General features: G+C 40.9%; 119 protein-coding genes and 1 tRNA gene (2 of these 120 running past the window's edge). 69 read left to right on the top strand and 51 right to left on the bottom strand.

Translation table 11 applies throughout. The features are described from left to right. Positions 1–985, bottom strand: the 5' portion of a protein-coding gene (locus I5349_RS11610; RefSeq protein WP_226390937.1) for a putative LPS assembly protein LptD. The gene continues 1,754 nt to the left of window position 1, outside the view; only the first 985 of its 2,739 coding nucleotides appear in the window; its start codon is at positions 983–985; the stop codon falls past the left edge of the window. Between the two features lie 76 nt (positions 986–1,061). On the opposite strand from I5349_RS11610, the gene I5349_RS11615 reads away from it, so the two are divergent. From I5349_RS11615 to I5349_RS11625, 3 genes are all read left to right on the top strand, one after another. Beyond that, on the top strand, positions 1,062–1,844 hold the full coding sequence (locus I5349_RS11615) for an N-acetylmuramoyl-L-alanine amidase family protein (RefSeq protein ID WP_226390938.1): 783 nt from the start codon (positions 1,062–1,064) through the stop codon (positions 1,842–1,844). Positions 1,845–1,965: 121 nt separating this feature from the next. Next, complete coding sequence (locus I5349_RS11620) at positions 1,966–3,594, top strand: acyl-CoA carboxylase subunit beta (RefSeq protein WP_226390939.1); 1,629 nt, start codon at positions 1,966–1,968, stop codon at positions 3,592–3,594. Between the two features lie 6 nt (positions 3,595–3,600). Next, positions 3,601–4,458: a transglutaminase-like domain-containing protein gene (locus I5349_RS11625; RefSeq protein ID WP_226390940.1), complete on the top strand. Its 858-nt coding sequence runs from the start codon at positions 3,601–3,603 to the stop codon at positions 4,456–4,458. 5 nt (positions 4,459–4,463) lie between these two features. Here the strand turns inward: I5349_RS11625 and I5349_RS11630 are convergent, their stop codons facing one another. Continuing rightward, the gene (locus I5349_RS11630) at positions 4,464–5,042 is read right to left on the bottom strand and encodes a thioredoxin family protein (RefSeq protein ID WP_226390941.1); all 579 of its coding nucleotides are present in this window, start codon (positions 5,040–5,042) and stop codon (positions 4,464–4,466) included. A gap of 51 nt (positions 5,043–5,093) precedes the next feature. Beyond that, positions 5,094–5,726: a 4'-phosphopantetheinyl transferase family protein gene (locus tag I5349_RS11635; RefSeq protein WP_226390942.1), complete on the bottom strand. Its 633-nt coding sequence runs from the start codon at positions 5,724–5,726 to the stop codon at positions 5,094–5,096. 26 nt (positions 5,727–5,752) lie between these two features. On the opposite strand from I5349_RS11635, the gene I5349_RS11640 reads away from it, so the two are divergent. The 4 genes from I5349_RS11640 (at position 5,753) to I5349_RS11655 (ending at position 8,661) form a co-directional block, all read left to right on the top strand. Beyond that, entirely contained in the window at positions 5,753–6,670 is a 918-nt protein-coding gene (locus tag I5349_RS11640; RefSeq protein WP_226390943.1) for a WD40 repeat domain-containing protein, read from the top strand. 77 nt (positions 6,671–6,747) lie between these two features. Continuing rightward, entirely contained in the window at positions 6,748–7,437 is a 690-nt protein-coding gene (locus I5349_RS11645; protein ID WP_226390944.1) for a DivIVA domain-containing protein, read from the top strand. Beyond that, complete coding sequence (gene folB, locus I5349_RS11650; protein ID WP_226390945.1) at positions 7,437–7,802, top strand: dihydroneopterin aldolase; 366 nt, start codon at positions 7,437–7,439, stop codon at positions 7,800–7,802. Before I5349_RS11645 ends, folB begins: the two co-directional genes overlap by 1 nt. After that, complete coding sequence (locus I5349_RS11655; RefSeq protein WP_226390946.1) at positions 7,795–8,661, top strand: ChaN family lipoprotein; 867 nt, start codon at positions 7,795–7,797, stop codon at positions 8,659–8,661. Before folB ends, I5349_RS11655 begins: the two co-directional genes overlap by 8 nt. On the opposite strand, the gene I5349_RS11660 is transcribed toward I5349_RS11655, so the two are convergent. Further along, a complete protein-coding gene (locus I5349_RS11660; protein ID WP_226391092.1) occupies positions 8,658–8,966 on the bottom strand; it encodes a HesB/IscA family protein in 309 nt (102 codons plus the stop codon). The two genes, I5349_RS11655 and I5349_RS11660, sit on opposite strands and share 4 nt — an antisense overlap. Positions 8,967–9,074: 108 nt before the next feature. Between I5349_RS11660 and I5349_RS11665 the strand changes: the two genes are divergently transcribed. From I5349_RS11665 to I5349_RS11695, 7 genes are all read left to right on the top strand, one after another. Next, on the top strand, positions 9,075–9,596 hold the full coding sequence (locus I5349_RS11665; RefSeq protein WP_226390947.1) for a DUF7935 family protein: 522 nt from the start codon (positions 9,075–9,077) through the stop codon (positions 9,594–9,596). A 10-nt stretch (positions 9,597–9,606) separates the two neighbouring features. After that, complete coding sequence (locus I5349_RS11670; RefSeq protein WP_226390948.1) at positions 9,607–10,017, top strand: YkvA family protein; 411 nt, start codon at positions 9,607–9,609, stop codon at positions 10,015–10,017. Positions 10,018–10,094: 77 nt separating this feature from the next. Next, entirely contained in the window at positions 10,095–10,700 is a 606-nt protein-coding gene (locus I5349_RS11675) for a thioredoxin family protein (protein WP_226390949.1), read from the top strand. Between the two features lie 4 nt (positions 10,701–10,704). Further along, positions 10,705–11,700, top strand: coding sequence for a metal-dependent hydrolase (locus I5349_RS11680; RefSeq protein ID WP_226390950.1), 996 nt, complete (start codon positions 10,705–10,707; stop codon positions 11,698–11,700). 1 nt (position 11,701) lies between these two features. Then, positions 11,702–12,418, top strand: a complete 717-nt coding sequence (locus I5349_RS11685) for a Rossmann-fold NAD(P)-binding domain-containing protein (protein ID WP_226390951.1) — start codon at positions 11,702–11,704, stop codon at positions 12,416–12,418. Beyond that, complete coding sequence (dtd, locus tag I5349_RS11690; RefSeq protein ID WP_226390952.1) at positions 12,415–12,867, top strand: D-aminoacyl-tRNA deacylase; 453 nt, start codon at positions 12,415–12,417, stop codon at positions 12,865–12,867. Before I5349_RS11685 ends, dtd begins: the two co-directional genes overlap by 4 nt. Continuing rightward, on the top strand, positions 12,867–13,193 hold the full coding sequence (locus I5349_RS11695) for a nucleotide pyrophosphohydrolase (protein WP_226390953.1): 327 nt from the start codon (positions 12,867–12,869) through the stop codon (positions 13,191–13,193). Before dtd ends, I5349_RS11695 begins: the two co-directional genes overlap by 1 nt. Here I5349_RS11695 and I5349_RS11700 read toward each other — a convergent pair whose 3' ends face one another. From I5349_RS11700 to I5349_RS11715, 4 genes are all read right to left on the bottom strand, one after another. Continuing rightward, positions 13,194–13,601 carry an STAS/SEC14 domain-containing protein gene (locus tag I5349_RS11700; protein WP_226390954.1) on the bottom strand — a complete coding sequence of 136 codons (408 nt, stop codon included), beginning with the start codon at positions 13,599–13,601 and terminating at the stop codon, positions 13,194–13,196. Between the two features lie 49 nt (positions 13,602–13,650). Beyond that, positions 13,651–15,090, bottom strand: a complete 1,440-nt coding sequence (dnaA, locus tag I5349_RS11705) for a chromosomal replication initiator protein DnaA (RefSeq protein ID WP_226390955.1) — start codon at positions 15,088–15,090, stop codon at positions 13,651–13,653. Positions 15,091–15,196: 106 nt separating this feature from the next. Beyond that, complete coding sequence (locus tag I5349_RS11710) at positions 15,197–16,108, bottom strand: bifunctional metallophosphatase/5'-nucleotidase (protein WP_226390956.1); 912 nt, start codon at positions 16,106–16,108, stop codon at positions 15,197–15,199. 2 nt (positions 16,109–16,110) lie between these two features. Next, positions 16,111–16,854 (bottom strand): 5'-nucleotidase C-terminal domain-containing protein, encoded by a 744-nt coding sequence (locus I5349_RS11715; protein WP_226390957.1) that lies wholly within the window; start codon positions 16,852–16,854, stop codon positions 16,111–16,113. A gap of 164 nt (positions 16,855–17,018) precedes the next feature. Here I5349_RS11715 and I5349_RS11720 point away from each other — a divergent pair, with 164 nt between their 5' ends. Genes I5349_RS11720 through I5349_RS11735 form a run of 4 tightly spaced genes read left to right on the top strand, consistent with a single transcriptional unit; the run spans position 17,019 to position 22,146 of the window. After that, complete coding sequence (locus I5349_RS11720; RefSeq protein WP_226390958.1) at positions 17,019–18,821, top strand: methylmalonyl-CoA mutase family protein; 1,803 nt, start codon at positions 17,019–17,021, stop codon at positions 18,819–18,821. Beyond that, positions 18,811–20,922, top strand: a complete 2,112-nt coding sequence (gene scpA / locus I5349_RS11725; RefSeq protein WP_226390959.1) for a methylmalonyl-CoA mutase — start codon at positions 18,811–18,813, stop codon at positions 20,920–20,922. The genes I5349_RS11720 and scpA overlap by 11 nt, the downstream gene beginning before the upstream one ends. Continuing rightward, on the top strand, positions 20,922–21,323 hold the full coding sequence (locus I5349_RS11730; RefSeq protein WP_226390960.1) for a hypothetical protein: 402 nt from the start codon (positions 20,922–20,924) through the stop codon (positions 21,321–21,323). Before scpA ends, I5349_RS11730 begins: the two co-directional genes overlap by 1 nt. A gap of 43 nt (positions 21,324–21,366) precedes the next feature. Then, positions 21,367–22,146, top strand: a complete 780-nt coding sequence (locus tag I5349_RS11735; RefSeq protein ID WP_226390961.1) for a hypothetical protein — start codon at positions 21,367–21,369, stop codon at positions 22,144–22,146. 1 nt (position 22,147) lies between these two features. Here I5349_RS11735 and I5349_RS11740 read toward each other — a convergent pair whose 3' ends face one another. Further along, on the bottom strand, positions 22,148–24,130 hold the full coding sequence (locus I5349_RS11740) for an OmpA family protein (protein WP_226390962.1): 1,983 nt from the start codon (positions 24,128–24,130) through the stop codon (positions 22,148–22,150). A gap of 155 nt (positions 24,131–24,285) precedes the next feature. Here I5349_RS11740 and lon point away from each other — a divergent pair, with 155 nt between their 5' ends. The 5 genes from lon to I5349_RS11765 are packed head-to-tail and all read left to right on the top strand — an operon-like array spanning position 24,286 to position 30,953. Beyond that, positions 24,286–26,769 (top strand): endopeptidase La, encoded by a 2,484-nt coding sequence (lon, locus tag I5349_RS11745; RefSeq protein WP_226390963.1) that lies wholly within the window; start codon positions 24,286–24,288, stop codon positions 26,767–26,769. Positions 26,770–26,771: 2 nt separating this feature from the next. Then, complete coding sequence (porQ, locus tag I5349_RS11750; RefSeq protein WP_226390964.1) at positions 26,772–27,791, top strand: type IX secretion system protein PorQ; 1,020 nt, start codon at positions 26,772–26,774, stop codon at positions 27,789–27,791. Positions 27,792–27,800: 9 nt separating this feature from the next. After that, positions 27,801–29,192 carry an ATP-dependent protease ATPase subunit HslU gene (gene hslU / locus I5349_RS11755; protein ID WP_226390965.1) on the top strand — a complete coding sequence of 464 codons (1,392 nt, stop codon included), beginning with the start codon at positions 27,801–27,803 and terminating at the stop codon, positions 29,190–29,192. Continuing rightward, the gene (locus tag I5349_RS11760; protein WP_226390966.1) at positions 29,149–29,943 is read left to right on the top strand and encodes an SDR family NAD(P)-dependent oxidoreductase; all 795 of its coding nucleotides are present in this window, start codon (positions 29,149–29,151) and stop codon (positions 29,941–29,943) included. Before hslU ends, I5349_RS11760 begins: the two co-directional genes overlap by 44 nt. After that, positions 29,940–30,953 (top strand): DUF4421 family protein, encoded by a 1,014-nt coding sequence (locus tag I5349_RS11765; protein WP_226390967.1) that lies wholly within the window; start codon positions 29,940–29,942, stop codon positions 30,951–30,953. The genes I5349_RS11760 and I5349_RS11765 overlap by 4 nt, the downstream gene beginning before the upstream one ends. Here I5349_RS11765 and I5349_RS11770 read toward each other — a convergent pair. Next, a complete protein-coding gene (locus I5349_RS11770) occupies positions 30,944–31,429 on the bottom strand; it encodes a SixA phosphatase family protein (RefSeq protein WP_226390968.1) in 486 nt (161 codons plus the stop codon). The genes I5349_RS11765 and I5349_RS11770 overlap by 10 nt on opposite strands. Positions 31,430–31,577: 148 nt before the next feature. Here I5349_RS11770 and I5349_RS11775 point away from each other — a divergent pair, with 148 nt between their 5' ends. Continuing rightward, positions 31,578–31,769 (top strand): cold-shock protein, encoded by a 192-nt coding sequence (locus I5349_RS11775; RefSeq protein WP_226390969.1) that lies wholly within the window; start codon positions 31,578–31,580, stop codon positions 31,767–31,769. Positions 31,770–31,841: 72 nt separating this feature from the next. Here the strand turns inward: I5349_RS11775 and I5349_RS11780 are convergent, their stop codons facing one another. From I5349_RS11780 to I5349_RS11795, 4 genes are read right to left on the bottom strand one after another with little or no spacing between them, the layout of a single operon-like run. Then, positions 31,842–32,327 (bottom strand): YiiX/YebB-like N1pC/P60 family cysteine hydrolase, encoded by a 486-nt coding sequence (locus tag I5349_RS11780; RefSeq protein ID WP_226390970.1) that lies wholly within the window; start codon positions 32,325–32,327, stop codon positions 31,842–31,844. Continuing rightward, positions 32,284–32,502, bottom strand: coding sequence for a C40 family peptidase (locus tag I5349_RS11785; protein WP_226390971.1), 219 nt, complete (start codon positions 32,500–32,502; stop codon positions 32,284–32,286). Before I5349_RS11785 ends, I5349_RS11780 begins: the two co-directional genes overlap by 44 nt. Next, positions 32,499–32,804 (bottom strand): hypothetical protein, encoded by a 306-nt coding sequence (locus I5349_RS11790; protein ID WP_226390972.1) that lies wholly within the window; start codon positions 32,802–32,804, stop codon positions 32,499–32,501. The genes I5349_RS11785 and I5349_RS11790 overlap by 4 nt, the downstream gene beginning before the upstream one ends. 18 nt (positions 32,805–32,822) lie before the next feature. Continuing rightward, the gene (locus I5349_RS11795) at positions 32,823–34,523 is read right to left on the bottom strand and encodes a DNA polymerase/3'-5' exonuclease PolX (protein WP_226390973.1); all 1,701 of its coding nucleotides are present in this window, start codon (positions 34,521–34,523) and stop codon (positions 32,823–32,825) included. Between the two features lie 115 nt (positions 34,524–34,638). Between I5349_RS11795 and I5349_RS11800 the strand changes: the two genes are divergently transcribed. The 6 genes from I5349_RS11800 to I5349_RS11825 are packed head-to-tail and all read left to right on the top strand — an operon-like array spanning position 34,639 to position 40,494. Beyond that, complete coding sequence (locus I5349_RS11800; protein WP_226390974.1) at positions 34,639–35,043, top strand: EVE domain-containing protein; 405 nt, start codon at positions 34,639–34,641, stop codon at positions 35,041–35,043. Between the two features lie 4 nt (positions 35,044–35,047). Then, a complete protein-coding gene (locus tag I5349_RS11805) occupies positions 35,048–36,652 on the top strand; it encodes a hypothetical protein (protein WP_226390975.1) in 1,605 nt (534 codons plus the stop codon). Between the two features lie 47 nt (positions 36,653–36,699). After that, positions 36,700–37,242, top strand: coding sequence for a bifunctional pyr operon transcriptional regulator/uracil phosphoribosyltransferase PyrR (gene pyrR, locus I5349_RS11810; RefSeq protein ID WP_226390976.1), 543 nt, complete (start codon positions 36,700–36,702; stop codon positions 37,240–37,242). Positions 37,243–37,249: 7 nt separating this feature from the next. Next, on the top strand, positions 37,250–38,173 hold the full coding sequence (locus I5349_RS11815; protein ID WP_226390977.1) for an aspartate carbamoyltransferase catalytic subunit: 924 nt from the start codon (positions 37,250–37,252) through the stop codon (positions 38,171–38,173). Between the two features lie 7 nt (positions 38,174–38,180). Further along, positions 38,181–38,891 carry an ABC transporter ATP-binding protein gene (locus I5349_RS11820; RefSeq protein WP_226390978.1) on the top strand — a complete coding sequence of 237 codons (711 nt, stop codon included), beginning with the start codon at positions 38,181–38,183 and terminating at the stop codon, positions 38,889–38,891. Then, positions 38,884–40,494 (top strand): putative ABC exporter domain-containing protein, encoded by a 1,611-nt coding sequence (locus I5349_RS11825; protein WP_226390979.1) that lies wholly within the window; start codon positions 38,884–38,886, stop codon positions 40,492–40,494. Before I5349_RS11820 ends, I5349_RS11825 begins: the two co-directional genes overlap by 8 nt. Here the strand turns inward: I5349_RS11825 and I5349_RS11830 are convergent. Beyond that, the gene (locus I5349_RS11830; protein ID WP_226390980.1) at positions 40,491–41,522 is read right to left on the bottom strand and encodes a BF3164 family lipoprotein; all 1,032 of its coding nucleotides are present in this window, start codon (positions 41,520–41,522) and stop codon (positions 40,491–40,493) included. The genes I5349_RS11825 and I5349_RS11830 overlap by 4 nt on opposite strands. 188 nt (positions 41,523–41,710) lie before the next feature. On the opposite strand from I5349_RS11830, the gene I5349_RS11835 reads away from it, so the two are divergent. Next, entirely contained in the window at positions 41,711–43,081 is a 1,371-nt protein-coding gene (locus I5349_RS11835) for a cystathionine beta-synthase (RefSeq protein ID WP_226390981.1), read from the top strand. A 38-nt stretch (positions 43,082–43,119) separates the two neighbouring features. Here the strand turns inward: I5349_RS11835 and arfB are convergent, their stop codons facing one another. Beyond that, entirely contained in the window at positions 43,120–43,539 is a 420-nt protein-coding gene (arfB, locus tag I5349_RS11840; protein ID WP_226390982.1) for an alternative ribosome rescue aminoacyl-tRNA hydrolase ArfB, read from the bottom strand. A gap of 183 nt (positions 43,540–43,722) precedes the next feature. Between arfB and I5349_RS11845 the strand changes: the two genes are divergently transcribed. The 4 genes from I5349_RS11845 to I5349_RS11860 all read left to right on the top strand — a co-directional run bounded on the left by I5349_RS11845 (position 43,723) and on the right by I5349_RS11860 (position 49,378). Beyond that, positions 43,723–44,337, top strand: a complete 615-nt coding sequence (locus I5349_RS11845; protein ID WP_226391093.1) for a hydrolase — start codon at positions 43,723–43,725, stop codon at positions 44,335–44,337. 88 nt (positions 44,338–44,425) lie between these two features. Beyond that, positions 44,426–45,103 carry a glycosyltransferase family 2 protein gene (locus I5349_RS11850; RefSeq protein ID WP_226390983.1) on the top strand — a complete coding sequence of 226 codons (678 nt, stop codon included), beginning with the start codon at positions 44,426–44,428 and terminating at the stop codon, positions 45,101–45,103. A 266-nt stretch (positions 45,104–45,369) separates the two neighbouring features. Then, the gene (gene gap / locus I5349_RS11855; protein ID WP_226390984.1) at positions 45,370–46,374 is read left to right on the top strand and encodes a type I glyceraldehyde-3-phosphate dehydrogenase; all 1,005 of its coding nucleotides are present in this window, start codon (positions 45,370–45,372) and stop codon (positions 46,372–46,374) included. 271 nt (positions 46,375–46,645) lie between these two features. Beyond that, complete coding sequence (locus tag I5349_RS11860; RefSeq protein ID WP_226390985.1) at positions 46,646–49,378, top strand: S9 family peptidase; 2,733 nt, start codon at positions 46,646–46,648, stop codon at positions 49,376–49,378. A 56-nt stretch (positions 49,379–49,434) separates the two neighbouring features. Here I5349_RS11860 and I5349_RS11865 read toward each other — a convergent pair whose 3' ends face one another. From I5349_RS11865 to I5349_RS11885, 5 genes are all read right to left on the bottom strand, one after another. Further along, entirely contained in the window at positions 49,435–50,124 is a 690-nt protein-coding gene (locus tag I5349_RS11865; RefSeq protein WP_226390986.1) for a VIT1/CCC1 transporter family protein, read from the bottom strand. A gap of 90 nt (positions 50,125–50,214) precedes the next feature. Further along, positions 50,215–50,628 (bottom strand): DUF6691 family protein, encoded by a 414-nt coding sequence (locus I5349_RS11870; protein WP_226390987.1) that lies wholly within the window; start codon positions 50,626–50,628, stop codon positions 50,215–50,217. Between the two features lie 12 nt (positions 50,629–50,640). Continuing rightward, positions 50,641–51,210 (bottom strand): YeeE/YedE family protein, encoded by a 570-nt coding sequence (locus tag I5349_RS11875; protein WP_226390988.1) that lies wholly within the window; start codon positions 51,208–51,210, stop codon positions 50,641–50,643. 10 nt (positions 51,211–51,220) lie between these two features. Next, a complete protein-coding gene (locus I5349_RS11880) occupies positions 51,221–51,553 on the bottom strand; it encodes a rhodanese-like domain-containing protein (RefSeq protein WP_226390989.1) in 333 nt (110 codons plus the stop codon). Positions 51,554–51,671: 118 nt separating this feature from the next. Then, positions 51,672–52,478: a sulfite exporter TauE/SafE family protein gene (locus I5349_RS11885; RefSeq protein ID WP_226390990.1), complete on the bottom strand. Its 807-nt coding sequence runs from the start codon at positions 52,476–52,478 to the stop codon at positions 51,672–51,674. Positions 52,479–52,712: 234 nt separating this feature from the next. On the opposite strand from I5349_RS11885, the gene I5349_RS11890 reads away from it, so the two are divergent. From I5349_RS11890 to I5349_RS11910, 5 genes are all read left to right on the top strand, one after another. Further along, positions 52,713–54,287 (top strand): calcineurin-like phosphoesterase C-terminal domain-containing protein, encoded by a 1,575-nt coding sequence (locus I5349_RS11890; protein ID WP_226390991.1) that lies wholly within the window; start codon positions 52,713–52,715, stop codon positions 54,285–54,287. Between the two features lie 114 nt (positions 54,288–54,401). Next, on the top strand, positions 54,402–55,736 hold the full coding sequence (locus I5349_RS11895) for a rhodanese-like domain-containing protein (protein WP_226390992.1): 1,335 nt from the start codon (positions 54,402–54,404) through the stop codon (positions 55,734–55,736). Between the two features lie 145 nt (positions 55,737–55,881). Continuing rightward, positions 55,882–57,144 carry a DUF4934 domain-containing protein gene (locus tag I5349_RS11900; protein WP_226390993.1) on the top strand — a complete coding sequence of 421 codons (1,263 nt, stop codon included), beginning with the start codon at positions 55,882–55,884 and terminating at the stop codon, positions 57,142–57,144. Between the two features lie 8 nt (positions 57,145–57,152). Continuing rightward, positions 57,153–57,728 (top strand): hypothetical protein, encoded by a 576-nt coding sequence (locus tag I5349_RS11905; RefSeq protein WP_226390994.1) that lies wholly within the window; start codon positions 57,153–57,155, stop codon positions 57,726–57,728. Positions 57,729–57,809: 81 nt separating this feature from the next. Beyond that, positions 57,810–58,445 (top strand): hypothetical protein, encoded by a 636-nt coding sequence (locus tag I5349_RS11910; RefSeq protein ID WP_226390995.1) that lies wholly within the window; start codon positions 57,810–57,812, stop codon positions 58,443–58,445. Positions 58,446–58,521: 76 nt separating this feature from the next. On the opposite strand, the gene I5349_RS11915 is transcribed toward I5349_RS11910, so the two are convergent. The 6 genes from I5349_RS11915 to I5349_RS11945 all read right to left on the bottom strand — a co-directional run bounded on the left by I5349_RS11915 (position 58,522) and on the right by I5349_RS11945 (position 64,527). After that, the gene (locus I5349_RS11915) at positions 58,522–59,172 is read right to left on the bottom strand and encodes a Crp/Fnr family transcriptional regulator (RefSeq protein ID WP_226390996.1); all 651 of its coding nucleotides are present in this window, start codon (positions 59,170–59,172) and stop codon (positions 58,522–58,524) included. Between the two features lie 95 nt (positions 59,173–59,267). Further along, entirely contained in the window at positions 59,268–60,152 is an 885-nt protein-coding gene (locus tag I5349_RS11920) for a sugar phosphate isomerase/epimerase family protein (protein ID WP_226390997.1), read from the bottom strand. Positions 60,153–60,179: 27 nt separating this feature from the next. Then, on the bottom strand, positions 60,180–60,728 hold the full coding sequence (locus I5349_RS11925; protein ID WP_226390998.1) for a gluconate 2-dehydrogenase subunit 3 family protein: 549 nt from the start codon (positions 60,726–60,728) through the stop codon (positions 60,180–60,182). 10 nt (positions 60,729–60,738) lie between these two features. Next, the gene (locus I5349_RS11930) at positions 60,739–62,418 is read right to left on the bottom strand and encodes a GMC oxidoreductase (RefSeq protein ID WP_226390999.1); all 1,680 of its coding nucleotides are present in this window, start codon (positions 62,416–62,418) and stop codon (positions 60,739–60,741) included. Positions 62,419–62,440: 22 nt separating this feature from the next. Continuing rightward, the gene (locus tag I5349_RS11935) at positions 62,441–63,310 is read right to left on the bottom strand and encodes a hydroxypyruvate isomerase family protein (RefSeq protein WP_262895398.1); all 870 of its coding nucleotides are present in this window, start codon (positions 63,308–63,310) and stop codon (positions 62,441–62,443) included. Next, positions 63,307–64,527 (bottom strand): MFS transporter, encoded by a 1,221-nt coding sequence (locus I5349_RS11945; RefSeq protein ID WP_226391000.1) that lies wholly within the window; start codon positions 64,525–64,527, stop codon positions 63,307–63,309. The genes I5349_RS11935 and I5349_RS11945 overlap by 4 nt, the downstream gene beginning before the upstream one ends. A 294-nt stretch (positions 64,528–64,821) precedes the next feature. Here I5349_RS11945 and I5349_RS11950 point away from each other — a divergent pair, with 294 nt between their 5' ends. The 12 genes from I5349_RS11950 to I5349_RS12005 all read left to right on the top strand — a co-directional run bounded on the left by I5349_RS11950 (position 64,822) and on the right by I5349_RS12005 (position 73,756). Continuing rightward, positions 64,822–65,991 carry a Gfo/Idh/MocA family protein gene (locus I5349_RS11950; protein ID WP_226391001.1) on the top strand — a complete coding sequence of 390 codons (1,170 nt, stop codon included), beginning with the start codon at positions 64,822–64,824 and terminating at the stop codon, positions 65,989–65,991. 30 nt (positions 65,992–66,021) lie between these two features. Further along, positions 66,022–67,083 (top strand): sugar phosphate isomerase/epimerase family protein, encoded by a 1,062-nt coding sequence (locus I5349_RS11955; protein ID WP_226391002.1) that lies wholly within the window; start codon positions 66,022–66,024, stop codon positions 67,081–67,083. An 8-nt stretch (positions 67,084–67,091) separates the two neighbouring features. Beyond that, the gene (locus tag I5349_RS11960) at positions 67,092–67,505 is read left to right on the top strand and encodes a c-type cytochrome (RefSeq protein ID WP_226391003.1); all 414 of its coding nucleotides are present in this window, start codon (positions 67,092–67,094) and stop codon (positions 67,503–67,505) included. Positions 67,506–67,510: 5 nt separating this feature from the next. Beyond that, entirely contained in the window at positions 67,511–68,239 is a 729-nt protein-coding gene (locus I5349_RS11965) for a 3-keto-disaccharide hydrolase (protein ID WP_226391004.1), read from the top strand. Positions 68,240–68,371: 132 nt separating this feature from the next. Beyond that, positions 68,372–68,752: a DUF983 domain-containing protein gene (locus I5349_RS11970; protein WP_226391005.1), complete on the top strand. Its 381-nt coding sequence runs from the start codon at positions 68,372–68,374 to the stop codon at positions 68,750–68,752. A 30-nt stretch (positions 68,753–68,782) separates the two neighbouring features. Next, positions 68,783–69,556 carry an NRDE family protein gene (locus I5349_RS11975; protein WP_226391006.1) on the top strand — a complete coding sequence of 258 codons (774 nt, stop codon included), beginning with the start codon at positions 68,783–68,785 and terminating at the stop codon, positions 69,554–69,556. Between the two features lie 75 nt (positions 69,557–69,631). Further along, complete coding sequence (locus I5349_RS11980) at positions 69,632–70,231, top strand: hypothetical protein (RefSeq protein WP_226391007.1); 600 nt, start codon at positions 69,632–69,634, stop codon at positions 70,229–70,231. Positions 70,232–70,233: 2 nt separating this feature from the next. Next, positions 70,234–71,304, top strand: a complete 1,071-nt coding sequence (locus I5349_RS11985) for a sensor histidine kinase (protein WP_226391008.1) — start codon at positions 70,234–70,236, stop codon at positions 71,302–71,304. Then, a complete protein-coding gene (locus I5349_RS11990; protein WP_226391009.1) occupies positions 71,282–71,947 on the top strand; it encodes a LytR/AlgR family response regulator transcription factor in 666 nt (221 codons plus the stop codon). Before I5349_RS11985 ends, I5349_RS11990 begins: the two co-directional genes overlap by 23 nt. Beyond that, positions 71,944–72,384: a GNAT family N-acetyltransferase gene (locus I5349_RS11995; protein ID WP_226391010.1), complete on the top strand. Its 441-nt coding sequence runs from the start codon at positions 71,944–71,946 to the stop codon at positions 72,382–72,384. Before I5349_RS11990 ends, I5349_RS11995 begins: the two co-directional genes overlap by 4 nt. Before the next feature lie 117 nt (positions 72,385–72,501). Next, positions 72,502–72,584: transfer RNA gene (locus tag I5349_RS12000), tRNA-Leu, on the top strand. A 116-nt stretch (positions 72,585–72,700) separates the two neighbouring features. After that, positions 72,701–73,756: a M42 family metallopeptidase gene (locus I5349_RS12005; RefSeq protein ID WP_226391011.1), complete on the top strand. Its 1,056-nt coding sequence runs from the start codon at positions 72,701–72,703 to the stop codon at positions 73,754–73,756. A 72-nt stretch (positions 73,757–73,828) separates the two neighbouring features. Here the strand turns inward: I5349_RS12005 and I5349_RS12010 are convergent, their stop codons facing one another. Further along, complete coding sequence (locus I5349_RS12010) at positions 73,829–74,308, bottom strand: hypothetical protein (RefSeq protein ID WP_226391012.1); 480 nt, start codon at positions 74,306–74,308, stop codon at positions 73,829–73,831. Between the two features lie 439 nt (positions 74,309–74,747). On the opposite strand from I5349_RS12010, the gene I5349_RS12015 reads away from it, so the two are divergent. From I5349_RS12015 to I5349_RS12025, 3 genes are read left to right on the top strand one after another with little or no spacing between them, the layout of a single operon-like run. Beyond that, positions 74,748–76,121 carry a YopA family protein gene (locus tag I5349_RS12015; protein ID WP_226391013.1) on the top strand — a complete coding sequence of 458 codons (1,374 nt, stop codon included), beginning with the start codon at positions 74,748–74,750 and terminating at the stop codon, positions 76,119–76,121. Further along, entirely contained in the window at positions 76,118–76,924 is an 807-nt protein-coding gene (locus tag I5349_RS12020) for a hypothetical protein (RefSeq protein ID WP_226391014.1), read from the top strand. Before I5349_RS12015 ends, I5349_RS12020 begins: the two co-directional genes overlap by 4 nt. Positions 76,925–76,940: 16 nt before the next feature. Beyond that, positions 76,941–77,594, top strand: coding sequence for a hypothetical protein (locus tag I5349_RS12025; protein WP_226391015.1), 654 nt, complete (start codon positions 76,941–76,943; stop codon positions 77,592–77,594). Between the two features lie 546 nt (positions 77,595–78,140). Here I5349_RS12025 and I5349_RS12030 read toward each other — a convergent pair. The 3 genes from I5349_RS12030 to I5349_RS12040 all read right to left on the bottom strand — a co-directional run bounded on the left by I5349_RS12030 (position 78,141) and on the right by I5349_RS12040 (position 80,705). Further along, positions 78,141–78,404 (bottom strand): hypothetical protein, encoded by a 264-nt coding sequence (locus tag I5349_RS12030; protein ID WP_226391016.1) that lies wholly within the window; start codon positions 78,402–78,404, stop codon positions 78,141–78,143. A gap of 385 nt (positions 78,405–78,789) precedes the next feature. Continuing rightward, positions 78,790–79,362 carry a glycosyl-4,4'-diaponeurosporenoate acyltransferase CrtO family protein gene (locus tag I5349_RS12035; RefSeq protein ID WP_226391017.1) on the bottom strand — a complete coding sequence of 191 codons (573 nt, stop codon included), beginning with the start codon at positions 79,360–79,362 and terminating at the stop codon, positions 78,790–78,792. Further along, positions 79,359–80,705: an NfeD family protein gene (locus I5349_RS12040; RefSeq protein WP_226391018.1), complete on the bottom strand. Its 1,347-nt coding sequence runs from the start codon at positions 80,703–80,705 to the stop codon at positions 79,359–79,361. Before I5349_RS12040 ends, I5349_RS12035 begins: the two co-directional genes overlap by 4 nt. Before the next feature lie 56 nt (positions 80,706–80,761). Here I5349_RS12040 and I5349_RS12045 point away from each other — a divergent pair, with 56 nt between their 5' ends. From I5349_RS12045 to I5349_RS12055, 3 genes are all read left to right on the top strand, one after another. Further along, positions 80,762–81,544: a DUF4905 domain-containing protein gene (locus I5349_RS12045; RefSeq protein WP_226391019.1), complete on the top strand. Its 783-nt coding sequence runs from the start codon at positions 80,762–80,764 to the stop codon at positions 81,542–81,544. 5 nt (positions 81,545–81,549) lie between these two features. Continuing rightward, complete coding sequence (locus I5349_RS12050; RefSeq protein ID WP_226391020.1) at positions 81,550–82,611, top strand: LysM peptidoglycan-binding domain-containing protein; 1,062 nt, start codon at positions 81,550–81,552, stop codon at positions 82,609–82,611. Between the two features lie 63 nt (positions 82,612–82,674). Beyond that, positions 82,675–83,451, top strand: a complete 777-nt coding sequence (locus tag I5349_RS12055) for a TIGR02757 family protein (protein ID WP_226391021.1) — start codon at positions 82,675–82,677, stop codon at positions 83,449–83,451. Here I5349_RS12055 and pyrE read toward each other — a convergent pair. Further along, entirely contained in the window at positions 83,448–84,092 is a 645-nt protein-coding gene (pyrE, locus tag I5349_RS12060) for an orotate phosphoribosyltransferase (RefSeq protein ID WP_226391022.1), read from the bottom strand. The two genes, I5349_RS12055 and pyrE, sit on opposite strands and share 4 nt — an antisense overlap. A 92-nt stretch (positions 84,093–84,184) precedes the next feature. Between pyrE and I5349_RS12065 the strand changes: the two genes are divergently transcribed. Further along, positions 84,185–84,862, top strand: coding sequence for an NUDIX hydrolase (locus I5349_RS12065; protein ID WP_226391023.1), 678 nt, complete (start codon positions 84,185–84,187; stop codon positions 84,860–84,862). Here I5349_RS12065 and coaD read toward each other — a convergent pair. The 4 genes from coaD to I5349_RS12085 form a co-directional block, all read right to left on the bottom strand. After that, the gene (gene coaD, locus I5349_RS12070; protein ID WP_226391024.1) at positions 84,859–85,314 is read right to left on the bottom strand and encodes a pantetheine-phosphate adenylyltransferase; all 456 of its coding nucleotides are present in this window, start codon (positions 85,312–85,314) and stop codon (positions 84,859–84,861) included. The genes I5349_RS12065 and coaD overlap by 4 nt on opposite strands. Before the next feature lie 6 nt (positions 85,315–85,320). After that, positions 85,321–86,181 carry a DUF3822 family protein gene (locus tag I5349_RS12075; protein ID WP_226391025.1) on the bottom strand — a complete coding sequence of 287 codons (861 nt, stop codon included), beginning with the start codon at positions 86,179–86,181 and terminating at the stop codon, positions 85,321–85,323. Positions 86,182–86,186: 5 nt separating this feature from the next. Beyond that, positions 86,187–86,768, bottom strand: coding sequence for a hypothetical protein (locus tag I5349_RS12080; RefSeq protein ID WP_226391026.1), 582 nt, complete (start codon positions 86,766–86,768; stop codon positions 86,187–86,189). Between the two features lie 62 nt (positions 86,769–86,830). After that, a complete protein-coding gene (locus tag I5349_RS12085) occupies positions 86,831–87,331 on the bottom strand; it encodes an NUDIX domain-containing protein (protein WP_226391027.1) in 501 nt (166 codons plus the stop codon). A gap of 35 nt (positions 87,332–87,366) precedes the next feature. Between I5349_RS12085 and I5349_RS12090 the strand changes: the two genes are divergently transcribed. Both I5349_RS12090 and I5349_RS12095 read left to right on the top strand, forming a co-directional pair. Further along, positions 87,367–88,782, top strand: coding sequence for an ATP-dependent DNA helicase (locus I5349_RS12090; protein WP_226391028.1), 1,416 nt, complete (start codon positions 87,367–87,369; stop codon positions 88,780–88,782). Between the two features lie 68 nt (positions 88,783–88,850). Next, positions 88,851–89,252: a DUF1573 domain-containing protein gene (locus tag I5349_RS12095; protein WP_226391029.1), complete on the top strand. Its 402-nt coding sequence runs from the start codon at positions 88,851–88,853 to the stop codon at positions 89,250–89,252. Positions 89,253–89,354: 102 nt separating this feature from the next. Here I5349_RS12095 and I5349_RS12100 read toward each other — a convergent pair whose 3' ends face one another. The 5 genes from I5349_RS12100 to I5349_RS12120 form a co-directional block, all read right to left on the bottom strand. Continuing rightward, positions 89,355–92,729: an amidohydrolase family protein gene (locus tag I5349_RS12100; RefSeq protein ID WP_226391030.1), complete on the bottom strand. Its 3,375-nt coding sequence runs from the start codon at positions 92,727–92,729 to the stop codon at positions 89,355–89,357. Positions 92,730–92,884: 155 nt separating this feature from the next. After that, entirely contained in the window at positions 92,885–94,201 is a 1,317-nt protein-coding gene (locus I5349_RS12105; protein WP_226391031.1) for a D-alanyl-D-alanine carboxypeptidase, read from the bottom strand. Position 94,202: 1 nt separating this feature from the next. After that, positions 94,203–95,597, bottom strand: coding sequence for a M14 family zinc carboxypeptidase (locus tag I5349_RS12110; protein ID WP_226391032.1), 1,395 nt, complete (start codon positions 95,595–95,597; stop codon positions 94,203–94,205). A gap of 71 nt (positions 95,598–95,668) precedes the next feature. After that, entirely contained in the window at positions 95,669–96,040 is a 372-nt protein-coding gene (locus I5349_RS12115; RefSeq protein ID WP_226391033.1) for a DUF423 domain-containing protein, read from the bottom strand. A 7-nt stretch (positions 96,041–96,047) separates the two neighbouring features. Further along, on the bottom strand, positions 96,048–96,722 hold the full coding sequence (locus I5349_RS12120) for a YggS family pyridoxal phosphate-dependent enzyme (protein ID WP_226391034.1): 675 nt from the start codon (positions 96,720–96,722) through the stop codon (positions 96,048–96,050). Between the two features lie 95 nt (positions 96,723–96,817). Here I5349_RS12120 and I5349_RS12125 point away from each other — a divergent pair, with 95 nt between their 5' ends. From I5349_RS12125 to I5349_RS12135, 3 genes are read left to right on the top strand one after another with little or no spacing between them, the layout of a single operon-like run. Continuing rightward, positions 96,818–98,362 carry a GH3 family acyl-acid amido synthetase gene (locus I5349_RS12125; RefSeq protein WP_226391035.1) on the top strand — a complete coding sequence of 515 codons (1,545 nt, stop codon included), beginning with the start codon at positions 96,818–96,820 and terminating at the stop codon, positions 98,360–98,362. Between the two features lie 5 nt (positions 98,363–98,367). Next, on the top strand, positions 98,368–99,000 hold the full coding sequence (locus tag I5349_RS12130) for a LysE family translocator (protein WP_226391036.1): 633 nt from the start codon (positions 98,368–98,370) through the stop codon (positions 98,998–99,000). A gap of 25 nt (positions 99,001–99,025) precedes the next feature. Beyond that, the gene (locus I5349_RS12135; protein ID WP_226391037.1) at positions 99,026–99,604 is read left to right on the top strand and encodes a DUF6992 family protein; all 579 of its coding nucleotides are present in this window, start codon (positions 99,026–99,028) and stop codon (positions 99,602–99,604) included. On the opposite strand, the gene I5349_RS12140 is transcribed toward I5349_RS12135, so the two are convergent. The 3 genes from I5349_RS12140 to I5349_RS12150 are packed head-to-tail and all read right to left on the bottom strand — an operon-like array spanning position 99,601 to position 102,416. Beyond that, entirely contained in the window at positions 99,601–100,659 is a 1,059-nt protein-coding gene (locus tag I5349_RS12140; RefSeq protein WP_226391038.1) for a vWA domain-containing protein, read from the bottom strand. The genes I5349_RS12135 and I5349_RS12140 overlap by 4 nt on opposite strands. Then, the gene (locus I5349_RS12145; RefSeq protein WP_226391039.1) at positions 100,637–101,545 is read right to left on the bottom strand and encodes a hypothetical protein; all 909 of its coding nucleotides are present in this window, start codon (positions 101,543–101,545) and stop codon (positions 100,637–100,639) included. Before I5349_RS12145 ends, I5349_RS12140 begins: the two co-directional genes overlap by 23 nt. Next, a complete protein-coding gene (locus I5349_RS12150; protein WP_226391040.1) occupies positions 101,538–102,416 on the bottom strand; it encodes a DUF58 domain-containing protein in 879 nt (292 codons plus the stop codon). The genes I5349_RS12145 and I5349_RS12150 overlap by 8 nt, the downstream gene beginning before the upstream one ends. A 40-nt stretch (positions 102,417–102,456) precedes the next feature. On the opposite strand from I5349_RS12150, the gene I5349_RS12155 reads away from it, so the two are divergent. Then, entirely contained in the window at positions 102,457–102,819 is a 363-nt protein-coding gene (locus tag I5349_RS12155; protein ID WP_226391041.1) for a DUF4296 domain-containing protein, read from the top strand. A gap of 26 nt (positions 102,820–102,845) precedes the next feature. Further along, positions 102,846–105,230 (top strand): endonuclease MutS2, encoded by a 2,385-nt coding sequence (locus I5349_RS12160; protein ID WP_226391042.1) that lies wholly within the window; start codon positions 102,846–102,848, stop codon positions 105,228–105,230. 57 nt (positions 105,231–105,287) lie between these two features. On the opposite strand, the gene I5349_RS12165 is transcribed toward I5349_RS12160, so the two are convergent. The 6 genes from I5349_RS12165 to I5349_RS12190 form a co-directional block, all read right to left on the bottom strand. Beyond that, entirely contained in the window at positions 105,288–105,764 is a 477-nt protein-coding gene (locus tag I5349_RS12165; RefSeq protein WP_226391043.1) for a hypothetical protein, read from the bottom strand. A gap of 63 nt (positions 105,765–105,827) precedes the next feature. Then, a complete protein-coding gene (locus I5349_RS12170; protein WP_226391044.1) occupies positions 105,828–106,448 on the bottom strand; it encodes an ABC transporter ATP-binding protein in 621 nt (206 codons plus the stop codon). Positions 106,449–106,450: 2 nt separating this feature from the next. Next, the gene (gene lpxA, locus I5349_RS12175) at positions 106,451–107,230 is read right to left on the bottom strand and encodes an acyl-ACP--UDP-N-acetylglucosamine O-acyltransferase (RefSeq protein ID WP_226391045.1); all 780 of its coding nucleotides are present in this window, start codon (positions 107,228–107,230) and stop codon (positions 106,451–106,453) included. A 25-nt stretch (positions 107,231–107,255) separates the two neighbouring features. After that, a complete protein-coding gene (locus I5349_RS12180; protein ID WP_226391046.1) occupies positions 107,256–108,650 on the bottom strand; it encodes a bifunctional UDP-3-O-[3-hydroxymyristoyl] N-acetylglucosamine deacetylase/3-hydroxyacyl-ACP dehydratase in 1,395 nt (464 codons plus the stop codon). A 39-nt stretch (positions 108,651–108,689) separates the two neighbouring features. Next, the gene (gene lpxD / locus I5349_RS12185) at positions 108,690–109,712 is read right to left on the bottom strand and encodes a UDP-3-O-(3-hydroxymyristoyl)glucosamine N-acyltransferase (RefSeq protein ID WP_226391047.1); all 1,023 of its coding nucleotides are present in this window, start codon (positions 109,710–109,712) and stop codon (positions 108,690–108,692) included. 24 nt (positions 109,713–109,736) lie between these two features. Next, positions 109,737–110,966 carry an HD domain-containing protein gene (locus tag I5349_RS12190; protein WP_226391048.1) on the bottom strand — a complete coding sequence of 410 codons (1,230 nt, stop codon included), beginning with the start codon at positions 110,964–110,966 and terminating at the stop codon, positions 109,737–109,739. A gap of 71 nt (positions 110,967–111,037) precedes the next feature. Between I5349_RS12190 and porX the strand changes: the two genes are divergently transcribed. From porX to I5349_RS12205, 3 genes are read left to right on the top strand one after another with little or no spacing between them, the layout of a single operon-like run. Continuing rightward, positions 111,038–112,603 (top strand): T9SS response regulator signal transducer PorX, encoded by a 1,566-nt coding sequence (gene porX, locus I5349_RS12195; RefSeq protein WP_226391049.1) that lies wholly within the window; start codon positions 111,038–111,040, stop codon positions 112,601–112,603. A gap of 3 nt (positions 112,604–112,606) precedes the next feature. Then, positions 112,607–113,032, top strand: coding sequence for a tRNA (adenosine(37)-N6)-threonylcarbamoyltransferase complex ATPase subunit type 1 TsaE (gene tsaE, locus I5349_RS12200; protein WP_226391050.1), 426 nt, complete (start codon positions 112,607–112,609; stop codon positions 113,030–113,032). Beyond that, the gene (locus tag I5349_RS12205) at positions 113,025–114,251 is read left to right on the top strand and encodes an alanine dehydrogenase (protein ID WP_226391051.1); all 1,227 of its coding nucleotides are present in this window, start codon (positions 113,025–113,027) and stop codon (positions 114,249–114,251) included. The genes tsaE and I5349_RS12205 overlap by 8 nt, the downstream gene beginning before the upstream one ends. 34 nt (positions 114,252–114,285) lie before the next feature. Here the strand turns inward: I5349_RS12205 and I5349_RS12210 are convergent, their stop codons facing one another. Beyond that, a protein-coding gene (locus tag I5349_RS12210) for an SIMPL domain-containing protein (RefSeq protein ID WP_226391052.1) crosses the window boundary here: on the bottom strand, positions 114,286–114,330 show its 3' portion. 651 nt of this gene lie beyond the right edge of the window; the window shows 45 of its 696 coding nt (coding positions 652–696); its start codon lies beyond the right edge, outside the window; it ends in the stop codon at positions 114,286–114,288.

Below are 114,330 nucleotides of genomic sequence, written 5' to 3' on the forward strand. Positions count from 1 at the left end.
GCCAGAAGTCATTAATCGCAAGTGGATTCAGCTCTTCTTGACCACTGACAAATCGATTATAGTCAAAGCTGAAGTTACCATTATAGCGATAGCGCTTCATGTAGTTGGTTTGGATGCTCGCACCATAGCCGCCTTTAGAGTAGATTTCTCCTCGGATACCCGTATGGATGTAGTCATTGAAAGCAAAGTAATAGCCAAAATCACGCAAGAACAAACCTCTCACACGCTCCTCACCATAAGTAGGAAAGATGATACCAGAGGCTTTCTCTTTTTTTGGAGGTAAAAAGCCTAGAGGCAATCCAGCCGGTGTAGGAATGCCATTGAAGTAAAGGTTAAAAGGACCTGTGACGATTCTTTTGCCTGGAAGGGCTTTGATTTTTTTAGCACTGATGTGCCAGTGAGGATATGGGAGATCACATGTGGTATACATAGCATCTCCTAGATTGACAGCTCCTAGACTGTCTTTTTTGACTTTATCCCCTCTCAAAAAACCCTCATCCTGCTCCGTAATAGCAAATTTGATATAGGCCTTTTCAGTTTCAAAGTTGTATTTGATTTCATCTGTATAATAGACTTGTCCAGCTTGTTCGAAGATCGGTTTGCCTATGATCGTACCAGTAGAGTCAGGCCTACCGATAGCAAACATGGTTTTCTTATCAAAATCTATAAAAATAGAATCAGCTTCTAATTTGATATTTCCGTAGGTAACCTTCGCATTGGTCGTGAGATAGATTTTTTTCTGCGTGTTATCCATCTCGATGAAATCATCAGCAGTGTAGTCGACTTTAGTTTCAAGGCTACTTTTTTGGATTTTGACAGAATCTTGTCTTAAAAGGGAGTCGGCAGCCACCTGAGAACTATCAGAAAGCACCGTTTGAGTCACCTCATTGCTTCTCTTGGCACGTGTATTGATCTGTGCGAATGACTGACCAATAAAGAATAGGAAGAAAGGGACGAAGAAGTAAGCGTATTTGATTTTATACACCTGCTTTCTGTTTTTTACTTAAAAATTTACAACTTTGTACAAAGTTACCTTATTAACTTTTAACTAACGTAACATCGTGAAAAATATTCTCGCATTTTCTCTGGTCACTATTTCCATCTTATTATGCTCATTTATCCCTGCTGGGGAGACTAAGTATCGGGTCAAAAAAGTTGTGATAGACGCAGGTCATGGAGGTAAAGATCCTGGTACGCTGGGTAGTTTTTCAAAAGAGAAAGATGTTGCGCTAGCCATCGCCCTCAAGCTTGGAGAGACGATCAAGGAAAACTTGCCAGATGTAGAGGTGATCTACACGAGAAGTACCGATAAGTTTGTTGAGCTGTACGAGCGACCAAAAATAGCCAATAAAGAGAGCGCAGATTTTTTCATTTCTATACATTGTAATGCCTCTTCAGTGAAAACAGTAAAAGGTACTGAAACCTACGTGATGGGAGTAAGTAAAGCAAAGAGTAATCTGGAAGTAGCCAAAAGAGAAAATTCAGTTATTCTTTTAGAGGATGACTATAAGGAAAACTATGAGGGTTTCGAGCCAGATTCTCCAGAGACACACATCATGTTTTCCCTTTATCAGGGGGCTTTTAGAGGCAATAGTTTGAGACTGGCAGAGAGTCTCGAAGACCAATTCAAAAATCGTGTCGGAAGAAATAGTCGTGGCGTAAAGCAAGAAGCTTTCTGGGTACTTTGGGCGACTTCTATGCCTTCTGTACTCATTGAGGCAGGCTTTTTATCTAATCCAGAAGAAGAAAAATATCTCAATGATAAGTTGGGACAGACTTACATAGCGAGTGCCATTTTTAGAGCTTTCAGAGACTACAAAGTAGAGGTTGAAAGCATGAACTAAAAAGTAGAGAAATAAATTCTTCTCTATAAATTGCTAATATTTGATCTCTTTCAAATAAGCAAAAACAAACAAAACCTGCGCGTGGAGGTATTGTATGCAGTGAAATAAACCCAAAACAATAATGGATCTAGAGTTTAACAAAAACGAAGACTTGAATAAGCAGCAGCTTTTTCAGCTCAAAAAGAAGCTTGAAAAAGTAAAGCTCGGAGGTGGACAAAAGCGTATCGATGCGCAGCATGAAAAAGGCAAATTGACAGCTAGAGAGCGTATCGACTATCTGAGAGATAAAGGAACAGAATTTTTAGAAGTAGGGGCTTTTGCAGGCGAAGGCATGTACGAAGAGGTAGGCGGTTGTCCCTCAGGTGGTGTCGTCACAGGTATAGGCTATGTCAGTGGTAAGCAGTGCATGATCGTAGCCAATGATGCTACTGTAAAGGCAGGTGCTTGGTTTCCCATCACGGCTAAGAAGAACCTGAGAGCACAAGAGATCGCTATGGAAAACAGACTTCCCATCATCTACTTGGTAGATAGTGCTGGCGTTTTCCTTCCTATGCAAAATGAAATTTTCCCGGACAAAGAGCACTTTGGACGTCAGTTTAGAAATAATGCCAAGATGTCCGCTATGGGCATCATCCAAGTAGCTGCTATCATGGGTAGCTGTGTAGCGGGTGGAGCTTATCTCCCGATCATGTCTGATGAGGCGATGATTGTCGACAAGACAGGCTCAATATTTTTAGCAGGTTCTTATCTGGTCAAAGCAGCCATAGGAGAGGATGTGGATAATGAAACCCTTGGGGGTGCTACCACACATTGTGAGATATCTGGTGTCACAGATAATAAATATGCGAATGACCAAGAGTGTCTCGATGCGATAAGAAAGATATTTGACAAAATCGGAGCTTTTGAAAAAGCGGGTTTCGATAGGAAAGAGGCAAAACTTCCTGCTAAAAAGATCGAAGAAATCTATGGCGTTTTTCCAGCAGATAGGGCTAAGCCTTATGATATCAGAGAGGTGATCGACCGATTGGTAGATAACTCTGAGTTTGATGAATATAAGGCGCTCTATGGTAAATCAATTGTCTGTGGTACAGCTAGAATAGATGGCTGGGCGGTAGGAATCATCGCTAATCAGCGGAAGATCGTCAAATCTAAAAAAGGAGAGATGCAAATGGGGGGTGTGATCTACTCCGACTCTGCTGATAAGGCAGCTAGATTTATCATGAACTGTAATCAGCGTAAGATACCGCTAGTTTTCATCCAAGATGTGAGTGGATTCATGGTGGGTAGTAGAGCAGAGCATGGTGGCATCATCAAGGATGGTGCTAAAATGGTTAATGCCATGGCCAACTCTGTGGTACCAAAGTTTACCTTGGTGATCGGAAATTCCTTCGGAGCGGGTAATTATGCCATGTGTGGTAAAGCGTATGATCCTAGATTGATCTATGCTTGGCCAAGCGCGCAGATGGCTGTGATGAGTGGCGCTTCAGCTGCTAAAACACTTCTACAGATCAGAGTTGCTACGCTCAAAGCACAAGGTAAGGTGATCACTCCAGAAGAGGAAGCACAATTGCTTCAAGAAATCACTCAAAAATACGAAGAGGAATTAAGCCCATACTATGCTGCCGCTAGACTTTGGGTAGATGGAATCATTGATCCGGCTGAAACTAGAAAAGTAATCTCCATGGGCATCGAGGCGGCAGATCATGCTCCTATCACAGAGAGATTTAATGTTGGTGTTATTCAAACCTAATCATAGATGGACAAAGAGTTGAGTCAAAAAGAACTAGCCGCTTTGGTCTCCCTATTGGATGATGAAGATACAGAAGTGAGAACCCATGTACGTGAGAAAATCATGTCTTTGGGTTCTCCCATTATTCCTTTTTTAGAGAAAAAGTGGGAGGAAAGTTTCAATGCTACCTTTCAAAAGCAGATAGAAGAGCTGGTTCATGACTTGCAGTTCAAGCTAGTCAAAGAAAGGCTTTCGATATGGGGAGAGACAGGTGGGATAGATCTACTAGAAGGTATCTGGCTACTCAACACGTATCAATATCCAGACTTAGAACTAGAAACACTTCAAAAGGAGCTTGAACAACTGTACTATGATGCTTGGCTCGAATTTAATCAGGACTTACAAGCAGTAGATAAGATTAGGGTGCTTAATAGTGTTGTATTCAATAAGCTCAAGTTTTCTGCTAATACTAAGAATTTTCATGCACCTGGTAACTCTATGCTGCATGTAGTGTTAGAGACGAGAAGAGGAAATCCCATCTCGCTCTGTGTTGTGTACATGTTGATCGCTCAAAAGCTCAAACTGCCAGTTTATGGTGTTAACCTACCCAATCTTTTTGTGTTGACTTATAAGACAGAGGATCAGCAATTTTACATCAATGCTTTTAACAAAGGTCTGATTTTCTCCAAAGCAGATATCGCTAACTACTTGGGGCACTTGCGCTTGGATACTAAAGATAAATATTTCGAGCCCTGCACACACATCGACATCGTAGCTAGAATGCTTAGGAACTTATACATTTCCTTTGAAAAACTTGGGGATAGTGCCAAGATGGAGGAAGTGATCGAAATGCTCCGGTGCTTAGGACAAGGATTGGAGTCTTGATTTGCTTATCTGATCACACAGCCTGTGGGTCTCGTGCTTCTTGGATTAGCATTTCTACCCGCTAGTACTGAGACTAGAGCATTCTTCAAATAAGCACTTGTCACTTGATCAGGGAGCTGTGGATTATTGTCTATAGCACCTTGATAGACTATATTGAAGCCAGTCTGAGTGTGCTTTAATACAAAGACTTCTGGAGTTTTGCTAGCATCAAAAATTTGAACAGCTTCTCGAGATTTATCTACTAAATAGGGGAAGTTGAATCCTTTCTCTCCAGCACGTTTTTTCATTTCAGAGATAGATTCATCTGGATTTGTATCAGGATCATTGGGATTGATAAGTATGAACTGCACATTTTGACTGTCAAACTCATCATAAAGCGCTTTGATTCTGTCTTCATAAAGTTTTGAATAAGGACAGTAGTTGCTCGTAAAGATCAGCACAACGGCTGATTTACCTTCATAGCTACTGAGCTTGATGTTGTTTCCAGAGTTGGCGTCCAACAACTGAAAATCTGGCACTTGTGCCATCACTACATTTGATATACAGAAAAAAGTGAATAGTAGTGGTAAAAATGATTTTTTCATAATCCATCAAATTTTAAGTCAATTTAATAGGATTTAATGACAAATAGCAAATTATACTGTGTAAATAATTTGAGTTTCTCGTATTTGACTTTTTCTCAAGATGTAATGATTTTCTGAATCTTCCTCTACTACTTTGCCATGATACATTTCTTGATCTACTACAAAAGGGGCTATTCTGATATTGTTTTTTAAGCTAATACCGGTTCTCCCCTTTGCTTTGAAGATGGCCTCTTTCGCACCCCAGTAAATAGTTAGTTTTTCTAAATTATTCCCAGCTTCTTTGAGCTCATCTTCATTAAGAAATTTACTTTTTACTTTGAGTAGATTGCTCTTCCCCTCTTCTAGGTCTATCCCTATATGTTGATCTTTATGGTAGTAAGCTGCGGCATATTGGCTGGTATGAGAGAATGAGATAAAACCTTTGATGCCGATGAGGTGTGGCTTACCAAACTCATCTTTGATAGCGGAAGTATAGGGGAGCGACATTTCTTCTAGCACTTTTTTGAGTGCAAATCGAGCTCCAAGCCATTCTATTTGTTTTTGAGGGTGAGAGATCAAGCGCCACTCGGCTAGGTCATGCTCATTTAAAAAGCTGATATCACAAGAAGCCAGATTAGTTTCTGTTAATTTATAAATCACAAAAACTGCTTCAGGGCTTATTTTTTCTATTTTTGCTAAGTGCATGAGGCGCTGGATATTCGACAAGATAGATGACAAAGATACAAGTATCAAAAATAAATGCACTCACTGGTCACAATGATTGTGTGTATGCTTTATCAAGAGGAAGAGCTGCTAACTTATTTTTTTCAGGGGCAGGAGATGGGATGGTCGTAGAGTGGGACCTCACTCAACCTAAGGACGGTAAGCTTATCGCTAAAGTGCCACAGTCTGTCTATGCTGTATGCTATGATCAGGCACGAGGTCAACTGCTCATCGGAGAAAACTATCAAGGACTACATGTGATAGATCTCCAAACCAATCGTGAGCTATATGCCGTGCAGCTGACAGATGCAGCTATTTTTGATATTCAAGTGAAGGGAGACCTTGCTTGGATCGCTACAGGTGATGGAGTAGTGATTGTATTTGACCTAGTGCGTCAGGGGATCATCAAGCACATCAAGTCTTCTGATAAAAGTGCCAGAACCATCAGTATCCACCCAGATTTAGAGCAGTTTGCGGTAGGATACAGCGATCATTTGATTAGAATTTTCGATTTTGACTATCAGCTCATCCAGACACTCCAGGGGCACACCAACTCTGTTTTTACCGTAAAATACAGCCCTGATGGAAGCTACTTGCTCTCGGCAGGTAGAGATGCTCACCTCAAGGCTTGGAATGTAGTACAAGCTTATGTGCTTCAAGAAGATATCATAGCTCACATGTATGCAATAAACCATATCGACTTTAGTGCAGATATGAAATATTTTGTAACTTGTAGTATGGACAAATCCATCAAGGTTTGGGATTTGCAGTCATTCAAACTACTAAAAGTAATCGATAAAGCGCGTCATGCTGGACATGGAACATCCATTAATAAATTGCTTTGGTCTGACTTTGATAGTCTGATCGTGTCGGCAAGTGATGACCGCACATTGTCTATTTGGGATTTGTCATTTATACCCGATTGAGAAAATAAAAGTCTTATAAGACAGTTATTTGGAACAGAGCGTCTTCAAGCTTAGATTTAGATAAAATATATAAAAAGATGAAAATCACCCCGATAGAAATACGTCAAAAGACATTCGAAAAAAACTTTCGAGGCTATGACAAGGATGAAGTTACTGCTTTTTTGCTTTCACTTTCTCAAGAGTGGGAAAGAGTGCAGGATGAGCAAAAGGAGCTCAAAATGAAGCTCGATAACTCAGAAAAGGAGGTGAAAAAGCTTAGAGATGTAGAAGACTCGCTCTTCAAAACACTCAAAACTGCAGAAGATACAGGGGCCAACATGATAGAGCAGGCCAATAAAACGGCTGAACTCATCCTGCGTGAGGCTCAAATGAAGGCTGATGCCATGATGGTAGAAGCCCAAAACAAAGCAAGAAATATCATAGAAGAGTCTGAAGACAAAGCGAGAAACATCGTGGAGGATATGAAAGAAGATGTCATCAGACTAGATGAAAACTTCAATGAGTTGGAGGCTTTCAGAGACCAAATCATTAGAAGCCTCAAAAACCTCGCTTCAGATACGATGTCTAAGATCACGCAAAGTCAAGATGAGTTTAAAAAGCTAGATAATGACGGCCATATCAAAAGAGCTAAACAACTAATAAGGTCTATAGGTCAAGAATCTAAAAAGATAGAAGCAATCTCTAATCAATCAACAGAGGCGAAAACGATAGTAAATGCTTCAACCAACTCAGAAGAGGAAGGATCATTTTTTGACAAGTTAGATTAATGGGCTACATCAAGTTAGAAGGTATGGAATTCTATGCCTACCACGGATATTATGAGTCTGAGCGTCAAGTAGGCAATCATTATAAAGTGGATATAGAGTTGAAAGTCCCTTTTTCTTTGGCATCCTCAGCAGATGAGCTAAGCGGCACAGTCAACTACGAAGACATCTACAACATAGTGGCTGCTGAAATGAAATCTCCTGTCAAATTGCTTGAGTTTTTAGGAAAAAAAATTCTTGATCAAGTCTTGCGATTATCAGATGATATCCAAGAAGCTAAAGTCTCTATCTATAAAAATAACCCACCCATAGGAGGTGTGTGTGCTTGGTCTAAAGTCACCATATGTTTCCCTGAAGATTATGCGTAAAATACTTTTTTTAGTTGTGATCATTTTCTTGCCTTTTTTCACAAAGGCACAAGACCTGCCGACTTACAAGATTTTTGACAAAGAGGGGGTGGAAGTTTCTTTTGGTCAAATGTCTGATGCACTTGGAACCAGTGAAGTTGTGCTATTCGGAGAGTTGCACAATGAATCCATTATCCATTGGCTTCAGCTACAGTTGCTCAAAGACCTACATACTAAGGGTAAGTCAATAGCTGTTGGTATGGAGATGTTTGAAGCGGATGATCAGCTGGTGATCGATGAGTACTGGACAGGCAACTATGCCATGACACAGTTTGAGGCAGAAGTGAAACTCTGGAACAACTATAAAGTAGACTACAAGCCGATTTTAGAATATGCCAAAGCGAGTAAGTTGCCTTTTGTAGCCACTAATATTCCTAGAAGGTATGCCAACATGGTCTCAAAGCAAGGAAAGGAAAGCTTGTTGACTTTATCAGAAGATGCTAAAAGTTATATGATGCCATTGCCACTTGTGGTTGATAAAACTTTACCTGGCTACGCTGCTTTTGGTGAGATGATGGGACACAATCCTCAGATGAATATCGACTACTTCATAGAAGCGCAAGCTGTCAAAGACGCTACTATGGCACATTTCATCATGCAGAACTTAGTGTCTTCAGGAGTTTTTATTCACTATCATGGCACTTACCATTCTAACAACTTCGAAGGTATATATTGGTATTTGAAGCAGTCTAAATCAGATCTAAAAATCAAGACTATCGCTAGTGTAAGTCAAGCAGAGATCAGTAATCTAGCGAGTGAAAATATTGGTCTAGCAGACTTTATCATCGTGGTACCGATGGATAGTCCGAAGTCATATTAATCCTTTTTTTGAAGGGGTTCATTGATAAAAGTAAAGCCTCTAGCTTCAGATCCTTCGTAAAAGTCAATCTTAGTTCCCATCAGAAACATGACATGCTTTTTTTCTATCAAGACAGGGATACTGTTGATTTCAAATGACTCATCACCAGTTTTAGGCTTATCAAATCCAAGTGCATAGGACATACCACCACACCCAGCACCCTTAACACCTACTCTGAGATGATAGTCAGCAGGGATGTTTTTATGAGCCATGATATGCTTGATTTCTCGCTCTGCAGCGTTTGTGATTTCTATCGGAGTGACCAACATTTTTTGACTTTTATGTAAAAATACAGCTTTCAGTAAAAAGGTTTCATGCTTTGATTTTAATTTCAACGTTGAACTGATAGATTTACAAAAAGAACATTATAAAATATGGAATACATAGTAGAGCTTTTAAAGATTGTCCTGCCGGCAGCACTTGTTATTTATGCGATGTACTTAGTCGTAGTATCTTTTTTAAATAAAGATATGGAAAAGCGACTTATCGAGCTAAAACTTAAAAATAAAGAGGTGGTACTTCCTATTAGACTACAAGCATATGAAAGGCTCGCTTTGCTACTAGAGCGCGTATCTCCCAATAATATCTTGACTCGATTGTACAATAGTAATTACTCAGCAAAAGAATTTCAACAGATATTGCTCCATGAGATCAGAGAGGAATTTCATCATAATATCGCGCAACAAATCTACGTGGGCGAAGGGGCATGGAATTTGGTACAATCAGCGGTAGAGGATGTCACTGTGTTGATCAATAAGTCAGCTCAGCTCCTTCCAGCAGAGGCTAAAGCGATAGATTTATCCAAAAAGGTATTTGAGCTTTCGATGGATGCTGATAGAGATGCGATCGCTAAAGCGATCAAAGCATTAAAACAAGAAATTCAAGTTGAGTTTTAAATAAAAAACCATGAAGGATGTACAAAAGTGGGAAAACTGGGAAGAGCGCTACGCACCCAATGCCGAAAAGGTACTCCAAAATGAGTCTAGACTATCTCGTCTAATAGAAAATGTCAAAGCAAAGTTTGATAAGCTTACCAGAAAAAATAAAATAGTAAGGGGAGTGAGTGAGATCTTGATGACTTATGTTCAGCTGATTCAGTCATATAGAAGAGGTCTTTACAAAGATTTTCCTAAAAAGTCCCTATTGCTGATCATTGCAGCATTGATCTACTTCGTATCACCGCTTGATTTCATACCCGACTTATTGCCTATCTTAGGATATGCAGATGATGCCTCCATCTTGATCATGGTGTATAAGTCCGTGCAGGATGATCTTCAAAAGTTCAAAGAGTGGCAACGTAGTCAAGTTGTCCAATAGTATTTTTTTTAATTTAACACTGGGAACATTAGCTTGCTAATTAGTTGTTGGTACATGTATTAAATGCTAACAGTCCTATGTCAAAAGTCATCATAGAAGCACATCTCTCATCAGGAATTTCTTACTCGGCTTACAGAAAAATCATCTCTGACCTGCATGCAGCAGGCAAGGTCACTGGAAATAATCAAAGCGAATCACTGCTAGCTTACTCCAAGCTCAATGAGCACAGGATGAATAAGTGGGATAAAACAGCGCAGTTGTCTGATAAAATGAAGACTGCACTCGATCAAATCAAAAGACCGCAAACTTGGGTCTTGCTCACCGAGGGCTGGTGTGGAGATGCTGCACAGTCAGTACCCTATCTCAACTTGATGGCAGATTACAGTGATCAGATTACCTTGAAGATATTGCTTAGAGATGAGCATTTAGAGGTGATGGATGCTTATTTGACCTTAGGAGGAAGGTCTATTCCTAAGTTGATCGCCTTGGATTCGGATACACATGAGGAGCTCTTTACTTGGGGTCCGAGACCAGCAGTACTTCAGAAAATGGTTTGGGACTACAAGGAAAACCCTACAGAGCCTTATGAGAAATTTGTAGAGAAGCTTCATCTATGGTATGCGAAAGATAAGCATGCTCATATAGAAGTAGAATTTATTGATTTATTCAATTCTCTGAGCTGATAGGATGGACTCATTGACTCAGATCGTCTTAGGCGCTGCGGTAGCTGAAGTAGTAGCAGGGAGGAAGTTGGGAAATAAAGCCCTTTTGCTCGGAGCAGTGGGAGGGACTATACCGGATTTAGATGTCTTAAGCAACTTGTTTTTTTCAGAGATCGAAAGCTTAGTGATTCATAGAGGCTTTTCGCATTCTATCTTTTTTCCATTGCTAATAGCTCCTATTCTGAGCTGGCTTTTGGTCAAAATGGGATGGATCAAAGGACTTGATTTTAGAACAGCCTTTAGTTTATTTTTTTGGGCTATTTTCACGCACCCTTTGTTAGATGCATTGACTGGATATGGTACGCAGCTTTTTTATCCCTTGTGGGATTATCGGGTAGAGCTCAATACGATTTTCATCATAGATCCACTTTATACGCTACCTATGCTGATAGCTCTGATCTGGGTATCAAGATTATCTAGAGAAAGTGAGAAGCGTGCCTTGGTCAATCGTGTTGGGATATTCATAGCGCATAGTTATTTGCTACTCACGATCCTTAATAAGCTACTAGCCACGGCTGCTATCGAAGGAAGATTAAATAGAATAGGTCAAATGGATGAGGTGATGACCATGCCAGCGCCATTTCAAAATCTCGTATGGCAGTATATTGCTCGTCAGGGAGATACCTATTATGTTGGCTATTATGGTATAGGAGAGGCTCGAGACAAATTTTCTCCCTTAGTCATAGAAGGAAATCATGCTTTGCTAGATGAATGGAATCAAGCTGATGAAGTCCGTGTGTTAAAGCGATTTTCAAAGGGGTACTATCAAGTTAATCAAGAAGCAAATAAGTTGATATTCAATGATCTGAGATTTTCTACTACGAAAGGTTGGCTGGATATAGGTGATTATATTTTTTCTTTCGAACTTCAGGCAAAAGGTGAAGAGATAGAGGTGAGAAGAAGACAAGCTTTTAGAGAAGTAAGCTTAGATGACTTGAAAAAGATATACGATAGATATTAAGATGAAAAAAATAGCTTTTGTAGCAGGAGGATCAGGGCTAGTAGGGTCTAAGCTTTTACACGCACTTTTTGCTGATCCTGCTTATGAATATGTGATCAGCCTCAGTCGAAGAATGCTGGCTATCAAGCATGATAAACTCATACAACTAGTTGCTGATTTTGATCATTTGCATGAATTTGATGCATTGGCTCAGCTGCAAGAGAAAGCATTAGATCACACCTATGTGAAGCTTTTTGAGCAGATCCAAAAAGGAGGGTATGAGTTAAAGGCTTTTTGCACCCTTGGTACGACTATCAAGAAAGCAGGTAGTCAGGCAGCCTTTTATAAGGTAGATCATACCTATGTGATTAATTTCGGTAAGTTCGCGAAGCGATATGGTGTCAGACACTTCCTACTCATCACTGCCATGGGAGCAGACGCTACCAGTTCGATTTTCTACAATAGAGTCAAAGGTGAGATAGAAGAAGATATCAAGACTGTTGGATTTGATCAAATCACTATTTTACGACCTGCCCTCATTTTAGGAAATAGAAATGAGTCTAGAACAGGCGAAAGTATCGCAAAGCTGGTGATGAAAGTCATCCCTTTCTTTGGTCCGATCAAGAAATATAAACCAGTGCATGACTATGTGATCGCACGGGCGATGCGCGCTGCTGCGGAATCTGATCAAGATGCCTACAGCGTCATTGAATCAATCGAAATCCAAACCTACAAATGATAGCAGTACTGCAACGTGTGTCTGAAGCATCTGTTAGAATAGATGGTAATATCAAAGGTCAAATCGGTCTTGGGCTGATGATCTTAGTAGGAATAGAGGAGGCGGACAGTCAAGAGGACATTCTGTGGCTGAGCAAGAAGATTGTGAATTTGCGTATATTCCCAGATCAGGATGATGTGATGAACGAGAGCCTGATAGATGCTGGTGGAGATATTTTGCTCATCAGCCAGTTCACTTTGCATGCTAGTACCAAAAAAGGCAATAGACCCTCATATATCAAAGCAGCCAAGCCAGAGATCGCTATTCCTCTTTATGAAGAGTTGATCAAGCAGCTTTCTATAGAGCTAGGAAAGGATATTCAAACGGGCGTATTCGGAGCTGATATGAAAGTGTCGCTCATCAATGACGGTCCAGTGACCATCCTCATAGATACCAAAAACAAAGTATAATGACGATAGAAGAAGCACAAGCTCAAGTAGATCATTGGATCAAGACAGTAGGTGTACGGTACTTCAATGAGCTGACAAACATGGCAATTCTCACAGAAGAAGTGGGTGAGCTGGCAAGGTTGATCGCTAGAAAATACGGGGAGCAGTCCTTCAAAGATTCTGATAAAAATAGAGACTTAGGAGATGAGATGGCTGACGTGCTGTGGGTTTTGATCTGTCTAGCAAATCAAACGGGAGTTGACCTAACGAAGGCACTGGAGAAGAACTTTGAAAAGAAGAATATCCGAGATCAAGACCGACACAAAAATAATGATAAGCTAAAATAATTAGTTAATTACTTTTTCAGCCAATTTCTCTTTTACCCAAATCTCTGCATCTGTTAGCTTTGGAAAAATTTCATAAGGGATAGGCTGCTTTTGAAGAGAAAAAATCATTTTTAGAACGGCTCTGATGGTAGCATTTGGGATGACATAAGCTGTACCAGCACAGTAGTCTACCATTTGTTTTTTATAAGCTTTGAGCCATTCGGCTTGCTTCTTTTGGTGAGCAAAGCTAGGGATTGTAGCCTTTGAAGCATCAAAAATGATGGCCAATCTCTCCTTCGCCTCATAGAGATTGGCAGTTTCTTGCAGATACAAGTCAAAGTTCTCGTCCGTACTCTTATGTCCCGTAAAAGTGATGTAGATGATCGGCTTCATCCCAGACTCTACTGTCGCATATTTGTATCCCTCCATGAGAGATAAACCGCAATTTGCTGAATAAGTTTTAGTTGAGCTTTTCGGATCAATAAGATCTCATCTTGAACTTCTTCTTGAGTTCAGCTACAGCATTTCTAATGGTGTGATCCGTATCGATGAGGTCATTGACAGTCTGTACCGCATGGATCACTGTACTGTGATCCCTCCCTCCGAAGTGATATCCGATAGATTTGAGGGAGTGATTGGTGTACTCCTTCGCAAAATACATGGCAATCTGACGCGCAGTCACGATCTCTTTTTTGCGTGTTTTGTCCTTGAGATCTTTTAGGTCTATCTTGAAGTAGTCAGAGACCGTCTTTTGGATAAAATCTATTCCTACCTCTGTATCAATATCTTGTACGATATTTTTGAGCGTTTGCTTAGCAAGCTCTAGGTCCATCTCCTTCTTATTAAGAGAGGCATGCGCTATCAGAGAGATCAGTACGCCTTCTAATTCACGGACATTCGTATCTACGCTGTAGGCGAGGTATTCTACCACCTCATCAGGTATATAGATACCGTCTCCTTGCATCTTTCGCTTGATGATGGCGATACGCGTTTCAAAATCTGGCATCTGCAGATCAGCCGTCAATCCCCATTTGAATCGGGATAAAAGACGCTCTTGAAGGCCTTTGAGATCTCGTGGAGGACAATCGCTGGTCATGATGATCTGTTTACCACTCTGGTGCAGGTGATTGAAGATGTGAAAAAACATCTCCTGCGTACGCTCTTTGCCAGCCAAAAACTGTACATCGTCTATGATCAAGACATCTACTTGCAAATAGAAATTGGTGAATGACTGGATGCTATTGTTTTTGATAGCGTCTGTAAACTGATTGGTAAACTTTTCAGAAGATACATATAAGACAAACTTGTCATTCAAGTTGCCTTTGATTTCATTGCCTATGGCTTGCACAAGGTGTGTTTTACCTAGTCCCACACCGCCATATACCATCAGCGGATTAAAGGATGTAATACCAGGCTTTTGAGCTACGGCAAAACCAGCAGATCTAGCGAGTCTATTACAGTCACCTTCGATATAAGTATCAAATACATAGTGTGGATTCAAGTTTGACTGTTGGATATCTGTCTCCAAGCTTTTTAGCTCAAAAGGACTCTTGATATCTTCAAACTTTACAAATCCATTACCTTGATTTTTATTTGGCTTGTTATTTCCTGTGTAGTTGTTTTGAGGAAAATTAACCACATAAGGCTGATTTTTCTCATTTCCTTTATCCACTACTACCGCATATTCTAGACGTCCATCAGCTCCTAAGGTCTCTAGGATGGCCATCTTGAGCAACTTCACATAGTTCTCCTCGAGCCATTCATAAAAGAATTGGCTAGGTACCTGAATAGTCAACACCTTGTTTTCTAGCCTAACAGGCACTATGGGCTTAAACCATGTGCTAAAGCTATGCTCACTGATGTGTTGGCTAATCAGCTGAAGACAGTTGTTCCATACCGACTGGTGTTCTGCGATCATTGATATACCTGAGGTAAATTATGTGAGTAAACCCTGTGAATTTTTTGAGGGGAGACAAATTTGTTAAAAATAAACTTAACAAAAAAATCAATTTGCTATTGACTTTTTACTTTATGTCGAGAGCACTTGATTTAGCTGATTTTTTTCTGTTTTCTATCTCAAAATCAATGCGTCCCACTCTCATGCCAGCCCAGCCAGCTTGATTGACCATAGTGGTACCTCCTTCGCTATCTACGTAGATATCAGGTTGATCCAAGAATGTGTGCGTGTGCCCTCCTAATATCAAGTCTATGCCGGCTACTTGCTGTGCTAGAACAGTGTCGCTGATTTTGGAACTTCCATATTTGTACCCAAGATGTGATAGACAAACGATCAAATCACATTTCTTCTGACGAAGCTCTTGTACCATTTCTTTGGCCACTGCTACTGGATCTAAATATTTGGTTTGTTCAAAGGCATCGTATGGAACAAGCCCTTCTAGCTCTATACCTAGGCCAAAAACCCCAATTCTGAGTCCTCCTTTTTCGAAGATTTTATAAGGTTCAAATCGACCATTGAGTCTCGTTTGAGTAAAATCATAATTGGCAATCAAGAAAGGGAAGCTAGCATTTGGGAGCTGGTTTTCTAGTCCTATGAGGCCATTATCGAAGTCGTGATTTCCTAGTGTAGCAGCATCATAGCCCATCTGACTCATGAGCTTAAATTCAACCTCTCCGCCATACATATTGAAGTAGGGCGTGCCCTGAAAAATGTCTCCAGAGTCGAAAAGTAAAATATGCTCTTCTTCTTGTCGAATCTGTTTGATCAAAGCCGCTCTTCTCGCCATGCCACCTTTGCCAGCATTGGCTGTTCCATCTAGTGGAAATGGCTCCACACGAGAATGCATATCATTAGTATGTAAAATGGTGAGCTTTTGTATCTTTGGCTTGGCTAGGGACTCTACTCCAGAGATTCCTGTTAGTCCTATTGCTGCACCACTGATCAATGTCTGCTTGATAAAATCTCTTCTGCTACTCATGGTTACTTGAATATTACGCGACCTTCGATATTGGCTACTATGGGTTGATTTGCAGCTTGTAGCTGCTTTATTTTTTTGATGATGGCATCACGCTGTAGGAGGTTAGTTTCTCTCACACGAGGCGCATCTATCAGAAAGGACATACGATCACCACCATTGGCTAGATAGTCTGTGATGGCTAGGTGATAAGTTTTCATTGGGTCAAAAGGCTCACCACCGATGGATGCCTCTAGGAGTTTTCCATTGCTGTCATAGACGAGTTTGGAGTTTGAAAGCGCTATATTTTTTGCTTGACCGATATACTCAAAAAGCTGCTGCATCAAGTCTCCATCAAGCGCTAGAATCACCATGAGGTTCTCAAAAGGCATCACTTCATAAGCTTTACCTAGTGTAATGTCACCTTTAGGAAGTACTGTGCGAAGACCTCCTGTGGCTACTGCTCCCATGTCTACGCGTTCTCCTGTCTCCGCAGCTACTATCTCTTGATTGAGATCAGCTACAAAATTGCCTAGGGTCGACTCTACACTCCTTTTTGTCAATTCTTGATTGGAGAAGCCTATGATCGCACTCATTTCACTTTCAAGCTTTTCTTTGTATGGTGCGATAAATGCAATACTTGCACTATCAGCTGCCACGCTATCTGTGATGTTGAGATGGCTATGATAGCTTGAGTAGCTAATCGGCTGTGAAGTCTGACATGACCAGAGTAGTCCTGTCAGTAGTAGAATGAAAGTTAGTTTTTTCATAAATATGTAAGCAAATAATATTTTAGCCTCAAAAAGCTATGCGCTAAAATAATAGTAAGCTCTGGTAAAATCATTAAATTTACCCAAATATAATATCGTTTTGAAATCTACAGAAAATGGAACGATAGTCATACCACAAGTGAAGCTTGAGTAATCACGATCAAATGGAAAAAGAAATTTCAAAGAAGGGCTTATTGGCCGAATTTCCACCTGTTTCTAAAGAGGTATGGATGACTAAGGTCAAAGAAGATCTTAAAGGCCAAGATTTCGAGAAAAGACTAGTTTATCAAGCCATTGAGGGTTTTAAAGTAGCCCCCTTTTATACAGCGGAGGATTCTGCTAATCCACTCATCAAGACTTATGAAAATAGCGGAAATCTAATACCTGAGATCCCTGGTTTGGGATATCGCCACTGGAACAATACTGTCAAAATAACTGATGTAAATCCCAATAAAGAGGCACTTGCTGTTCTCAATGCTGGAGCGGAAGCGCTGGTATTTGAAGTGACGGAGCAAACTGATGTGACTACATTGCTGAAGGATGTGCTTTTGGCTTACTGCCCCGTGTGGTTTGAAGTGAAGGGTGATGTATTAGGTTTTGCTGAAAAGCTGTCAGCATACTTTGCCGCTTCTGAGACAGCAGCTTCTGATATCAAGGGAGGATTGATCCTTGATCCATTGATGCAGCAAGCAAAGGGTAGTTCGTTAGCGATAGAGTTGAAAGATCTGTTTGAGATTTTAGGGTCTTATTCCTCATTTAAAGTGCTTACTATAGATATAGCAGCTTACCATAATGCTGGCGCTACAGCTGTGCAAGAACTAGGATTTGGTCTTGCCCAACTCGTGCAGTATATGGATGACTTGACAGAAGCGGGGCTAAGCTCAAAAGATATCGCTGAAAAAGTTGCTTTCAATATGGCTTCAGGAGGAAACTACTTCATGGAGATAGCCAAATTTAAAGCCATGAGGATACTAGCCCACCAAATTTTTGCAGCTTACCAAGCGGGTCTTAAGCCTGAGGATATTTGGATCAATGCGGAAACGAGCTATTGGACTAAGTCACTTTTCGATAGCTATAATAATATGCTCAGAAATACGACCGAGGCCATGGCTGCGATACTAGGAGGAGCAAATGCTGTTTTGGTACATCCTCACGACCAAGTGCTAGGCTTGCCTTCTACTTTTTCTAAGAGAATATCACGCAATGTCTCTACTATACTTAGAGAAGAGAGCTATCTAGACAAGGTAATGGATCCTACTGCAGGCACTTATTTGCTAGAGCAGTTAATCGATTCATTGGTGAAAAATGCATGGCAACTGTTTGAAGAAGTAGAGGCGGGAGGTGGATGGCTAGAGCACTGGTCGTCTGGTAAAATCATGGCTGCCATAGCAAATACACGTGCTGAAAAGCACTTCAAGATACATTTGAGAAAAGACTCTGTAATCGGAGCCAATCAGTATCCAAGTATGAATGAGTCTATCTCTGAAAAAGAAGTGAATGCGGACTTTGGTCAAAATCAATACCTCACTGCTGCACGTGCTACAGCTTACTTGGAGCATTTGAGAATGCAGAGTACTCAGCAAACTTTGAAAGTTCATTTACTACTGATGGGTCAAGGCCCAATGGTAAAAGCTCGGGCAGGATTTGCTACTAATTTTTTTGAAAGTATGGGTGTTAAAGTGACTTTAGGAAAAGATGGACTTGATCTCTCAAAAGCATCTCAAGAAGCTAAATCAGCCAATGTGGATTTGATTGTGCTATGTGGAGCTGATGAGACCTATCAATCAGATGCTTTATCTGTTTTAGAGACTTTGAAAGATTCTAAAGCTAAGATTTGTCTGGCAGGAAATCTCCCAGATCTCAAAGGATCTTTAGAAGACAAAGGACTCTATAGATTTATCCACAGAGATACAGATGTTGTTACTTTTGGTCAAGAACTTTTAAGTGAATTATCGTATGAAGCCTAAGTTTACTTTAGATAATAAAATCCCTCAAGCCAATATTAAAAAGGGTACTTCATGGCAAACTGCTGAAAAGATCCCTGTCAAGCCAGTTTTTACAGCTTCGGACTTAGAGCAAATGGAACACTTAGGATATGCTGCGGGGGTGTCACCATTTCTTCGTGGACCATACAGTGCTATGTATGCGCTTAGACCGTGGACGATCCGGCAGTATGCGGGTTTTTCTACAGCAGAGGAGTCTAACGCATTTTATAGAAGAAATCTAGCGGCAGGTCAAAAAGGACTTTCTGTAGCTTTTGATCTTGCTACCCACAGAGGGTATGACTCAGATCATCCACGTGTACAAGGAGACGTAGGGAAAGCGGGAGTAGCCATCGACTCTGTTTTAGATATGAAGGTCTTATTTGATCAGATACCGCTAGACAAGATGTCTGTATCAATGACGATGAATGGTGCAGTGATTCCCATCATGGCATTTTATATAGTAGCTGCTGAGGAACAGGGTGTCAAGCCAGAGCAGCTTAGTGGTACGATTCAAAATGACATTTTGAAAGAGTTCATGGTGCGTAATACCTACATCTACCCACCACAGCCATCTATGAGAATCATCGCAGATATCTTTGCATACACTTCTCAGCACATGCCTAAGTTCAATTCGATCTCGATCTCTGGCTATCACATGCAGGAGGCTGGTGCTACGGCAGACTTGGAGTTGGCTTATACACTAGCGGATGGACTCGAGTATTTAAGAACAGGCGTAGCCTCTGGTTTAGATATAGATGAGTTTGCTCCTAGACTCTCATTCTTTTGGGCTATCGGTATGAATCACTTCATGGAAATCGCGAAAATGCGTGCAGGAAGAGTGCTTTGGGCTAAACTGGTGAAGAAATTTAATCCTAAAAATGAAAAATCTCTAGCGCTGAGGACCCATTGTCAGACATCTGGCTGGTCACTCACCGAGCAAGATCCATTCAATAATGTTACGAGAACAACTGTAGAAGCCCTAGCGGCAGCCTTAGGTCATACACAGTCACTTCATACCAATGCACTCGATGAGGCTATTGCGTTACCGACAGACTTTTCTGCCAGAATTGCTCGAAATACACAACTTTTCCTTCAGGAAGAAACTCAGATCACAAGGTTTGTTGACCCATGGGCGGGATCATACTATGTAGAGTACCTCACAGATCAGCTCATCAAAAAAGCATGGGAACTCATCGAAGAAGTGGAGAGTCTAGGCGGTATGGCCAAAGCTATCGAAGCAGGAGTGCCAAAGATGCGTATAGAAGAAGCAGCAGCGCGTAAGCAAGCGAGGATTGACTCAGGTAAAGACGTCATCGTAGGTGTCAATCGCTACTTTGCTGAGAAAGATATGGAGTTTGATATCTTGGATGTGGACAATACTGCAGTGAGAGAGAGTCAAATCAAGCGATTGGAGAAATTGAAAAAAGAGAGAGATAACATTGCAGTGAAAGGTGCACTTGTTGCAATCTCTGAAGCAGCGGGTAGCGGTAAAGGTAATCTCCTAGCGCTAGCTGTAGAAGCTGCAAGAGTACGTGCTACATTAGGAGAAATATCTGATGCTATGGAAGAAAAATTTGGAAGACATAAGGCAACTATCAAGTCTATCTCTGGCGTGTACTCTAGCGAGGCTAGCCAAGATGAAAATTTCAAACAAGCTAAAGCACTAGCAGATCAATTTGCTAGCTTAGAAGGTAGAAGGCCACGAATCATGGTGGCCAAAATGGGTCAAGATGGACACGATAGAGGAGCTAAAGTCATAGCAACTAGCTTCGCTGACTTGGGCTTTGATGTGGATATTGGGCCGCTTTTTCAGACGCCAGAAGAGGTCGCTAAACAGGCCACAGAAAATGATGTCCATATCATCGGTGCATCTTCATTGGCTGCGGGGCATAAGACGCTCATTCCTCAACTGATACAGTCTCTCAAAGACTTAGGTAGAGAAGATATAATGGTCATAGCAGGAGGTGTCATCCCTGAAAAAGATTATCAATTCTTGTATGATGCAGGTGTGTCTGCTGTTTTTGGCCCAGGTACTGTTATCGCTAAAGCGGCTCAAGAGATCCTCAATAAGCTGATGGAATAGTGAGAGATAAAATCATTTTATTGCCAGTATTGGCTTTGCTATTAGGAGGCTATTTATGTAGAGCTGAGGATTTTGATCTTCAGCTCTATGATACCTATTATGTATTAGGTTTAAGAGATATCTTACTCACAAGCGCTTGGGTTCATCTGCTAGTGACTCTGATATTTTTTAGGGAAGTTAAGAAAAATGAGCTTTATCGATTTCTGTCTCATACCGCACTGAGCACGAGCATTCTGGCTTTTCTGGTGATCGTTTTATTCTTAGGCTTACTATTTTTTTCTGATTTCTTCCAAGGTGGATTTTTGAGCTATTACCTCCTTTTTGGGTTGTCAGTGGGAGCAGTATCTGTGATCAATGTACCTTTTTTGATTGGACTGTATCTAACTAAAAGATTTGTCTAAAACAGATAAGTGTCTATATTTATGATAGTTAAATATACTTTTTGTGAGAAATCACTTACTTATTTCTATCGTCTTTTTGTTAGTCGCCAGTACAGGCGTAGCACAAGTTAAGTTTAAAAGAAAAATCGATTATCTAGATCAGAATTTCTACGAGGCAAAGAAATCAGACCATTATTATGCAGTGCGTACGGATCAATTAGGTGTCTCTTACTATTTTGTGGGGGATGAATTGCGAATCATGACTATGATAGCTCCAGATATACAGTTAGTGCTAATTCCAAAGATTAATCAGTTTGTCATCTCAGAGGGTATCAATGGTCATCACTCTGCTGAAACAGTTTTTAATCAGGAAGGCTATCTCAGAGAGCATCGTTATTTTCTGAACAGACCTACTATAGATTTGGACAGTACTTTTTCAGTCAAAAAAGTAGCTATTAAGAATCATGGCTTGGAAGAGAAGTTAACTGAGAAATTTAGTGACTTTTCTATTGATGAAACTTTGAATATTGAAAATTATGCGCCTACCAAAGTTTTTGCCGTACATTTTGAAGGAGTAAGTGAGATCCTTTATGAAGGGGAGGTAGAAAATAAATGGTTGACCGCATTAATCCCAGATTTTTCCTTTTTGATAGAAGAAGTTTTATCGGATACTATTCTTTCTGATGAGGTTTATATAGTCAGTTATATCTTTAGTATAGATAAAGGAAAAGTAGTCGTAAAAAGAGAAGATGATGATGCAGCATATGAAGATTTGTGTGATTGTATAGAGGACTTTAGAAATCACATGTATCAAAGTGCATTAGAACTACTTTATAGTAATTAAGCTATTCTCTAATGATCTCAAACTCTACTCTTCTGTTGAGTTTGCGGTCTTCGTCTGTCTTTTCTTCTACGATAGGCTTGGAGGATCCATAGCCTCTAGAGGTGATCCTATTTTTCTTGAGTTTCCCTTTCTCTTCGATAAATTTCCTGATATTATCCGCTCGATCTTGTGATAGCTTCAGGTTAAAGCTAGGATCTCCTTTGCCATCTGTATGGCCAGAGATAACCAGTTTTAGATTAGGATGATCTACTAGAAAGTCGGCTATTTTAGTCAAATCTGCCTCCATTTCTGGTAAAATATCAGCCTTACCATAGGCAAATTCAACTGATGAAAACTGGATTTTGGCTTCGATAGGCTCTATCGTACGCTGAAAAGTCGTTTCACCATCTAAAAAGAAAATTTCTTCAATCCTGAAAAACTCATCTCCCTGAATGATCAGCAGATAGTTGTTTTTATTGATCAGGTCAAACTCAAACGAACCATCAGGGCGCAGATACTGAGGCGCTACTTCGATACCATTGTCTAAGTCTATGATGGAGACGATACCTTGAACTGGTTTGCCCTCTTGATCGAGTATTTGACCATTAAATCGTGTCGTAGCAAGCGGCTGACCTTCCATAGGAAGCGGGAATGAGTAGAGATCTAGATCTTTAATGCGATTGCTATCTGACTTGGCATAATAGATTTCTTTAGCCTTAGGGTCGATGGTGAAGTAATATTCTCTACCAGGCGTATTAACTAGTGGGCCTAGATTCATAGGAGGTGTCCAAGCGCCTGTCAGTGTTTGATATGTTTTATAGATATCGTAGTCGCCAAAGTTGAAAAGTTGACCATTAGAGCTGAAGTAAAGTACTTTATAGACTGGGTGGTAAAATGGGCTAAGCTCATTATTTTTCGAGTTGATCTCTGGCCCCATATTTTGCACATTACTCCATTTGCCCTTAGCATCTTTGATCGCAAAGTAGATGTCTGCCATCCCAAATCCGCCCGTACGATCTGAGGAAAAGTAAAGTGTATCTTCACTAGGCGAAAGCGAAGGGTGAGAATCCCAGTTAAGTGAATTGACTTCTTTGCCTAAGTTTTGGATATCACCCCAAGTACCGTCTTCCTGTCGTGAGGCAGAGAAGATATCGCAGCTTCCTAGACCATCAGGACTATCGCAACGAACGAAATATATCATTTGTCCATCTTTTGATAAGCAAGCTGAACCCTCGTTGTAAGGCGTATTAATTCCCGTGATAAGTTTGGCTTCGTTCCAATAGCCATCTTTATATTCAGATAGGTAAAGATTTTCAATGGCTGTGGACTTGAGATCTAGTGTACTTCTTTTCATCCGTTGAGACGAAAATATCATCTTGTCTCCAGTGCTATTGATAGAGGGGCCATAGTCAGGACTTAGGGAGTTGATGAGTCCACCCATATTGACCAAGACGCCATTTTGTGGGATTAGGGTATCTATCTGACTACGATAGTTCACCAGTTCATAATAGTACTTAAGTGGCACGTAAGAGCGGACATTATTTTCGTTGATAGCTTCATATCTGATTTTGAGGTCAGGTATTTCATGACCTAGCCGATAGTTTTTGATCGCTAGTCCGTATACTTGAAGTGCCAAAACGTTATCATCAAACTCTTCTGCCAAAAGTCCTAGCTTCCAGATGAGCTGCCCATCCTGTATGAAATTTTGAACGCCAAAATTGTTTACATAAATTTTGAGTGCTTCAAAAAGCTCTTCTTTTTTTCCAGCTTTCTCAAGACTCTCTATTTTAGAAAGTAGGCTTGGATCTTGATAATAATTGATTTGGTTAATCTGTGGGAAATTTAGCAAGTTGATAGTAGACTTAGTGTCTTTAGCTTTACCTAGAAAAAAACCTTTTCCCTCTGCTTTAAAGTTTTTATTTTCCTTTTGGGCAAAAGATAAACTCGGCATAGACACTGCCAAAGCTGTCAATAATGAAAATAGATATACACCTATTCTTGTCATTTGAATAATTAAAAATGTCTTTCGATTTTAAAGATAAGGAATATTCATATTCATTGTGCTATTCATTACCTTGGCATACGGCTTGCAACCTTAGAGGTATAACGAAAAAAGTCAAAGAAAAGCTAATTTAAGTGTCAATCTGACAGTAAAAATATATGAGCAACAGCAAACATCCCTTAGCAGATATGCTTTCACTTCAGGATTTTTCGGATGCAGAACCAGATTTGGTGCAATTTGTATCCCTAGAGGATGAAGAAGAAGGGTCCGCAGATAAATATCCCAATCAAGTTCCACTCTTACCTGTTAGAAATACTGTATTATTTCCTGGAGTGGTTATTCCCATCACTGTTGGTAGACAGCGTTCGATTCGTTTGGTCAAAAAGGCCAACAAGGGAGATCGCTTCATTGGTGTAGTGGCACAGAAAAATCCCAATCAAGATGATCCTGGCAAAGAGGATATCTACACAATCGGTACACTAGCCAAGATCATCAAAATGATCGTTCTACCAGATGGTAATACTACGATCATCATTCAAGGTAAGAGTAAATTTGAAGTTGAAGAAGTCATCACTGATGATCCGTACCTCACAGCTAAAATCAAGCTGATAGAGGATGTCATGCCTAAGAAAAGCAATAAAAATATCAAGGCACTAGTACAGTCACTTAAAGATGCTGCTTCAAAGATCTTGAAGCTTAATCCAGAAATACCAAGAGAGGCACAGGTAGCACTCGATAATATCGACAATACGATTTTTCTTACGCATTTTCTTTCTTCAAATATCAATGCGACTGTAGCAGATAAGCAGAAGCTACTGGAAGTCAATGATTTTGAAGCTAGGGCTACTTTGCTACTTGAGTACATGATGAAGGATATTCAAATGCTCGAGCTTAAGCAGGAAATCCAAAATAAGGTCAATACGGACATCGATCAGCAGCAGAGAGATTACTTTTTGCGTCAGCAGATGAGAATCCTACAAGACGAGCTAGGTGAGGAAGGTCCTGAGCGTGAAGTAGAGCAGCTTAGACTCAAAGGCGAACGTAAAAAATGGCCTAAAGAGGTGGTTAAGCATTTCAATAAAGAGCTGGATAAAATACTCAGACTGAACCCTGGGGCAGCTGAATATCCGATAGCCATGAGCTATGTGGAGACTTTGGTAGAGCTTCCATGGAATCAGTTTACAAAGGATAATTTTGACCTCAAGAATGCTCAAAAGGTTTTAGATAAAGATCACTTTGGCCTAGAAAAAGTCAAAGAGCGTATCATCGAATATCTTGCAGTTTTGAAGTTAAAAAATGATCTCAAAGGGCCTATTTTGTGTCTCTATGGACCTCCAGGTGTGGGTAAAACTTCACTAGGAAAGTCTATAGCTAAAGCTCTCGGCAGAAAATATGTCAGAATGTCACTTGGTGGAGTACATGATGAGGCGGAGATCAGAGGTCACCGTAAAACTTATGTGGGTGCATTACCAGGTAAGGTCATCCAAAATATGAAGAAGGCTAAGTTTTCAAATCCTGTCTATGTACTTGATGAGATCGATAAATTGAGTTCTGACTTCAGAGGAGATCCTTCTTCAGCTTTGCTAGAGGTACTAGATCCTGAGCAAAACAATGCTTTTGTGGACAACTACTTGGAGGTGGATTACGATTTGTCTAAAGTGTTATTCATCGCTACGGCCAATTCGCTAGACACTATCCAGCCTGCACTCCGAGATCGTATGGAGATCATAGAAGTAACAGGGTATACACTACAAGAGAAAATAGAAATAGCCAAGAGGCACCTCATACCAAAGCAGCGTAAAGAACATGGGCTAAAATCAGCTGATGTGACTTTCACAGATGCTGCGATATCTAAGGTGATTGAGGACTATACACGTGAGTCTGGGGTGAGAAGCTTGGAGCGTAAACTAGGCTCAATCGTGCGAAATGTAGCCAAATCCATCGCCATGGAGGAGGAGTATGTGAAGCGCATCACTCCTGCTAGGGTAAAAGAGATCCTTGGTTCTGAGATTTTTGACCAAGAACTTTATCAGGACAATGAAGTAGCTGGTGTAGTCACTGGACTGGCATGGACATCTGTGGGAGGAGAGATCCTCTTCGTAGAGTCTAGCTTGAGTAGAGGTAAAGGGAAGCTTACTCTTTCTGGTCAGCTCGGTGATGTCATGAAAGAGTCTGCGATCACAGCACTTTCTTATTTGAAATCTCACGCTGATGATCTTTTGATTAATTACAAGGTGTTCGATCAATATGACCTGCATGTGCACGTGCCCGCTGGAGCTGTGCCTAAGGATGGTCCTTCTGCGGGGATCACGATGTTGGTTTCTATGGCTTCGGTCTTTACACAAAGGAAAGTTAGAGCTAATCTAGCCATGACTGGAGAGATCACACTGAGAGGTAAGGTCATGCCTGTAGGAGGTATCAAGGAAAAAATTTTAGCAGCTAAGCGAGCTGGAGTGACAGATATCATCCTTTGTCATAGAAATAGAAGAGATATCGAAGAGATCAACAAGAGCTATCTTGAGGGTATTACTTTCCATTTTGTGGAGACAGTAGGAGAAGTCCTCGCGCTTGCACTATTAGATGAGAAAGTGAGTAAGCCGATGAGTCTGGCTGTTGATGAAAACTTGAAATCTGAGTCATAATCATGCAGGGACTGAAGTGGTGGAGATCAGTATTATTGGCGGTTTGCTTGCTGATTTTTGCTACTTCCGTTTATGCGCAGCGATACGCTTTTAGCTTTCTAGACATCCCAGCCAATACAAAACTGGGAGCACTAGGAGGAGTCAACGTCTCTTCTGGAGGTGATGTCAATCAGTTTTTATCCAACCCAGCTTTATTGGACGATAGTCTGGCAACATATGCGAGCTTCAACTATATCAATTTTCCAGGAGATATCAGCTTGAGTCAAGTGACTTACGCGCATCAGATCAGCGGTTTCACTGTAGGTTTTGGTTTGCAATACATGGACTATGGTGAGATAGAGAGTTTTGATGACACTGGATTTCCACTAGGTGTACAAGATGCTAGAGAATATGCCTTCACAGTTGGATTGAGTAAAAGTCAAGGAGTTTTTGACTATGGAATCAACACAAAGCTGATCAGTGCTCGCTATGCGGATGCTGTAGCTATTGGATTGGCTTTTGACATAGGCTTACTCTTTCAGCATCCTGAGTATGATTTGGTAGGAGCGATCAATATCCGAAATATTGGTTTTATGCTAAAGGACTTTACTGAAATAGCCAACTCAGAGTTACCGCTAGACGTAGTCATGGGAGCGAGCTTTAAGCCTGAGTATATGCCCATCAGATTTTCATTGACAGCAAGAAATCTAGGAAGACAAGAGGCTACTTATTTTGACCCCAGTAGACAAAACAATTTAGCCTCAACAGCTCCTAGTTTTGGAGCGCAAGTCATGAACAGACTAATCTTTGGTGCAGAAGTTTTATTGAGCGAAAATTTTCATTTACGTGGAGGGTACAACCATTTGGTGAGAAGAGAGTTGCTGATAGAGCAAGCTGGTGGAGGATCAGGATTTTCTTTTGGACTAATGTTTCGTGTCAAGTCATTTGAGTTTGCTTACACGAGAGCTTTGTATCACACAGCGGGTAGCGCCAATTTATTTAGTATATCTACACAAATGAAGCGTTTTTGGACGCACAACTAATGGATGAATATGTTAGACAATAAAGAATATTTAACCCCTCGGCAGATCGTAGCTGAGCTAGATAAGTACATCATTGGACAAAAAGACGCCAAGAAGAATGTAGCTATCGCCTTGAGAAATAGGTGGAGAAGGATGAACGTTTCCTCTGAAATCCAAGGTGATATCATTCCTAATAATATCCTCATGATCGGGGCTACTGGCGTTGGTAAGACTGAAATCGCTCGTAGGTTAGCTAAGGTAGCGAATGCGCCTTTTACTAAAGTGGAGGCCTCTAAGTTTACAGAAGTAGGCTATGTCGGTAGAGATGTAGAGTCTATGGTACGTGACTTAGTCGAGCAATCGGTCAACCTAGTGAAAGCTCAAAAAAACGAAGAGGTCAAAGAAAAAGCTGCTGAACTAGTAGAGGAGATCATATTGGACATCTTGATACCACCAGTAAAATCAAAAAGTGGATTTAGTGTGTCAAGCAGTGATGAGTCTACACCTACAAATGAAGCTGAACTCAATGAAAAAACTCGTGAGCGCTTCAGGGAAAAAATCAGAAATGGTGAGTTAGACGACCGAAAGATTGAGATCAATGTCAAAGCACCTGCACCAGTAGGCATGGGCATGATCGGCAATGGAATGATGGATGAGTCCTCGATGATCGGTCTTCAAGATATGCTAAGTGGTATGATGCCTAAAAAGTCCAAAAAGCGTAAAGTGACCATAGCTGATGCCAAGAAATTGCTTTTTGAAGAAGAGGCAGCTCGATTGATTGATTTTGATGAAGTGAAGGAAGAGGCTATCAAGAAAGCGCAGAATACTGGGATCATATTCATAGATGAGATAGATAAAATAGCTTCTGGTAGTGGTAAGAATGGTAGTGGGCCTGATGTCAGCCGTGAAGGAGTGCAGAGAGACCTACTGCCAATCGTAGAAGGTAGCTCTGTCAATACCAAGTACGGTATCATCCATACGGATCATATTTTATTCATTGCTGCGGGGGCTTTTCACGTTTCTAAACCATCAGACTTGATTCCAGAGCTTCAAGGTAGATTTCCGATTAGAGTAGAGTTGAATAGCTTGACTAAAGATGATTTTTATAAAATCCTTAAAGACCCCAAAAATGCTTTAACTAAGCAATATGAGGCTTTATTTATGGCGGAGGAAGTTTCGCTAGAGTTTCAAGATGAAGCTTTACACGAAATAGCAGAAACGGCTTTTGCGATCAATGAAGAGGTGGAAAATATAGGTGCTCGTAGACTGCATACAGTCATGAGTCATTTACTAAATGATTTCCTTTTTGATGTGCCAGATGTGATACAGCCGAATGCCAAACTCATGGTGACACGCGATCTAGTCAAAGAAAGACTTGATGGCTTGGTCAAAAATAAAGACTTATCACAGTATATTCTCTAAGTTTTTTGGTCGATTGGCTATGAAGAAAACACTCATCATCATCACAGGAGCGAGTAAAGGTCTTGGTAAGGGTCTTTTGTCTCACTTCTGTGCTGAACCTAATCATGAGCTGGTCGCTATAGCACGCTCTCAGATCAAAGCTTCTGAGCAAGTGAGATCTTTACAGCTAGACTTATCAGATAGTGAGAAGCTTGAGCAAGCCATTCCAGAGATATTTGCTGATCTGGCTCAGTATGATCGCATAGTATTGATCAATAATGCTGGCTGGATAGGTCCTGTCAAGAAGGTCGGAAAGCTATCTGTGTCTGATTGGCAAAAGTTATTTGCTATCAATGTGACTGCGTGTATGCAGTTGATGAATGCTTTTGTGGAATATTGCGAAGCTTTATCCTCTGAGCGTATAGTGATCAATATCAGTTCGGGAGCAGGCAAGAAACCTCTTGATGGTTGGGCTGCTTACTGTTCCTCTAAGGCTGCGCTAGACATGCTTACACAAGTAGCTGCTCAAGAAGCTGAATTGACAGGATCGGGCATTCGTTTTTTTGCTTTAGCACCAGGTATAGTGGATACTGATATGCAGTCAGACATCAGGTCGGCTTCAGCAGACCAGTTTAGCAGTTTGGATCGCTTTTTGTCCTACAAGTCAGAGGGAAAGCTCTCTAGTCCAGCTGAGGTAGCAGAGAAAATAGCCTATTTGATCAATCACACACATCAGTTTCCATCTGTTTTACAAGACGTTCGACAATTTTGAAGAAAATTTTGAGGTATAGTATTTTAAGTGTCATCTTGATCCTAGCACATTTCTCAGTTAGTGCTCAAGAGGATACCTCATTTGTCAAAAAATACAGAAGAGCGACTTTCATTAAGCCCATTTTATCTTTTAGACAGGCAGACTTTTCGATTACAGATCAAGAGTCAGGTGCTAAAAATAGTTTTTTCGTGGGATATAGGCCGATGGTTGGGATTGGAACTTTTATTTTCAACATCGGATTGGAAGCGCATTTTCAGGCTCCCTTTAGGTTGTTTGAAGACGGTAGTAGATCGTTTTCTGATGAAAATCAAGATTTTTTCGCACATGTCTTTACCAATAATTTCAACTTTGATATCTATAGGCAGTACTATGTGGGTTTTGATCAATCCTATCGCCCTAATGATGGCACTTTAGATTACAGCCAGTTTAATGAGCAAGCTACTTTTTTTCGTTATGGTATCAATGGGATCTATGTCCCCAATGGAAAAAGACTCTCATGGAAAGGACCAATCAATCAAACGGCTCGACAGATCAAATCTGCTGGATCGATGATTTATATCTTAAATGTCAACAGGGTAGAAGCAAACGGTATAGCCGCATCACCCATCGACTGTATAGGCTGTCCTGAGGCTCCACCTGTCCAGCAGGTGCGCTCATGGAATGTCGGAGTGCTTCCAGGGTATAGTTACACTTGGGTGAAAAGTAATTTCTACATCAATGCAACTGCTGCGCCTGGAGCGGTGCATTACAATTCTTTTTGGGATATAGGGGGTGAAGCCTCTGGTCGTAATAGTCTAGGATTTAGTCTTTACTGGCGAGCTGCTGCGGGCTATGACAATGGCAAATGGTTTGTGGGTGTAGCAACAGTGCAGCAGCGAACTTGGCTAGATAATGATCCTTACACTTTTGCCTACAGACAGGATAACTTCAGAATTTTTGGTTCTATCAGATTTGGTCAGCCTAAATGGGCGCTTAGAATGGTAGATAAATACCGAGTTTTTCAACTCTGATTTTTCGGGAAATCATACAGAAATGATTTAAATGTTGGCTTGTTCTTCTGCCAGTCTGAAGAGACTACTTCAAATCCAAAAATGCCACATGTGGGTAAGTTATCAATCTCTAGGTCAGTATACAAGTTAGCGAAGTCAGTCATTCCTGGATTGTGTGCTACTAGGTAGATCAAATCATATTTATCAGGGATATTTCTAAGGAATTTTAGCAGTTGAGAGGCAGATGCATGATAAAGTTCTGGATGCTTTTTGAGGCCTTTATCAAACCCTATTGCAGTGGCTATGAGCTCCGCAGTACTCGCTGCTCTAAGTGCTGTGCTGGTATAGATGGCTTCAGGGAGTAGCCCTAATCGCTTTAGTCTTAAGCCCATTTCAGGGGCATTTTTTATTCCTCTATCATTGAGGGGACGAGCATGATCTTCTAAGATAGGCTGACTCCAGCTAGATTTAGCATGCCTGATGAAGATGACTTTCATATTTTTATATAAGTATTATGATGTATTGGCAGTATATTATTTTAATGTTAAGCAATTTTTGAGAAAAACTTTCCTGATAAAGTTTGAAAAATAAGAAATAATAATAATTTTGAGTCCTTAAACTTATTACAATCAAATTACTATTATCATGTTAACAGGAACAGTAAAGTTCTTTAATGAAAGCAAGGGTTACGGTTTTATTAAAGATGACGAAACAGAAAAAGAAATTTTCGTCCACATCACTGGCTTAGTAGACCAAATAGCACAGGATGACAAAGTAACTTATGAAGTAAAAGAAGGAAAGAAAGGCGAAAATGCCGTGAACGTGAGAAGAGCATAATTCAAATATAGATTGAATAGCATTACTTCAGTAATCAAAAATCCCGAGTTGACTCTCGGGATTTTTTTATGATTAGTGATCTGAAATGTCTTGATAATCAAAAACTATATCCAAAACGGGTGATGTAGACATGCCTCCCGGATTGAGACCAGGCTCGCCTTCAGGAACAGGTACGCCTAGTTTATCGAAATATTCCTCCCAAATAGAGAAAATCTCGCCTGTATCAGGATCTAGGTAAGTCATCGGTGGTGTATCAAAAATCGCCTTACCTTCATTGGCTTTTTGAAAGCTCAAGTGAATCAACTCGGAGCAGTAGTAAGCGTCATTTTCTAGGTCAAAAAAGCTGTCGTAAGGTTTTCCTAACTCAAGTTCGGCTAGTCGAAGCGCAGCCGGGATGAGTGCTTGATATTCTGGCTTAAGTCTGCCTACGATCACTTTAGGTTGTCCATTTTGATCGAGACTTTTTTGAAGAAATTCATCCAAAGATGTTTTACTCACATCCTTACCTACTGCCTCAAGAACAAAATAGGAACTGCCTTCTTTTTTTGACAATGCCATTGTGAGAGAAGTCTCTGCCTTCATAGCCAGAAGTGACCTTTTTGATCGCTTCACAGAAGTCGCCACAGTCTCCGTCTTGAAAGAGTATATCCCCATTTTGAAGCTCAAAGGAAGTACTCTTCTGACAACTGATAAAATAGAAGCTGATGAAGGTAAGTAATAAAGCTTTTTTCATATCAAAAGGAAAAAGTAAAACAGCGCAAAACCGATGACAACGATCATGCGGATGGACTTTTTCTTCACTATAGGATCTACTTTGGGCTTGCGTACTGTCAAGACTGCTACACTAATGGAGCAGATTAATAAACCTATGCCGAAACCATTGAAGAAGGCTGATAAACTACCTAGCTCCCACATAAAGTATGCATCAGCTACAGGAACGAAGCAAGAGATCAATCCAATAATACCAAGCCAAAAGGCACGGTTGAGCATTTTTTGATCTTCCATCCGATCATTTATCCATTTGTCTTTTTTCATGGCGCTAAGGTCTCAGTTTTATTTAATTTTCGCTTTTCTTTTTTCAAAATAAGCCGTGATCTCTTCTAAGCTCAGTGCATTGAATGTCATTGCCGCACTTAATCCGCCTTTTCTACCGATGAGTGTTCCATATTTCATGTCATGATAGCCATCTTTCTCATGAGCATCTGGATTGATAGAGATCATCACGCCCTGCTCTAGCGCATAGTAGATCCATCTCCAGTCAAGATCCAAGCGCCAAGGATTGGCATTGATCTCGATCACTACGCCATTGGCTGCGCAAGCATCGATGATCTGTCGGTGATCTATTGGATAGCCAGCTCTTCTGAGGAGTAATCGACCTGTTGGATGTCCCAAGATCGTGGTGTAGGGATTTTCGATAGCTTTGATGAGTCGATTAGTAGCTTTCTGTACATCCATATTCAGGTTGGAGTGGATAGAGGCTACTATGAAGTCAAAGCTTCCAAGTATCTCATCACTATAGTCTAGTGAGCCATCATTGAGGATGTCACTTTCTATACCCTTAAAGATTTTGAATGGAGCTAGTTTCTCATTGAGCTGATTGATCTCTTGATGTTGCTTGAGGATACGATCTTCCTTGAGGCCATTAGCGTAGAAGGCAGACTTGCTGTGATCAGTGATGCCTAAGTATTCATAGCCGAGTTCTTTACAGTAGGTGGCCATCTCTTCTAAGGTGTGTTTACCATCACTATAAGTAGAGTGATTGTGGAGGATGCCCTTGAGATCTTGGTCAGTGACTAACTTTGGAAGTTTGTTTTGTTTCGCTAGAGGGATTTCAAATAGTCCTTCTCTGAGTTCTGGCTCTACATAGCTAAAACCTACTGATTGGTAGGCATTTTCTTCGGACTCAAAGTGCTGCCCCTTAAACACTTGTAAAAGTGTCTTTCCTCCCTCAATTTCTGTTGCGAGATGAAGAGGAGCGGCAGTTTTGAGCAGTAGATTACTGATGAACTCAGTTGGCTCACATAGATGTAGGCACACTTCTAGATCACTTTCTTTTATTTTACCTCGCCATTTGAATGGGCTAGATTCTTGATCATTTTTTTCCAAAAGATCACATTGGTCTAGCAGCTCTATCGTCTCAAAAAAATCTTCTGTAGCGATCAGCATCTCTAGCGTTTCTATGATTTCCATTCGTCTGCGATACTCGCCTACAAAGCTGACTTCTTGACCGACTTTGTCCTTGAGCCAGTTTTCAAGTTTTTCAGCTAGCGGTTCTGCATCAGCATATTGCCATTTACCTTGATTGCTAAAGGTAAACTCGAGTGCGTCTAAAATAAGTTTTTGGGTTTTGTCTCCAAAGCCTTTGAGGGCAGCGATTTGCCCTGACTGACATGCTTCCTTGAGTTCATAAGTAGATTCTATACCAAGCTCTTCCCAGATTGTCTTGATTTTTTTAGGGCCGATGCCTTTGATATCCATCATCTCGATGATACCTGAGGGAGTTTTACTGACGAGTTCTTCAAGGAGGCTGTGTGTCTCACGTTCATGCAGCTCTAGGATTACTTTTGAGAGACTTTTGCCCAAGCCATCTACACTTTCAAGTTCACTAGGCGTGAGATCTTCCAGTCGCTGATCTAGTTTTTCTAAGTTGAAGACAGCGTTTGTATAGCTTTTGATTTTGAAGGGGTTCTCTCCATGCAGCTCCATGAGAGCAGCAGTGAGTTTGAGTTTTTTGATGATACTTTTATTATCCAATATCGTATGAGATTTAAGATTGAGACAAATGATCCTAGGATTTGTTTCGGTTTTTCGTGAACAACTTCTAACTTAATCGTTATAGTTCAAAGATACTAAACCTAATGTAAAGCGTATGAATTATTGGTTAGTCAAATCCGAGCCTGAGGCATACAGCTGGGATGATTTGGTCAAAAAAGGTGTCGATCGCTGGGACGGTGTGCGCAACTATCAAGCGCGTAATAACCTCAAAGAGATGAAAGTAGGAGATCAGGTGCTTTTTTATCACAGTGTCAAAGAAAAATCTGTAGTCGGTATAGCAGAGGTAGTCAAAGCGCACTATCCTGACCCTACTACTGATGATGATCGCTGGGTAGTGGTGGATCTAAAGCCATATAGAGCGCTCTCTAAACCAGTGAGTTTAGATCAAATCAAGGCCGATGATAGGCTGGCGAATCTTCCGCTCATCAAGCAAAGTAGGCTCTCAGTGATGCCGATAGATCATGATTCATTTGGTATCATCTTATCTTTAGCAGAATAAAGTGATGAAGCAGCTCCTTACTTTTGTTTTCACCTTGTGCATCAGCATCTCTACTTTGGCTCAAATCAAGCAAGAGAAAAGATTGACTTTCGAACTTGAGCCAAATGATAGTGAATACATGGTATTCCCTGTCAAAGGAGAGGCGATTTTTCTCATCAGAAACATGATGCCTCAAAAACTTTTTGACAAAAAACAGGTAGAGCTGATCAAAATAGATGAGGACTTCAATGCCCCGACTGTTTGGAGGTTTGAAGTTAAAGATGGACGTACAGCTACGGGATTTGATTATGAAGCTCCTTACTTTTATCTACTCATAGGAGATCCTTATTCCAAACAAAAAGATTTGACACTCTATACCATCAATACAGAGACGGAACTATACAGTGAGCAGAATATAGACAACTTACTTTCACTAGAACTTCAGGATTTTGCCGTGATTGATAATAAGGCTATATTCTTTGGTAAGTACGATTACCGTCCTGCTATTCAGATATTTGATATGAGTGATAGGACACTCTCCACAGTGCGTAATGTCTACAATAATAATACCGAAGTACTCGATCTAAGAGCGGATCAAAAAAATGATCTTTTTGACCTTTTTATCAAGGATAAGGATTCATTTAAAAACATGATCCATACGGTCTACACATTTGATGCCGCAGGGGAGAAGATTAGGTCTTATGAGCTCGAGATACCAGAGCGTATTGATGTAGAAGCGGGAATGCTGTCTAATCTAGACGAATATGGACAGATCACCGTAGGGAGCTATAACTCTACTCAAAACAAAGAAGGAAGAGGCTTTTTTATCGCAAGTACCAATATCTTCGGAGAAACAGAAATGCGCTGGTATCCGATCACTGATATGCCAGATTACTTTAGATATTTGAAGGAAAAGCCCTTTGAAAAGATGCAAAGAAGAATCCTTCGCAAAAAAGAAAAAGGTGCAGAGATAAAGGTCAATCACTCTTCAATGATGCGAGATATCTACCTCGAAGATGAATATGATATGGTTTTCACAGAGATCTACTATCCGATCACTAGAGGCACTAGAAATTCATTTGCCAATACTTATGGCAATCGTTCTTTGAATGGCTTCAATCAGTTGGATAACTTTAGCACACTTGGAGGTCAACCTTTTGCCATGGGAGGGTCAAATAATGTAGTCTCTGAATATAAATATATAGGAGGCAATGTGATGGTGATCGACAAGCAAGGTGAGTTAGAGTGGTCTTATACAGTAGGATATAATAGCGTAAGAAGTACAAAAGACGATGGGTTTGCAGCATTTGGGATGTATGATAAGGCAGGCTTGATGGCCTACTATGAAGACATGAAGATCAAAGCTTATGCGATCAAAGATGGCAAGCCTAGCTATGAGTTAGAAGCTGAGATTTCACTTTCTGATGACACTGAGAGACTTCGAAGTACTGTTGATTCTAGTGTGGAACTACAGCATTGGTATCAAGATAACTTTATCATCAGTGGAGTACAGTTTCTCCGAAGGCAAGCTGCAGATGGCAGTGTCACCAATCACAAGGTTTTCTTTGTCAACCAGTTCAAAGTGCTAAGCTCAGAGGAGATTTTTGAGATGGAGAAACCTGATAAATAAATTGCCGACAGCAGGATAATTCGTTTATATTTGTACATCTAAAGCCCATGCAAGACAGACTTATACTTGATCAGCAGCAACTTGACATCACCATCAGCAGGATGTGTCATCAGCTCGTCGAATTGCACGATGACTTCGCTGATACGGTACTTTTAGGCTTGCAACCTCGTGGCAAACTCTTCGCAAAGCGTATACAAACGAGACTTTCTGAGATATTGGGTCATGAAATTCCATTGGGTTTCTTAGACATTACTTTTCACAGAGATGATTTTCGTAGGAGAGAGTCTCCGCTCAAAGCCAATGCGACAGAGGTCAACTTTATCATAGAAGAGAAAAAAGTAGTCCTCATAGATGATGTACTCTATACAGGTAGATCGGTACGAGCAGCACTAGACGCTATGATTGCTTTTGGTCGACCTGCTAAGGTAGAACTCATGGTACTCATCGATAGAAAATACACCCGTCACCTTCCCATAGAGCCTGACTATACAGGCAAAGCCGTAAACACACTGGCTTCGCAAAATGTAGCCGCAGAATGGCGTGAGCAGGGCTTCGAATCAGACAATATTTGGATCAAGCATAAAATATAGATAAGTCATGCAGCAATTGAGCACTCGGCATTTATTAGGTATCAAAGACATCACCGCAGAAGATATCCAATTGATCTTCGAGACAGCCGATAATTTCAAAGAAGTGCTCAATCGTCCGATCAAAAAAGTCCCTTCTCTCAGAGATATTACGATCGCCAATATCTTTTTTGAAAATTCTACTCGAACCAAACTTTCCTTTGAGCTAGCAGAAAAAAGACTCTCAGCAGATGTGGTCAACTTCTCTTCTTCCAATAGCTCAGTCAAAAAGGGAGAAACGCTGGTAGATACGGTCAACAACATCCTATCGATGAAAGTAGACATGGTGGTGATGAGACATAGTAGTGTAGGAGCTCCACACTATCTCTCTCGAAAGATCCAAGCCAATATCGTCAATGCGGGTGATGGCACACATGAACACCCTACACAAGCACTATTGGATGCTTTTTCGATCAGAGAAAAGCTCGGAGATGTCGCAGGTAAAAAGGTGGCAATCATCGGTGATATCCTACACTCTAGAGTGGCACTTTCCAATATTTTTGCCTTACAAAAACTTGGTGCCGAAGTAATGGTCTGCGGGCCGATCACACTGATTCCCAAATATATCACCTCATTAGGCGTTCGTGTGGAGCATGATGTGCGTAAGGCACTAGCTTGGTGTGATGTCGCCAATATCTTGCGCATCCAACTTGAGCGACAGCAGATCAAATATTTCCCTTCGCTAAGAGAATACTCTCTCTACTATGGCATCAACAAAAAGCTCCTCAGTCAGTTAGACAAAGAAATCGTCATCATGCATCCTGGCCCGATCAATCGAGGAGTCGAACTCAACTCAGATGTAGCAGATGGACCTCACTCAATTATCCTCAATCAGGTGGAAAATGGAGTAGCCATCCGCATGGCGGTACTTTATCTTTTAGCTAGTGTCAAATGATCTTTTTATGCTCAGTGTTAAAAATCTCTCTAAGAAATTTGCCAAAGAATTAGCAGTAGACGACATCTCTTTTTCGCTAGAAGCGGGTGAGGTCGTGGGACTTCTCGGGCCAAACGGTGCAGGAAAAAGTACTACGATCAAATGTGTGATCGGTCTGCTACGCAAAACAGGAGGTGAAGTACTTATCGGAGGGTACGACCACTTGAGTATTGAAGCCAAGCGTAAGTTTGCCTACATCCCTGAGACACCTAATCTCTATGATCTGCTCACAGTCAAAGACCACATGCAGTTCATCGCTCAAGCCTATGGAGTGGCAGATTGGAAAGATAAAGCAGCTGAACTTTTCGAGCGATATGATTTAGCAGATAAGCAAGACAAACTAGGTAGAGATCTCTCCAAAGGGATGAAACAAAAGGTGTCTATTTGCTGTGCACTATTGCCAGATCCAGATTTGCTCTTTTTTGACGAACCGATGATCGGGCTAGATCCCAAAGCGATCAGAACAACTAAGCAGGTATTCAGAGAACTCAAAGAAAGGGGTAAAACTATCCTCACTAGTACACATTTGATAGATTCTGTAGAGCATATTGCTGATCGTGTGATGATCATGAAAAAAGGTCAGATCATTGGAATCGATACAATCGCTAATCTGAAGCAGCAGTTTGCTAATGAGGGAAGCTTAGAAGATTTGTTTTTAGAAATTACAGGGGATGAGTGAGTTTCTACTATTGCTAGTCAAGGATCTGATCATCATCAAAAACAACATCAAGCTGATCCTTAGAAATCCCGCAAGGTTGCTCCCCTACATCGGAGTAGTGGGCTATTTTAGTTACTTTTATTTCAAAAGGGCAGCTGATAGAGAAGTAGTGGCCATGGATGGTTATGCCTTTGACGACAGTACTTTTAAGATCGTTTTAGGCATATTGACACTTTTGCTACTAGCCTTTTTCATCTTCAACTTATACCGAGCCTTAAATTCTAGCATTACTTTTTTTAGTTTGGCAGATGTCAATATGCTCTTTACAGCACCGACTTCTCCTAAGAAAATACTGACTTACTATATTGTTAGATCCATCTTTCCGAGTTTGGGTGCTGGAATCCTATTTGTTGTCTATTCTTCCTCTAGCTTGATGCAGAGTTTCAAACTTGGGTTTTTAGACATTGCCTTTTTGATCTTGGCGGTTGGCTTATTTGGTTTCATCGCTTCACCGATCAAGTTTCTTTTTTATGCTTTAGTTACCAAAAGAGGAATAGGTACTATCCTTAAAGTGACCGTTTGGAGCCTGATTGTCATGATCGCAGGACTAGTATTCGTTCCAGCCTTATTAGCGGAAAATTTTTGGGAGGGAGCCTTTAGCGTCATAGGTTCTGAGGCGTTCAATTATTTTCCGATTGTAGGTTGGTGCCGTGGAATTGGTTTGTTTTTCATTCACCAGAATATCTATGAGGCAGCACTCTATTTTGGGTTAATGCTAGCTACATTTTTCATTATCCTCTATGCAATTCTTGCCAATGCAGATGATTACTATGAAGATGTGTTGGAGAGCACGAGTAGCAAGGAAGATGCTAAAGAATTAGCCAAAGGCACTAAAAAAGCTGGAGACGGTACAGGTAGCCTAAATGCTAAAAAACTCGTGCAACTGAAAAACTTTGGAACAGGCGCCAAAGCACTTTATTGGAGAAACTATGTACACTCTATGCGCATAGATTTCCATCCTTTCTTTGGTTTGTATGCAGGCGGTACGATAGCCATCATGCTTGTGTTGGCCTTATTGGCTAGGTTTGATGTCATGTCACATAAGTCCATCTATGTCTATTTGGCGATCCTGTCAGGGATATACTTTATGGCAGGATTAGGGCGTGTCAATATTGGTGATTTCAGCAAGCCATACTTCATTCTTTTGCCAGATACTTGGTTTCGAAAAGTATGGAATAGTGTGAAGCTGGATGTGTATCAGACACTCTTCACGATGGGTATCGCCTTAGTCTTGGGTGTTTTTATAGCTGAGTTAGACTTGACACTTCTCTTTTCAGGAATGATGCTCATCTTAGCACTTTATGTTATTGGTTTGGCTATCAACTTAGCGATCAAATCATGGTTCAGTGAATCATTGGATCAAAGATTCATTAAACCAATATTCGTCATATGTGTGATACTCTTTGGGATGATACCCGCTTTTGGACTTGGTCTTATGGTGTTTCTTTTCAGTAAAGTGGCTGCTTATGGCTACTTAGTAATGAGCTTAGGGATGTCTGTAGTAGCCGCTATCGTAGGACAGCTAGCCTTAGACGTGATCAAGCGCTTTGAGCTGAAAGACTAGAGTTCAAAATAAATAATTTCACCTTTATCGATGTCAAACGAATAGACTGTTTTATTGTCTGGACTCACAGAAATAGACATGATGTTCCTGTCAGTGGTTATTTGCTTGATAGGATTTCCTTTCCAATCATAGATATGTATCAAGTTAGAAAGGTAGGCATTAGGTTCGGTGTCTTTTTTGCCTGAGAACAATGCATAGATGAATAAATCCGTATAGGCTATGTCTGTATAGCATTCTATAGCGCCATTTCCTCTATCAAGTGTTAGTTTGCCATCAATACCTCTAACTAGTTGATTTCTAATTTTTTGAGGACTTTGAAGATAGGTGCTCTGATCGGTATTTATATCAAATATTTCTATGATGTCTAGCCACCTGTAGGCATTCAATACTTTGTTGTTAGTTTTGTTTACACCCATAATAGATTGGAAAAAGACAGGTATTTGATCGACTTCAATTTCCTTAGGTATTTTATCAAAGCTGCCTTTTGTAAAGGAAGTTTTCATAGAAGATCGGTTGATAAAGTAGAATTTAGCTTTAGATGGGGCACTACTTGTAGCTATGAAAGTGGAGTCATTAAAATATTTGATCTCATTGAAATACTTGTCAGTTTTAAATTCAGAAATTTCGGTTTTACCATTCTCAAAGTTTATTTCAACAACTTTTTTCAAATCGAAATCATGAACCATGATTTTTTGATCATGGAAGTCTATGGTATAAGCTGAAAAAGATTCTAGAGGCCCATCTCCTTTCCTGATAAGTTCACTTTGAAAGCTTTGATTATTCTTGGAATATGAATGAATGAAATGGTTATTCCTAGCTGTAATATCCAACATGAAGAAACCTGAATCACTTTCTGATAATTTCAGGATAGTTCCATTAGGATAGTCAAGGAACTTAGAAAAGTTTTTAGATATTTCTTCGGGAAACTTTTCGATTTGAATGATATCGTCACTAATAATTAGTTGATTTTCAGTATTTACTGTACAACTAAGCATAGCTAAGACAGCAAGTATTCGTATGGTTCTCATCTATGAGGTTTCTTTAAGGTGAAGATTTCAAAAAATTAAATATATTAATTAATTTATGTAATTAATCATAATTTAGAGATCTCCATTATCTTAAGCCCAAACGTGATCAAGCGCTTTGAGCTGAAAGACTAGCTGAGCTATTACCTTTTTTAGATTATTTGTAACTTGCGCGAAATTCAAACCCCGATATGATATACAATTCAATAATAGAGACCATCGGCAACACGCCACTTGTGAGACTCAATAAAGTCAACAAGGGAATCAAAGGAGAGATCCTAGTCAAAGTAGAATACTTCAATCCAGGCAACTCAATGAAAGATCGTATGGCGATCAAAATGATAGAGGATGCTGAAAAGGCTGGGATACTGAAGCCAGGAGGCACTATCATAGAAGGAACTAGTGGCAATACAGGAATGGGATTGGCGCTTGGTGCTATCGCCAAGGGCTACAAATGCATCTTTACCCTAGCGGATAAGCAGTCTAAAGAGAAAATGGACATCCTCAAGGCTGTAGGTGCTGAAGTGATTGTCTGCCCAACCAATGTTTCGCCAGATGACCCACGTTCGTATTATTCTGTTGCTAGAAAATTGAATAAAGACATTCCAAATTCTTTTTATCCTAATCAATACGACAACTTGTCCAATACAGCCGCTCACTATGAGACGACTGGTCCCGAGATCTGGAAAGATACTGAAGGAAAGATCACACACTATGCCGCTGGTGTAGGTACTGGAGGATCGATGTGCGGTACCGCTAAGTATCTCAAAGAGCAAAACCCAGCGATTGTCTCTGTGGGCATCGATACTTATGGTTCTGTTTTCAAAAAGTATAAGGAGACAGGGGTATTTGACGAAAATGAGGTTTATCCATACTTGACAGAAGGTATCGGAGAAGATATCCTGCCAAAGAATGTGGACTTTAGCATGATCGATACATTCGTGAAAGTGACGGACAAAGATGCGGCTATCATGACACGTAGGCTAGCTAGAGAGGAAGGGCTTTTTGTAGGTTGGTCATGTGGATCAGCGGTACATGGCGCGCTAGAATATGCCAAAGAGCACCTCAAAGAAGGTGACCGCATGGTGATTATATTGCCAGATCACGGTACGCGCTACTTAGGTAAAGTGTACAATGATGATTGGATGAGAAATCATGGATTTTTAGAAGATAAAGCGTATGCTACTGCTCGTCAAGTGATCGCTAGCCGTGATGCAGACTATCAGTTGATCACAGTAGATAAGTCGATCAAAGTATCAGAGGCGATTCACATCATGAATGATAAGGGAGTTTCTCAGATTCCTGTCTCTGAAGGAGCGCATGTAGTCGGTAGTTTGACAGATAATAAGTTGCTGCACAAAATCATCGAAAACCCGAACTTGAAAGATGCGCAAGTGGCAGAAGTGATGGAAGATCCTATGAAATTTGTTGCGCTAGATAGTACACTCGATGTGCTCTCCAGTATGCTGGACAAAGAAAAAGCGGTGCTTGTAAGAGCAGAAGATCAGTCAGTGCATATCCTGACCAAACAGGATATACTAGCTGCGATCACCAAAGCATAAATGAAAATCCCGACTGGTAGGTCGGGATTTTTTTATGATTAAAATTTTGGTTTCTGTCTGTTGGCTTTCACTTCACCTCTTATTTTTTTGGATTGAAGTCTTTTCAGCTTCGCTGTTTTAGATGGGGCACTTTTTAATCTTACCTTTTGGGGCTTAGTGGCTGCTTCTAGGATTTGGTAAAACTTCTTAAAAGCAAGCTCTTTATTTTGTAGCTGCGAGCGTTTTTCTTGGGTGTGGATGATGAGCTCTTGTTCACTGCTTAGTTTGCTGCCCAGCTTTTTGATCAACAATGCTTTTTCTGCCTCATCCAATTTCTCCGACTTAGCGATATCAAATCTCAGGACTACTTTGGTTTCTACCTTATTGACATTTTGGCCTCCTGGTCCACCACTTTTGGCTGTGCTGATCCCCAGCTCAGGATCAAAGTATCGAAGCCTAATTTTTTCGCGAAGTGTCATCTGACTGCTTAGTTATCAAAAACGCGCTTGATAACTCCTCTGATCAGTAAGATGGCCATCAAGACTGTTCCCCCAGCTATTACAAATTCCATAGATTTTTAGTTTGGATAGATTAACCTTATGTGAGTGGCATTGTTTAAAGTGATCAATCTACTTATCTTGGACTATCAAGAAAAACAGTTTATGGCACTTACACACGCACTGAATAGAAATACTTTTGGCGATCAAAGTCACTCGGGTCGAGTCATGTCACTTTCTGAAGCGATGGATTTACTGACAGATTGGGTCAAAAATGATAAGTTGCGCTATCACATGGAGCAAGTAGGACATCTCATGAAGGCATGGGCGATCCATCAAGGATATGATAAAGCTACTCAGCATAAATGGCATTTGGCAGGATTGTTACATGATGCGGACTGGGATCAGTGGCCTGAGCAGCACTGCCGAAAGATCATCGAAGAGCTCGAGTCTAGAAACCAAGATCCTGAGATGATCAGAGCTATTGCTAGTCATGGGCCAAGTTACTTTGGTGTGGAACCTATCACAGAGATGGATCATATGCTTTATGCCTTTGATGAGCTATCAGGTTTGATCCATGCATACTCGCTCATGCGTCCTGAAGGCTATGTGGGGATGGAAGTCAAAGGAGTCAAAAAACGACTCAAGGACAAAGCCTTTGCGGCACAGGTTTCTAGAGACGATATCAGCGATGCCTGCTCACGTGCTAAGCTCGACTTGGATCAGCATATCCAGTTTATCATCCAACATCAAGGAGCGTTTGAGAAGGGGGAGGGATAATTGATTTGATTTTATGATCTTTCTTTTAATCTATATCCACTCTACATAGCACTTAAGCAAACTTTAAAGGCTACCTTTGGTTGTGAAGGTGAATCAGTTGAGTGAAAAGATGAAAGTGGAGATTTCGGTGATCATGGCGGTCTACAACACAGACTTTCCATGGGTACAGCGAGCGATAGATTCTGTGATGCAGCAGGATTTCCAAGATTTTGAGTTGATCGTAGTAGACGATGGCAGTGATTTAGCCAAATCCTCTCAATTATTGTCTTATGTAAGTCAGCATGAAGATCGTATCACTTACCTCAGACATCAAAATAAGGGACAGTCTCACGCGATCAATAGTGGGGTCAAACTCGCGCAAGGTAATTACATCACGATCCTAGATGCAGACGATGAGTACATGCCTCACCACCTTTCTGGCTGTTTGCAGCAGCTCAAAGATGCTGATCTGATCGCCTCTACGACTCATACTGTAGTAGGAGATGAAGAGGACTACTTCGTGCCTGATAGACATGATCAGTCCAAGTTAGTGCACATAGATGATTGCATCTTGTTTGCCACGCTATTTGGTAAAAAGGAAGTTTTTTTATCTATAGGCTTTGAGGAAACGTATGCCGCAGATGCACACTTTTATGAATCGGCATCCACACTTTATAAAGTGAAAAAGACAGATCTCCGCAGCTACATCTATTACCGCAATATCGCAGACAGCAAGTGTAGTATGATGAAACTAGCCAACCTCAAACGTTTCTCTCCTGATAATTGAACCATTGAGATCTTTCTCTAAGGCATAAATTCTTGATTTGTTTTCAAGTTTTCCTTGATTTGATTACCTTTAAGACCGAGATGCAGGACGATCATTGCCTATTCGTCAATCTCGGATTTAGCTAGGATATATTTTTATCTTGAATGCCTAGCGATCCACACAGCCTATAGTTTCTCGCTATTTTCTTGAAGTAGCAAATGAGAAAAACCTATATGCATCATTTTGAGAACCTATAAAACCTATTTCATTTAAACCTAAAAAGAGAAATGACAAAAGTAAAAGTTGGAATCAACGGATTCGGAAGAATCGGAAGATTGGTCTTCCGCGCAGCGCAAGAGAGAAGCGACATTCAGATCGTAGCGATCAATGACCTCATAGACGTAGACTACATGGCTTATATGCTAAAGTATGACTCTACACACGGTCAATTTAAAGGAGAAGTATCAGTAGAAAATGGCTTTTTGGTAGTCAATGGCAATAAGATCAGAGTGACTGCTGAGAAAAATCCAGCTAATCTCAAGTGGGGTGAAGTAGGAGCAGACTATGTAGTAGAGTCTACAGGTCTATTTTTGACAAAGGAGTCGGCTCAGGGTCATATCGATGCTGGTGCCAAGAAAGTAGTGATGTCAGCACCTTCTAAGGACGACACGCCTATGTTCGTCATGGGTGTCAACGAAAACACTTACACACCTGACATGCAATTCGTGTCTAATGCTTCTTGTACGACCAACTGTCTAGCGCCACTAGCTAAAGTGATTCATGACAACTGGGGCATCGAGGAAGGTCTTATGACTACAGTACATGCTACTACAGCAACCCAAAAAACAGTCGATGGACCATCTGCCAAAGACTGGAGAGGTGGTAGAGGCGCAGGTCAAAACATCATCCCATCATCTACAGGTGCTGCTAAAGCAGTGGGTAAGGTGATCCCTTCACTCAATGGTAAGCTAACAGGTATGTCTTTCAGAGTTCCTACGCCAAACGTCTCTGTGGTTGACCTTACAGTGAGACTGTCTAAGCCTGCGACTTATCAGGAGATCTGTGCCAAGATGAAAGAGGCTGCTAATGGTGAACTTAAAGGCATCCTCGGCTATACTGAAGATGCGGTAGTATCAAATGACTTTATCGGTGATGCACGTACTTCTATCTTCGATGCAGAGGCTGGTATTCAGCTTAGCGATAGATTCGTGAAACTAGTCGCTTGGTATGACAATGAGTGGGGATACTCTAATAAAGTAGTGGACCTAATCAGCTACATCGCTAAGAAATAAACCTCAAATGAAGGTAAATAGAAGAAGCCCAAGCAGAAATGCTCGGGCTTTTTTGTTTGATAGAGATATATCACTTACCTTAGAATCGATGGTCGTTAAGTGGAATTGTCGATCATCAGAGGATTTTAGACCTCTTTGCCGTCCCTTCAGGGCGGCATTTTTGATTTAGTCTTTTTTAACTTTTATAATTTAGCTCCCTTAACGATGTGATGAGCGGAAGGAGACTTTCAAAATATTTTTTTACTTTAGGTCAAGCATAAAATATACCCCTATGAAACAATTCAAACAGCTCAGTCTAGTCGTTTGCTTATTCGCTACGCAGCTACTCTATGCGCAAAATAAGCCGCTGACCCTTGATGATTATAAGCACTGGAACAGGATAGTCTCTACAGATATCTCTCCTAATGGACAATGGATGTCCTATGGCCTTCGTCCTAATGGAGGTGATGATACACTATACGTAAAGCACCTAGATAGAAACGACACTTATAAATCACCTTATGGGTCTAATCCTACTTTCTCAGAAAACTCCCAGTGGGTATCTTATCTCGTAAGGCCTAATGAAGCGGAGACAGAGAAGCTCAGAAAAGCTCGTAAGCCAATTTTCAATACAGCCGAATTGATGAATCTAGAGACTGGTGACAAGAAGCGATTTGAAAGGGCACAGAGTATGGCTTTTTCTAATGACGGAAAGTTTTTTGTCGTACTCAAACGCAAAACAGAGGAGGATAAAAGTAAGCATGATGGCCAAGACCTTATCGTATATGACCTTCTGAGAGGGACTTCGCTTACAATTGGAAATGTCAAAGATTATGCTTTCAATAAAAAAGGTGACTGGCTCGCATACACAGTAGATGCTGCGGATATGTCTGGCAATGGACTCTATGCCATGCAGCCAGCGATGGGTACGATCAAAGTACTCGATCAGGATTCCGCTCAGTACAACAGACTCACTTGGGATGATGCACAAGCTCCGAGAAAAGATTGGGCTGCCAAGGGCAGAGCTATAGCTGTGCTCAAAGGCACTACTCCAAAGGACAAGGAGCAGATGAATAATCAGCTTTTGGTCATCAGTGACTTCATTTCAGGAGCGCCTCTGAAGAAAACGCTGAGTCCTTCTGCGGCTGGCTTCCCTGATAATATGGTGATCTCTGAACTTTCTAACTTGACTTGGACAAGCGATCTAGGCTTAGTAAGCTTTGGTCTCAAAGAACAATCAGACAAAGTCAAAATGAGTAAGGATACCATCGCGAATGTAGATGTGTGGCACTGGAAAGATGAACGCATCCAGACAGTACAAATGAGAAGGGCGACTGCTGACAGGAGATTTACACATACAGCGACTTTTGACTGGAAAGCAGGGACTTTCAAACAACTAACTGATGAGGCGATGCGCTCCGTGAGCATGGACAGACATCCTACTTATGGTATCGGTAGAGATGAGAAGCCTTATATCAATGATGTCAACTGGGGGATCTCTCCAGCGGATTATTACCGAGTTGGATTAAAAAATGGAGAACGAACACTCATCGCTAAGGAGATAAATCGTCCTCTAGGAACATCCCCTGATAGTAGGTATTTCGTCTATCAGAAAGACACGGTGATTTATGTCTATGATGCTCAGACCAATAAAAACACGGACATTTCTTCAAAGGCTCCTGTGAAGTTTATGGATTTAGATCACCCATATCCACACGAAAAGCCCCCTTATGGCATCGCAGGATGGTCTAAAGATGGTAAAGCGGTCATTCTCAATCATAAGTATGATCTATATGTAGCTCAACTAGATGGTAGTAAAGTCACTAACCTGACAGCTGGTATGGGAGACAAAGAGGAGATCAGATTTAGAGTTACTATCCTTGATCGCGAGGAAGATTATGTGGATTTGACCAAGCCAGTTTTGCTGGAAGCTTATGGAGAATGGACTAAAAAGTCGGGCTATTTCACTGTAGCGATGGGCAAATCACCTCAAGAACTCTACTACCAAGACATGATGGTCGGACGTCCGATGAAGGCAAGAACGGCAGACCGTATAGCCTTTACACAACAGACATTTGAGCAGTTTCCAGACTACTATATCGCGACTACGGCTTTTAAAAACCCCAAGAAAGTCACCAATGCCAATCCACAACAAGCGGAGTATGCATGGGGTAAACGTGTCTTAGTCGACTATACCAATAGCAAAGGAGAAAAACTACAAGCAACTTTGGCACTACCAGCCAACTATGATCCTAATAAGAAGTATCCGATGGTGGTTTATTTCTACGAGAAAATGTCTGACAGACACCATCAGTATGCCATGCCAGTCTATGATGACCGCCCTCACGCGAGTACTTATGCGAGCAATGGCTACCTGTTCTTGATGCCTGACAATGTCTTTGAAGAGGGGCGTCCAGGAACGAGTTCGCTAGACTGCATCACTGCTGCTGTAGAAAAAGTAATCGACCTAGGCTATGCAGATCCAAATGCTATCGGTCTTCAAGGGCACTCTTGGGGAGGCTATCAGTCTTCATTTATCCTGACACAGACTACGCTCTTTAAGTGTGTCGTGACTGGTGCACCACCTACCAACCTAGAGAGTTTTTATAACAATATTTACGGTAGCTCAGGTACAAACCATCATGGCATCATGGAGATAGGTCAGGTGCGTATGGGAAGAGACAAAACACCTTGGTCAGCAAGAGAAGCTTATCAGCGTGAAAACCCAATGTTTCATGCACCAAATATCAAGACGCCATTTATGATCCTACATGGAACTGCTGATGGCGCAGTAGATTGGTCACAAGGTTTGGAGTTTTATAATGCTGCTCGTAGACTGGGTAAAGAAGTCATCTTTCTTAGTTATCCTGGAGAGGGACACCACTTGGCTAATGAAGCCAATCAAAAGGACTTCCTGACTAGGATGCAAGCCTATTTTGATCATCACTTAAAGGGCGCTCCTGCACCCGCTTGGATGACTGAGGGAGTTCCTCACTTAGATAAGCTCTATGATAAAGCCGAGTAATATCTCATAGATTTGATAAATGTCCTCCATAGCAACTGTTTGTGGAGGACATTTTTTTAGGCGACACTTACATCAAACAGATAGCCCACTCCAGCGGAGGTCAGCATAGCGACTGTTCCCCAGAGACAAATTCTAAAGATAGACTTTGGGATAGGAGAGCCACCTACACGTGCGGTCAATGCTCCTGATCCAGCTAGAAAAATTAAAGCCAGACCATATTGCCATGCGATCATCCAGTCCATCGGGAAAAATATAGCAACCAATAGTGGCATCAGTCCACCAATCATGAAGGCAAGTGCAGATGCTAAGGCAGCCTGAAGTGGACGCGCTTTGGTGATTTCATTGATGCCCAACTCATCTCGTGCATGAGCTTCTAGGGCATCTTTGGCATGTAGTTGCCTAGCCACTTCGAGTGCTAAAGTCTCATCTAAACCTCTCTTGACATAGATTTTGGCAAGCTCTCGCATTTCTATCTCAGGCATAGTATCTAGCTCATATTGCTCTCTAGCTAGGTCTGCTGTCTCTACATCTGACTGTGAACTTACCGATACATACTCACCTGCTGCCATAGAGAGCGCACCTGCCACTAAGCCCGCCAGTCCAGCGATGATGATAGCTTCTCGATCTTGTGTAGCCGCAGCTACTCCTATGATCAAACTGGTCGTGGAGAGGATGCCATCATTGGCACCAAGTACACTGGCTCTAAGCCAGCCACTTCTATTGACATAGTGTTTTTCTAGTTCCATAGCATTGAGGGATTTATCTAAAGATAGCAAATGCTAGTCATAAAAAAAGCCATCGAGGATTCCCGATGGCTTTGATGTATTTAGTGTTGATTAGTTAGGTAATTTGTCTTTGACCAAGCCATAAAAGAAAGTGCCAAATGTCGCACTAGCGATCACTACTGCCATCACAGTAAATCCTTGCCCTAGCAATACAGCCATAGGACCTGGACAAGCACCCGTCAGCGCCCAACCTAAACCAAAGATGGTTCCTCCGATGAGGTATTTCCAGAGGCTTTTCTCTTTTGGGGCAAAAGTGATGGGAGTCCCCGTGCTGTCTTTCAATTTAAATTTTTTGATCAAGGCTACCATGATCACACCTAGCGTCACAGCTGTGCCGATGATGCCATACATGTGAAAGCTCTGGAAGCGAAACATCTCTTGAATTCTGTACCAAGAAACTGCCTCAGACTTAGACATAATGATGCCGAATAATATACCTGCAATGATGTATTTGATATTTTTCATGTGTCTGCTCGATTAAAGTTGGAAAATCAATGGATACAAAAGGTGCGTCATGATGAGTCCACCGATAAAGAAACCTACCACTGCGATAAGTGAAGGCAACTGTAGGTTAGACAATCCACTGATCGCATGACCTGATGTACAGCCTCCTGCGTATCTAGAGCCAAATCCTACTGCAAAACCTCCTACTACGAATAGAATGAAGCCTTTGAGTGAGAAAAGCACTTCCCAGTTGAAAAGACTCGTAGGGACTAACTCTCCATCTTGCATGATGCCAAGTGCCGCCAAATCAGCTACAGTAGCAGCTGAAAGTGCTACTGGCTCTGGTGACTTGAGAAACTGCTCTGACAGGAAGCCTCCGATGAGTGCTCCTAAAGCAAAGAGTAAATTCCACTTTTGAGCCTTCCAATCAAAGTCAAAAAAGGAAGCTTTTTTACCTGCACCGCAAGCGGCACAGAGTGTGCGCAGATTTGAGGAGAAGCCAAATGACTTACCGTAATAAAGTAATATACCCATGATCAAGGCGATCATCGCGCCTGATACATACCAAGGCCAAGGTTGACTGATGATTTCTATGATATTCATAATATTTGATTTATACGAGTTCACCCGTCCAGCTCATAATGCCACCACGGAGGTTATACAATTTACTAAATTCCTTGTTTGCCATCACTGAACAAGCGCTGGCACTTCTAGCACCACTTCTACAGTAGATTAGATAGGTTTTATTTTTGTCTAGAAGATCAACATCATGATTGAATTTCATCGGATCTAGAAAATCAATATTTTGTGCTTCGGCTAGATGACTAGCTTGAAATTCTTCTTTTGTTCTCACATCAAGAACGACCGTGTCTTGAGCTTTCATTAGTTCGGAAAACTCTCCCTCACTGATGTCTTGATATTTTTTAGCTTGAAATAGATTAAACATATTGTTCGTGTTTTGAATGATTTTTTCTTCGCAAAAGTTCAGGCGAATTGATAGGTCAAAATTAAGTTGATTGAAAGTAATTCTCCGTGACAAAAGTCACTGGCAAGGCTTGCGGAACTTAGAGTAAAGTTTCTTTGAGTAGGATATAAATACCCATAACTAAGACAAACCAGCCAAATGCAGGCTTCAACTTATCTCCAGAAATTTTAGTAGATAACCAGCCTCCAATGAAGATACCCACAATGGCCAATCCTGAGAAAATTCCTAGAAAAGTCCAGTCAAGCTCATAATTACTAATATCACCTAAAAAGCCCAATAGAGATTTAGCAGCAATGATCAATAGCGATGTGCCCACGGCCATTTTCATGGGGAGTTTGGAGAAAACTACTAAGGCTGGTATGATCAAGAATCCACCTCCAGCACCAACCAGACCCGTCAAAATACCCACGACTAGCCCCTCTGCTAGGATAGCAGGATAGTTGAATTTTTGGGGTGCATCAGGTGCTGCTTGTGTTTGCTTTTTTTCCTTTTTGATCATCGAGAAGGATGCCACGATCATTAATATGGCAAATAGCACCATGAGTAAGACTCCCTTGGTCAGATCAAATGAGCTAAAAGACCAAATAACTTCTGGGATAGCGGGCACGATGAATTTTCTCGTCCCATAAACGGCTAAGATCGAAGGAATGCCAAAAATCAAAGCGGTCTTGAGATCCACAAGACCTTTACGATGGAAATTGTACGCACCAAATAGACTGCTAAGTCCAACGATAAAGAGTGAGTAGGCAGTAGCGAGAACGGGGCTTACACCCAAAAGGTAGACGAGCGCGGGTACGGTGAGAATACTACCCCCACCACCGATCAAACCCAGTGAGATCCCGATCACTATCGCTGCTAGAAAGCCTAAAATGATAAATATGTCCATTGCTTGTTTTAGTTTTTTTACAAAAGTAGCTGGGCGATCTCGGCTAGTCTGTGACGGAAGTTACAATCAAAACAAAAAGACACAAGGATTATCAGTGGATTTCATATAGACGGACAAAATCCGTGTTTTAAAATACTCGATGAAGCAGGTTAAGCTTAATAAAAACTTAACGATTTCTTTCCCAATAGGGAGGTCATTCGCGTTAATTTCAGCCAACCATTTAATTATATATATATGAAAAATTTTTATTTATCCATACTCATGCTTTGCTGTGTGGGAACTAGCTGGGCACAAATGACTGTCACAGGCTATGTCTATGAGGATCTCAATGGCAACTTCAAGAAAGAGCGCAGAGAAAAAGGCGTAGCTAAAGTCTCTGTGACAAATGGGATCGATGTCGTGCAAACTGATGCAAGTGGTCGATATACATTACCCATCAAAGATGATCAGATCATTGCAGTGATCAAGCCTTCAGGCTATGAATTACCTAAGAATGACTTGAACCTACCGCAGTTTTATTACATCCACAAGCCAGCAGGCTCGCCAGAACTGTATTATAAAGGAGTAGCGCCTACAGGAGATTTGCCTAAGGAGCTTAATTTTGCCTTGACGCCAGTTCAAGAAGACATGAATTTTACAGCTTTGGTGTTTGGAGATCCTCAGCCTTACAGCTTGATGGAGGTAGAGTTTTTTGAAAAAGGTGTAGTTAATGAAGTGATAGGAGTGCAAAATGTAAAGTTTGGGATGTCGCTTGGAGACCTAGTAGGAGATGATTTGACATTGCTAAAGCCTTACCAAAATGTAATCGCCAAAATAGGAGTGCCTTGGTACAATGTCATGGGTAACCACGATCAAAACTATGATGTGGAGGAAGACATCTATGCAGACGAGACCTTTGAAGCACACTTTGGTCCTTCTAACTATGCCTTTAACTATGGCAAAGTCCATTTTATCGTTTTAGATGATATCCTTTATCCTGATCCAAGGGGTCGCATGGGCTACTGGGCTGGATTTAGAGAGGATCAATTAGCCTTTATTAAAAATGATTTGGCACTTGTCCCAAAGGATCATTTGATCGTACTGGCTTTTCACATTCCACTATTTGATGAGGGATTTGGAGATACTTTTAGAGATAGTGACCGTGAAGCGCTCTTTGATATATTGAAGGACTTTCCTCATACGCTTTCACTTTCTGCACATACCCACTTGCAGCGACATGACTTCTTCTATGAAGAGGCTGGTTGGCAGCAGCGAGAGCCTCACCATCACTATAATGTAGGCACTACTTCAGGTGACTGGTATAAAGGTAAAAATAATGAGAAAGGCATTCCTGTATCAAGGATGAGAGACGGCACGCCTAAAGGCTATGCCTACATAGATTTCAATGGCAATCAGTATGAGTTGCGCTACAAAGTAGTAGATCAGTCTCCTGAGTATCAAATGGAGATCTTTGCACCTAAAGTGGTTGAAAAAGACAAAAGAACTACCGCGGGTATTTTCGTCAATTTCTTTATAGGAAATGAAAAGTCAACGCTGCGATATCGCATAGATGGAGGCGAGTGGCAAGACATGCGCTATATGGAGGATTATGACCCGATCTATCTCTTGGAGATGTTTGAATGGGATACTACTGAGGAACTAATCGATGGTAAAAGACCTTCTAATCCACAGCGGAGCAAGCACCTCTGGAGAGCCAATGTGCCAAACAACCTCTCTGAAGGTCAACATACGATAGAGATTGAAGCCATTGACATGTTTGGCAAGCGATATACTGGCATATCTAGCTATGAAATAAAAGCAGTGAAATAGGTTTTAAATAGCCTTAAAGCGGGATAGTGAAGGGAGTCAGGCTCGTTTGTGACTTTCATCACTATCCTTTTTTTGTTTGTTCCCGTACTTTGAGGTATTAAAACAAACAAACATATGGAAATCAAACAATTCTATGATGAAGGACTAGCACACGCTAGTTATGCGATATACAGCGAAGGTAAAGTAGCTTTAGTAGATCCAGGAAGAGATCCTCAACCTTATATTGATTTTGCTACTGAGCGTAAGTCAGATATCGTGGCTGTATTTGAGACACACCCACATGCGGACTTTGTGAGTTCACACTTTGAACTTCATCAAAAACGTAATGCTACTATCTATGTGAGCAAACTAGTGGGTGCAGATTATCCACATCAAGGATTTGATGAGGGAGATATGGTCGAGATGGGTGCAGTGAAGTTCAAATCACTTCATACACCAGGTCACTCACCAGATAGTATCAGTATCCTTTTGATCGATGAAAATGGCAGAGAACACGCGCTTTTCTCTGGAGATACACTCTTTATAGGAGATGTAGGTAGACCAGACTTGAGAGAAAAAGCTGGTAACCTTAAGGCACAGCGAGCAGACTTAGCCAAGATGATGTACCATACAGTACAAAATAAATTGAAGCCACTAGCAGATCATATCATCGTCTATCCTGCTCATGGTGCTGGATCACTTTGTGGTAAAAACCTCAGTGATGAGCGTCAGAGTACGATCGGTGAGCAACGCATGGTCAACTGGGCATTTGGTAACTTGGATGAACAGACATTTGTCAATGCACTTCTCGAAGGACAGCCTTATATCCCTAAATACTTTGGCTATGATGTAGCTCTCAACAAACAAGGGGCACCACATTTCGATACATCTCTTAAAGCGGTGAAAATCGAGAAAGGAACAAGCATCCCAGCTGGGGCAGTGGTGATCGATGTGCGTAAGCAGACAGCTTTTGTAGCAGGTCATATCCCAGGTGCGATCAATATCATGGACGGTGGTAAATTTGAGACATGGTTAGGATCTATCGTAGGCCCAGAGGAAAAATACTACCTCATATCGGATAATGAAGCGGAACTAGAGCGCGTGATCCTCAAGACGACCAAGATCGGTTATGAGCTTAATATTGCTGGTGCAGTAGTCAATCCTACAGGCATGACAGCAAAAGGTCTAGCTACAGATGTGGCAGATTTTGCTAAGAATCAAGAGCGCTATACGATCGTAGATATCAGAAGTGTAGATGAGAGAAAGTCGCATCCGATCTTTGCCAATAGCTTAAATATCCCACTCCATGAGTTGAGAGAAAGAGCCAATGAAATACCGCAAGATAAGCCAGTGATCATACACTGTGCAGGAGGCTACAGATCTGCGGCAGGTCGAAGTATCGTAGCGGCTAAGCTAGCGGATACGAAGGTGTTTGACCTTAGCGAAGCGATCAAAGAGTTTGATAAATAAGGGACTTGGGATTAAACATGAAAGCCATCATAGTGATATGATGGCTTTTTTTGTTGCTATTGATTTTTTTAGGTTCATTTATTAGATAAAATTATTTATGTTTAAAATATAAATAAGCCGATATATTTAGTTTCATATAAATCTGATGAGGGAATCCTTTAAATATTTTTTGATTTCAACTTATGTTTCCAGCCTTCTAAGCTGTGGACAAAGTAAAGAAAGTGTCGCTGTAGATCCTTCAAAACGAGCGAGTCTCAGAGATAGTAGTGAATTGGTCTATATTAAAGATCAGATGATCACTTTTAATTTATCAAGTACGCCAATTGATGCACTTCCATTTGAAGATTATTTTGAAGTAGAAAAGGTCATTTATTTAGATGATCAGGTGCTTATAGGGGAAGTTCGAAACTTAGTTTACTTCGATGAAAAGTACTTCTTTCATGATCGCATCAGTGAGAAAGTACATTGCTTTGGTGCGGGCGGAGAGCACCTTTGGTCGACTGAAAACAAAGGGGAAGGTCCAAATGAGTACAGAAGAGTAAGTGCATTTGATATCGATGAGCAGGATAGTGTCATGTGTCTTTGGGATGGCGCTGGTCTGCAAGTTTTAAGATATAGCTTAGAAAGTGGTAAAGTCATAGAAAGAGATGAGGTACAGACTTTTGGTCACGGTTTTTTAGTAAGTGGTGGAGCTTATATTTTCTATCCTTTAAATTTTTATCATGAAGACTTGGCATATAAGATCTTACGTATCAATAGGCAAAATGAGATAGAGAAAAGAGCATTGCCTTTTGAGTCGATTGATTTTGTAAACAGTCATTTACCTAAGCGAATATTCACTAAAGAAAAGTCTGAGTCTTTTTATTTCGTACAACAGTTTAATGATACGGTATATCATTATAGCCATGATACGCTATATGCTAAATACAGTATGGTGTATGATAAAGTGGAAAGGCCTAACTATGATGATTTCACCAGTTCGGATGAGTTGAAGAAGTCTCTCAAGAACAGGGGTATATATGATAAGTCAATGGACGATATCCAAGTTTTAGGAGATAACATTCTCTTTTCTTATAATAGATTTGATGAGAATTTAAAAAGCTTTTTGGTTCACAATGGTCTTTTGAACACTCGAGCAAATGAGGTTCAGCTTTTCAAAAAGTTTGATAATTATCCTTTTGAGTATAAAGGTTATAATTGGTTGGAAATACAATACGCGATAAATGGCAGTGCTTATTCCATAGTAGATCCAGCTGCTTACAAAGAAATCAAAGACAATTGGTCAACAAAAATAGATGGAGAGTATGTATCGGAATTAGTAAAGAGGGAATATCCTGAAATTTATGAGATCATGACCTCGTTAGATGAGGACAGTAATCCACTGATAATCAAATTAAAAATTAAATAGACCAATCTATGTTTGAACGTATAAGAATTATCTTTTTAGTAGGGTTTATACTCCCAATTTTACTTTCGGGCTGTTACATTGATACAAATAGCGAGGAGCGATATTTCAATGAAATCGCTAATTGGTATCTAGACGATGTATATCATAAAGTAAATGAATTTCCCAAATACGATCAGGGGATGACATACATACTTTGGGATCAAAATGAAACTTCTAATCGCGTACAAAAGCGCATTGTTGAGATTTTAAAAGAGCAGCCCAGTTTGATTTTGGTTTCTAATTTCGATGATCAGCAAGCGGAGATATCTTTTAAGCAAGAGTATGAATTGAAAAATGATATATTTTCAATACCTGAGTTGAGCGAATATGATTTTGATACTCCTTTCGCTTTTCATTTTGCTTTAGTGCCTTCCAGTGGAAAGTATACCATCAAGCATATTTTTGTACTAAAGAACAAATATTTAAATGCGGATGCGATTACTAAATATCGGTCAGTAGATCCAGGTAAAAGAATGATAGCTTATAGTCCTATTAGCGCTGCCGTGAATGCCTTGGTAGATGAAGTAGCTGAATATTTTGAGTGAAGTTTTAGTAATTATTTATAATATTCTAATATTAATTAATATTTAGTGTTATATTAGTAACTAAATATTAATTTTAATGATATGAAAAAATATTACTTTTATTTTATACTAGCGCTTACTTCAGCTTTGATTTTTTCATGTAAAGATGATGATGAAGAAGAGCTTTTGGATGTAACGCCCGTAGGTTTAATAGAATTATCTGATGTATTTGCGTTAGAAGGGCAGTCTTTTCCTTTCAATCATATGTACATTATTGACTATGGAGCCTTAAGTGGTGCTTATAATTCTGATATATTCATTACTAATAAGCCTTTGGATTTTGAAACTGATGAAGAGGTTCCTGATAGTATTTCCATTGTTTATATGGAGCTTTTTTATCGAGAAGACTCACTTGAGTTAGGGCAATACTCTATTTTAACTCCTGAAGATCAAGCATCTAGTCAGTTATGGATGGGTAATGCATTTGTAGCGTTTGACTATAACTCTAAAATTGGGGAGTTTAGCTCAGCTTATCAAACAAATAGTGGAGATGTAGTTCTTCGAGAAGCAGCTGATTCTCTTTCAATAAGAGGGCATTGGTTTATGAGTAATGATGAGAATATCCCTATAGAATACACAGCAATTCCAACTTTTTATAGAATAGATGATTCAGGGTTTAGATTACGAAACAATACTGAATATGCTATACTTCAAGCTCTGAAAGCATATAAAAGATAATCACAAAAAAAGGAGGCGACCCTTAGGGAAGCCTTCTTCATTTATCGAGACTTTTGAGACAGCCTCTTTCTAAAGGTTATAAAAACAAATCGATGATCTCTATTTGATTGCGACCAAGTTTGATCATGCCTTTTTGTTCAAGTTTTTTAAGCAGGCGACTGATCACCTCTCGGGATGAGTTAAGCTCTTGCGCAATGGATTGGTGCGTGGCATGTAGTGTCAGAGAGTTTTGTGTCTCGCTGGTTTTGCGAAGATACTCTACGATACGGTCGTCCATTTTCTTGAAGGCTATGCTATCAATCGTACGAAGCAGTTCTTCGAGCCTATATTGATAAGTCTCCAAGACAAAGTAATACCAGGTCTTATACTTCACCATCCACTCATCCATCTTAGCGATTGGTATCATGATCGCTACGACATCTTCTGTAGCGACTGCCCTGATACGGGAGATACGCTCACGACCTGAACAGATCAGAGAAAGCGCACAACTATCGCCCGACTCCAAGTAGTAAAGAAATATCTCATTTCCCTCTTCATCTTCTCGCGTCACTTTGATATTGCCTTCAAAGATCAAGGGTACATAAGTAATCGGAGAACCCATATCCATCAAAAGATCTCCTGCAGGGATACTTTCAAGCTTTCCAAATTGTACGATCTCATCTCTAAGATCATTTTCTAAATGCTTGAAATTTGCTTTGAGAATTTGAGAGAGTTCTGTCTTTTCCATTTATAAATCTTTTGATCATTTAACAGGTGATATATGTCACTTTGTTCAAAGTTAAAGCATTGCTCAATCGCTTATGTGACTTTGGTTACAAATGATCAAGACAGTGCTTTTAAATAACTAGCATTCAGCTGAGCAGCTTCTATTGGACTAGTGCCATCAAATCGTTCTTGCTCTACCATGAAGTATTTCATCCCAGTAGCTGTAGCTTTTTGGATGAGTTGGCTGTAGTCCATTACCCCTCTACCGAGTAGCGTGGAGGCATTTTCAGCTGTTTTAGGGATTTTATCATCAAAGTCTTTGATATGAGAGAGCTTGAAGCGATCACCATATTTTTCTAGATAACTGATAGGGTCTTTACCTGCTACATGCACCCAGTACATATCAAGCTCATAGGTCACTAGTGCTGGATCTGTATTTTCCATGAGGTAGTCTTGTGGGATTTGCCCATCAAGCTCGAGGAAGGAATAGTCATGATTGTGATAGCCAAACTGTATTCCAAATGACTGACAAATCTTACCAATTCGGTTAAACTCATCTGCATATCGCTTGAAATCATCCATGGAGGCTTGAGGTCCGAGCCATGGACAGATCATATATTGGATGCCTATCTCAGCCGCTTGTTCAGCTTGCGCTTCTAGATTGGCAAATACATCTGCATGGGTAGAGACGATTTCTAGACCAAGGTCATCGGCCACTTGCTTAAATTCTGTATGCTTCATTCCCCAAAAGATAGTCTTGCCTTGATCGCAGCTTTCTATTTGCTGATAGCCATAGCTAGCCAGTGCTTTGAGTGTGCCAGCAGGATCTTCGAGCATCTCTTCTTTGACGGTAAAGAGTTGTATGCCAAACTTATCCAATAGAGGCTTCGCAGCAGTATTAGTAGATTCATCACCCTGCTTTGGACTACAAAACTGTAGCGGCAGCATAGCAGCGGCTCCTAATAAAGCACTTTGTTGGAGGAATTTTCTCCTGTTTTTCATGATAATAGGTTTGATAGGTTTTTAGGATCAAATAGCAAATACGCGATCCCCTTTTTTATAATCTAAGCAGCCATCATACTTGCCAGGAACTTCCACATATCTCAACTGCTGCGTAGCACCTACTTCTGAGGTGAAGTATCCTAGAACCGTCAGATCCTTGAGCATGCCAAAAATCCTAGCATCGTCTCCCTCAGCACTACTCCTCTGAGCATTGAGAAATGCAGTGATTTCCTTGGTTTCAGCAGCTGTGATGGCTTTACTATGTTCAGATTGAAACTGCTCTTGAAGTCTCTGTATTCCTTTTATAAAGACTTCTTGGTTCTCTTTTTCATAGGTGTCTGTGACCATCATGCGCATAAACTCGCCTATACCTGCTGCTTTAGCACCAGGGGTACTGGTAGTTGGGATGATGGCTTCTCCAAGCTCATCGAGTAGACTGATAGTCTCTGGGGAAAATGTCAAGTCTGCGATTTGCTCTTTAGGCGAACAGCCAGTGAGGATCGCTTGCGCGCCCACCATGGTACCTCCCATGATGAGTAAAAAACTTTTGAGGGCTTCTCTTCTGTTGATTTCCATGTCTCTAAGCTTAAAGGTTTCCTTTTTTCAATTCTTCTACAGCAAAACTCGCTGCTCGGGCAGTCAGTGCCATATAGGTCAATGATGGATTTTGAGCAGCAGAGGAAGTCATACATGCGCCATCTGTAACGAATACATTTTTAGCATCCCAGACTTGGTTATTACCATTCAGGACTGAGGTCTTCGGATCTCTACCCATGCGTGCAGTACCCATCTCATGGATTCCCTGCCCAAAAGTGTAGCCACTGTCATAAGTATTTACATTCTTCAATCCTGCTGCTTCGAGCATTTCTGCCGCATCATTCATCATATCCTTACGCATATTGATTTCATTTTGCTTGATCTCAGCATTCATCTCAAGCGCAGCCAATCCCCACTTATCAGTGACGGTTTTGCTCAGCTTGATGGTATTGTCATGATCAGGGAGGATTTCACCAAAAGCAGTGATTCCCATGCTCCATGGTCCTGGCTCGCTCAAAGCTTCCTTGAGATCTTCGCCATAGGCTAGCTCAGCGACATTGCGACTCCAGCCACTTCGGCTAGCGCCTCCCTGATAGCCAAATCCTCGGAGATAGTCTCTTTTTTCGCCATTGAGATTTCTAAATCTTGGGATGTAAATACCATTTGGCCTTCTGCCATAATAGTATTTGTCATCATAGCCTTCTACTTGCCCGCTAGCACCAAGTCTAAAGTGGTGATCCATCACATTGTGTCCGAGCTCTCCCGAACTACTACCTAGTCCCTCAGGCCAGATGTCTGTGGCAGAGCGCATGAGGATAGCCGTAGAGTTAAATGTAGAAGCACAGAGGAAGATGATTTTGGCATTGTAAGTCAAGACTTCATTAGTCTCTGCATCGATCACCTCTACTCCTGTAGCTTTTTTGGTGTCTTTGTCATAGATCAGTCTGGAGACGATAGAAAAAGGTCTCAGCGTCAAGTTTCCTGTTGCCATGGCTGCAGGCAGGGTGGAAGACTGTGTACTAAAGTAGCCACCAAATGGACAACCTAGCCAACACTTGTTTCTATACTGGCAGTTGACACGGTTTTGTAAAGGTTCTGTGATGTTGGCTACACGACCGATGATCATATGTCTATCTCCACCATAGTGCTTTTTGATCCTAGCAGCTACATCTTTTTCGACACAGTTCATATCCATTGGCTTTTGAAACTCGCCATCAGGCAGATGTGGGATGTTTTCCTTAGAGCCTGAAATACCAGCAAATCGCTCCACATAGCTATACCAAGGTGCTAGGTCTTTGTAGCGGATAGGCCAGTCTACTGCAATACCTTCTTTCAGATTGGCTTCGAAGTCGATATCTGCTAAGCGATAGCTTTGTCTACCCCAAAGAAGTGAGCGACCACCGACTTGATAGCCTCTAAACCAAGTAAAAGGCTTGTTTTCTACATAGGGATTTTCTTTCTCATGCGCCCACCAATTGAGATTAAGTTCATTGAGCACATAGTCGCGCTTGAGGTTGGGATGGTTTTCGATCATCTCCACAGTCCTTCTTCCTCTATGGGGAATTTCCCAAGGTGCTAATGTAGCGGTCTTGTAGTCTTTGATGTGTTCTACATTTTGACCTCTCTCTAGCAAGAGGACTTTGAGGCCTTTTTCAGTAAGTTCTTTAGCTGCCCAGCCTCCGCTGATACCAGATCCTACTACGATTGCGTCATACGTTTGATTTGCCATGGCTTATGTTGATGTATTGCTATTAAATGTCACAAATTTGAATTGCTTTTTTGAGGGCAGCGACTTTGTCAGTACCCGTTGGGATAAACTCCTGAGCGATGTAGCCTTGATACCCTGTATCTACAATGGCTTTGACTACAGCTGGATAATAGATTTCTTGACTTTCATCGATTTCATTTCTGCCAGGATTTCCAGCAGTGTGATAGTGACCAAAGTACTGGTGATTTTCTTGGATCGTGCGGATAAGGTCGCCCTCTTGTATCTGCATGTGATAGATGTCATAGAGAAGCTTGAAGTTTTCGCTGCCTAGCATTTTACAAAGCTCGATGCCCCAAGCAGAGCTGTCCGCCATATAGTCTGGATGATTGACTTTGCTATTGAAAAGCTCCATTTGTAGAATAACTCCATGCTTTTCGGCTAGTGGAAGGAGTTTTTGCAGACCTTTTACGCTATTTTTTAAGCCAGTCGCCTCATCCATGCCGTTGCGATTGCCACTAAAGCAGATCAAGTTTTGATAGCCTGCTTTGGCTACAAGTGGGATGATCTCTGTATAATTTTTGATGAGTTGCTCATGATACTGTGGATCATTGAACCCTCTGACCAAATCTATCTCTGCGCCATTGCACATGGAGCAGTGTACTCTTGCAGCTTGGAGGATCGGCCATTCAGCAGGACCTACCAAGTCAATTGCAGCAAAGCCAAGAGATTTGACCAAATCACAAAGTTGTGCTAAAGATAAATGTCCATAAGTCCAAGCACAGACCGAGTGGTTGACGTTTCCTTTGAGCGTATTTTCCTTTGTATGAGCAGCTGTTGCAAAAGGCAAGGCAGAAGCCGCTAGTCCAGTGGCTACCATTTTTTTTAGGCTTGTTCTTCTATTGATAGGATTCATAGTTCAGTGGCAGATTTAGTTTTTTCCTCTCTAAAAAATATGATGAACAATACCACGACTACAGCTGCGATACCTGCCGGGATGAGCCAGATCATTTGCCAGTCACCTGCATAGGCATCTTGTACTTTACCTGCTACGGCAAAACCTATCAGCATACCGACTCCGTAAGTAGCCAAAGTGATCAGACCTTGCGCAGCTGATTTGAACTTAGGTCCAGCTTTGGCATCCGTGTAGATTTGTCCTGAGACAAAAAAGAAATCATAGCAAATCCCGTGAAGCGCTATACCCACGATCAACATCCACAGGCCACTATCAGCATTGCCATAAGCAAACAGTACATAGCGAAGTGCCCATGCGATCATGCCGACAAGGATGGTCTTTTTGAAACCGAAACGAGTAAAGAAAATAGGTAAAAGTAATAAGAACAGTACCTCAGAAACCTGTCCAATGGTCATCTTTCCTGTAGGATCAGCCACTCCGATGTCAGCTAGAAATGGATTGGCGATCTGATAATAAAAAGCCAATGGAATACAGATGAGTATGGATGATAAAAAGAAGATCAAGTAATTGCGGTCTTTAAGCAGTTTGAGTGCATCTAGTCCCAGCAATGCCGAGATGGAGACCTTTTCCCCTTTGACAGCTTTAGGTGGTGTAGCAGGCAGTGTGAAACTAAAGACTCCCAAGATCAAAGAAGAAATGGCAGCCATCATGAAGGTGTTTTTCAACATGCCCGAAGCGATGTTTTCACTAGCATCCCATGTGAAAAGGTAACTGATACTAAGTCCTGCCGCAATCCACCCGATGGTGCCCCAGATTCGGATCGCAGAAAATTCTTTCTCTGGATTACGCATTTGGTTGAAGGAAACAGAATTGACCAGCGCCAAAGTAGGCATGAAAAGCACCATATAAGCAAAAACGTATGGATAGAAGCCACTGAAGTCAGTGGACTGATACATCAAGTACATCAGTGCCGCACCGAGTAGATGCAAGACGCCTAAAATTCGTTCAGCATTGAAATAGCGATCCGCAATAAGTCCGATGATGAAGGGGGCGATGATCGCACCAAATGATTGGGTAGAAAAGGCAGCCGCTATTTGCGTGCCTGATGCTTGGAGATTGCTCCCGAGGAAGGTGCCTAAGGTGACAAACCATGCTCCCCAAGTAAAAAACTCGAGAAACATCATAAAAGACAGCTTGGCTTTGGTTCCAAGATTCATAGAAGTGGTTTTTAGGTTTATTGTGGTTTGAAAGGTCAAGTTTTCACTTTTCCTTCGATTAATCTACAGGCTTATCTCGCTAGATTTTGTGACAGATTGATCAGCGGTGATATGCTTACATAAGTGACTCCTGCTCCATCTATTTATTCTCCATTATTGTAGTTCGCTGTTTTTACTTAATTTAAGGAGCGATAAAATTTATAGAGGGCTTTTAGTCACAATTGACACATAAGCTAATTTCAAAATACTATAAATCAAAATATAAATTTTCAAACCTATAGCTTTTCAATCAAAATGACACAAAGGAAGAAGTTGAAGATGGGTATGGTAGGAGGTGGCCCCGGCTCTTTTATAGGAGCGGTACACCGCATAGCAGCCAATATGGATGGGTTGATAGAACTGGTAGCGGGGACATTTAGTAGTGATCCAGAGAAATCTCGTGCTACAGGCGAAGAGCTCATGTTGGATCCCACCAGAGTCTATACTTCTTATGAGGAGATGTATGCTAAAGAGCAAGCCTTACCTGAAGCAGAGCGCATAGATATCGTCAGTATCGTCACACCTAACCACATGCACTTTGACCCAGCGGTCAAGGCACTAGATGCTGGCTTTCATGTAGTATTGGATAAGCCATTTACGCTCACTTATGAGCAGGCGCAAAAACTTTATCGAGCTGTCAATGCAAGTAAGCAATTTTTCTGCTTGACACATACTTATACGGGCTATCCTATGGTGAAGCAAGCCAAGCAGATGATTGCCTCAGGACTGATCGGTGCGGTACGCAGAGTGTATGTAGAATACCCACAAGGCTGGCTCTATGAACTCTTGGAGACCTCTGGAAACAAGCAAGCGGCTTGGCGAACAGATCCTCAAAAAAGTGGTAAATCAGGTTGCTTTGGAGATATCGGTACACATGCTTTCAATCTGGCTGAATATGTATCAGGTCTTCAGGTAGCCAAGATATGTGCAGACTTAGACATTGTAGTAGCTGGCCGACAGTTGGACGATGCGGGATCAGTCTTGCTCAAGTTTGACAATGGCGCCTCAGGAGTATTGATGGCTTCGCAAGTAGACACTGGGGCAGAAAATAACGTGAAGATCAGGATATTTGGAGAAAAGGGAGGCATTGAGTGGCAGCAAGAAGACCAAAACTCTCTCATTCTTCGCTGGCCAGATAAGCCTGCGGAGATTTTGCGAGCTGGAACAGGCTATCTTTCTTCCTATGCCAGTGAAAATAGCCGTACGCCAGCGGGACATCCAGAAGGATACTTGGAGGCTTTTGCAAACCTATACCGAAACTTTGCCCGTAGTATCTATGCACAGCAACAAGGAGAAAGTCCAAAGCCAGAGTGGCTGGATTTTCCAGGTGCTACGGATGGACTGAGGGGCATGGCTTTCATAGAACATGCGCTTCAGAGCAGCCAATCTGATCAGAAGTGGACACCATTTGTCGTTCAAGCTTAATGAATTTTCAAACCCATAAATGATAAACCTATGAAAACCATCAAAGGACCAGCTGTTTTTCTAGCACAATTTATAGGAGATCAAGCGCCCTACGATAGCCTAGATCACCTTTGCGCGTGGGCGGCAGGTCTCGGATACAAAGGCGTGCAAATCCCCACATGGGAAAGCAGGCTCATAGACCTCAAGCTAGCTGCCGAAAGCGAGACTTATGCAGACGAACTCAAAGGAAAGGTAGCAGCACATGGTCTAGAGATCACGGAACTTTCTACGCATCTACAAGGACAACTCGTGGCAGTACACCCTGCGTACAATGAGCTTTTTGACGGGTTTGCGCCAGCTTCGCTCAAGGGTGACTTAAAAGCAAAGACGGCTTGGGCAGTGCAGCAACTCAAGTATGCGGCTAAAGCATCAGCCAATCTCGGTTTGAAAGCCCATGCTACTTTTAGTGGAGCACTGATGTGGCACATGGTCTATCCTTGGCCTCAGCGACCTGCTGGACTTGTTGACACAGGATTTGAGGAACTGGGGAAGCGTTGGATGCCTATTCTCAATGAATTTGATCAAAATGGGATAAATCTCTGCTATGAATTACATGCAGGAGAAGATCTACATGATGGGGTGACTTTCGAGCGATTTTTAGCGGAAGTTAATAATCACCCACGTGCAAATATCCTCTATGATCCAAGTCACTTTGTACTACAATGCCTCGATTACTTATCTTTCATAGACATCTACCATGAGCGCATCAAAATGTTCCATGTCAAAGACGCAGAGTTTAACCCAAGCGGCAGACAAGGTGTCTATGGAGGCTACCAAAGCTGGATAGACCGTGCAGGCAGGTTCCGTTCTTTAGGAGATGGACAAGTTGATTTTAAAGGCATCTTTAGTAAATTGTCACAGTATGACTTCGATGGCTGGGCGGTTCTCGAGTGGGAGTGCGCGATCAAACATCCAGAACAGGGAGCTAGAGAGGGCGCTAAGTTTATCGCAGATCATATCATTACGGTCACAGACAAGGCTTTTGATGACTTCGCAGGAGCCGCATCAGACAAGCAATTCAATCAAAGAATATTAGGTATCAATCCATCATAAAATTATCCATGAAAATCAATCACACCATCGTTACATTCGCTTTTGGCATCGGTCTCTTCATAGTAGCTTGTGGAGGCGAATCTCAAGAGAAAAAGGAAACAACTGCACGAGTACCCAATGCTACGCCAAAAGTTTCACTAGCAGATAAGTACAAAGACGATCCCATCTACATCACAGGGGTAGCTAAAGTCAATAACTCTGACTGTGGCAGCTGTCACATGGAGGAGAAAAAGATCGTAGGGCCTACTTATGCTGAGATCGCAGCCAAGTACGAAGCTACTCCAGAGAATGTCACCATGCTGGCTGAAAAGATCATCAAAGGGGGTGTAGGCAATTGGGGAGAGGTACCAATGACACCTCATGCAAATCTGAGTCAGGAAGATGCAGAAGATATGGTCAAATATATTTTACTCTTAAAATAAACATCATGAAGAAGACACTTTTAACCGCATTGTCCCTAAGTGTGATAGTCGCTTGTGGGCCAAAAACTGAAACAGAAGAAGCATCCGCAACAGTAGAGACAGAGACGTCAGAGTGGATAAGCTTATTTGATGGGGAAAGCTTCACAGGCTGGACTAAATACGGTGGAGCTCCTGTAGGTAAAGCTTGGCAAGTGCAGGATGGTGCCATCTACCTCGATGCTACTAATAAAGATGACTGGCAAGTAGCAGACGGTGGAGATATCGTCACGGAAGAGGAGTTTGAGGATTTTCATTTAAAACTCGAATGGAAGATTGCCAAAAACGGCAACAGTGGTATCATGATTTATGTGCATGAGTCGGAGGAGTATCCTTATCCATGGAGTACAGGTCCTGAGATGCAAGTCTTGGACAATGATGGTCATCCTGATGCCAAAATCGAAACTCACAGAGCTGGAGACCTTTATGATTTAATCGCCTCAAGTAGTGAACCAGTCAAGCCAGTAGGTGAATGGAATCTAGCAGAGATCGTTTCTCAAGATGGTAAGCTAGACTTCTACCTCAATGGCGTCAATATCGTCTCTACCACTATGTGGACTCCAGAATGGGAGGAGATGATCGCTGGAAGCAAGTTTAAAGACATGCCGGGCTTTGGTACTTTCAAAAAAGGAAAAATCGCCCTGCAAGATCACGGAGATGAAGTGTGGTATAGAAATATTGAGCTAAAGAAGCTTTAAAATACCCTAAATCAATAGATGGTCTGCTCACTTAACACTAGGGGGCAGACCTTCTGTGTTTTTTGTCACCAAAGGATGGAATCAATTGCTTACTTTAGTGATTATAAATATGAACCATCATAAGCAACTACCATGAGTGAGAAAAGTAAATTGCAAGGCATGCTCTCTGCCAAATGTCCAGTCTGCAAAACGGGAGATATGTTTCCTGTATCTGTGGTCTCTTACCGCAAGCTGACAGATGTCAACCCTGTCTGTTCACACTGTGAAGCGAATCTGATGCCTGAGCCTGATTTTTATTATGGCGCGATGTATATCAGTTATGCCTTTTCGGTGGCACTCTTTGTCGCGGTGGGGGTAGCCCTCTATGTGATCCACGGAGACCCAGAGACTTGGATGTACTTGACTGCGGTGGTTGTTTCTAATATCTTGCTTTTGCCCTTGATGCTACGCTACTCTAAAGTACTTTATCTCTATGCTTGGAGTGGTTCTTTGTACAAAAAGAAAAGAAGATAAGCCCTATACTAGTTACCTAAACGAGCTATTATGTGCCTGATCACCTTTGCTTACCAAGTGCATCCTGATTATGATCTGATCTTAGTGGGCAATAGAGACGAGTTTTTTGCAAGACCGACACGAGCCTTACATGAATGGAAAGATCAGCCTATCATAGCAGGCAAGGATTTGAAAGCTGGTGGCACATGGTTGGGCATTCATCCAGCAGAAGGTCGATTGGCTGCGCTGACTAATTATAGAGATCTCTCAGCGTCAAAGTCTCAGGCGCCCAGTAGAGGAGAGTTGCCACTTGATTTTTTAAAAGGTAAAAAAAGCCCTTCAGAATATGTCAAATACCTACAAGAGAAAGCTAATAAATACCATGGGTTCAACATGCTCGTGTATGCAGTAGGTCAAGTGGGCTATGTGTCCAACTATGCCTCTAAGCCTTCTATACTAAATCCTGGTGTTTACGGAATAAGCAATGCCCTACTAGATACTCCTTGGCCAAAACTCAAAAGTGCTAAAAGTAAACTCCAAGAGGCTATCAAAGTAAAGGAACTTGAGGCAGATTCTTTGATCACACTCCTCACGGACGATACGCGCGTCAAAGACCCAGCTAAACTACCCAAAACTGGTGTGCCTACTGCGGTGGAGGAAGCACTCTCTGCTGAGTTTATCCGTATGGAGGGCTATGGCACAGTGAGTAGCACCGTAGTGCTCTGGGGCAAAGATGGTCAAGTGACATTACTTGAGCGAAGCTATGCAGCTGACCCTAATATTTATCAAGATCAAAAGTTGATTTTCCAGCATTCATCGAGATAATCAGGGTGTTGGTCGAGTTTTTTTGTGGCGATTCATTAGATTGGTGACCTTCGGGTATATCAAATTTTATCCATCATGAAAAAGACAAAATATGCCATCATCGCTTGGCTACTGCTACTAGCCTCTTGTATCTCCTCTATCCATCCGATCTATCATCCAGAAGACCTCCTTCAACTCAAGGAAGTTGTAGGTGATTGGCAAATAGACGATGACATCTGGGCATTTGAATTCTATGAGGAAGGATCATTCAAAGGCTATCAACTTACCCATCGAGAGGGTGATGATAAGACCTCGACTTTTTATGCAGGTCTGGTCAAGCTAGGCGATCACTATTTCTTTGATTTTTATCCCATGGAAGCAGACCTCGCGGAGGAAACCTCCTCTCTTGTAAATAATCACTTGGTCACCACACATACTTTCATGAAAGTGCGTTGGACAAAGGATCAACTATTTATCAGCCAGTTTGAATATGATTTTCTCAAAGAAGTCCTGAGTAAAAATCAACTGCGCATCAAGCATGAAGTATTGAATAGTCCTACTAAAGGGATGAGGTCTAGCGGAGATTTTCTGCTGACTGCCTCGACAGATGATCTGAAGAAGTTTCTCGCCAAATATGGCGGGGTAGAAAAGGCTTTTGAAGAAGAAGCTAGCCTTACCAAAATAACACGCCCATGATCATGCAAAAGCGAAAGCATACTTGGATATGGCACTTGTTGCTATGGCTGGTCTCGATGGTGATCTTTTTTCAAATCACCAAAAGTCCAAGCCTCACCAATATCTTGCTGTATCCTCTGGCAGATTTCTATTATGTGTTGAGCTTTCACCTCACACTCATCGCTGTGGTGTATCTCTGTCGTAGCTGTTTGATGCCTTTGCTTTCTCAAAAGAGACAATATGCACTCTTTGTACTGGGACTTTTAGGTTTGGCAAGTATCGGAGCGTTGGCCAATGAATTTTATTTTAACCATATCACCGACTATATCTTAGAAGGAGTTTATGTGATTTCCTACTATGACTTTGAGGAGCTTTTTGTTATCCATTTAGTATACTTAGTACTGACTGCACTTTTGACCATGTCTAGCAGTTATTTTGAGGCCATACAGGCGAGCCAACAGTTGGCACTCATAGAGCAGCAGAAGACCGCAGTGGAGCTCAAGGCACTTAAAGCACAGCTCGACCCACACCTGCTTTTCAATACCCTCAACAATATCTACGGCATGTCGCTCAAGCGTGATCCCAATACTCCAGAGGTGATCTTGAAGCTATCCAATACCATGCGCTACTTGCTCTATGAGACCAATCAAAGCCAAGTGCTACTGGCGCAGGAGATAGAAATGCTGAGAGAATACATCGACTTACAGCGACTGCGGATAGGGGTTAATTCACAGGTTAGTTTGGAGGTGGTAGGTGAGGTGTCAGAACAGAAGATAGCGCCTTTGCTATTGCTGCCACTGATAGAAAATGCCTTCAAACATGGTGTGAAAGCAGATGTTCAAGGCACCTTTGTGACCATCACGATAAAGGTATCAAAGAATCGCTTGGACCTGACAGTGATCAATAATTTAGTCGCTTCAGATAAGGTGTCTCTTGATAAAACTACTGGTGGACTGGGACTCTCAAATCTCGAAAAGCGCCTAGCACTCCTATATCCTGAGGCACATACACTCAGTCATATTCAAAAAGATAATCAGTATCTTGCTACTCTTAGTTTAAAACTCACACAAGATGACCTGTCTGATAGTAGATGACGAGCCGATCGCACGCGAGATCTTGATGACCTATATCAATGACATGCCTTCTCTTCAGTTGGTAGGGAGCTATGAACATGCCATCGCAGCACTCGATCACCTAGAAAAGGAATCGGTAGACCTGCTTTTTTTGGATATCAACATGCCTAAGTTATCTGGCCTCAGTTTGCTCAAGTCACTACAGCATCCACCGATGGTGATCTTTACTACAGCTTATGATCAATATGCCATAGAAGGCTACGAACTGGATGTGGTGGACTTTTTACTCAAGCCATTTAGTTTTGAGCGATTTGTCAAGGCAGTCAGTAAGGCTCAAAAGCTACAAGCACAACATAGCCCTAGCTCAACCATCCTCGTCAAAGCTGATAAAAAACTCTATCAAGTCAATCATGCCGATATCCTCTATATCCAAGCTTGGGGAGATTATGTGAAGCTTTTTACCAAAGACAAGAGCCTAGTGCTTTCTGAGTCCTTAAAATCTATCGAAGAGCGAATTCCCAGTGGGCTTTTCATGCGCGTGCACAAGTCCTACATCGTAGCCAAGTCTGCGATCGCTTACCTAGAAGGCAACCAACTCTCCGTAGCAGGTGTCATGATTCCCATAGGCGCGAGTTATAAAGAATCTGTAGTACAGAAATTATGATCGAGATCAAGACCACTTCCTTAGCCAAAGCCTACCAGGTGCTTGAACAAATCCCAGAGTTTGTTGCTTTGCAGCCGATAGCAAAGTTTGCCCAGCGACTAGAGGGGAAGACCGCCTTAATTCTAGTCGCATACGATCGAGATTTAGCAGTGGGCGTCAAGATGGGCTATGCGCTCTCAGATAGCGTTTTCTACACTTGGATGGGAGGAGTCATCCCCGCATATAGAGGGCAAGGCATCGCACAGCAGTTAGCAGATGTGCAGGTAGCTTGGGTGTGTGATCAAGGCTTTGAGACTATCCAGCTCAAGACCCGCAATCGCTTCAAGGGCATGCTGCACTTTGCACTCAGTGATGGCTTTGACCTAATCGGAGTGAGCAAAGAAAAGGCAGATAGCATCGCAGACTACAGGATACTTTTGGAGAAAAAACTCAGCTAAGAGATAGTTTTGGACTTGTCCCTCAAACACTTAGTGGGCAGGCATAAAAATATTAGTCAAATAGGCTTGGTAGGCTTGCAAGAATAGTATGGGATGTGTACTTTTGTCATCCCTTGAGCGCACGTGGTGAAATTGGTAGACACGCCATCTTGAGGGGGTGGTGCCCTACGGGTGTGGAAGTTCGAATCTTCTCGTGCGCACAAAGCCTTTCTTTACGAAGAAGGGCTTTTTTTATACCCTTCTCTCAACATCCCTCCATTGCTTAGGGTTGTATTCTCCGAGATTGGCCTTAATTTTACTGTCAAAATAAGACCTTATGAAACTCAACATACCTTTACTCAGTGAAATCTGTAAAACCCCAGGCGCACCTGGCTTTGAAGCTCGTGTACGCGCACTAGTGCTCAAGGAAGTCACGCCTCTAGTAGATGAAATCAGTGTAGACAACCTCGGAAATGTGCACGCGATCAAGCGCGGTAAGGCTGGTAACGGCAAGCGTGTAATGGTGGCAGCGCACATGGATGAGATCGGATTCATCGTCACGCACATAGATGACAATGGCTTTGTGAAGTTCACGACCTTGGGCGGTTTCGATCCGAAGACACTCACTGCACAGCGTGTGATCATCCATGGCAAAAAGGACTTGGTGGGCGTGATGGGTAGCAAGCCGATCCACGTGATGTCTCCAGACGAGCGCAACAAGAAACCAGTGATGGAAGACTACTTCATCGACATGGGTATGAGCAAGGAAGAAGTACTCAAGTATATCCAGGTGGGAGATCCGATCACCCGTGAGCGTGAACTCATTGAGATCGGTGACTGTGTCAATGCCAAGTCTATCGATAACCGTGTGGCGGTGTTTATCCTCATCGAGACCCTCAAGCAACTCAAGGGGCATTCGGTACCCTATGATATCCATGCGGTCTTCACCGTGCAGGAGGAAGTCGGTATCCGTGGTGCCAATGTAGCCGCGCACAGCGTAAATCCTGACTTTGGGATCGCGCTAGATACGACCATCGCTTATGACCTACCCGGAGCACAAGCACATGAGCGCATCACCCAGCTCGGCAAGGGAGCGGCTATCAAGATCATGGATTCTATGACGATCTGTGACTACCGCATGGTAGCCTTCATGAAACAAACAGCTGACCAAGCGAAGATCACTTGGCAGCCAGAGATCCTTCCAGCAGGAGGTACAGATACAGCTGGCGTGCAGCGCATGGGTAAGCAAGGTGCTATCGCAGGAGCGATCTCCATTCCTACGCGTCACTTGCACCAAGTGATTGAGATGGCACACAAGCAAGACATCTTAGACTGTATCGCTTTGCTGAAAGCTTGTTTAGAGAAGATAGATCAGTACGATTGGTCTCATTGAGCCAAAGATATAGAAGCATAAAAAAAGGTGACACTGCTGAGGTGTCACCTTTTTTGTTTGAAATAAGTTCGCTCAAAGGTCTCTGTACTTGGAGTCGATCAATACCCGAATTACAGTCCCATCAGCTGATTTTAAGAGGGTACAAACCAATCTGCCTAGTTCTTTTGGCTTCACGGAATAGTATTCGTTTTGGTATTCCATCACTACCAAGTATTGCGTGCGGCCTTCACTTTCAAATTTGAGCGTTTCCCCTTTGTCATTGCAGACTACATTCCATTTGATAGGAGTTGCTGGTTGGTCATTGGCATTGTAGTAGTCATTTTGAAAGAAGCCCGTGCCATCTGCATTTAGTGTGACACAGCGACCTTTGGCATCTGAAGGGCTTAGATTGTCTTCACAGATGGGATTGTTTTGAAAATAAGCTGGGAAATCCGCTGGGGTCTTCTCATGCACAAAGGCAGGACTGCCTTTGTAATTGATCGATTTAAACTGCGCCATGGCTGCACTACTCAGTAGCAAAGCCACGAAAAGGAAGGTGATTTTTGATTTCATAGAAGGATTGTTAGGGTGGTAAGTATTTGATAATAAATATATTAAAAAATATTGTCAGGTGTTTCAATTTTTGCCACGAATGCATGAATGTTTTTTAATCTTGTTTTAGAAGTATTGAAAATGTACAATCAATCCGCATCCATTTCCTTTTGCTCTCATGAATGATTTTGTTACAAATCCTTTACATCGGTCAAAAAAATGTTACATGGTTTCTCCAGTTAATGGCTGCAAATATTTGAGATTTGTTACATCTGTTACATTGGCGTTACGAAGAAAAGTGCCTTATTGTGTAGTATTTTTATATTTTATATATATTGTAACAATGTAACAAAGTAACACCACTTTTCCGCACTTTCAAAAACGGTCAAAATAGCTACTTTTTACTAAAGTCTTAGTTATATAATATTTCAAATATTTTATTTACTCAACTACTTCCACAATGGAAAATGGATTTAGAGATTCGGATGAAACAAAAAGTTCTATCTCAGAAATCATTGATTTAAAAATAGATATATTAGACCCTAATTATTATTTAGAAGTTGATGATGGTGAGTATGAGATTGAATGTGGTGGTAAAATATTTAAGGCAAATGGTCAAATTTTATTTACTTGGCAACCATCTATATCTCTACAATTTAATGGATATATCATAACTGAAGATAGCTCTACCTTAAAGAAAGAAATTAATTTTTTTAAAGATGGGTTACCAATAGGTAAATGCTACTGTACTTCTATAAAATTACTTCCACAATCTTATGTGAGTATTTCATTAAAATTTTTCGGTCATACTATTTTAGGAGATGAAGAATTAACTGTTGATGAGGTCTATTTCTCGATACCTAATTTGATTGAGTTATTTGGATCTAGAGTAAATATTATTGGAAATTCCAAAAAAATTCGTTCTATAAATTCAAGATTAAAATTTGAGTTTAAGAATTTGATAATTGAGATAGATCGATTACCAGATTATCAAGAGCGGAAAAAAATGTTGGAGGCTGTAGGTGGGTACCATCTATTGTATGCAGGAAGGATTACAAGTAAAAAGGGAGTAATTTCATCTAGTGAGCTAGCTAACTTAAAAAATTATTTATTTAGGTTTTTATCATTTATTAATGGTTTCTGGACCGGTCCTCTTTTTTATAGTGGTTTACAAAAAGGAGTGAAAAGATGGACTGATTATACTGCCTATCAATATGACTCATATAAGACTACTCCAAGTTGGATTGTTAATTATTATCCTAATATTAATGCTTTATTTACTGAATTTTCTTCGAAACTGGAAGAAGGGAAAAGCCAGAAGTTTTTAATAAATATTCTACATTGGTATATAGAAGCAAATAAACTATCAGGAGCAGTCGAGGGAGCTATAATAATGTTACAAACTGCTCTTGAGTATGTTTTTAACTTTTGGATTGTTGAAGAAGGCAAACTTTTATTTGCGGGTAATGATGTAAAAAATTTATATGCATCTAATAAAATCCGTCTTATTCTGGCACAAATAAATTTTCCTTTAGAGATTCCGTCCGAACTATATAATACACATCAATTCTTGAAGGATAATAATTTAAATAATTATGATGGTCCTCGATTGATAACTGATGTTAGAAACAAAATTATACACTCTTCATCTGAGGATAATCGTAATAATGTAGAGTATACTTCAGGGGTTTTACTTGAGGTACATAAATTATCTATAACCTACTTAGAGTTATCGATATTAAAATATTTAAATTATCAAAATTCTTACAGAGATAGGTTTAACGGATATAATAGTTTTAAACCAGTGCCTTGGAATAAAAATTCAATGATATGACAAAAGAAAATGTTATTACACCTATTCAGTGTGGCATTGTGATGCCTATATCAAAACATGACTCGTACAAACATAGCCACTGGGGAGATGTTTTGAATATTTTCAAGCAAGCTATGCCAGCTCCTGAGTTTGAAACAAAATTGGTTAGTCATGATAATGCTGTAGGTTTGATCCAGGAGAGGATTGTCAACAATCTTTATTTTAATGATGTAGTAGTTTGTGATGTAAGCTCAAAAAATCCTAATGTGATGTTTGAATTAGGGCTAAGACTTGCCTTTGATAAGCCCACTATCATAGTAAAGGATGAATTAACCAATTTTTCCTTTGATACTTCTGGTATAGAGCATTTGAGTTATCCTTCTACTTTACGATTTTCAGAGATTGTAGCCTTCAAGGCTGAGCTATTGGAAAAAGTTAGGGCATCAATAGTTAAATCTAAAGCAGATCCTGATTATTCCCCATTCTTAAAAAGCTTTGGTAGAAGTATAGCTCCCTCGAGCTTACAGAAAAGTGAGATATCTGAATCAAAATATATAATTGAACAGATTGAAAATCTTAGAAGAGATATGAATTATGCTATTAGACATCAAAGGAAGTTTCCTCCTTTAATCAAATCGAATATTTTATCTTCAACTGATCTGATTATTAAAGTTATTCAAGATTATTCAATTGAGCACGGAAGACCCTACACTGAAGAAGAGGTTAATCTTTTTAGAGAGAGAGTAAGTAATTTTAATTTTCCCTATATGAAAACCGATGATATATTAAAGCTTTTTGATCAACATAATTTAGGTATTATCTAAAATTTATTAATTTCTTATGGCTAAATCTTTTAAGTATTTACCCTATTTATTGGCAGCTGTTTTTTTGGGGCTTTTACCGATTTTCAGTTTTATCTGGAATTTTCATAGTCTTGATTATTCAGCTAATCCAGCTCATTGGTCTGACTTTGCTACCTACTTAAATGGTACTGTAGGTCTTATTGTGAGTATCACTAGTTTATTAGTATTAGCTAGAATTTCTATTGAGATTCATAAAAACTCAGCACAGGAAAATGAAAGTGCATTGATTCGTGAGCGAAGAAGAGAGGCATTTGATAAACTTTTAGATCAAGTAACTATAATAAATAAAATTGGGTACTATTTTATTCATTATAACAGAAAAAATAATCTTAAGCGTGATTTTATTTTACAGAGTTTAAGTGATAAAATTCTTCAATTGATTGATTTTCATGCGTTTATTTTTGTTTTTAATACTAGATATGAACATTTATTTTCTATTGACTTCGATTCTATTGGATTAAGTGATGTAATTAGTACATCTTCATCTTACAAGAAAGCTGTTGATGAGCTTTATTTAAATTTAGCTCAAAATAATGAACTTAGTATTGATGAAGTAAAGAATATTGGAGAAGTTTATTCACAACATTTAAGAACCTTCCTTGAGTCTTTAGAGAAGGAATTAAGGAATTAGGTGTGAAAATTTTCACTTTAAACTGTTTCAAAAATGTGGATATTTTACTCTATTCGATTAGGTTTTTAGTCGTTATTCAGCTTTGATCTCTCCCTTTTATAGTGTTCATTGATTGTGGATAACTGCATAAGATAGGCGCTTACCTTTATGAAAAAATACTGATAATGAATAAGATAGTTTTAAAATCCAGAAGGGTAAATGTTACCACAGGACAAGTATATAAGGTTTCTACAGTTTTGATTGTTGAAAATGATGGTAGATTGAGCTTATCCAGTATTTTGCCTGTAGTCACTCCAATTAAACCCTAAGTAAAAAGAGCCTCTTTTGAGGCTCTTGCCTTTGGTAGAGATTTTTTTAGTCAATACCTCTACTCGTAGCTGTTGGGATTTTTGAGGGTCCTAAACCTTTTTTTAAGTCGAGCACCGCATATCAAGCAGCTCGAAAACTTATTTCCCTCCGCTCTTACAGGAAATGGCTTTTCGCAAGTGCATTTTTCTGGAATTGGCTTTTTTGTATTTTTCATATCGTATTCAAGATAAGTTATTATTAACATTTGACCAATTTCCCTGTCACTACTATCTGATACTTATCCATTGGGTAGTCAGAACCGTACAGCTCTGTTCTTTTTGCATAGTTTTCTTCAAGGCTCATATTTGTAGCATCAATCTCCTTGACTAGCTTCTCATCCTGCAAAGGCTTTTCAAAAACCTGTATATAGACTTTCTTTACCTTTTGATTTTCATATTGCTTTTGCAGCACTTCACCCGCTGATACCAGAGCCGTTTGAAATGGTATTGGTTCTTTTGACATTTTCATGTTAGTTTATTCTTTTTACTTTAAAAAGGTGTCGTATCTGATGGCGCAAAGCTTAGCGAACCTTGCTCAGGCTTTGGAGCTGGCTTGGTCTTGATGTTCCAGGGCTTTTTATATTCTGCCATCTGCTCCTCATTGAGCCAGTCCTCAGGCTTGAAGTGATAGTGTCGCTATGTCTTTTAATGATAGATACCATCACTCATTTTACTTTTCTATTCGTGCATTCGTGGCTAACTAATATACTAAGAATATCCATTTTCAACTAGACTTATCCCCTAGTCATCCCCTAGTTATCCTTTACTTATCCCCTAGTCATCCTCTAGTCATCCCCTAGTATAAGGTTATTTAAGGCTTTGTCAATCGGTTGTATCCTAGTGCTGATTTAACTCAATATCCGAGCCCTAAGCTTTTGGATTTGAATGCGATGCACGCGCTGTAAAACGATCGGATAAAAGTTAGCCAATACATTGATGACTGTTATAAAAAGTAACAATGTCCAGTGCTCAGCTTGTATCAGCGGGATGGATAACAAGCTCAGGCATACAAAAGCAGCCAAATGTCCAAACTCTGATTGCTTCGTCTGATAATCAAAGTTAGCCAAACCAGCTTTGCTCCCATCAAAATACTTCTTTCGGTTCTTAGGCTTTCCCCAAAAGGTAATTAACAGAAACTTTCTAAAGTAAGAAACTCCAAGCAAGCGATACAGTGCCATAAGACTCTCGGGTTTACTCACAACGTAATAACTTGCAGGAAGGACTCTATGTGTAGGATAGGCAAAACCAACGAAAGCAAATATGCCTGTGACAAACAAGGTCAGCATAAACGATAGACTAGCTGCACCAACTATAGACACTTCCTCTGGTGAGAGTTTTAGGATCACCTTTACTAACTCATAAGAGCGATACGCTAAAAAGAGTGAGATCAACGGAAAGAAAACCTTCTTTGCAAAACTCATGATTGCTTCACCTTTAGCGAGGTGCCTTCAGTACTGATGACGGTGATGGATACACCTGCTTCGATGTATTCTCCTCGACTGTAAGCGTCATACAGTTCTCCATCGATGAGAACCTTGCCACTTGGTCTCAAGACCGTATGTGTGACACCGATCTTGCCGACCATATCAGCAGCATAGTAGCTTGACGTATAGCCTGCTGCTCTTTCTTGAGTTCCTGCCATAGCGATGCGCTTGAACATACCGATCTTATCAAATCGCGCTCCCGCATATACCAAAAGTCCCATGGCTCCAAGTAATGCGAGTAAAAGCGTGAGGATGGCGGAGAATAAAGAAGCACCACTGACAAAAGTAAAGTCAAAGGTTTTATTGTCCACCATAACGAGGACGAGCGAAGAAAGTATCGCCACGATGCCTGCCACACCAAATACTCCAAATCCAGGGATGACCAGTAGTTCAACTGCCAGCAGGATGATACCTACTAGGAAAAGCACTATCTCCCAGTTTTCGGCCAAACCAGTCAGATAGTAAGGGATGAAGTAAAGGATCGTAGCTGTGATAGCGGCTGCTAATGGGAAGCCCACTCCGGGAGTCTGCAACTCAAAATAAATCCCGCCAATGATGATCAAAATAAGAATTCCACTGACAAATGGATTGAGAAAAAGAGCGATGATCTTTTCTATTCCATCAGGTTCATAAGTGGTGATCTCGTAGCGAGTAATGCCTTGATTGAGTAGGATTTCCTCTATATCATTTACCTGAGCTTCACAAAAATCATTGGCGATCGCTTCGGAGGTAGAAAAGGTGAGTACTTGGCCAGCATCTGTGATACCTGGGATAGAGAGTCTTTCATCTACCATGGCTTCGGCTATCTTAGGATCTCTACCTTTGGCTTCTGCGGTAGATCGCATGATAGATCGCATGTAGGACTGGTACTTGTCTGGGGCTGCTTGACCATCTCCTGTGACTACTGTAGCTGCACCTATGCTTCCACCAGGAGCCATGTAGATACTGTCACATGCGATCGAGATCAGTGCACCCGCACTAGCGGCATCTTTGTCGATAAAGGCATAGACTGGCACCGGACTATTGAGTACCATGGTGCGAATGTCATCAGCATCATTAAGCGCACCACCATAAGTATCGATGTGCAAGATGATCAGTTCAGCTTCTGCTTTTTCCGCTTCTTCAAATCCTCTACTGACTTGTCTGTTCATACGAGGATCGATCTCTGCTTTGATGTTGATCACATAGACTTTTTTGTCCGTATCGGACGACTGTCCAAAAAGTGTGAAACTGAGCATACAGCTCATCAAGAAAAATGCTATTGGATAAAATCTCTTCATTTCTTTAAATCCCAAAGGATAGCTTTAATTTTACAATGAATATGACAAATTAAACGGTGATTAAAAAATTAGTAGCGCGTTTTCATCATGACTTTCAGCAGGCTATTTGGCAGGTATTGCCCGTAGTAGAAAATAGCACCTACTGGATCGAAACCAAAGCAGCCAATACACCTGATAGTTATTTTCACTTGATCGATGCTGAGGGTGGTCAACTGCTACACCAAGACATATTTTTGGGAGAAGGTGTGCTAGCAAGTATGCTGTCTGCCAATGCGCGCTGGCTCATTCTTCAAGTTTTTGAGGATAAGCAAAATCCTGAGCATGCCAAAGTTTGGGTCTTTGACGTGCAGTTGGGAGAGATGAGCTATGAAGTACCAGATTTCACCTTTTTGCACTTAGCGGGAGATAGGCTTTATGGCTTACATCAGCTAGGAGAAGACAGAGGAGCAGTGTATCTCGACCTGCTCACTGGTGATATGTATCCCGGTGCAGAAAGTCCTGCTGCTAACAAAGAGGATTTGCTGACCGTACAACTCTATGAAAAGGGAGATGAGGGCTTTGAGTCTATTCACACATTTTTGAGAGAAAAACTAGGAGTGAGTATTCATGGCATGTGTGAATATTTAGAGACAGACAGCCACATCATCTTAAGTTACTATACGGAAGAAAAGCCTGTACGCAATGAATTAGTATGCTTTGATCGAGCTGGTCAACGCTGTCATCAAGATATCTTACTACCCGAAGTCAAAGGTTTTGCTTTGGGAACATTTATTGTTGTAGGAGATACGTTATCATATGTGAAAAATAAATCGGAAATTTGCTTTTACAGTTTAGCTTGAAACCAATGAAAAAAATATACGGAGTCCTTTTCTTTTTCTTTTTTGTCCTAGTTGCCTCAGCTGAGATCCTTCCGATGGATTCTATCGGTGTGGAGCGAAGAGATGGCAAGACCTATGTCATCCATCAGGTAGATCCTAAGGAGACACTCTTCTCTATCTCGAGGCGCTATAATGCCTCTGTGGAGGTGATCAAAAGTGAAAATGGAGGCTTGGCTGAGGGACTCAAAATAGGCCAGATCATCAAGGTCTTGATAGCTGAGGCTCCGACACAGACTTCAAGTGCTACAAAGAAACATACTGTGGAAGCTGGTCAGACGCTTTATACACTTTCTAGGATATACAGTGTCACAGTAGACGAGATCAAGCGTGCCAATAACCTCAGCTCTAATGAGATTAGTATTGGCCAAGAGATCATAATCCCAACTAGCTCTGTTGCACAGATCAATCAAACAAGCGGCACAGAAGTATGGCCACCTAAGCCTGTAGTGAAGTTGGATTCTACTTTTAAATACCACCAAGTAGAGGCGGGACAGACCTTATATACCTTGGCTAGAATCTATGATAAGACAGTAGATCAAATCAAAGAAATCAATGAGATGGAAGGCAATACACTCTCTGTGGGTCAATATGTCAAGATCGAGAAAAAGCAGAGTGTTCCTGTCAAAATCAATAAGCCAGTAGTCTTAACGGAGATACCTCCTAAGGAGGAAGAAATGATCGAGAACAAGCCGCCTGCACATGTCATCGCACAAAAGGAAGCAGCAATCGATCAGCTCGAGAAAAACACGATCATGACTCCCATGAAAGAAATCAAGGAGGCAGGTTTGGCAGAGGTGATAGAAACGCCAAGTGACAATAAGAAATACCTTGTGCTTCACAGAACAGCCAAAGTTGGTTCTGTAATGAAGATCAGAAATGAAATGAATGGAATGGAGATCTACGCTAGAGTAGTGGGTAAACTTCCTGCTACGGGAGATAATAATAAGCTACTGATCAAAATCTCTAAAGCGGCATTTGAACAATTACGCGCGGTAGATGCTAGATTCCCAGTAGAGATTTCTTACTAATTAAGTCGAAATAACATGAAGGAGAATCACTACATCGGTGATTCTCTTTTTTATTGAATGATCATGAGGCCAATCAATTCGCAGCTAAAAGATTTCCTAGATGAAAAGGTGCTGACTTACAATCAGCCCAATTTTATCACCCTAGATCCCGTTAGTATTCCACATCGATTTTCTAAAGTTCAAGACATTGAGATTGCAGGCTTTTGGGCGGCTATCCTAGCTTGGGGACAACGAAAGACTATCATACAGAAGTGTATTCAGCTTTTTGACTTGATGGACAATGCCCCTCATGATTTCATCCTGCATCATGAAGAGTCCGACCTCAAGCCCTTTTTGACCTTCAAGCACCGTACATTCAATGACCTAGATACACTCTATTTCATCAGATTTTTTAGGTGGTTTTATGAAAGTCACCAGAGCTTGGAGGAAGCTTTTCTAGTAGGCTATGAGCAAGGGAAAGGTATGGAGAGTGCTTTGATCCAGTTTCATGAATTATTTTTCTCTTTGCCAGATTTCCCTCCTCGTACACGCAAGCACATCGCTACCCCAGTGCGCAAGGCAGCTTGTAAGCGATTAAATATGTTTCTGCGGTGGATGGTCAGACAAGATGACAAGGGTGTGGACTTCGGTTTGTGGAAGCGTCTCTCTCCAGCTGATTTGATCTGTCCATGTGACTTGCATGTAGATAGAGTAGCCCGAAAGCTCGGACTCATCACACGCAAACAGACTGATTGGCTGACAGCACTCGAACTGACAGCAAATCTCAGGGTCTTGGATAGTCAAGACCCTGTGAAATATGATTTTGCACTCTTTGGATTGGGAATCGAAGAGAAGTTTTAATTGCCCCAGGTTGCTGGATCTTTTCTCCAGGCAGTAAGTGTGGCTACTTGGGCTTCATTGATATATGACTCTTTCAGCGCTTCTTTCAGCATGATTTCATAATTGCTCAGACAGATGAATGGCACCTTAGCTGCTGCAAAATTTTCCTGTGCTAGATCAAAGCCATAAGTAAAAATGGCAGCCATACCTAGTACTTCAAACTCAGCCGCCCTCAAGGCTTCTACTGCTTTGAGCGAACTGCCACCTGTGGAGACAAGGTCTTCTAGTACCACCACTTTGTGACCAGGAGTGACGAGACCTTCGATCATATTTTCCATCCCATGTCCTTTGGGTTTAGAACGCACATAGATAAATGGCAGTCCAAGCACATCTGCTACCAAAGCTCCTTGAGGAATGCCCGCAGTAGCTACACCTGCAATGGCTTCTACACCGATAAATTGTTCCTTGATCGCATCTGCTAGTGCATGCTTGATATAGTTTCTAACTTCAGGGAATGACAGTGAGAGTCGGTTATCACAATAGATAGGTGACTTCCAGCCTGAGCTCCATTGAAAAGGTTTTTCTACATTGAGTCGAATAGCCTTGATTTTGAGAAGCATCGAGGCGATCTCTTTGGCAGTTTGTTCGGATTTTTGATTCATTTGGCTAAAATAGAGAGATTTTAAAAAAGATTTTTTGTCAATTGAATATTTTACTTGATTTTTGATTTTCAGCCAAAGACTAATCGATCAGGATGGTAGTTTTCATCAATGACAAGCCAGTAGCCATACTGGATACTAAAGAGCTAGCAGGACATGAGCCATTTGAGGTGGAGATGGACGGGAGAGATCCTTTTCCCAATTCTCCCAAATTTGTGGATGATGTCTTGATTAGATATCCTACAGAAGCCTTTTTGATCGAGCTATTGCTTACCGTGAAGACGAGAAAACTCAAGCATCTCTCTAGCATCACGATAGTGACGGAGGAGCGTGATTGGGTTAAGGACTTTATCAAAAGTCGCTTCACGATCATCAAAGCCGCGGGTGGAGTTGTGAGAAAGAAAGATAAAGTGCTTTTTATCCACCGATTAGGCAAATGGGACTTCCCCAAAGGAAAGTTTGAGAAAGGTGAAACGCCTGATCAGTGTGCTGTCAGAGAGGTAGAGGAGGAGTGTGGTATCAAAGTGAAATTAGGAGAGCTTATCTGCAAGACTTGGCACACTTATACACTCAACCGAAAAAGCATCCTCAAGAAAACTTACTGGTATGCGATGGATTGTGTGGATGACCAGCAGATGGTACCTCAGCTAGAAGAAGGCATAGATGATGTGCGTTGGCTGAATAATACAGAGGCATTGCAAGCACTTTACAATAGCTACCCTTCGATGCGCTACTTATACAAAAGATTTAGAGAACAGGAAGTGAAAGTCTAAAGCTTGTAAGGCAAAAACTTACTCACATCGCCTTGGTATTTGTGTACTTCTCGAATGATCGTAGAGCTGATGTAAGCATACTTTGGGGAAGTGATCAGAAAGACTGTTTCTAGATTGGTATTGATCACACGATTGACTTGGCTGATGGTGTTTTCGTATTCAAAGTCTGTAGTATTTCTCAAGCCTCTGAGTAGAAAGTTAGCCTTGTATTTTTTAGCCAGTGAAGCCGTCAACTCAGCAAAGACAATCACCTTTACCTGTGGATAATCCTTGAAAGTTTCTTGTATCTTCTCCACCATAAAATTGACCTCAAAATAACGGGTATTCTTCTGAGAGTTGAAACCTATCCCTATGATGATCTCATCAAATAGCTCAAGTCCTCTGAGTACTATGTCCTCATGACCTTTGGTAAATGGATCAAATGAGCCAGGAAAAAGTGCTGTTCTTTTCATAGAGATTTAGATCATCCGAAATGTCTCAAAATAGTCTTGATAAGCTACTTTTTGATTCAGTTCAGAGTAATTGATAAAGTGCTCAGGTGTTTGTTGATGTACATTTTTGATGTACTTCCCTAGTTCCTGTATGCTTGTTTGATGTTTCGCTAGATTGCCGATGACAGATACTTTACAGAGCGTTCTATCGAAGTTTAGCTGCTGTATGACCATGAGTATATACTTGATCAGTTGCTGCGCATTATCTACTTCAAAGCGATTAATCAATTGGAGTTCGCTGGAGCTGAAAGCTGCAATATTAATATGCTTAGCCTCGACTGTGATGAAAATTTCTTGTGGCAAGAAATCATTTCTTTTTTCTAGCAGGTAATTCAGTAGGACAGTCGTATGATGCTTAAAGGCTACGGTAGATTGATGAAAGCAAGCTTTGACCCAGTCGAGTTTAACGCTATCTGCTGCAGCTAGTACGATGATCTCATTAGAATGAAGATTTTCATACCAAGCATCCTGTTGCTTAGTATCGAAATCAGCATTGAGCTGTAAATGTACAGCGATGTCCTGCGGTCTAAAATATGGCGTAGGGAGTAGATTGAAGTAATTGTTTCTGAAGATGGCTACTGTGCTGGCAGTCTGATGAGGACCTTGACAAAGGGTAGATTTCTTCTGAACTTCTTGGAGAAAATCACCCCAAGTAGCTTGAGGCGCTTTTAGGTACTGTTCCCAGTACAGACATTGATTATTGAGATCAGTGATACTCAAGATCAACTCTTGAGCATCAAACAAAAGCGACAAGTCGTACTGTTGAATTTCTTCTATACGAAACTTGTCGCTTTTGGTAGAGATAATATTTAAGATAGGATTAGCCAATTTGCTTACTCCCAGTTACCTGCTGTAGATACGTCTGTTCTAGAACCTACTCTGAGGGCCTTTTCATTATTGTTTTTACGTCTTGCTGGATTTACTGGAGCTACGTCTCTCACTTCAAATACAGATACCATTACACCAGACTTTTCGATTTTGTCTGCGAATAGTTCGAATCTTTTACCATTTGAACCTGGGATGATTGGCAATGTCTCTAATCTGAAATTAGGCACTTTATCAGCACTGAAAAGTGAATCCATCACTGGCACAGAACCAAGTGTGTCATAAGTAACAGTGATTTCTTCTTGTCCGTAATCAAGAAGGGTTGTAGTTTCTTTTCTTTCGATGATCCAAATTTTACCAGTTTCTATGAAGTTTAGCAAGCTGTCCCAGTTATCAGTGTACTGACCATTGCTAGACTGATATGCTTTTTGAGCATCACGAATCATTTTCAATTTTTCGATTACTCGCTCTTCGATCTGGGCGATTCTCTCGGTTTCATCAATTTTGAACTTGATGCCATCTACCAAGAAATAAGCTAATACAGCCGCAATGGCTAATACTACGTACGATAAGATTTTAGACAGATTCATTTTGGTTAATTTATTTAAGCAAATGTAAGTTTGGTTGAAAAGGTTCTCTTTCTAATAAGGTGCTATTTTATGGAATTATTTTCAATTTTAAAATATCCCTTCCAATTAAATAATTCGTTAAGACTGGAGATTTTATGGAAAACACCATGGATTTGTGCTTTTGGGATAGATTGAAGGGCTTTTATGTCCATCCAAGCCTGTGCAGTCAATATTTGATGATCGGCATCTAACTCGGGATCTGTACCTAGACTGATTTGACCTCCGACTACCTTGACTTCATAAAATAGCTCAATAGCGTGCAGAGGTTGGTCTAAAAATTCACTTACAAAAAGCAAGTCACCTACTTCGATCTCCAGATTAGTTTCCTCTTTAAACTCACGTACTAGATTAGCTTTGGCATCTGTACCAAACTGCATACCACCACCCGGAGGTGCCCAGAGATGTCCATCTCCTAGATAGGCATGTTTGAGCATCAGGATTTTGTCAGCTATGACTAGGATGCCAGATACACGACATCTCAGTCGATGACCAAATTCATGATTAATTTTTTCTTCTAATGACATCTCCTAACTTCGTGTTTTACGATCAGTAAAATTACTTGAATAATCGAGAATTGGCTAAACCATCTGAAATACTAAGTGCCAAATTTGCCCATAGACCTACAGCAGGTCAGGCTCGTTTATTTGATTTATTTGATGACTTTCTCACTGATGATAAGCAAGAAAAGAAAACCTTGTTGATCAAAGGTTTTGCAGGTACTGGAAAAACTTCCGTAGTGGCTGCTCTAGTGCAAGCTTTGCCTTTTTTTAAATTAAAATCTCTCATGATGGCACCTACTGGTAGGGCGGCTAAGGTGATGACCTCTTATGCCGCTCGGACGGGTTTTACTATTCATAAGGTGATCTATAAGCAAGTGGCTGATCCAAGCTCAGGCGCAATGCAGTTTGAAAAGGCAAAGAACTATTACAAGCAAACGGTATTCATCGTAGATGAGGCTTCGATGCTTTCTGATGATTTTGGGCAGAACCTCCTACAAGATTTGATTGACTTTGTCTTTCAGCATCCAAGTAATCGACTCATTATGATCGGGGATGTTGCCCAGCTACCACCAGTAGGTAGCCCCAATAGTCCTGCGCTGGATGGAGATTATTTGAGAAGACATTATAGATTGCATGTAGCTGAGACACTACTCACGGAAGTCATGAGACAAGATGCGCTTTCAGGTATCTTATATAATGCGACTAAACTGCGAGAAGAGTTGTCTAAGGAGGTTTTTCAAGTGCAATTTCAGACAAAGGGCTTTACTGACTTTTTCAAGATGACTGGAGAGCGATTGGAAGATGGATTGAGATATGCTTACCAAAAGTTTGGGGTGGAGGACACGACTATCATCTGTCGCTCAAATAAGCAAGCGGTGCAATTTAACGAGTATATCAGAAGAGCGATTCACTACTACGAGAGTGAGATCGAAGTGGGAGATATGCTCATGATCGTGAGAAATAACTATTTCTATATGGAGGATAGTGAGCGTGTAGGGTTTCTGGCTAATGGAGACTTTGTAGAAGTGATGAAAATTAGAAATTTCGAAGAACTCTATGGTTTTAGATTTGCTACGCTGGAGCTGAGATTACTTGACTATCCAGATGAGCCACACTTTGAGGCAAAAATCATCTTAGATTGTCTACATGCCGCCACACCTGCACTCACGCAAGAGCAAAATCGTAGCCTCTATCACCAAGTACAGGAGGACTACCTAGATGTCGCTGATAAAAAGGAAAGGATACGCCTAATCAAAAAAGATCCTTATCTCAATGCACTACAAGTGAAGTTTGCTTATGCGCTGACTTGTCATAAATCTCAAGGAGGACAGTGGAAAGCTGTCTTTGTGGAACAAGGTTATCTAAAGGATGAAATGGTGGACAAAGAATACCTGAGATGGCTTTATACAGCTGTAACCAGAGCTAGTGAGGAGTTGTATTTAGTGAACTTTAATGCCTCATTTTTTGGCACATAACTTGAATCGTATGAAGAAACTATTTTACTTTGTCAGACGTTAACCCAATCAATAAAACAACCAAAGATATGAAAAGCTTATTATTATCAATTTTCGCCCTCTTTATCTTCGTAGGTGCTCAAGCTCAAGAGACAGTTTCAGCCAAAACTGAGGGTGCTGTCATTACTTTCCAAGAAAAGGCTAAAGATTTCGGTGATATTACAGTAGGAGATAAAGTAGAACATACTTTCAAATTTAAAAATACAGGTAATATCCCTTTGATCATCTCAAATGTGGCGGTGACTTGTGGATGCACAGCAACAGATTGGCCTAAAAAGCCAATTGCTCCAGGTGCTGAATCTGAGATCACTGTCAAATTTGATAGTTCAAACAAGAATGGAAAGCAAAATAGTATCATCAGAGTGTACTCTAATGCTACTCAGCCTATTGAGAAGATCTCTATGATCTCTAATGTTTTACCTAAGAAGTAATTCCATATTAATATTTCAGTTGAGTTGATGCTCTGCTGATGGACAATAAAATAGCCCTTGGATATCCAAGGGCTATTTATTTTTGTAGCGTTTATGCTAGGATTACTTTTTAACTCCAGGTAGTGATTGATCAAGTGGTGAAGCACTATGCCATTCAAATTTTGGTGCTTTACGCTTCGTAGGCGCCAGCTCATCAAGTGTAGCGGCATCGTACACTCTGCCATTTTTGATGACATACTTTACCGTATTGGTATTTCGGATATTCTCTAGCGGATTACTATCCATGATGACCAAGTCAGCGAGCTTACCAGCTTCTATGCTACCCAAGTCACCATCTAGTCCAATGGCTTTTGCTCCATGGATGGTAGCTACTTTGAGCGCATCATGTGTAGAGAGTCCTCCCGCTTGCATAGACCATAGCTCCCAGTGGTATCCTAATCCTTGCAGCTGACCATGAGAGCCTACGCCTGCTATACCACCTGCTTTCACGAGGTCATTGACGAACACGGCATGCTTGTCAAATACATGCTCTTCTTTCATAAACCAAGCTGGTCTTCTGCGAGATTTTTCATCTAGCTCTTCTTTTGGAGTGAAATAATTGAGCTTAGGATCTCCATTGACATTCTCCGTAGAGTAATAGTAGTTCTCAGCCCAAGGGCCTCCATAAGATACTAGTAAAGTAGGTGTATAAGCCATTTGAGACTCAGCAGTAGCTTTGATCACATCTCCATAAAGTGGGAAGATAGGGAATGAGTGCTCATGACCAGGGTAGCCATCGATCAACTGGGTCAAGTTGAGTTTGAAGTCTAGACCACCTTCTGTAGTAGGCATGAGTTGCTGTTCTTTTGCTGCCATGATGACCCACTGTCTGTGCTGTCTATTTCCTACCAAGTACATTTTGATTGTCTTGGTATTGTAGTACTCTGAATATTGCTTGAGTACTTTTCTAGTATGATCTAAGCTAGTCAAGTTGTATGCCCAGTAGCCTACACCTGGCCCTGTAGAGTAAACTCTTGGTCCTAAAATCTGTCCTGCATCTACCATGTCTGCATAAGTGAGCACATCTGTAGTAGCAGTCTGAGGGTCTCTAGTAGTAGTGACACCGTAGGCTAAGTTAGCAGCATACACCCACACCTGTGAAGTATGAATGCCCCACCGTGGCCACATGTGTGCATGTGTATCTACAAAACCTGGTGTGATCGTTTTGCCAGACATATCCATCGCTATAGCATTGCTAGGAGCATTGAGGCTTCCTGCAGCACCTACTTTACTAATGCGGTTATTCTCAATCAAGATGTCTCCTTTTTCGATGATCTCATCTCCATTCATGGTGATGATGCGAGCATTTTGAAGTAGGATAGTGCCGTTTGGTATATCTCTATCGACTTCAACTTTGATTCTAATTTCAGATGCAGTGTATTTATCTTTTTCTTTCTGTGCCTTCTCTTTGTCAGTAGCATCTTTACCATTGTCAGTGACATCCTCTAAGTCTTTTTGCATTTTGGCTTCTAGGAGATTGTATGAAAAGAATGCATTACCAATAGACCAGTACACAGTATTGCCATCTGAAGACCAAGTGGGAAACTGACCGCCTATTTCTGTTAGTTTCCAACTTGGAAACTGTGCACTACTGACACTCGCTACTGATATGGTAGGTGTTTCGCTTCCGACCATCGGTATAGTGACTACATAGATCTCATTATTCACCATAGCAAGTGCTTTGTCTCCTTTTGGTGACTTGAGGATCAGCCCAGCATTAGCAGCTTGGTTTTGTGGTTCACGTTCACTGAGGTGATGTGGATGCTCGAGTTCTTCTTCAATCATTTCAGCTATCGATCCATAAGTAGTAATCCCTCTTACTTTTACATAGGCCTTTTCATCTGTTCCGTCCCATCTTATAGAGATTAGTCCTTTGCTACCATTATAGAGGTAGATGCGGTCACTACCTTCACTGAAGTGGGGATTTGAGCCTACGCTTGCTTTGGCGATGAAATTTGACTCGCCACCATTAACTGGGATCCAGTTGATAGACTGTCTATCATCAAATGCACCAGGGCCAGTAGCTTCTCTGTATGCTTGAGCTGCCCCTTCTACAAAGACGATGCGATCTCCTTTTGGAGACCATACAGGCTCTTGGTAAATGGCTTTTTTATTAGTGAGTTTTACAGGAGCAGTTTTGCCATTTATAGCAAGTTTGTAGATCGCTCCACCTTCTACCTCACTCCATGTCACATAGGCTATCTGCGTACCATCAGGCGACCAAGCTGGTTGTGCTTCTGTGACATTAGCAGTTGTGAGACGCTTAGGCTTGCCATTAGGATAGTCCATAATGTACAGCTTGTTGAGTGCTGTGAAGACAAGTTGCTTACCATTCGGTGAGAGGACACCATCTCTTATCTGGGTGACGGTCATTTTCTTATCATCAGAGATTGGATACTTAAACTCTAGCTTAGGCCCCATCTCCAATTCAAAGTCTACTTCGTAAGCCAACTCTTGTGCTGTACCGCCATTGATAGCAATTTTGTGAATCTTACCACCATAGCTAGCCAGTAAGTGCTGACTATCTGGTGTGAAACTCATCGCTGGCAATACACCTAGTGGAGCGATAGACTCTTGCTCATCACGCTGTACTGGGTAGGCAAGCCATTTCTCCTCATCCGTCTCTAAGTTTCTAAGTATCAATCCAGTTTGTTCATTGTATCTAGTGCCGTAGACGAGATATTTTCCATCAGGAGAAGGCGTAGGACTAAAAGCAGAGCCATAGCGTGAAGTCTTAGTCTGTATATCACCAGTCTCTCTATCAAATGTAGCTATTTGATATTGAGGCAGTTGTGCATTGTAATTCCAAGCACCAGTCCTACGAGCAAACCAGATATAGCGACCATCAGGGCTAAATGCTGGTTCGATAGTTTTGAGATTTTCGGGGGTTTTGATGAGTTGGATGCCGCTGCCACCATCTTTATGGTATAGGTGTAGTTTCAAGTTTCTACGACCTTGAGCGACTACTATATAGTTGCCATCAGGCGACCAGTCAGCAGATTGTACATTTTCTTTAGTGCCCTTAGTGAGTTGGCTTGTCTTTTTGGTGGCTAAGTTAATAAGCCATACTTCATCATTGCCATCTCTGTCAGATAGAAAGAGGAGACTTTTGCCGTCAGGGGAAAACTTAGGATGACTGTCAAATGACATACCTTCCATGAGTCTTTCTGCTTTACCACCATTGGATGGCATGAGGAAAATATTACCTAGCATATCAAAAGCAATGGTTTTTCCGTCAGGACTGACGTCTAGAGAGGTCCAAGAGCCCTCATTTGTTTTTATAGAGATTTTCCTTTCTGCCGTGAGCGGAAGGTCTTTTTTCTCAGAAGCCTTTTTGGTAGAGTCGGAGTCTTGTGCCGCCACAGGACCGATCAATACACTACAGGCTAGAAAACTCAAGAATAAGTTTCGACTGTAACTAAATTTTGTTTTTCTCATTGTTTGTAGGTGTTTGGCTATTAGAGCAAGTATCAGAAGACTCGCGGACTATATAATTTTCTAATATACCAAAAAACTACTCAATCAAACCTTCCACAATGAGACATTTATATCAAGTTCGATTTGAAGGGATTAATGGAGTTAAAAAGCAATGATTAATATTTCTTTTTGATGATCTGAAGGACTTTCTCTACTTCATTTCTAATGGTACTCACGCTTACAGCAAACTGATTATTCATCAGGACAAAGGCATAGCGCTTACCTGAATCTGCGATGAGGTAACCAGCTAAATTGTAGTTATTGCTAAAAGAACCACTTTTGGCAAAAATATAAGGAGTCTCAGCCCCAAAATTATTTTTGAGAGAGCCACTTACTCCGCCCTGTGCAAGTAGCTCAAATAACCTATCTTCGGGTACTTCTAGGTAGATTTTTTTCAAGACATGAAGTAAAGAAGCTGGAGTAAGCAGGTTATACCGACTTAGCCCAGAGCCATCTTTCCAGACTAGCGGACTAGGGGTATCTGTATATAATAGATTTGTGATATAGGCAATCGCATCATGGCTATTCATATATCCAAGCTTTGCGTCACTGATTTGTAGTAATATTTGTTCAGCGATGAAATTATCACTCTCTTGAAGCATCTCCTGATAGAGTGAATCCATACGCACACCCAATAAGATATTAGTAGTATCAGGTAATTGAGTTTTTTGATAAATCACTAGCTTCTGTAATGTATCGGCTAGCAGTTGAGCGGTAAGTACTCCAGAGGTGATAAATGGAATGGCTTGTTCTCTATAAAGTTGAAGGCTATCTGGGTTGTAATAAAAGGCATTTTGGTGAAAATCTCTCTCAATACGTTTTCCAGAAGTATTTCGTGTATTGAGCCATTGGTCCATATATTTGGATTGCGTAGCTGGTGTGGAGAAGTTAGGGTTTCTTTGGAAGTAAGCAAGATTGCCGTAGATCGGTAGGGGGCTTCTTTCCGCAGCAAATGCGTAAGAGTAGTCATCCCATGCCCAACCTGGGCCGTATCGCTCATCTTTAAAATTTTCTTCTGAATAGCTGATAGGACCTTCATGTAGCTTTAAAAATTCGAAAGCACCTCCTTGGGCAGTTTTGGAATAGAGGAAACTAGGGTCTCCTGTGCCCCAAATATGTACAGTATCTCCAATATAGCTGTATCTCAATGCGATAGATTGAGCCGATAGTAGTTTTTCTCCGGCATAAAAAGTCAATAGCTTGGTAGTAGAGGCAGGGTTGAAATAGATATTTGGATTGATTTCATGAATGATCTTCCCCTCTGAAAGATCCATGAGCATCAAGCAAGAGAGATGCTGGGTAAAAAAGCCATCTTTGGTATAAAGCCGCTTTAACTCCTTATCTCCTTTGATCCTATGCTGTGAACTAGCACAGCCACTCAGAAGCCAAGCAACTAACAAATAAACACTGATTTTGATTAGTGACTTGCTCATATTAGACGATATTATTTTTGTAGTAGGGTGGCAAATCACCCGTATTCAAATGTATCAAATATCCATTTACTACGGCATGGCTGATCTCTTTCCCATCATGAAGTAGGAAGTTTGCAGGGCCTTCGAAATTTAGGGAAAAGTCGATCGATGTTTCAGCGCTTAGGATATTAATAGGCAAATGGTGGGAACCCCCTCGTCCTTCGTTCTCAACTTTTACTGCCAAATAGCCTTTTTTAACCAAGGATAAAGCCATCTCTGTAGACAACTCATGCAAATAGGCAATAGATTCAGGGTAGATACTGCCCCTGATTACCTCATAGCCACTAGCTTCAAATTCCTCATATCCAAAATAAGTGGAGAGATCACCTAAGTCAAATATCTGTCCAAAGGTGGTAAAGTCACGAGCCGATTCCACCTCGAGTCTTTTGATCCCGATATCTACAGAGATTTTTTTTCCTAAGTGATTCAAAGAAGCCTTTCTGATGATGAGATCTGCCAGTTTAAGGTCATTGTCAGGGATCGATTGATAGGACTCAGCATTTGCTTTTTGGAAGTTTTTACTGGCGATGCTGTTAAGTGCATGCAGAATAGCCATAAAGTTGAGCTGGCGGATGTACTGCTTTTCAGGATCACCTTTATATCCACCAGATTCTATGAGTATAGTTCTAGTACCCCACTTTTGAAAATTGTCGCCAAAAGCTCTCGGCTCAAAGGTATCCTCATATTTTCCCACTTGTCCAGGGATGATTTCCTGTAGGAGCTCATTGATTTCTACAATGAGTTGCATGGCTTCTTTTCGCGAAGTATTTATACTCCTGCTCTCATCATAAGGTGGAGCGAGTACAGAGATAGTCGCTGGAGCAGGAGTGCCACTTACATTATAATATATCTGTTGGTCGTGAAGATTGAATCCCCAGTCTGCTTGGATTCTCTCTCTGATTTGCTTGAGTATTTGCGATTCAGGAGCTGCGCAAGTCAAAGCATCTCTATTGAGATCTATGTCTAATGCATTTCTTCTCTTATACACTTCAACTCCGTCTGGATTGACCATAGGGAGAAAATGAAGCGTAGTTTGTGTCCGGAGTAGCTCTCTCGTCTCTTCAAATTCATCAGACAAACCATTCAGAAAATTGAATAAGTCAAACAGTGCCATAGTCGCTGTGCTTTCATTGCCATGCATCTGTGACCATAGAAAAATGCTCACTGGACCATCTCCAAAAGAGAGCAAATGAAGCGGTCTTCCTTGTACTGAGTGACCTACTGTTTTAACTTTTAGTACGCCCTTTGTACTATGACGATCTATTAGTGGCTGTATATCCTTCTGTGAAAATCTCCGCTGATTTAGCGTAGGCTCTCTGTATTTTTGGTAGGCAGATAGTAGGGCAGATGTCATCATTAGTTAGCAGTCTGAGGATGAATTTAAAGATTCCTACGCAAATGACAAGCTAATGCTAAATGGATACTGCATTACTTCCAAAACCCAAGAAAGATAAAGATCCAACCAAGGATGAAGCCTACACCACCAATTGGAGTGATGGCTCCTAGGATTCGGATATTAGTGAGCGAAAGCGTGTACAAAGATCCTGAGAAAATCACGATACCCATCACAAAGCTGATCGCAGCATAACTGAGGTATTTGCTGTCATGATCTCTCATCAGTAGTCCTACGAGGAGTAGGGCTAGTGCGTGATAAAAATGATATTTCACGGCTGTTTCAAAAGTGTCAAGTCGACCATTTTCCGTGAGTGTCGCTTCAAGTGCATGCGCACCAAAGGCTCCTATGGATACTGCTAAAAAACCTAGAATGGCGGCTATTTTGATGACAAGGGCTTGTTGCATAATGATATTATTGATAGTTTCTAGCACCAAATATAGCACTTCCTACTCTGACCATCGTGCTGCCTTCCTCGATGGCTAATAGATAGTCTCCACTCATCCCCATTGATATCTCTTCAATGCGCATATTATCTGGTAGGGATTTTTCTTTAAGGGATTCAGCAAAATTTTTAAGTGACTTAAACTCTGCTCTTATGGTCGCTTCATTATCAGTATTGGTAGCCATGCCCATTAGACCCATGATTTCCACATGTTTGCAGTTAGCGATATCACCATTTTGGATGGCTTCTAGTATTTCAGATTCATCGAGTCCAAACTTACTTTCTTCTTTGGCAATAAAGACTTGAAGGAGCACTTTGATCTTACGATTGACTTTTTCAGCTTGTTTATCGATCTCTTGGAGTAGCTTCAGGCTGTCTACAGAGTGAATCAGATAGACAAAAGGGGCGATATATTTCACCTTGTTGCGCTGTAAGTGACCGATCATGTGCCAGCGGATATCTTTTGGAAGCTCTTCGGCTTTGGCAGTGAGTTCTTGGACTTTATTTTCCCCAAAATCCCGAATACCAGCTTCGTAGGCTTCTAGAAGTACTTCATTGGGTTTGGTTTTGCTCACTGCGATCAAGAGACAATTTGAGTGAACAATTGATTTTTTGATCTTTTCTAAGTTATCTTTAATTGACATGCTTAAATTTACTTCAAATAATGAGCTTTGCCATTGTGTAACACAAAATGAATGGCATCTTGTTCAATGAATTTTTTAATTAAAAAGAAAAGAAAATGGCAATTTTAGGTACCCTGCTCAAGAAAGGCATCAGATTAAGAGAGTCTCTGGAACAAGAATACTCTTCACCATTTGATCTACAAAAGCAGGAATTAAGAAAGCTTTTGATCACTACAGCAAAAACGCAGATCGCTCAAAAATACGGGTTTAAAAATGTCTTAGTTGACATGAAAAACAGACAAGACCCTACACTTTTTTATCAAACATATAAGTCTAGCTTGCCGATCTACAACTACAATAAGATCTACGAGGAGTGGTGGCACAAGCTCAAAGAGGGTCAAAAAAACGTCACTTGGAGAGGCAGCACTAAATATTTTGCCTTGAGTTCTGGGACTTCTGAGGCAGCTTCTAAATACATCCCCGTGACCAAGGATATGATCAGAGCTATTCGTAAAACTGGTGTGCGACAAATTCTAAGCTTATCTAAATACAACTTCCCTCCAGAGACCTTTACCAAAGGAATCCTGATGTTGGGAGGAAGTACAGATTTGACATTCAACGGAACCTACTTCGAAGGAGATTTGAGTGGCATCACAGCCAGTCAGATTCCAGTTTGGTTTCAGCGCTTCTACAAGCCCGGGCAAAAGATTGCAAAAAATAGAAACTGGGGAGATAAGTTAGATCAAATCGTTGAAGTAGCCCCTTCTTGGGACATTGGGATCATCGTAGGTGTACCTGCTTGGCTTCAGATCTTGATGGAAAAGATCATCGAACGCTATCAAGTAGCTACTATCCATGATATTTGGCCCAACTTGCGCATTTTCGTGCATGGTGGGGTTTCTTTTGAGCCTTACAAAAAAGGCTTTGAAAAGCTGCTAAAACATCCGCTGACTTATATAGAGACCTATTTAGCTTCAGAAGGCTTCTTGGCTTTTCAAGCTTTACCAGATCGCAAGTCAATGCGTTTGGTACTCAATAATGGTATTTTCTATGAGTTTGTACCTTTCAATGATCACAATTTTGACCAAAATGGAGACTTGACCGCTGATCCAGAGACACTGATGATTCATGAGGTAGAGGAAGGTAAAGAGTATGCGCTTTTGATCAGTACTTGCTCTGGAGCTTGGAGATACATGATCGGAGATGTGGTCAAGATCGTCTCTAAGGAAGAGAGTGAGATCATCATTACTGGTAGGACCAAGCACTTCCTGAGTTTGTGTGGAGAGCACCTTTCAGTGGACAATATGAATAAAGCCATAGAGCTGGTCGCAGAAGAGTTAAATGTTCATATCAAGGAATTTACTGTAGCTGGAGTGCCATTTGACAACCTCTTTGGGCATCAGTGGTACATCGGTATAGATGACCCAGTAGAAGAGCAAGCAGTTGCTATGCTCTTGGATCAAAAGCTAAAAGAACTTAATGATGACTATGCAGTAGAACGCAATCATGCCCTTAAAAACATCATGGTCAAAGTACTTCCAAGTCAGACTTTCATCGATTGGATGCGTGTGAGAGGCAAAGAGGGTGGGCAAAATAAGTTTCCTAGAGTACTCAAAGGAGTGACTCTAGAGAGTTGGCAGTCATTTTTAGGAAAGCAATAGTAAGCATGCAAGCACTCTATGAAGGGATCGGTATGGGACTTTTACTGTCTGTTTTTTTAGGGCCAGTTTTTTTCTCACTGATTCAAAATAGTATCCAAAATGGCTTTAGAAGTGGTCTTTTCATGGCTTTCGGGATATTTACTAGCGACACCTTATATGTATTGGTGACTTATCTGGGTCTTTCTCAGTTTTTTGAAAACGATCTTTTTAATGTCATACTAGGATATGCTGGTGGAGGAATCCTGCTTGTTTTTGGCCTGATTAGTTTATTGAAGCCCGTTAGTCCTACTGTGAGACCAAAAGAGCTTCAGGTGAAGAATAAGCGACTAAAAAACTTTTTAAAAGGATTTATGCTCAATGGAATCAATCCATTTGTGCTGCTATTTTGGATTAGTATGGCGAGTTTGGTACATGTCAAGTCGCATTTTACAGCTTCAGATGTATTTGTATTTTTTGCAGCGATCTTGGTAGTAGTCTTGCTGACAGATATTTTGAAAGCTTATTTGGCCAAACTACTTAGGAGCTATGTCACCCCTAGATTGATGGGGATTTTAAACAGAGTAGTAGCTATCGTGTTATTGATATTTAGTATCAGACTTTTCTACTTTGCTTATGAATCTCAAAAACTCCTTCTTTAATACCTCTATTGTTTTCGTAGTTTGTATGATGATGTTTTGTCTAGTTTTCCCCATAGAGGCACTAGCGCAACAGTCAGCGGAGCTTATTGAACTGAATGCTAATCGTAACAATATCTCTCAGAAGGGAATGTTTGTACTTGGATCATGGGCTGTCGGTAACATCGCATACAGTGGTGTCATGGCAAGTAGGACAAACGGAAGAGACCGTTATTTCCATCAGATGAACGTTTACTGGAACTTGGTCAATACTGCCATTGCTGGTTTTGGCTATTATGGAAGCGTGACAGCTGCTAATGATTTAGGTCTTTATGAGACAAGCAAGGAGCACTTTCAGATTCAAAAGATCCTTTTACTCAATGCTGGTTTGGACTTAGCTTATGTGGCGGGAGGATTTTATATGAAGGAGCGTGCAAATAGACCAAATGTCAACCAAGAGCGTCTCAGAGGATTTGGTGATTCACTGATCCTTCAAGGGGGCTTTTTATTTGTGTTTGATGTGATTCTTTACACGATCCATACTGGACAAAACGATGCTTTGAAATCCATCATGAGCAATGTCAGTGTACAAGCACAAGGCCTCACACTAAACATTCCGATTTACTAATCGATCAAGAAGTTGTTTAGAAAGCTAGCTCTCAATAAGAGATAAAGTCCAAGAAATAAAGCTGACCAATACAGATAGTATCTATAAAAATCTTTGGTGTCTTTATACCTGCTTTCTTTAATCTCTACTTTTTCAAAGGCATCGATTTCATCAAAAATCTTTTGAAGGGCAGTATTGTTAGACGCTCGGTAAAACTGTCCACCGCCTATTTGAGCGATTTTGCGCAGGGTAGTCTCGTCTAATGAATTCTCTATAAACTGCTGTCTGCCAAAGATATCTGTTCCAAAGGGTACTCTTCCTTCTTTGCCTATAGCGATTGTGTAGATCTTGATATTATAAGCAGCCGCTAGTTCAGCCGCTACGATTGGTTCTATATTTCCTGCCGTATTGTCCCCGTCACTGAGTAGGATCATGACTTTACTTTTTGAGTCTGACTCCCTCATCCTATTGGTAGCTACTGCTAGTGCGCTACCGATAGCCGTTCCTCTGTTATCAATCATACGATAATCTATCGTCTCTATGAGATCCTTGAGGAGTTTGTAGTCAGTCGTAAGAGGAGCAAGTGAAAAGGCATCTCCAGAAAAAACCACAATCCCTATTCGGTCTTGAAATCTCCCTGAGATAAAATCCAATGCGGTACTTTTGGCGGCTTCCAGTCTGTTTGGTCTGAAATCCTCAATAAGCATAGACTCTGAGATATCTGCTACTAGCATGATATCGATACCCTCAGTCCATCTATCTACACGTTCGTTAGTTTTCTGAGGCCGTGCTAGTGCGATGATGAGCAGAGCAACTGTAGCTGCTAGCATACTTGCTGGTACCCACCTCAACAAAGTGAGCCAGTCTTGTTTAAAAGACTTTTTGGGAAGAGACAAGCTGAGTGCATTATTTCTTAATCGACTGATAAACCACTTGATCAGTAAAATAAGCGGGACGATCCACAGCAGTTGTAGGTAGATAGGATTTTCCCATTCAAAGTTTCTCAGCGTACTTGGATCAAACCAAGTCAGCGAAAACCAGTCGGCACTAGTATCAAACAGACTTTCTTCCACCATCTCTTAGTGCTTTTATTTTATGCAAATATAAATCCTGACTGAAATCAGCCAAGAAGTCTAGACTTTCTAGCAATGGGGTAGGATCTGTGATACCTCCATAGATACATCTGTCGTACGTTTGAAGACAGCGAGCTAGTGTTTGGTTGTCATGTATTTGTAAGATTTCTTTTGTGGTTTTCTGCTCATAGTCTTGGTCATTTACACGCTTCATCAACATCTTCCAAGTTTGAAGCAGACGCAGTGTACCACTTTCTGGGGATTGCTCTATCCAGATAGGTGCTTCTTGCATTTGTTTTTCGAAGTTCTTGTAAGCTTTTTGGAGTCTCCAGATTTTGTAGCGTGTCTTGAGACCTTTGCCAAATATGAGGAGTAAAGTAATGACAATGACCAACAAAGCGATCAGCCCAGCAATAAAGTAAGGATAATTAAATTCCTTTTTGACGTTTTGATAGTATGCGGATTCTTTAAGATTCAGTGAATCAGGTAATACGGAGATTTGTGTGACTAAACTGATCTGATCATCGCCTGCAAAGTGATAAATGCTGTCTGCCTTGACTAACTGAAATACTGGTAGAGATAGTGACTGTATGGAGTCTAGTTCGTAAGTGGCCAGATAGTATATCGCACTATCTCTGCTGTATTTTTCATCTGATCGCGTAGGGAAACTGCGCTTTTCTAATAGCTCAAATGGACTGAAATCATACAAGCTATCAGGAAAGAGTACTTGCCAAGTGCGCGGATATTTGGCCGTCAAGGTGTAGGGGATTTTTTCACCTAGCATCGCCTGCTCTGTATCAAAGTATCCTTTGACTTCAATGTCTTGAGACTGACCATAGCCAAAGCTACTTAGTGAGATCAAAAGTATGATTAAGCTGTATTTAAGCACGTTTGATACTTCTATTTCTAATTTTAAATAATTTGATGAGCTTAGGCACAAAGTCATCTTTGGTATCGATGCCAAGATAGTTGATCTGATTTTTTCGACAAAAAGCTTCAAGGGATTCTCTATCTCCTACAAATGTCTGTGCGACCTTATTTCTGAAAGTGCCAAAAGAGGTGTTGACCCAGTTAGTCCTGCCCGTTTCCATGTCTTTGATCGGTACGATGCCTAGAGAGGGGAGAGCTGTTTCCCTTTGATCAGATAGCTGTATGGTGATCAGATCATGTTTGGCTGCTAAGGCCTTCAGCGGCTGCTCATAATCCTCATCGATGAAGTCCGATATTACGATGATCATGCTTCTCTTTTTGATAGTCGCTAAGGCAAAGTAAAAGGCTTTTGACAAGTTAGTTTTGATCGATTGAGGTTGTAATTCCACTAGCATTTTGATCAGTTTAAAGGCATGCTTACCACCTTTCCCTGGTTTTTCGACCTTTTCTTGTTGATCACTGAAGCAGATCATGCCTACTTGACTACTTTCTTTGATAGCTGCTAGTGTGAGTACTCCAGCTATTTCCTTACCGATATCTATTTTTTGTTGCCCTTGGTCACCTATTTTCTGAGAGCCACTGACATCCAGTATGAGATAGACTGTTTGTTCCTTTTCTTCTTTAAAAGTTTTGATAAAAGTACCATGGCCTTTGGCGGATAGATTCCAATCTATCGCTCTGACATCATCTCCATATTGATAAGGGCGATAGTCATCAAATTCAAGTCCAGAGCCTTTGAAAACAGAGTGAAAATCTCCCTGCATCTGAGAGTTGATATACTTTCTGATTTGGATTTCGTATCGTCTGAGTTTCTTGATTAGATCTTTCATCGGATTTTAAAAATAGAACTAATTTGACTAATTTTCGGCTGTGAAAAGGTTTTTTTTAGTATTTCTGTGTACAATCTTCCTTTTGGCTTGCAAAGAAAGCAAGACACCCAAAGGGCTCGTTCCATCTGATAAAATGGTGTCAGTCTTAATAGACATCCACCTACTCGAATCAAAGTTAGGGATGCTATCAATCACGCGTGACTCTGCGCAGGTTTTGTATAAGGAACTCGAGAAAGAAATATTTCAAAAACATCAGGTCGAGGAAGCTGTTTATAGGAGGAGTTTTACTTACTACATGGAAGATATCCAAGCGATGGATAAAATCTACGATGCTGTCATAGACTCCCTCAGTGATGAGAACAGTAAGAATAAAGTGAATAACAAAGAACTGGAAGTGCAATAATTTGCGCTTTTCTTTTTACTACCTACATGCAATTATACCCCCAAAATTTAGAATCAAAGATCGGCTTTGATAAAATCAAAGAATTACTTCGCGCAGAGTGTCTCAGTATATTAGGGACTAGATTTGTAGATAAAGTTGCTTTTTCGGATGATTTCAAATTGATCTCTAAACTGCTTGAGCAGACCGAGGAGTTTAGAAGTATCATTGTTTCAGGGGAGTTTTTTCCGGAGAGTAATTTTATTGATATCAATCCTTACTTAGAAAAAGCTAAAATAGAGGGGAGCTTTTTATTAGAGGAAGAGTTGCATGAGGTGAAGCTTGCTTTGAGCACACTACATAAGTGCTTGCGATTTTTTGAAGGAAAAGAAGAAGCATATCCTCAGTTGTATCAATTATCTGGAGCGATTCTTTTTGAAGATAATCTGCTCAAGGCAATAGAGTCTAAAATAGATGAAAAGGGACATGTTCGAAACAATGCATCTCGTGAACTAGCAGAAGTAAGGAGTAGACTGAGCAGCTCTCAGGTGAGACTCAGAAAAGTGCTCGATCAGATCATGCGCACCGCGAGAGAGCAAGGCTATACACCCGATGATGCTTCGCTAACAATCAGAGGTGGTCGGATGGTTATTCCCGTATTAGCAGAGCACAAGCGTAAACTTAAAGGTTTCATACATGATGAGTCTGCTACAGGTCAGACGGTCTTCATGGAGCCAGCTGAAGTCCTTGATATCAATAATGAAATTAAGGAGTTGGAGTATCTAGAGAGAAGAGAAATCAATAAGATTTTGACGGCTCTGACCAATCAGCTTAGACCTCATATTCAAGATTTGAGGAGGGCTTTTTACTTTTTAGGTATGATGGACTTCATCAGAGCCAAAGCGCGTCTAGCTCTCAAGCTCAATGCAAGCCTACCTAAGCTAGAAAAGACAAGAGTGATAGAGTGGTATGATGCTAGACATCCACTGCTCATGCTCAGCCTCTCGCAACAAGGAAGAAGTATCGTACCACTGAATCTGGCACTCAATCATAATAAGCGTATACTGATGATCTCCGGTCCAAATGCTGGAGGTAAATCTGTTACACTTAAAACAGTTGCACTCATTCAGTATATGCTTCAAAGTGGTTTATTAGTACCACTAGCAAGTCACTCTACTGTAGGGATATTCCAAAACATCTTCATAGATATAGGAGATGAGCAGTCTATAGAAAATGACCTCAGTACCTATAGCTCTCACTTGCATAGCATGAAGTTTTTTACTCAGTTTGCTGATAAAAAGACCCTGTTTTTAATTGATGAATTTGGTACAGGAACGGAGCCAGCTTTTGGTGGTGCTATCGCAGAAGCGATTTTAGATCAGCTCAGTGGCTCAGGTGCCTTTGGAGTAGTGACTACCCACTATGGCAATCTCAAGCAGATGGCTAATAATAATCCTAACCTGGTCAATGGTGCCATGCGTTATGATGTGGATAAACTAGAGCCTTTGTACGAGCTGGAGATAGGTAAGCCAGGAAGTTCTTTTGCACTAGAAATTGCTCGAAAGATAGGGCTCTCTGGAAAGATCATCGAAGAGGCTAAGTCGAAAATTGGAGATGAGCGAGTCAATTATGATCGTCTTTTGACCAAGCTAGAAAATGAAAAAGGGAGACTGGCTGCTATGACTAAAGAAGCTAGTAAGAAGGAAGTCTTGCTAGCAAAGCAAATGGAAGAGTATGCTTCACTCAAAAAGTCAATAGATGCGCAACGAAAAACACTCATCAATGATGCTAAGATTGAGGCCAAGCGACTACTCCAAGAGGCTAATCAAAAGATAGAAAAGACGATCAGAGAGATCAAAGAGAAAAAAGCAGATAAAGCACAAACCAAAGAGGTGCGCAGTCAACTTCAGCAATATGAAAAGTCACTGAAGCCAGAGGCTAAGCCTATCGAGAATGCACCCGATGTGAAGGTTTTAGATGGACCTATTGAGATAGGAGACCATGTTCGTATCAAAGATAATGGTGCCATAGGAGAGGTTCTAGGTGTCAAAGGAAAGGATGTAGAATTACTGATAGGAGACTTAAAGACTAATGTCAAGCTTAGCAGACTGGAAAAAGTCTCCAAAAAAGAGGTAAAAAAACAGACAACGAGGGTGAAGACAAACTTTGATAGTACCAAAAAGATGATGGATTTTAGTTCGAATCTAGATCTGAGAGGTAAGCGTGGTGAGGAAGCACTCTTTGAAATCCAGCAGTTTGTAGATGAAGGCTATATGCTAGGGCTGAGAGAACTTAGGATCGTTCATGGCAAGGGGGATGGAATCCTTAGAGAAATTTGTAGAAACTTACTTCACAAAATGCCAAACGTCAAGAGGTTTCAAGATGAGCATGCAGATAGAGGTGGCGCTGGAGTGACGCTAGTAGAGCTTAAATAGTGTAAACAAAAATAGCAGCCCTTTTCAGAGCTGCTATTTTATGATTTTTTAATATCCTTAGTTAGATGCTGGTCTTAAATTAAATACATACTGACCATCTATCGTAGCAGTTTGGAAGCTTCCTGAACCAGACTGAGGTACTGTAAATTGTAGTCTAAGGGAAGTTGAAGAGTTAGAAATGGCAATTTCTCGTCCAGCAGCTGCTCTGCTTCCCGTAAGTTGGATAGCTTCAAACTCTGTACCTACAAAACTCCAAGAGCCAGAAGCGTCAAATAGATCTCCTCCACCAGTAGTCGTATAAGTTAAGTTTGAGCCGCTTTTAGTAAAAGTAATGCTAAATGACTCATAAAATGAAGTAATGCTGACACCATCTTTTGTAGCATTACCACCAGAGATTGTCCAAGTCAGTGATCCCTCTGCTGTGAGCAATTGCTCTGCGATTTCTTCAGGGGTAGGTGTGTCGTCTTCCGATCCACAACCTGCAAAAAGAAATAGAGACAAGGTTAATAGGCTGAATAGTTTGATTGCTTTCATCGATTAATTAAGTAATTGTAGGACAAAGAAAATATAATAAGGATAAATCTATCAATTATTTCCTTATTTAAAGTCTAAGATGTTAATTTTTTCTTCACAAAAATCATATTCTCTGAGTTCATTTGAAGCGACTATGACCAGACGATTTTCACGATATTTTTTGATAAGCTCTTGATACCAAGAGGTACCTTCCGCATCTAGATTAGCTGTAGGTTCATCTAAGAGTAGGATAGGGCTATTGCTCAAGATGGATAGACAAAGTTTCACACGCTGCTTCATGCCTGATGAAAACTGCTTGATAGGTCTATCAATAGCATCTTCTAGATAGGCTATTCTTGGGATATCCTTTATATTGATGCTAGACTGGGCTTGCTTAAATTTAAAATGAAAATCAAGTGTTTCTGCTAAAGTAAATTCTTCGATCAACTCAAGATAGGGTGCTGCATAAGCTATATACTGATAGATATTCTCCTCAGTGACTTCTTTTTGATCGATAAGGTATTTTATCTGACCTTCACTTGCAGGCATGGATCCAGCGATTACTTGCAGTAGTGTAGATTTACCACTGCCATTTGGGCCTATTATAGCATAAGATTTGTCTGCTGACAGCTCTATATTGAGGGATTTGAATATCCACTCAAATCGATACCTTTTAGAAAGAGCTGTAAGGGCTATCTTGACCATGATTAATTGCCATATCCCTTCATCACACCTCTATCTGAGGTTCTGATGAAGTTGATGATTTCATCGCGTTCTTTAGAAGGTGGTAGGTCTAGCTCGATCATTTCTAGTGCCTTGGCATGATTGTACCCTCTCAAAAAAATATAACGATAGACCTCTTGGATCTGATTGATGACATCATTTGTATAGCCTCTTCTACGAAGACCTACTGAGTTGATACCCGCATAGCTTAGAGGTTCGCGAGCAGCTTTTACATAAGGAGGAATATCTTTTCTGACTAGTGAACCACCACCTATGTAAGTGTGAGCACCTATTTTGGCAAACTGCTGCACTGCACAAGCACCACCAAATATGGCATAATCATCCACCAAAACGTGACCTGCTAACTGAGTAGAATTGCCGATGATGATATTATTTCCCAAAATACAGTCATGACCTAAGTGTACATAAGCCATGATGAGGCAGTTTTTGCCTACGACTGTTTTATACTTATCTACAGTACCCCTATTGATCGTGACACACTCTCTGATGGTAGTATTATCTCCGATCTCTACGGTAGTTTCTTCCCCAGCAAACTTCAGGTCTTGTGGAACCGCTGATATCACGGCTCCTGGGAATATTTGACAGTTTTTGCCTATTCTAGCACCAGGCATGATCGTGACATTGGAAGCGATGTAAGTGCCGTCTCCTATTTCTACATTTTCATGTATAGTGGAAAATGGATCAATGGTGACATTATTTCCAATTTTGGCTGCTGGGTGTATATATGATAAGTTGTGTTCCATGTATCTGGTATTTTGAAAAGGCTCCTTAAAGATCCTTTCTAACGATGCTTGCAGTCATGACTGCTTCACATACTAAATTGTTTCCTACAAAAGCTTGACCTTTCATCTTAGCAATACCTCTTTTGATAGGTGCAAGTAGCTCACACTTGAATACAAGCGTATCGCCAGGCATCACCATTTTTCTAAAGCGGCAGTTTTCTATTCCCAAGAAGTAGGTCCAGTAGTTTTCTGGATCTGGTACCGTGCTCAAGACTAATATACCTCCTGTTTGTGCCATAGCCTCTACTTGTAGGACTCCTGGCATGACAGGATTTCCAGGGAAATGCCCTTGGAAAAACGGCTCATTCATGGTCACATTTTTGACGCCAGCTACTGTGAGTTCATCTAGATGGAAAATCTTGTCAATCAACTGAAATGGATACCTATGAGGTAAGATATTACTTATTTGATTGATGTCTAAAACTGGAGGAAGCTTAGGATCATAATGCGGTATATGCGTAGGGCCTAGCTTTTCCATGAGTCTTTTGATTTTCTTTGCAAAGGCTACATTGGCAGCATGACCTGGTCTCGCTGCTAGAATCTGAGCCTTCAGAGGACGACCTACTAGTGCTAAATCTCCGACTACATCAAGAAGCTTATGTCTGGCAGGCTCATTTTTATGTCTCAACTCTACATTGTTGAGAATCCCCTCTTTTCTGACTTCTACCTTTGGCTTATTAAATAGACCAGCTAAGTGGTCTAGCTCATCATCTTTGACTACACGATCTACGATCACGATGGCATTGTTGAGGTCACCACCTTTGATGAGGTTTTGCTTGTGAAGCATCTCAAGCTCATGTAGGAAACAGAAAGTTCTGCTAGAAGCGATCTCTTCTTTGAAATCACTGATATGATTGAGTGATGCATGCTGAGAACCGAGTACTGGAGAGTTGTAATCCACCATCACAGTGACTCTGTAGGTATCTAGTGGAAGTGCTGCTAGCTCTACATTTCTCTCTGGCTCCTTATAAAAAATACTTTCAGGAATCTCAAAGAAGTTTCTTAGGGCATTTTGCTCTTCCAGTCCTACTTGCATGATCGCATCGATAAACATCGCTGAGCTACCATCCATGATTGGAGGCTCAGGTCCATCTAACTGGATGAGGATATTGTCAATCTCAAGACCTACTAGTGCAGCAAGCGTATGCTCTACAGTGAATACTCTAGCTCCACTTTGTTCGATAGTCGTACCTCTCGAGAGATCTACTACATTGTCTACATCTGCATCTATGATAGGTTGACCTTCTAGGTCTATTCTTTGAAATTTTATTCCGTGATTAGGTTTTGCAGGCATAAAAGTCATATTGGCTACTACGCCAGTATGCAGGCCTACACCAGAAACAGTAACAGGTTTGAGAATGGTATGCTGTTTTATTTTCATTGCGTATTGATCAACTTGCTTTGGTCTAAGGGGTCAAATTTAGGACTTTTTTTCTAGTTCTTTTAATCGCTGTTCTAAATCAGGCAGTTTCTTAAAAAGTACGTATGATTTCATGTAATCTTTGATCTCAAAGCCAAGGGTACCCATAAGCGTAAGCCCTTCTTTTTTATGACTACGAGATACGCCCGCTTTAGCAGCTATGATAGTTTTATTAGGAATTTCTATATGTCCAGCAGCTCCTACTTGCCCACCTATGATGACGTTTTTACCCACTTTCGTTGAACCAGATATACCTGCTTGAGCAGCGATTACAGTATTTTCACCAACTTCTACATTGTGTCCAATTTGGATGAGATTATCCATTTTAACCCCTTTTCTGATGATGGTGGCGTTGAGTGTAGCGCAGTCGATCACCGTATTGGCTCCGATGACTACATCGTCTTCTAGGATGACATTACCTAGCTGAGGAATGGCTTTATAGCTACCATCAGCTTGAGGCGCAAATCCAAAACCGTCACTACCGATCACAGCGCCAGAGTGGATCACACAGTTGCTACCAATGACTGTATCTGCATAGATTTTTGCTCCTGCAAATAGGGTAGTGTTATTACCTATTTTGACATTGTCTCCTATGTAGACATGCGGATAGATTTTAACATTTTCTCCGATTTCACAATTTTCCCCGATGTATGAAAAAGCTCCTCTGTAGTGTTTGTCTCCAATTTTACTGCCAATAGCCATGTAGGCAGGCTCCTCTACACCTACTTTGCTTGAAGCATTCATAGCAGCATAGGCTTCCAGAAGTTTCGAGAAACTAGTATAAGGATCAGCTACCTTAATTAGGGTAGTTTGTATTTTTTTAGTGGGTTTGAAGTCATTGGCCACGATCACAGCACTAGATCCTGTCTCGTAGATATAAGGCTCATATTTAGGATTGGAAAGAAAGGAGATGCCACCTTTGCTTCCTTCTTGGATTTTATCTAGTCGATTTACTTTTTCCTCAGCGTTCCCTTCTATCACTCCCCCAAGTATTTCAGCTATTTGTTTGACCGTAAACTCCATTCAATTGATATTAAGAAATTATGTCTACAAAATTAAGTTTTTAGCCCAGCAAACGTAATATTTCTTCACGATTTTACTCATTGCTTTGATATTGGGCAGATCTGATGCTTCTCCCACCTCAATTACCTTGCCCTTTTTGGTCAAAATATTGATGCTATTCTCATTGTGTAAGTAAGCAGCATTGCTCATCGATCCACTGATCATAAAGTACAAGAGCTCTTGCTGGCTGATGCCGAGTTTTTTACGGGTTTTAGCAGCCAATTTATCTAACTCATCTTGCGTAAAAGGCTCACTGCTGATTTGTATTTTAAATAGTTTTCTAGCCAGTAGCATCTTACTGATATTTGAAAGAATAAGGTCTGGATGCTCTTGCCATATCTTGATCGAAGCCCAGATATCATAGTCGTCTAGTGCAGCAAAAGTGTCTAAGACATTAGGGTCTTTGATGAAATCTTCCCGAGTGTAATTACCTGACAAAAACTTGTTAAAAGCAGGTGTAGCGAAGAGCTTTTCATCTGATTCAGTGAGTTGCTTTGCTCGTGTGATGAGTTGGATGATCATCTTCTCTGCGCTTACGGTAGTTTTGTGCAGATACACTTGCCAGTACATGAGTCTTCGAGCGCTGAGGAAGTTTTCTATGCTGTAGATTCCTTTCTCCTCTACTACGATCTGGTCATCTACGATATCGAGCATTTTGATGATCCTATCCGCTCCGATAGTACCTTCTGATACACCTGTGAAAAAACTATCTCGCTGTAAGTAGTCTAGCCTATCGATATCCAATTGACTAGATACCAGCTGATGAAAAAACTTTCGCTCATACTGATTACTAAATATCTTGATGGCTAAACTCAATTTGCCATCAAACTCATCGTTGAGTCTATGTTGAAGCTGCTCAGAGAGAAACTCATGATTGACATCATTGAGCAGGGTAAATTCCAAAGCGTGAGAAAATGGACCGTGTCCAATGTCATGAAGTAGGATAGCAATCAGTGTCGCTTCATACTCTTCCGCATTGATTTTGTGACCTTTTCCTCGAAGGTTACTGAGAGCAATGCCCATCAAGTGCATAGCGCCTATCGCATGGTGAAATCTTGTATGAAGTGCACCTGGATAGACCATGTCTGTTAAACCCAGCTGTCGTATTCTGCGTAACCTTTGGAAGTATGGATGTTCGATGATACTAAAGATAAGTTCACTCGGTATCGTGATAAACCCATATACAGGATCATTTAGGATTTTTTGACTTTTCAAGTAGCAAATGTTTTAGGTATCCTTATTGCTTGATTTCAAAATTATTAGATTTAAAGGAATAAATAAGATTTATGCAAAGATTTAACATACTATGGGCAGATGATGAGATAGAGCTTTTGAAGCCACACATCATGTTTTTGGAACAAAAGGGCTATAAAGTGACTGGTGTTAATTCTGGTGCTGATGCTTTAGATATCATTGATAATCAAAACTTTGATGTCGTATTTTTAGATGAGATGATGCCTGGTATGACTGGCCTAGAGACGCTTCAGCAAATCAAAGTACTCAAACCGCAAGTGCCAGTAGTGATGATCACCAAAAGTGAGGAAGAACATATCATGGAAGATGCCATAGGTTCTAAGATTGCTGATTACTTGATCAAACCACTGAATCCTAATCAAATACTGCTATCTGTTAAAAAGATCCTGCAAAATAAGCAACTGGTTAGTGAGAAGACCAATATGAGCTATCAGCAGGACTTCCGAAATATCAGTATGGAACTAGGCGATGATTTAGACTACGAAGAGTGGATCAATATTTACAAAAAGTTGATCTTTTGGGATCTCGAGATCGATAGTACGACCAATAAAAGCATGCAAGAAGTCTTAGAAATGCAGCTCTCTGAGGCCAACTCAACTTTCGGAAAGTATATCAAAGAAAACTATGAATCTTGGCTCAATGATAGCGAGGTCAATAAGCCGCTGCTTTCTCATCAGGTGATGAAGAAAAAAGTTTTCCCTGAAATCAAGGCGGGGAAGTCTCTGTTTTTTATTGTGATTGATAATTTACGTTTTGACCAATGGAAGGTGCTAGAACCTATGATTTTGGAGCATTTTCATTTAGAAGAGGAGAGTGCTTATTTTTCTATCTTACCGACCACGACTGCGTTTGCTCGAAATGCGATTTTTAGCGGAATGATGCCTCTAGAAATGTCTAAAAAGCATCCACAACTATGGGAAAATGAAGATACAGACGAAGGTAAAAACAATAATGAAGAAGAGTTTTTAAAACTGCACTTACAAAGAGCTGGTATCAAATCTAAGTTTAGCTACCACAAAGTCATTCATGTCAATCAAGGGAAGCAACTTCTAGAGCAGCTTCCTAATTTGGTTCATAATGAACTCAATGTGATGGTATACAATTTCGTAGATATGCTGTCACATGCACGAACAGATCTACAAATGATTCGAGAATTAGCTCCTGATGAGTCTGCCTATCGTTCGCTTACCAAGAGTTGGTTTGAGCACTCTCCACTTTTCGATATGCTCAAAAAAATTGCAGATCTAGGTCAAAAAGTGATCATTACCACAGATCACGGAACAGTGCGTGTGAATAAGCCTTACAAGATCGTAGGAGATAGAAATGTCAGCACTAACCTGCGTTATAAGCAAGGTAAAAATCTCAATTATGAGTCAGGAAAAATCATGGAAGTGAGAAAACCCGAAGCTCTACACTTACCTAAGCTAAATGTGTCATCTTCTTATGTTTTTGCGGTGGAGGACTATTTTTTTGCTTACCCTAACAACTACAATTATTATGTGAATTATTTCAAGGACACTTTTCAGCATGGAGGAATTTCCCTAGAAGAAATGATCGTGCCGATAATTTCCTTAAATTCACGTAAAAATTCGGTTTAGGAATTGAAACAAATAGTAAGTAAAGGTCTTGACGACTTGCCTGATGTAGCTCGACAAATCATAGCAGCTGCACGGGATAAAAAAGTTTGGGTGTTTCATGGAGAGATGGGTGCGGGTAAGACCACTTTGATCAAAGCCATCGCTTCTGCCTTTGAGATAGAGGATATCGTACAAAGTCCCACTTTTTCCTTGGTCAATGAATACCGTAACAAGCAAGGCGCTACTTTCTATCATTTTGATTTTTATAGGATAGCTGATGAAGAGGAGGCCATGCAGATCGGTGTGGAGGAGTACTTGGACTCTGGACATTATTGCTGGCTCGAATGGGCATCTTTGATACCGAATCTTTTGCCTGATGCACTTTTGATGATCAAAATATCATTAAATCAATCAGGTCACCGTATCATAGCACTAGAGCATTATGACTAAAAAGCAGCGTCAAAGTATGTCTGAGTTGGCTAAGGAATCCAGCTTATATCCTCAAGAGGCACTCATGCCGATCAAGGAAAAGAATAAGTCGCTCCAAATAGGCATGCCTAAGGAGATAGCAATGCAAGAAAAACGGCTCGTGCTCACACCTGAGGCAGTAGGTCTACTTACTAGTAATGGGCAGAGAGTCATCGTGGAGTCTGAAGCAGGACTTCCTTCAAGATATACTGATAAGGATTACAGCGAAGCAGGTGCGCAGATCTGCTACTCTCCAGAAGAGGCTTTAGAATGTGAGCTCGTAGTCAAAGTAGAGCCTCCTACCATTGAGGAGATCGACAAGATGAAAACAGGAGCTACTTTGATTTCAGCCTTGCAAATGGGCAATCAAGTACCCGAGTTTATCAAAGCGCTTAATCAAAAGAAAATAACAGCTATAGGATTTGAGCTACTGGAAGATAAAGTAGGTGGTATGCCAGTAGTAAGAGCAATGAGTGAAATCGCAGGCAGTACGGTGATGCTCATCGCAGCAGAATATCTCAGCTCAGTGAATAATGGCAATGGACTTATCCTAGGTGGTATCACTGGGGTGGTACCTACTCAAGTCGTGATCATAGGAGCGGGTACAGTCGCAGAGTATGCAGCTCGTACAGCTTTGGGACTAGGCGCACAAATCAAGATATTTGATAATCACATATACAAACTGAGAAGGATCAAGCACCTTCTCGGACAGCAAGTATATACCTCTACCATTGATTCACTTACACTGGGGGAGGCACTCAAAAATGCAGATGTAGTCATAGGAGCTCTGAGAGCAGAAAAAGGCAGATCAAAAGTAGTCGTCAGTGAAGAGATGGTCTCTTGTATGAAGCCTGGATCTATCGTCATAGATGTAAGTATCGATCAAGGAGGCTGTGTAGAGACTTCAGAACTAACAAGCCATGCGCGACCAATTTTTAGAAAATATGATGTGATTCATTACTGCGTGCCAAATATCCCTTCTAGAGTATCTCGTACCGCTACGATGGCGCTAAGCAATATTTTCACACCGATCATTTTGCAAGCGGCTGATGTCGGAGGGATCAATGATATGATCTTTACCTATAAGTGGTTTATGAATGGTGTATACACTTATAAAGGAAGCTTGACAAATGCTAATCTGGGTAGGAAATTTAATATGCCACACAAAGAACTACAGCTCTTGATGGCTGCAAGGTTTTAGAAAATAAAAGGGGACTTCTAAGTCCCCTTTTATTTTATTTGATCTTCCAGACGATAGTGATTTCATCTGTGATGTCGAG

The sequence above is a fragment of the Penaeicola halotolerans genome (genome assembly GCF_016464625.1).
In the GTDB taxonomy this organism is placed as follows: Bacteria; Bacteroidota; Bacteroidia; order Cytophagales; family Cyclobacteriaceae; genus Penaeicola; species Penaeicola halotolerans.

What these genes read in the sequence shown, in the direction of transcription:
- I5349_RS11880 (WP_226390989.1), bottom strand. Translation starts at nt 51,553, where the DNA reads ATGTTTAATCTATTTCAAGCTAAAAAATATCAAGACATCAGTGAGGGA.
- I5349_RS11760 (WP_226390966.1), top strand. Translation starts at nt 29,149, where the DNA reads ATGGCTTGGTCAAAAATAAAGACTTATCACAGTATATTCTCTAAGTTT.
- lon (WP_226390963.1), top strand. Translation starts at nt 24,286, where the DNA reads ATGAGCAACAGCAAACATCCCTTAGCAGATATGCTTTCACTTCAGGAT.
- I5349_RS11800 (WP_226390974.1), top strand. Translation starts at nt 34,639, where the DNA reads ATGAATTATTGGTTAGTCAAATCCGAGCCTGAGGCATACAGCTGGGAT.
- I5349_RS12165 (WP_226391043.1), bottom strand. Translation starts at nt 105,764, where the DNA reads ATGAAAGCAATCAAACTATTCAGCCTATTAACCTTGTCTCTATTTCTT.
- hslU (WP_226390965.1), top strand. Translation starts at nt 27,801, where the DNA reads ATGTTAGACAATAAAGAATATTTAACCCCTCGGCAGATCGTAGCTGAG.
- I5349_RS11695 (WP_226390953.1), top strand. Translation starts at nt 12,867, where the DNA reads ATGACGATAGAAGAAGCACAAGCTCAAGTAGATCATTGGATCAAGACA.
- dtd (WP_226390952.1), top strand. Translation starts at nt 12,415, where the DNA reads ATGATAGCAGTACTGCAACGTGTGTCTGAAGCATCTGTTAGAATAGAT.
- I5349_RS11715 (WP_226390957.1), bottom strand. Translation starts at nt 16,854, where the DNA reads ATGAAAAAACTAACTTTCATTCTACTACTGACAGGACTACTCTGGTCA.
- porX (WP_226391049.1), top strand. Translation starts at nt 111,038, where the DNA reads ATGCAAAGATTTAACATACTATGGGCAGATGATGAGATAGAGCTTTTG.
- pyrE (WP_226391022.1), bottom strand. Translation starts at nt 84,092, where the DNA reads ATGAATCAAAAATCCGAACAAACTGCCAAAGAGATCGCCTCGATGCTT.
- I5349_RS11985 (WP_226391008.1), top strand. Translation starts at nt 70,234, where the DNA reads ATGCAAAAGCGAAAGCATACTTGGATATGGCACTTGTTGCTATGGCTG.
- scpA (WP_226390959.1), top strand. Translation starts at nt 18,811, where the DNA reads ATGAAGCCTAAGTTTACTTTAGATAATAAAATCCCTCAAGCCAATATT.
- I5349_RS11780 (WP_226390970.1), bottom strand. Translation starts at nt 32,327, where the DNA reads ATGGCATTGTCAAAAAAAGAAGGCAGTTCCTATTTTGTTCTTGAGGCA.
- I5349_RS12095 (WP_226391029.1), top strand. Translation starts at nt 88,851, where the DNA reads ATGAAAAGCTTATTATTATCAATTTTCGCCCTCTTTATCTTCGTAGGT.
- I5349_RS11865 (WP_226390986.1), bottom strand. Translation starts at nt 50,124, where the DNA reads ATGGAACTAGAAAAACACTATGTCAATAGAAGTGGCTGGCTTAGAGCC.
- I5349_RS11635 (WP_226390942.1), bottom strand. Translation starts at nt 5,726, where the DNA reads ATGCACTTAGCAAAAATAGAAAAAATAAGCCCTGAAGCAGTTTTTGTG.
- I5349_RS12040 (WP_226391018.1), bottom strand. Translation starts at nt 80,705, where the DNA reads ATGAAGAGATTTTATCCAATAGCATTTTTCTTGATGAGCTGTATGCTC.
- I5349_RS12020 (WP_226391014.1), top strand. Translation starts at nt 76,118, where the DNA reads ATGACAAAAGAAAATGTTATTACACCTATTCAGTGTGGCATTGTGATG.
- I5349_RS12105 (WP_226391031.1), bottom strand. Translation starts at nt 94,201, where the DNA reads ATGAGCAAGTCACTAATCAAAATCAGTGTTTATTTGTTAGTTGCTTGG.
- I5349_RS11925 (WP_226390998.1), bottom strand. Translation starts at nt 60,728, where the DNA reads ATGGAAATCAACAGAAGAGAAGCCCTCAAAAGTTTTTTACTCATCATG.
- I5349_RS12080 (WP_226391026.1), bottom strand. Translation starts at nt 86,768, where the DNA reads ATGAATCTGTCTAAAATCTTATCGTACGTAGTATTAGCCATTGCGGCT.
- I5349_RS12150 (WP_226391040.1), bottom strand. Translation starts at nt 102,416, where the DNA reads ATGAAAGATCTAATCAAGAAACTCAGACGATACGAAATCCAAATCAGA.
- I5349_RS11900 (WP_226390993.1), top strand. Translation starts at nt 55,882, where the DNA reads ATGAGGGAATCCTTTAAATATTTTTTGATTTCAACTTATGTTTCCAGC.
- I5349_RS11875 (WP_226390988.1), bottom strand. Translation starts at nt 51,210, where the DNA reads ATGAATATCATAGAAATCATCAGTCAACCTTGGCCTTGGTATGTATCA.
- I5349_RS12050 (WP_226391020.1), top strand. Translation starts at nt 81,550, where the DNA reads ATGAAAAAAATATACGGAGTCCTTTTCTTTTTCTTTTTTGTCCTAGTT.
- I5349_RS11930 (WP_226390999.1), bottom strand. Translation starts at nt 62,418, where the DNA reads ATGGCAAATCAAACGTATGACGCAATCGTAGTAGGATCTGGTATCAGC.
- I5349_RS11680 (WP_226390950.1), top strand. Translation starts at nt 10,705, where the DNA reads ATGGACTCATTGACTCAGATCGTCTTAGGCGCTGCGGTAGCTGAAGTA.
- I5349_RS11975 (WP_226391006.1), top strand. Translation starts at nt 68,783, where the DNA reads ATGTGCCTGATCACCTTTGCTTACCAAGTGCATCCTGATTATGATCTG.
- I5349_RS11870 (WP_226390987.1), bottom strand. Translation starts at nt 50,628, where the DNA reads ATGAAAAATATCAAATACATCATTGCAGGTATATTATTCGGCATCATT.
- I5349_RS12100 (WP_226391030.1), bottom strand. Translation starts at nt 92,729, where the DNA reads ATGAGAAAAACAAAATTTAGTTACAGTCGAAACTTATTCTTGAGTTTT.
- I5349_RS11790 (WP_226390972.1), bottom strand. Translation starts at nt 32,804, where the DNA reads ATGAAAAAAGACAAATGGATAAATGATCGGATGGAAGATCAAAAAATG.
- lpxA (WP_226391045.1), bottom strand. Translation starts at nt 107,230, where the DNA reads ATGGAACACAACTTATCATATATACACCCAGCAGCCAAAATTGGAAAT.
- I5349_RS12085 (WP_226391027.1), bottom strand. Translation starts at nt 87,331, where the DNA reads ATGTCATTAGAAGAAAAAATTAATCATGAATTTGGTCATCGACTGAGA.
- pyrR (WP_226390976.1), top strand. Translation starts at nt 36,700, where the DNA reads ATGCAAGACAGACTTATACTTGATCAGCAGCAACTTGACATCACCATC.
- arfB (WP_226390982.1), bottom strand. Translation starts at nt 43,539, where the DNA reads ATGACACTTCGCGAAAAAATTAGGCTTCGATACTTTGATCCTGAGCTG.
- I5349_RS12065 (WP_226391023.1), top strand. Translation starts at nt 84,185, where the DNA reads ATGGTAGTTTTCATCAATGACAAGCCAGTAGCCATACTGGATACTAAA.
- I5349_RS11640 (WP_226390943.1), top strand. Translation starts at nt 5,753, where the DNA reads ATGACAAAGATACAAGTATCAAAAATAAATGCACTCACTGGTCACAAT.
- folB (WP_226390945.1), top strand. Translation starts at nt 7,437, where the DNA reads ATGGGCTACATCAAGTTAGAAGGTATGGAATTCTATGCCTACCACGGA.
- I5349_RS11805 (WP_226390975.1), top strand. Translation starts at nt 35,048, where the DNA reads ATGAAGCAGCTCCTTACTTTTGTTTTCACCTTGTGCATCAGCATCTCT.
- I5349_RS11830 (WP_226390980.1), bottom strand. Translation starts at nt 41,522, where the DNA reads ATGAGAACCATACGAATACTTGCTGTCTTAGCTATGCTTAGTTGTACA.
- I5349_RS12110 (WP_226391032.1), bottom strand. Translation starts at nt 95,597, where the DNA reads ATGATGACATCTGCCCTACTATCTGCCTACCAAAAATACAGAGAGCCT.
- I5349_RS11860 (WP_226390985.1), top strand. Translation starts at nt 46,646, where the DNA reads ATGAAACAATTCAAACAGCTCAGTCTAGTCGTTTGCTTATTCGCTACG.
- I5349_RS11835 (WP_226390981.1), top strand. Translation starts at nt 41,711, where the DNA reads ATGATATACAATTCAATAATAGAGACCATCGGCAACACGCCACTTGTG.
- I5349_RS11905 (WP_226390994.1), top strand. Translation starts at nt 57,153, where the DNA reads ATGTTTGAACGTATAAGAATTATCTTTTTAGTAGGGTTTATACTCCCA.
- I5349_RS11685 (WP_226390951.1), top strand. Translation starts at nt 11,702, where the DNA reads ATGAAAAAAATAGCTTTTGTAGCAGGAGGATCAGGGCTAGTAGGGTCT.
- I5349_RS12005 (WP_226391011.1), top strand. Translation starts at nt 72,701, where the DNA reads ATGAAACTCAACATACCTTTACTCAGTGAAATCTGTAAAACCCCAGGC.
- porQ (WP_226390964.1), top strand. Translation starts at nt 26,772, where the DNA reads ATGCAGGGACTGAAGTGGTGGAGATCAGTATTATTGGCGGTTTGCTTG.
- I5349_RS12135 (WP_226391037.1), top strand. Translation starts at nt 99,026, where the DNA reads ATGATGATGTTTTGTCTAGTTTTCCCCATAGAGGCACTAGCGCAACAG.
- gap (WP_226390984.1), top strand. Translation starts at nt 45,370, where the DNA reads ATGACAAAAGTAAAAGTTGGAATCAACGGATTCGGAAGAATCGGAAGA.
- I5349_RS11820 (WP_226390978.1), top strand. Translation starts at nt 38,181, where the DNA reads ATGCTCAGTGTTAAAAATCTCTCTAAGAAATTTGCCAAAGAATTAGCA.
- I5349_RS11665 (WP_226390947.1), top strand. Translation starts at nt 9,075, where the DNA reads ATGGAATACATAGTAGAGCTTTTAAAGATTGTCCTGCCGGCAGCACTT.
- I5349_RS12120 (WP_226391034.1), bottom strand. Translation starts at nt 96,722, where the DNA reads ATGTCAATTAAAGATAACTTAGAAAAGATCAAAAAATCAATTGTTCAC.
- I5349_RS12015 (WP_226391013.1), top strand. Translation starts at nt 74,748, where the DNA reads ATGGAAAATGGATTTAGAGATTCGGATGAAACAAAAAGTTCTATCTCA.
- I5349_RS12115 (WP_226391033.1), bottom strand. Translation starts at nt 96,040, where the DNA reads ATGCAACAAGCCCTTGTCATCAAAATAGCCGCCATTCTAGGTTTTTTA.
- I5349_RS11670 (WP_226390948.1), top strand. Translation starts at nt 9,607, where the DNA reads ATGAAGGATGTACAAAAGTGGGAAAACTGGGAAGAGCGCTACGCACCC.
- I5349_RS12205 (WP_226391051.1), top strand. Translation starts at nt 113,025, where the DNA reads ATGACTAAAAAGCAGCGTCAAAGTATGTCTGAGTTGGCTAAGGAATCC.
- I5349_RS12140 (WP_226391038.1), bottom strand. Translation starts at nt 100,659, where the DNA reads ATGGTGGAAGAAAGTCTGTTTGATACTAGTGCCGACTGGTTTTCGCTG.
- I5349_RS12170 (WP_226391044.1), bottom strand. Translation starts at nt 106,448, where the DNA reads ATGGTCAAGATAGCCCTTACAGCTCTTTCTAAAAGGTATCGATTTGAG.
- I5349_RS11740 (WP_226390962.1), bottom strand. Translation starts at nt 24,130, where the DNA reads ATGACAAGAATAGGTGTATATCTATTTTCATTATTGACAGCTTTGGCA.
- I5349_RS11945 (WP_226391000.1), bottom strand. Translation starts at nt 64,527, where the DNA reads ATGAATCTTGGAACCAAAGCCAAGCTGTCTTTTATGATGTTTCTCGAG.
- I5349_RS12055 (WP_226391021.1), top strand. Translation starts at nt 82,675, where the DNA reads ATGAGGCCAATCAATTCGCAGCTAAAAGATTTCCTAGATGAAAAGGTG.
- lpxD (WP_226391047.1), bottom strand. Translation starts at nt 109,712, where the DNA reads ATGGAGTTTACGGTCAAACAAATAGCTGAAATACTTGGGGGAGTGATA.
- I5349_RS12180 (WP_226391046.1), bottom strand. Translation starts at nt 108,650, where the DNA reads ATGAAAATAAAACAGCATACCATTCTCAAACCTGTTACTGTTTCTGGT.
- dnaA (WP_226390955.1), bottom strand. Translation starts at nt 15,090, where the DNA reads ATGATCGCAGAACACCAGTCGGTATGGAACAACTGTCTTCAGCTGATT.
- I5349_RS11920 (WP_226390997.1), bottom strand. Translation starts at nt 60,152, where the DNA reads ATGAAAAACAGGAGAAAATTCCTCCAACAAAGTGCTTTATTAGGAGCC.
- I5349_RS11960 (WP_226391003.1), top strand. Translation starts at nt 67,092, where the DNA reads ATGAAAATCAATCACACCATCGTTACATTCGCTTTTGGCATCGGTCTC.
- I5349_RS11910 (WP_226390995.1), top strand. Translation starts at nt 57,810, where the DNA reads ATGAAAAAATATTACTTTTATTTTATACTAGCGCTTACTTCAGCTTTG.
- I5349_RS11700 (WP_226390954.1), bottom strand. Translation starts at nt 13,601, where the DNA reads ATGGAGGGATACAAATATGCGACAGTAGAGTCTGGGATGAAGCCGATC.
- I5349_RS11775 (WP_226390969.1), top strand. Translation starts at nt 31,578, where the DNA reads ATGTTAACAGGAACAGTAAAGTTCTTTAATGAAAGCAAGGGTTACGGT.
- I5349_RS11950 (WP_226391001.1), top strand. Translation starts at nt 64,822, where the DNA reads ATGACACAAAGGAAGAAGTTGAAGATGGGTATGGTAGGAGGTGGCCCC.
- I5349_RS11630 (WP_226390941.1), bottom strand. Translation starts at nt 5,042, where the DNA reads ATGAAAAAATCATTTTTACCACTACTATTCACTTTTTTCTGTATATCA.
- I5349_RS12130 (WP_226391036.1), top strand. Translation starts at nt 98,368, where the DNA reads ATGCAAGCACTCTATGAAGGGATCGGTATGGGACTTTTACTGTCTGTT.
- I5349_RS11785 (WP_226390971.1), bottom strand. Translation starts at nt 32,502, where the DNA reads ATGAAAAAAGCTTTATTACTTACCTTCATCAGCTTCTATTTTATCAGT.
- I5349_RS12025 (WP_226391015.1), top strand. Translation starts at nt 76,941, where the DNA reads ATGGCTAAATCTTTTAAGTATTTACCCTATTTATTGGCAGCTGTTTTT.
- I5349_RS11845 (WP_226391093.1), top strand. Translation starts at nt 43,723, where the DNA reads ATGGCACTTACACACGCACTGAATAGAAATACTTTTGGCGATCAAAGT.
- I5349_RS11645 (WP_226390944.1), top strand. Translation starts at nt 6,748, where the DNA reads ATGAAAATCACCCCGATAGAAATACGTCAAAAGACATTCGAAAAAAAC.
- I5349_RS11675 (WP_226390949.1), top strand. Translation starts at nt 10,095, where the DNA reads ATGTCAAAAGTCATCATAGAAGCACATCTCTCATCAGGAATTTCTTAC.
- I5349_RS12010 (WP_226391012.1), bottom strand. Translation starts at nt 74,308, where the DNA reads ATGAAATCAAAAATCACCTTCCTTTTCGTGGCTTTGCTACTGAGTAGT.
- I5349_RS11980 (WP_226391007.1), top strand. Translation starts at nt 69,632, where the DNA reads ATGAAAAAGACAAAATATGCCATCATCGCTTGGCTACTGCTACTAGCC.
- I5349_RS11890 (WP_226390991.1), top strand. Translation starts at nt 52,713, where the DNA reads ATGAAAAATTTTTATTTATCCATACTCATGCTTTGCTGTGTGGGAACT.
- I5349_RS11885 (WP_226390990.1), bottom strand. Translation starts at nt 52,478, where the DNA reads ATGGACATATTTATCATTTTAGGCTTTCTAGCAGCGATAGTGATCGGG.
- I5349_RS11955 (WP_226391002.1), top strand. Translation starts at nt 66,022, where the DNA reads ATGAAAACCATCAAAGGACCAGCTGTTTTTCTAGCACAATTTATAGGA.
- I5349_RS11990 (WP_226391009.1), top strand. Translation starts at nt 71,282, where the DNA reads ATGACCTGTCTGATAGTAGATGACGAGCCGATCGCACGCGAGATCTTG.
- I5349_RS11770 (WP_226390968.1), bottom strand. Translation starts at nt 31,429, where the DNA reads ATGAAAGTCATCTTCATCAGGCATGCTAAATCTAGCTGGAGTCAGCCT.
- coaD (WP_226391024.1), bottom strand. Translation starts at nt 85,314, where the DNA reads ATGAAAAGAACAGCACTTTTTCCTGGCTCATTTGATCCATTTACCAAA.
- I5349_RS11915 (WP_226390996.1), bottom strand. Translation starts at nt 59,172, where the DNA reads ATGGAAAAGACAGAACTCTCTCAAATTCTCAAAGCAAATTTCAAGCAT.
- I5349_RS11825 (WP_226390979.1), top strand. Translation starts at nt 38,884, where the DNA reads ATGAGTGAGTTTCTACTATTGCTAGTCAAGGATCTGATCATCATCAAA.
- I5349_RS11995 (WP_226391010.1), top strand. Translation starts at nt 71,944, where the DNA reads ATGATCGAGATCAAGACCACTTCCTTAGCCAAAGCCTACCAGGTGCTT.
- I5349_RS12160 (WP_226391042.1), top strand. Translation starts at nt 102,846, where the DNA reads ATGCAATTATACCCCCAAAATTTAGAATCAAAGATCGGCTTTGATAAA.
- I5349_RS12125 (WP_226391035.1), top strand. Translation starts at nt 96,818, where the DNA reads ATGGCAATTTTAGGTACCCTGCTCAAGAAAGGCATCAGATTAAGAGAG.
- I5349_RS11710 (WP_226390956.1), bottom strand. Translation starts at nt 16,108, where the DNA reads ATGAGTAGCAGAAGAGATTTTATCAAGCAGACATTGATCAGTGGTGCA.
- I5349_RS12035 (WP_226391017.1), bottom strand. Translation starts at nt 79,362, where the DNA reads ATGAGTTTTGCAAAGAAGGTTTTCTTTCCGTTGATCTCACTCTTTTTA.
- I5349_RS11815 (WP_226390977.1), top strand. Translation starts at nt 37,250, where the DNA reads ATGCAGCAATTGAGCACTCGGCATTTATTAGGTATCAAAGACATCACC.
- I5349_RS12030 (WP_226391016.1), bottom strand. Translation starts at nt 78,404, where the DNA reads ATGTCAAAAGAACCAATACCATTTCAAACGGCTCTGGTATCAGCGGGT.
- I5349_RS11655 (WP_226390946.1), top strand. Translation starts at nt 7,795, where the DNA reads ATGCGTAAAATACTTTTTTTAGTTGTGATCATTTTCTTGCCTTTTTTC.
- I5349_RS11625 (WP_226390940.1), top strand. Translation starts at nt 3,601, where the DNA reads ATGGACAAAGAGTTGAGTCAAAAAGAACTAGCCGCTTTGGTCTCCCTA.
- I5349_RS11970 (WP_226391005.1), top strand. Translation starts at nt 68,372, where the DNA reads ATGAGTGAGAAAAGTAAATTGCAAGGCATGCTCTCTGCCAAATGTCCA.
- I5349_RS11965 (WP_226391004.1), top strand. Translation starts at nt 67,511, where the DNA reads ATGAAGAAGACACTTTTAACCGCATTGTCCCTAAGTGTGATAGTCGCT.
- I5349_RS11720 (WP_226390958.1), top strand. Translation starts at nt 17,019, where the DNA reads ATGGAAAAAGAAATTTCAAAGAAGGGCTTATTGGCCGAATTTCCACCT.
- I5349_RS11935 (WP_262895398.1), bottom strand. Translation starts at nt 63,310, where the DNA reads ATGAATCCTATCAATAGAAGAACAAGCCTAAAAAAAATGGTAGCCACT.
- I5349_RS11895 (WP_226390992.1), top strand. Translation starts at nt 54,402, where the DNA reads ATGGAAATCAAACAATTCTATGATGAAGGACTAGCACACGCTAGTTAT.
- I5349_RS11620 (WP_226390939.1), top strand. Translation starts at nt 1,966, where the DNA reads ATGGATCTAGAGTTTAACAAAAACGAAGACTTGAATAAGCAGCAGCTT.